This is a genomic window from Enhygromyxa salina (assembly GCF_002994635.1).
Classification (GTDB): domain Bacteria; phylum Myxococcota_A; class Polyangia; order Nannocystales; family Nannocystaceae; genus Plesiocystis; species Plesiocystis salina_B.
The window spans coordinates 1-115343 of the sequence record NZ_PVNL01000051.1 but is presented as its reverse complement, the minus strand read 5'-3'; the positions used below and the strand labels follow the sequence as shown (position 1 = coordinate 115343).

Annotated in this window: 100 protein-coding genes and 1 pseudogene; 45 read left to right on the top strand and 56 right to left on the bottom strand. The window is 68.7% G+C overall.

The window, feature by feature from the left end:
• Window positions 1-31: 31 nt before the first annotated feature.
• From ENSA7_RS13365 to ENSA7_RS13325, 9 genes are all read right to left on the bottom strand, one after another.
• A complete protein-coding gene (locus ENSA7_RS13365) occupies window positions 32-376 on the bottom strand; it encodes a response regulator (protein WP_181233705.1) in 345 nt (114 codons plus the stop codon).
• A gap of 81 nt (window positions 377-457) precedes the next feature.
• Complete coding sequence (locus tag ENSA7_RS13360; protein WP_106089663.1) at window positions 458-1285, bottom strand: sensor histidine kinase; 828 nt, start codon at window positions 1283-1285, stop codon at window positions 458-460.
• Between the two features lie 107 nt (window positions 1286-1392).
• On the bottom strand, window positions 1393-2118 hold the full coding sequence (locus ENSA7_RS13355; RefSeq protein ID WP_106089662.1) for a DUF3261 domain-containing protein: 726 nt from the start codon (window positions 2116-2118) through the stop codon (window positions 1393-1395).
• On the bottom strand, window positions 2115-4550 hold the full coding sequence (locus tag ENSA7_RS13350) for an MMPL family transporter (protein WP_106089661.1): 2436 nt from the start codon (window positions 4548-4550) through the stop codon (window positions 2115-2117). The genes ENSA7_RS13355 and ENSA7_RS13350 overlap by 4 nt, the downstream gene beginning before the upstream one ends.
• Window positions 4547-5266: a glycosyltransferase family 2 protein gene (locus ENSA7_RS13345; RefSeq protein WP_106089660.1), complete on the bottom strand. Its 720-nt coding sequence runs from the start codon at window positions 5264-5266 to the stop codon at window positions 4547-4549. Before ENSA7_RS13345 ends, ENSA7_RS13350 begins: the two co-directional genes overlap by 4 nt.
• A 1-nt stretch (window position 5267) precedes the next feature.
• Entirely contained in the window at window positions 5268-7208 is a 1941-nt protein-coding gene (locus tag ENSA7_RS13340) for an AMP-binding protein (protein WP_106089659.1), read from the bottom strand.
• A gap of 21 nt (window positions 7209-7229) precedes the next feature.
• Window positions 7230-7526, bottom strand: coding sequence for an acyl carrier protein (locus ENSA7_RS13335; protein WP_106089658.1), 297 nt, complete (start codon window positions 7524-7526; stop codon window positions 7230-7232).
• The gene (locus ENSA7_RS13330; protein WP_106089657.1) at window positions 7523-7819 is read right to left on the bottom strand and encodes a phosphopantetheine-binding protein; all 297 of its coding nucleotides are present in this window, start codon (window positions 7817-7819) and stop codon (window positions 7523-7525) included. The genes ENSA7_RS13335 and ENSA7_RS13330 overlap by 4 nt, the downstream gene beginning before the upstream one ends.
• A 77-nt stretch (window positions 7820-7896) precedes the next feature.
• Entirely contained in the window at window positions 7897-8352 is a 456-nt protein-coding gene (locus ENSA7_RS13325; protein ID WP_106089656.1) for a DUF6918 family protein, read from the bottom strand.
• A gap of 260 nt (window positions 8353-8612) precedes the next feature.
• On the opposite strand from ENSA7_RS13325, the gene ENSA7_RS13320 reads away from it, so the two are divergent.
• From ENSA7_RS13320 to ENSA7_RS13310, 3 genes are all read left to right on the top strand, one after another.
• Window positions 8613-10880: a S9 family peptidase gene (locus ENSA7_RS13320; protein WP_244923789.1), complete on the top strand. Its 2268-nt coding sequence runs from the start codon at window positions 8613-8615 to the stop codon at window positions 10878-10880.
• An 8-nt stretch (window positions 10881-10888) separates the two neighbouring features.
• On the top strand, window positions 10889-12934 hold the full coding sequence (locus tag ENSA7_RS13315; RefSeq protein ID WP_106089654.1) for an ATP-dependent helicase: 2046 nt from the start codon (window positions 10889-10891) through the stop codon (window positions 12932-12934).
• 154 nt (window positions 12935-13088) lie between these two features.
• The gene (locus ENSA7_RS13310; protein ID WP_106089653.1) at window positions 13089-14078 is read left to right on the top strand and encodes an ammonia-dependent NAD(+) synthetase; all 990 of its coding nucleotides are present in this window, start codon (window positions 13089-13091) and stop codon (window positions 14076-14078) included.
• A 30-nt stretch (window positions 14079-14108) separates the two neighbouring features.
• On the opposite strand, the gene ENSA7_RS13305 is transcribed toward ENSA7_RS13310, so the two are convergent.
• The 11 genes from ENSA7_RS13305 to ENSA7_RS13255 form a co-directional block, all read right to left on the bottom strand.
• Complete coding sequence (locus ENSA7_RS13305; RefSeq protein WP_106089652.1) at window positions 14109-15413, bottom strand: hemolysin family protein; 1305 nt, start codon at window positions 15411-15413, stop codon at window positions 14109-14111.
• Between the two features lie 159 nt (window positions 15414-15572).
• A complete protein-coding gene (gene argB / locus ENSA7_RS13300; RefSeq protein WP_106089651.1) occupies window positions 15573-16454 on the bottom strand; it encodes an acetylglutamate kinase in 882 nt (293 codons plus the stop codon).
• An 802-nt stretch (window positions 16455-17256) separates the two neighbouring features.
• Window positions 17257-18186, bottom strand: a complete 930-nt coding sequence (locus tag ENSA7_RS13295; protein ID WP_106089650.1) for a hypothetical protein — start codon at window positions 18184-18186, stop codon at window positions 17257-17259.
• Window positions 18186-18380, bottom strand: coding sequence for a hypothetical protein (locus ENSA7_RS13290; protein WP_106089649.1), 195 nt, complete (start codon window positions 18378-18380; stop codon window positions 18186-18188). The genes ENSA7_RS13295 and ENSA7_RS13290 overlap by 1 nt, the downstream gene beginning before the upstream one ends.
• Window positions 18381-18433: 53 nt before the next feature.
• Window positions 18434-18829 carry an acyl-CoA thioesterase gene (locus tag ENSA7_RS13285; protein ID WP_106089753.1) on the bottom strand — a complete coding sequence of 132 codons (396 nt, stop codon included), beginning with the start codon at window positions 18827-18829 and terminating at the stop codon, window positions 18434-18436.
• 68 nt (window positions 18830-18897) lie between these two features.
• Entirely contained in the window at window positions 18898-19377 is a 480-nt protein-coding gene (locus ENSA7_RS13280; RefSeq protein WP_146157652.1) for a response regulator, read from the bottom strand.
• On the bottom strand, window positions 19374-22379 hold the full coding sequence (locus tag ENSA7_RS13275; RefSeq protein ID WP_106089647.1) for a tetratricopeptide repeat protein: 3006 nt from the start codon (window positions 22377-22379) through the stop codon (window positions 19374-19376). Before ENSA7_RS13275 ends, ENSA7_RS13280 begins: the two co-directional genes overlap by 4 nt.
• 59 nt (window positions 22380-22438) lie before the next feature.
• Complete coding sequence (locus ENSA7_RS13270; protein ID WP_106089646.1) at window positions 22439-24157, bottom strand: sigma-54-dependent transcriptional regulator; 1719 nt, start codon at window positions 24155-24157, stop codon at window positions 22439-22441.
• Window positions 24158-24243: 86 nt separating this feature from the next.
• Window positions 24244-24681 (bottom strand): hypothetical protein, encoded by a 438-nt coding sequence (locus ENSA7_RS13265; protein ID WP_146157650.1) that lies wholly within the window; start codon window positions 24679-24681, stop codon window positions 24244-24246.
• Window positions 24682-24755: 74 nt separating this feature from the next.
• Window positions 24756-25262, bottom strand: coding sequence for a hypothetical protein (locus ENSA7_RS13260; RefSeq protein ID WP_106089644.1), 507 nt, complete (start codon window positions 25260-25262; stop codon window positions 24756-24758).
• Between the two features lie 126 nt (window positions 25263-25388).
• On the bottom strand, window positions 25389-25817 hold the full coding sequence (locus ENSA7_RS13255) for a hypothetical protein (RefSeq protein ID WP_106089643.1): 429 nt from the start codon (window positions 25815-25817) through the stop codon (window positions 25389-25391).
• Between the two features lie 286 nt (window positions 25818-26103).
• On the opposite strand from ENSA7_RS13255, the gene ENSA7_RS13250 reads away from it, so the two are divergent.
• Genes ENSA7_RS13250 through ENSA7_RS13240 form a run of 3 tightly spaced genes read left to right on the top strand, consistent with a single transcriptional unit; the run spans window position 26104 to window position 31501 of the window.
• Window positions 26104-28845, top strand: coding sequence for a protein kinase domain-containing protein (locus tag ENSA7_RS13250; RefSeq protein ID WP_106089642.1), 2742 nt, complete (start codon window positions 26104-26106; stop codon window positions 28843-28845).
• A complete protein-coding gene (bioA, locus tag ENSA7_RS13245; RefSeq protein WP_106089641.1) occupies window positions 28842-30197 on the top strand; it encodes an adenosylmethionine--8-amino-7-oxononanoate transaminase in 1356 nt (451 codons plus the stop codon). Before ENSA7_RS13250 ends, bioA begins: the two co-directional genes overlap by 4 nt.
• Window positions 30194-31501, top strand: coding sequence for a hypothetical protein (locus ENSA7_RS13240; protein WP_146157649.1), 1308 nt, complete (start codon window positions 30194-30196; stop codon window positions 31499-31501). Before bioA ends, ENSA7_RS13240 begins: the two co-directional genes overlap by 4 nt.
• A gap of 95 nt (window positions 31502-31596) precedes the next feature.
• Here the strand turns inward: ENSA7_RS13240 and ENSA7_RS13235 are convergent, their stop codons facing one another.
• Both ENSA7_RS13235 and ENSA7_RS13230 read right to left on the bottom strand, forming a co-directional pair.
• Window positions 31597-32316 carry a PA14 domain-containing protein gene (locus ENSA7_RS13235; protein ID WP_181233704.1) on the bottom strand — a complete coding sequence of 240 codons (720 nt, stop codon included), beginning with the start codon at window positions 32314-32316 and terminating at the stop codon, window positions 31597-31599.
• Between the two features lie 366 nt (window positions 32317-32682).
• The gene (locus ENSA7_RS13230) at window positions 32683-33414 is read right to left on the bottom strand and encodes an MXAN_5187 C-terminal domain-containing protein (protein ID WP_106089638.1); all 732 of its coding nucleotides are present in this window, start codon (window positions 33412-33414) and stop codon (window positions 32683-32685) included.
• A gap of 212 nt (window positions 33415-33626) precedes the next feature.
• Here ENSA7_RS13230 and rseP point away from each other — a divergent pair, with 212 nt between their 5' ends.
• Window positions 33627-35288 (top strand): RIP metalloprotease RseP, encoded by a 1662-nt coding sequence (gene rseP / locus ENSA7_RS13225; RefSeq protein WP_106089637.1) that lies wholly within the window; start codon window positions 33627-33629, stop codon window positions 35286-35288.
• 9 nt (window positions 35289-35297) lie between these two features.
• Window positions 35298-36047, top strand: a complete 750-nt coding sequence (tsaB, locus tag ENSA7_RS13220; RefSeq protein WP_106089636.1) for a tRNA (adenosine(37)-N6)-threonylcarbamoyltransferase complex dimerization subunit type 1 TsaB — start codon at window positions 35298-35300, stop codon at window positions 36045-36047.
• 1 nt (window position 36048) lies between these two features.
• Here tsaB and ENSA7_RS13215 read toward each other — a convergent pair whose 3' ends face one another.
• The gene (locus ENSA7_RS13215; protein WP_181233703.1) at window positions 36049-37581 is read right to left on the bottom strand and encodes a serine/threonine-protein kinase; all 1533 of its coding nucleotides are present in this window, start codon (window positions 37579-37581) and stop codon (window positions 36049-36051) included.
• A gap of 292 nt (window positions 37582-37873) precedes the next feature.
• On the opposite strand from ENSA7_RS13215, the gene ENSA7_RS13210 reads away from it, so the two are divergent.
• Entirely contained in the window at window positions 37874-38914 is a 1041-nt protein-coding gene (locus tag ENSA7_RS13210; protein ID WP_181233702.1) for an alpha/beta hydrolase, read from the top strand.
• An 8-nt stretch (window positions 38915-38922) separates the two neighbouring features.
• Here the strand turns inward: ENSA7_RS13210 and ENSA7_RS46005 are convergent.
• The 5 genes and pseudogenes from ENSA7_RS46005 to ENSA7_RS13185 form a co-directional block, all read right to left on the bottom strand.
• A pseudogene (locus ENSA7_RS46005) lies at window positions 38923-39258 on the bottom strand (peroxiredoxin family protein); the annotation flags it as partial.
• A 12-nt stretch (window positions 39259-39270) separates the two neighbouring features.
• On the bottom strand, window positions 39271-39561 hold the full coding sequence (locus ENSA7_RS46000) for a redoxin domain-containing protein (RefSeq protein ID WP_106089633.1): 291 nt from the start codon (window positions 39559-39561) through the stop codon (window positions 39271-39273).
• Window positions 39558-40529: a bestrophin family protein gene (locus ENSA7_RS13195; RefSeq protein WP_106089632.1), complete on the bottom strand. Its 972-nt coding sequence runs from the start codon at window positions 40527-40529 to the stop codon at window positions 39558-39560. The genes ENSA7_RS46000 and ENSA7_RS13195 overlap by 4 nt, the downstream gene beginning before the upstream one ends.
• The gene (locus ENSA7_RS13190; protein ID WP_106089631.1) at window positions 40526-42178 is read right to left on the bottom strand and encodes a serine/threonine protein kinase; all 1653 of its coding nucleotides are present in this window, start codon (window positions 42176-42178) and stop codon (window positions 40526-40528) included. Before ENSA7_RS13190 ends, ENSA7_RS13195 begins: the two co-directional genes overlap by 4 nt.
• A 62-nt stretch (window positions 42179-42240) precedes the next feature.
• Window positions 42241-42528, bottom strand: a complete 288-nt coding sequence (locus ENSA7_RS13185) for a hypothetical protein (RefSeq protein ID WP_106089630.1) — start codon at window positions 42526-42528, stop codon at window positions 42241-42243.
• A gap of 63 nt (window positions 42529-42591) precedes the next feature.
• On the opposite strand from ENSA7_RS13185, the gene gor reads away from it, so the two are divergent.
• Window positions 42592-43962 carry a glutathione-disulfide reductase gene (gene gor / locus ENSA7_RS13180; protein ID WP_106089629.1) on the top strand — a complete coding sequence of 457 codons (1371 nt, stop codon included), beginning with the start codon at window positions 42592-42594 and terminating at the stop codon, window positions 43960-43962.
• 104 nt (window positions 43963-44066) lie between these two features.
• Here the strand turns inward: gor and ENSA7_RS13175 are convergent, their stop codons facing one another.
• The gene (locus tag ENSA7_RS13175; protein WP_106089628.1) at window positions 44067-44708 is read right to left on the bottom strand and encodes a GNAT family N-acetyltransferase; all 642 of its coding nucleotides are present in this window, start codon (window positions 44706-44708) and stop codon (window positions 44067-44069) included.
• Window positions 44709-44781: 73 nt separating this feature from the next.
• Here ENSA7_RS13175 and ENSA7_RS13170 point away from each other — a divergent pair, with 73 nt between their 5' ends.
• Entirely contained in the window at window positions 44782-45936 is a 1155-nt protein-coding gene (locus ENSA7_RS13170; protein WP_106089627.1) for a ribonuclease D, read from the top strand.
• Between the two features lie 6 nt (window positions 45937-45942).
• Here ENSA7_RS13170 and ENSA7_RS13165 read toward each other — a convergent pair whose 3' ends face one another.
• From ENSA7_RS13165 to ENSA7_RS13155, 3 genes are all read right to left on the bottom strand, one after another.
• On the bottom strand, window positions 45943-46605 hold the full coding sequence (locus ENSA7_RS13165; RefSeq protein WP_146157648.1) for a hypothetical protein: 663 nt from the start codon (window positions 46603-46605) through the stop codon (window positions 45943-45945).
• 34 nt (window positions 46606-46639) lie between these two features.
• Entirely contained in the window at window positions 46640-46975 is a 336-nt protein-coding gene (locus tag ENSA7_RS13160; protein WP_106089625.1) for a hypothetical protein, read from the bottom strand.
• Window positions 46976-47048: 73 nt separating this feature from the next.
• Window positions 47049-48338 carry a lycopene cyclase family protein gene (locus tag ENSA7_RS13155; RefSeq protein WP_181233701.1) on the bottom strand — a complete coding sequence of 430 codons (1290 nt, stop codon included), beginning with the start codon at window positions 48336-48338 and terminating at the stop codon, window positions 47049-47051.
• A 224-nt stretch (window positions 48339-48562) separates the two neighbouring features.
• Between ENSA7_RS13155 and ENSA7_RS13150 the strand changes: the two genes are divergently transcribed.
• The 4 genes from ENSA7_RS13150 (at window position 48563) to ENSA7_RS13135 (ending at window position 53012) form a co-directional block, all read left to right on the top strand.
• Window positions 48563-49489: a trypsin-like serine peptidase gene (locus ENSA7_RS13150; RefSeq protein WP_106089623.1), complete on the top strand. Its 927-nt coding sequence runs from the start codon at window positions 48563-48565 to the stop codon at window positions 49487-49489.
• 205 nt (window positions 49490-49694) lie between these two features.
• Entirely contained in the window at window positions 49695-50777 is a 1083-nt protein-coding gene (locus ENSA7_RS13145) for a prolipoprotein diacylglyceryl transferase (protein ID WP_146157647.1), read from the top strand.
• A 64-nt stretch (window positions 50778-50841) separates the two neighbouring features.
• Window positions 50842-52143 carry an ergothioneine biosynthesis protein EgtB gene (gene egtB / locus ENSA7_RS13140; RefSeq protein ID WP_106089621.1) on the top strand — a complete coding sequence of 434 codons (1302 nt, stop codon included), beginning with the start codon at window positions 50842-50844 and terminating at the stop codon, window positions 52141-52143.
• 2 nt (window positions 52144-52145) lie between these two features.
• A complete protein-coding gene (locus ENSA7_RS13135) occupies window positions 52146-53012 on the top strand; it encodes a hypothetical protein (protein ID WP_146157646.1) in 867 nt (288 codons plus the stop codon).
• Window positions 53013-53015: 3 nt separating this feature from the next.
• On the opposite strand, the gene ENSA7_RS13130 is transcribed toward ENSA7_RS13135, so the two are convergent.
• From ENSA7_RS13130 to ENSA7_RS13120, 3 genes are read right to left on the bottom strand one after another with little or no spacing between them, the layout of a single operon-like run.
• Window positions 53016-55430 carry a GH92 family glycosyl hydrolase gene (locus ENSA7_RS13130; protein WP_106089619.1) on the bottom strand — a complete coding sequence of 805 codons (2415 nt, stop codon included), beginning with the start codon at window positions 55428-55430 and terminating at the stop codon, window positions 53016-53018.
• Window positions 55431-55449: 19 nt separating this feature from the next.
• The gene (locus ENSA7_RS13125; RefSeq protein ID WP_244923787.1) at window positions 55450-55794 is read right to left on the bottom strand and encodes a low molecular weight protein tyrosine phosphatase family protein; all 345 of its coding nucleotides are present in this window, start codon (window positions 55792-55794) and stop codon (window positions 55450-55452) included.
• Between the two features lie 43 nt (window positions 55795-55837).
• Window positions 55838-56083 carry a hypothetical protein gene (locus ENSA7_RS13120; protein WP_146157645.1) on the bottom strand — a complete coding sequence of 82 codons (246 nt, stop codon included), beginning with the start codon at window positions 56081-56083 and terminating at the stop codon, window positions 55838-55840.
• Between the two features lie 110 nt (window positions 56084-56193).
• On the opposite strand from ENSA7_RS13120, the gene ENSA7_RS13115 reads away from it, so the two are divergent.
• Complete coding sequence (locus ENSA7_RS13115) at window positions 56194-56838, top strand: hypothetical protein (protein WP_106089616.1); 645 nt, start codon at window positions 56194-56196, stop codon at window positions 56836-56838.
• Window positions 56839-56849: 11 nt separating this feature from the next.
• Here the strand turns inward: ENSA7_RS13115 and ENSA7_RS45035 are convergent, their stop codons facing one another.
• Window positions 56850-57839, bottom strand: a complete 990-nt coding sequence (locus ENSA7_RS45035; protein ID WP_219907959.1) for a formylglycine-generating enzyme family protein — start codon at window positions 57837-57839, stop codon at window positions 56850-56852.
• 413 nt (window positions 57840-58252) lie between these two features.
• On the opposite strand from ENSA7_RS45035, the gene ENSA7_RS13105 reads away from it, so the two are divergent.
• On the top strand, window positions 58253-60793 hold the full coding sequence (locus ENSA7_RS13105) for a serine/threonine protein kinase (RefSeq protein WP_181233700.1): 2541 nt from the start codon (window positions 58253-58255) through the stop codon (window positions 60791-60793).
• Between the two features lie 27 nt (window positions 60794-60820).
• On the opposite strand, the gene ENSA7_RS13100 is transcribed toward ENSA7_RS13105, so the two are convergent.
• Entirely contained in the window at window positions 60821-61657 is an 837-nt protein-coding gene (locus ENSA7_RS13100) for a lysophospholipid acyltransferase family protein (protein WP_244923786.1), read from the bottom strand.
• 640 nt (window positions 61658-62297) lie between these two features.
• On the opposite strand from ENSA7_RS13100, the gene ENSA7_RS13095 reads away from it, so the two are divergent.
• Complete coding sequence (locus ENSA7_RS13095; RefSeq protein WP_146157644.1) at window positions 62298-63242, top strand: hypothetical protein; 945 nt, start codon at window positions 62298-62300, stop codon at window positions 63240-63242.
• A 20-nt stretch (window positions 63243-63262) separates the two neighbouring features.
• On the opposite strand, the gene ENSA7_RS13090 is transcribed toward ENSA7_RS13095, so the two are convergent.
• The gene (locus ENSA7_RS13090; protein ID WP_181233699.1) at window positions 63263-65089 is read right to left on the bottom strand and encodes an IgGFc-binding protein; all 1827 of its coding nucleotides are present in this window, start codon (window positions 65087-65089) and stop codon (window positions 63263-63265) included.
• Window positions 65090-65287: 198 nt separating this feature from the next.
• Between ENSA7_RS13090 and ENSA7_RS45760 the strand changes: the two genes are divergently transcribed.
• Window positions 65288-66610, top strand: a complete 1323-nt coding sequence (locus tag ENSA7_RS45760) for a hypothetical protein (protein WP_280524001.1) — start codon at window positions 65288-65290, stop codon at window positions 66608-66610.
• 337 nt (window positions 66611-66947) lie between these two features.
• On the opposite strand, the gene ENSA7_RS13075 is transcribed toward ENSA7_RS45760, so the two are convergent.
• Entirely contained in the window at window positions 66948-69152 is a 2205-nt protein-coding gene (locus tag ENSA7_RS13075) for a choice-of-anchor X domain-containing protein (RefSeq protein ID WP_146157643.1), read from the bottom strand.
• Window positions 69153-70252: 1100 nt separating this feature from the next.
• Window positions 70253-71242 (bottom strand): formylglycine-generating enzyme family protein, encoded by a 990-nt coding sequence (locus ENSA7_RS13070; RefSeq protein WP_181233698.1) that lies wholly within the window; start codon window positions 71240-71242, stop codon window positions 70253-70255.
• A 540-nt stretch (window positions 71243-71782) separates the two neighbouring features.
• Here ENSA7_RS13070 and ENSA7_RS43595 point away from each other — a divergent pair.
• Window positions 71783-71956 carry a hypothetical protein gene (locus ENSA7_RS43595; protein WP_181233697.1) on the top strand — a complete coding sequence of 58 codons (174 nt, stop codon included), beginning with the start codon at window positions 71783-71785 and terminating at the stop codon, window positions 71954-71956.
• A 17-nt stretch (window positions 71957-71973) separates the two neighbouring features.
• On the opposite strand, the gene ENSA7_RS13060 is transcribed toward ENSA7_RS43595, so the two are convergent.
• Window positions 71974-72294: a hypothetical protein gene (locus ENSA7_RS13060; protein WP_106089607.1), complete on the bottom strand. Its 321-nt coding sequence runs from the start codon at window positions 72292-72294 to the stop codon at window positions 71974-71976.
• A 167-nt stretch (window positions 72295-72461) separates the two neighbouring features.
• Between ENSA7_RS13060 and ENSA7_RS13055 the strand changes: the two genes are divergently transcribed.
• Window positions 72462-72704 carry a hypothetical protein gene (locus ENSA7_RS13055; RefSeq protein ID WP_106089606.1) on the top strand — a complete coding sequence of 81 codons (243 nt, stop codon included), beginning with the start codon at window positions 72462-72464 and terminating at the stop codon, window positions 72702-72704.
• Between the two features lie 229 nt (window positions 72705-72933).
• Here the strand turns inward: ENSA7_RS13055 and sppA are convergent, their stop codons facing one another.
• Both sppA and ENSA7_RS13045 read right to left on the bottom strand, forming a co-directional pair.
• On the bottom strand, window positions 72934-75591 hold the full coding sequence (gene sppA, locus ENSA7_RS13050) for a signal peptide peptidase SppA (RefSeq protein ID WP_181233696.1): 2658 nt from the start codon (window positions 75589-75591) through the stop codon (window positions 72934-72936).
• Window positions 75588-75995 (bottom strand): co-chaperone GroES, encoded by a 408-nt coding sequence (locus ENSA7_RS13045; RefSeq protein ID WP_244923785.1) that lies wholly within the window; start codon window positions 75993-75995, stop codon window positions 75588-75590. The genes sppA and ENSA7_RS13045 overlap by 4 nt, the downstream gene beginning before the upstream one ends.
• Window positions 75996-76070: 75 nt before the next feature.
• On the opposite strand from ENSA7_RS13045, the gene ENSA7_RS13040 reads away from it, so the two are divergent.
• The 9 genes from ENSA7_RS13040 (at window position 76071) to ENSA7_RS13000 (ending at window position 85171) form a co-directional block, all read left to right on the top strand.
• Window positions 76071-76349, top strand: a complete 279-nt coding sequence (locus ENSA7_RS13040) for an amphi-Trp domain-containing protein (RefSeq protein WP_106089603.1) — start codon at window positions 76071-76073, stop codon at window positions 76347-76349.
• Entirely contained in the window at window positions 76346-78040 is a 1695-nt protein-coding gene (locus ENSA7_RS13035) for a PhoU domain-containing protein (RefSeq protein WP_106089602.1), read from the top strand. Before ENSA7_RS13040 ends, ENSA7_RS13035 begins: the two co-directional genes overlap by 4 nt.
• A 13-nt stretch (window positions 78041-78053) precedes the next feature.
• Entirely contained in the window at window positions 78054-79055 is a 1002-nt protein-coding gene (locus tag ENSA7_RS13030; protein WP_244923784.1) for a GAK system ATP-grasp enzyme, read from the top strand.
• A complete protein-coding gene (locus ENSA7_RS13025) occupies window positions 79048-80229 on the top strand; it encodes an HprK-related kinase B (protein WP_106089600.1) in 1182 nt (393 codons plus the stop codon). Before ENSA7_RS13030 ends, ENSA7_RS13025 begins: the two co-directional genes overlap by 8 nt.
• A 136-nt stretch (window positions 80230-80365) precedes the next feature.
• Entirely contained in the window at window positions 80366-80809 is a 444-nt protein-coding gene (locus ENSA7_RS13020) for an Hsp20/alpha crystallin family protein (protein WP_106089599.1), read from the top strand.
• Between the two features lie 120 nt (window positions 80810-80929).
• Window positions 80930-81367: a hypothetical protein gene (locus ENSA7_RS13015; protein WP_106089598.1), complete on the top strand. Its 438-nt coding sequence runs from the start codon at window positions 80930-80932 to the stop codon at window positions 81365-81367.
• Window positions 81349-82287, top strand: a complete 939-nt coding sequence (locus tag ENSA7_RS13010) for an HTTM domain-containing protein (protein ID WP_106089597.1) — start codon at window positions 81349-81351, stop codon at window positions 82285-82287. The genes ENSA7_RS13015 and ENSA7_RS13010 overlap by 19 nt, the downstream gene beginning before the upstream one ends.
• Entirely contained in the window at window positions 82284-83255 is a 972-nt protein-coding gene (locus ENSA7_RS13005) for a sulfotransferase family protein (protein WP_106089596.1), read from the top strand. The genes ENSA7_RS13010 and ENSA7_RS13005 overlap by 4 nt, the downstream gene beginning before the upstream one ends.
• Window positions 83256-83356: 101 nt before the next feature.
• Window positions 83357-85171, top strand: coding sequence for a neutral/alkaline non-lysosomal ceramidase N-terminal domain-containing protein (locus ENSA7_RS13000; RefSeq protein WP_146157642.1), 1815 nt, complete (start codon window positions 83357-83359; stop codon window positions 85169-85171).
• A 3-nt stretch (window positions 85172-85174) separates the two neighbouring features.
• On the opposite strand, the gene ENSA7_RS12995 is transcribed toward ENSA7_RS13000, so the two are convergent.
• The gene (locus ENSA7_RS12995) at window positions 85175-85861 is read right to left on the bottom strand and encodes a TetR/AcrR family transcriptional regulator (RefSeq protein WP_106089594.1); all 687 of its coding nucleotides are present in this window, start codon (window positions 85859-85861) and stop codon (window positions 85175-85177) included.
• Window positions 85862-85956: 95 nt separating this feature from the next.
• Between ENSA7_RS12995 and ENSA7_RS12990 the strand changes: the two genes are divergently transcribed.
• The 3 genes from ENSA7_RS12990 to ENSA7_RS12980 all read left to right on the top strand — a co-directional run bounded on the left by ENSA7_RS12990 (window position 85957) and on the right by ENSA7_RS12980 (window position 88094).
• On the top strand, window positions 85957-86655 hold the full coding sequence (locus tag ENSA7_RS12990) for a Coq4 family protein (RefSeq protein ID WP_106089593.1): 699 nt from the start codon (window positions 85957-85959) through the stop codon (window positions 86653-86655).
• Window positions 86615-86821 (top strand): hypothetical protein, encoded by a 207-nt coding sequence (locus ENSA7_RS12985; RefSeq protein WP_106089592.1) that lies wholly within the window; start codon window positions 86615-86617, stop codon window positions 86819-86821. The genes ENSA7_RS12990 and ENSA7_RS12985 overlap by 41 nt, the downstream gene beginning before the upstream one ends.
• 166 nt (window positions 86822-86987) lie before the next feature.
• Window positions 86988-88094 carry a vWA domain-containing protein gene (locus ENSA7_RS12980; protein ID WP_106089591.1) on the top strand — a complete coding sequence of 369 codons (1107 nt, stop codon included), beginning with the start codon at window positions 86988-86990 and terminating at the stop codon, window positions 88092-88094.
• Window positions 88095-88291: 197 nt separating this feature from the next.
• Here ENSA7_RS12980 and ENSA7_RS12975 read toward each other — a convergent pair whose 3' ends face one another.
• Window positions 88292-88954: an SDR family oxidoreductase gene (locus ENSA7_RS12975; RefSeq protein WP_106089590.1), complete on the bottom strand. Its 663-nt coding sequence runs from the start codon at window positions 88952-88954 to the stop codon at window positions 88292-88294.
• 48 nt (window positions 88955-89002) lie between these two features.
• On the opposite strand from ENSA7_RS12975, the gene ENSA7_RS12970 reads away from it, so the two are divergent.
• Window positions 89003-90583 carry a methyltransferase regulatory domain-containing protein gene (locus ENSA7_RS12970; RefSeq protein WP_106089589.1) on the top strand — a complete coding sequence of 527 codons (1581 nt, stop codon included), beginning with the start codon at window positions 89003-89005 and terminating at the stop codon, window positions 90581-90583.
• A 25-nt stretch (window positions 90584-90608) separates the two neighbouring features.
• On the top strand, window positions 90609-92267 hold the full coding sequence (locus ENSA7_RS12965) for an IgGFc-binding protein (protein WP_146157641.1): 1659 nt from the start codon (window positions 90609-90611) through the stop codon (window positions 92265-92267).
• 20 nt (window positions 92268-92287) lie between these two features.
• Here ENSA7_RS12965 and ENSA7_RS12960 read toward each other — a convergent pair whose 3' ends face one another.
• The 11 genes from ENSA7_RS12960 to ENSA7_RS43590 form a co-directional block, all read right to left on the bottom strand.
• Window positions 92288-92941, bottom strand: coding sequence for a hypothetical protein (locus tag ENSA7_RS12960; RefSeq protein ID WP_106089587.1), 654 nt, complete (start codon window positions 92939-92941; stop codon window positions 92288-92290).
• A 22-nt stretch (window positions 92942-92963) separates the two neighbouring features.
• Complete coding sequence (locus ENSA7_RS12955) at window positions 92964-95282, bottom strand: MMPL family transporter (RefSeq protein WP_106089586.1); 2319 nt, start codon at window positions 95280-95282, stop codon at window positions 92964-92966.
• A 103-nt stretch (window positions 95283-95385) separates the two neighbouring features.
• Window positions 95386-97161 (bottom strand): mechanosensitive ion channel, encoded by a 1776-nt coding sequence (locus ENSA7_RS12950; protein WP_342352827.1) that lies wholly within the window; start codon window positions 97159-97161, stop codon window positions 95386-95388.
• Between the two features lie 133 nt (window positions 97162-97294).
• Window positions 97295-98116 (bottom strand): hypothetical protein, encoded by an 822-nt coding sequence (locus ENSA7_RS12945; RefSeq protein WP_106089584.1) that lies wholly within the window; start codon window positions 98114-98116, stop codon window positions 97295-97297.
• A gap of 44 nt (window positions 98117-98160) precedes the next feature.
• Complete coding sequence (locus ENSA7_RS12940; protein ID WP_106089583.1) at window positions 98161-99060, bottom strand: DUF3565 domain-containing protein; 900 nt, start codon at window positions 99058-99060, stop codon at window positions 98161-98163.
• A 38-nt stretch (window positions 99061-99098) separates the two neighbouring features.
• Window positions 99099-99470: a hypothetical protein gene (locus ENSA7_RS12935; protein ID WP_106089582.1), complete on the bottom strand. Its 372-nt coding sequence runs from the start codon at window positions 99468-99470 to the stop codon at window positions 99099-99101.
• 918 nt (window positions 99471-100388) lie between these two features.
• Entirely contained in the window at window positions 100389-100655 is a 267-nt protein-coding gene (locus ENSA7_RS12925; protein WP_106089580.1) for a hypothetical protein, read from the bottom strand.
• A complete protein-coding gene (locus ENSA7_RS12920) occupies window positions 100652-100969 on the bottom strand; it encodes a hypothetical protein (RefSeq protein ID WP_146157640.1) in 318 nt (105 codons plus the stop codon). Before ENSA7_RS12920 ends, ENSA7_RS12925 begins: the two co-directional genes overlap by 4 nt.
• Window positions 100970-101240: 271 nt before the next feature.
• Window positions 101241-102851, bottom strand: coding sequence for a hypothetical protein (locus tag ENSA7_RS12915; RefSeq protein ID WP_106089578.1), 1611 nt, complete (start codon window positions 102849-102851; stop codon window positions 101241-101243).
• Window positions 102852-102955: 104 nt separating this feature from the next.
• Complete coding sequence (locus tag ENSA7_RS12910; RefSeq protein ID WP_106089577.1) at window positions 102956-103267, bottom strand: hypothetical protein; 312 nt, start codon at window positions 103265-103267, stop codon at window positions 102956-102958.
• Window positions 103254-103412: a hypothetical protein gene (locus tag ENSA7_RS43590; protein WP_181233695.1), complete on the bottom strand. Its 159-nt coding sequence runs from the start codon at window positions 103410-103412 to the stop codon at window positions 103254-103256. Before ENSA7_RS43590 ends, ENSA7_RS12910 begins: the two co-directional genes overlap by 14 nt.
• 53 nt (window positions 103413-103465) lie before the next feature.
• Between ENSA7_RS43590 and ENSA7_RS12905 the strand changes: the two genes are divergently transcribed.
• The 10 genes from ENSA7_RS12905 to ENSA7_RS45025 all read left to right on the top strand — a co-directional run.
• Window positions 103466-103741, top strand: coding sequence for an acylphosphatase (locus ENSA7_RS12905; protein ID WP_106089576.1), 276 nt, complete (start codon window positions 103466-103468; stop codon window positions 103739-103741).
• A gap of 22 nt (window positions 103742-103763) precedes the next feature.
• Window positions 103764-105452 carry a hypothetical protein gene (locus tag ENSA7_RS12900; RefSeq protein WP_106089575.1) on the top strand — a complete coding sequence of 563 codons (1689 nt, stop codon included), beginning with the start codon at window positions 103764-103766 and terminating at the stop codon, window positions 105450-105452.
• 78 nt (window positions 105453-105530) lie between these two features.
• Window positions 105531-108341, top strand: a complete 2811-nt coding sequence (locus ENSA7_RS12895) for a M16 family metallopeptidase (protein ID WP_146157639.1) — start codon at window positions 105531-105533, stop codon at window positions 108339-108341.
• 10 nt (window positions 108342-108351) lie between these two features.
• The gene (locus ENSA7_RS43585) at window positions 108352-109005 is read left to right on the top strand and encodes a hypothetical protein (protein WP_181233694.1); all 654 of its coding nucleotides are present in this window, start codon (window positions 108352-108354) and stop codon (window positions 109003-109005) included.
• Entirely contained in the window at window positions 108894-110219 is a 1326-nt protein-coding gene (murE, locus tag ENSA7_RS12885) for a UDP-N-acetylmuramyl-tripeptide synthetase (RefSeq protein ID WP_280524000.1), read from the top strand. Before ENSA7_RS43585 ends, murE begins: the two co-directional genes overlap by 112 nt.
• 42 nt (window positions 110220-110261) lie before the next feature.
• The gene (locus ENSA7_RS12880; RefSeq protein WP_106089571.1) at window positions 110262-110978 is read left to right on the top strand and encodes a DUF2461 domain-containing protein; all 717 of its coding nucleotides are present in this window, start codon (window positions 110262-110264) and stop codon (window positions 110976-110978) included.
• 66 nt (window positions 110979-111044) lie between these two features.
• A complete protein-coding gene (locus tag ENSA7_RS12875; protein ID WP_181233692.1) occupies window positions 111045-112514 on the top strand; it encodes an SGNH/GDSL hydrolase family protein in 1470 nt (489 codons plus the stop codon).
• 143 nt (window positions 112515-112657) lie between these two features.
• Window positions 112658-114361, top strand: a complete 1704-nt coding sequence (locus ENSA7_RS12870; RefSeq protein WP_106089569.1) for an Ig-like domain-containing domain — start codon at window positions 112658-112660, stop codon at window positions 114359-114361.
• Window positions 114362-114428: 67 nt separating this feature from the next.
• Window positions 114429-115040, top strand: a complete 612-nt coding sequence (locus tag ENSA7_RS12865) for a hypothetical protein (RefSeq protein WP_106089568.1) — start codon at window positions 114429-114431, stop codon at window positions 115038-115040.
• A gap of 88 nt (window positions 115041-115128) precedes the next feature.
• Window positions 115129-115343 (top strand): hypothetical protein (locus ENSA7_RS45025; RefSeq protein WP_219907958.1); only part of this gene is annotated, 215 nt, incomplete at its 3' end.

Below are 115343 nucleotides of genomic sequence, written 5' to 3'. Positions count from 1 at the left end.
CTGTGATCGGGGGCAACTCACTGTGATCCGCTCAGGCCACCTGCATGGCGGCGAGCAGCTGGGCGCGCCTGAACGGCTTGGCCAAGAACGCGGCGGGCGACAGCTCGCCGACATCGGGCGCGTCGCCATGGCCGCTGATCAGCACGACCCGCACGCCGCTGCCGTGCGCGCGGACCCGACGGACGAGGTTGATGCCGTCGAGGCCCGGCATCCGAATGTCCGTGATCAACATGCCCCAGGACTCGGGATCAGCCACGAACAAGCCCCAGGCGTCGAGCCCGTTGCACGCGATCGTGGGCTCGTGACCGTGGTGGTCGAGCATCCACGCCAGGGACTTGGCGATCCCAACTTCATCATCGACGACGAGGACTTTCAATATGAACCCCTCTGGCTGAGCCCCGGCTGCGCCCCGGGACCCTCGATCCGTTCAGCTTTGGACCTTCGGTTCATCGCAACATCAGTGGGTGAGAGCGCTGCTGGCGTTGCTGTCGTCGAGGTCCACCGCCTCGGTGCCGGAGGTGCTCGGCAGGCCCAGTCGGAGCCGAGCGCCCTTGCCGATCGTGCTGCTCACCTCGAGGTTGCCACCGTGGCGACGCGTGATCCCGCGCGTGATCGACAGGCCCAGGCCCGTGGCGTGGCGGTCTGGTTTGGTCGTGAAGAATGGATCGAAGATCCGCGCGAGGTGCTCGGGCGCGATCCCGCGGCCGTTGTCGGCGATATCGACCCAGACCTGCCCCTGCTGCGCGACCGTCCGCACCGTGATCTCGGCTCCCTCGCGCTCGAGGACGGCCTCTCGCGCGTTCAGGACCAGGTTGATGACCGCCTGAACGAGCTCCGGCCGACAGCAGGTGATGGGCGGGAGGCCCTCACCCAGCGCGACCTGAAGCTGGATCCCGTGTGCTGCCAGCGAGTCATGCAACCCGGCCAGCGCCTGCTCGACGACGTCGTTGAGGTCGGCGCGCTGCAGCGTGCGATCGGCGGCGCGATCAAACGCGAGCATTCGACCCACGATGCCCGCCGTACGCTGAATCTGAACCTCGATCCCCTCGATGCAGCGCTCGGCGACCTCACGATCTTCGTTGAACAGCGCGTCTCGCAGGTCGTCGACCGCGAACGCGATCACCTGCAGTGGGCGACTGATCTCGTGGCCAACCTCCGCCGCGAGCTGGCCCAGCGACGCGAGCTGCTTGGCGACGGCGACGACCTGGTCGCTCACCTCTCCGCCGCCGCCCCCCCACATCAGGGGCAGATCGTCATGTCGCGCTCGTGTGACGGGAGAACTCATGCATCCACGCGATCGCAGGGTAACGCTCGAATGTGCCTACCAGACCCATTCAGCTGTCTACCCTGCACGACCCGCGTCGATCCGACAAACGCAAAAAAGTCGTCGGGTCAAAGCGCGCGCCAGTCGAGGGTCTCGATCTCGAGTCGGTAGCCAAACCAACCGTTGTCCAGCACCACCTGTTTGGCCGGACGACCGGTCCGATGACCACCCACGTAGTCGACCCGGATCTCACCTTCCGGCGCACCGTCGAGTCGCACGAAGCTGCGCCGGACCAGCCCGTTGGCGGTCCACTGCTCGCTGACCCGCTCGCCCGCGACCTCGGTCGTGGCCGCCTCGGTCGAGGGCGGACCCGACCCCCACGGCAAGCGCACCTGCCACAGCCACGCACGGTGAATGTCTTGCAGCATGTACTCGGGCGGAAACGGTAGTTCGCGATCTATCAACAGCTCGAACGCGACCTCGGTTCCGGTCTGGGTCAACACGAAGGCCTTGGTCCCGAACGGTGTCAACCCGAGCACGGTCAGGGTCCCGCCGCGCAGCTGCATGACCGCCTCGAACGCGAATTCGCGCTCGCCAAACGTACCCGTGAGCTTCTGCCGGGCGAGGAAGTCTGGACCCATGTCCTGGGTCGGGATCAGCTCACCCGGGTAGCCAGGGTCTTGCTCGCCAGCTGACTCGGCGCCGGCTGCGGAACCGGAGTCACCTGCGAAATCAGCACCCGGCTCATGTCCGGCTTGGGTTTGGTGACAGGCGAGCGTCAGCGTGAGCCCGCCGAGCAGTCCGATCCGTGCGAGCAGTCCGAACCGTGTTTTCTTGCCTCGGTTGTCGGTCATGAGATCTCCGGGCGCGGGCCAGGTTGGGGGTCCGCTCGTGGGCCGCCAGCAAACAAGATCAGAGCGGTCGGCGCCAGCACCAAGCTCGCGAACACACCGATCCCGGTGGTCAGACCGATCGCCTGCATCGCCGGATTGCTCGACATCGCGAGCAGGCCGAACGCCAGCACCGTCGACAGACAGCACGCGAGCAGGCTCGAGACCGTGGCCGCGACCTCGCTCGGGCGCCCGCGTGACTCGGCCAGGAACACCCCGTAGTCGACGCCCATGCTGAGCACCAAGAGCAGCGAGACCACGTGCATCAGGTTGAGGGCGTGCCCCGTCAGCACCAAAATTGCGACGGTGGTCGCCGCCGCCAGCAGCGCGGGTACGAAGGCCGCGAGCGCCGGGCCGAGTCGCCGGTAGCGGGCGAAGATCAGCGCGAACACGGCCAACAACCCGACGCCAACCAGCTGCATGGTCGAGACCCGGTGGCTCGCGTAGATCTCGGCCATCAGCGCGCGCTGATCGAACAGGTGAACGTCGTCGAGATCAGCCAGGCGCGCGCGCAGGGCCTCGGGATCGTCGACGCCGCGAACCAGGCTCAGGATCCCGACCTGCCCGTCGAGCTCGACCCGCATCGAGCCCGCGGCCTGGCCGAGCGCAGAGCTAGCCAGCGTCGCGTAGTCGAGCGGGACCGGGCGCTCGTCGCCAGCGCCGCGCGCGAGCTCCAGCGACTCGATGAACGGCGCGAACACCCCGGCACGAAACCCGTTGGCCACGAACGCGGCGTCGAGCCGCTCGGCGAACGCCTGCGGCTCGCCGTAGGCCGCGAGGTTGCGGGCCTGCAGCTGCTGCGACCACAGCATCTCGTGGAGCGACTGAAACGCCTCGAGCTCGCCAGCTTCGCGCGCGGCGAGCAGGCGCGCGTGGACCTCGTCGTTCTTGCGCAGCGCCTGCTCCTCGTCGTCGCCGATCGCCACCACCATCCGGCCTGCGTCCATCCGCGAGACCAACGCGCGCACCGCTTCGTCCTCGCTCAGCAGATCGGCCTGGGTCTGGGTCAGGGCCGAGACGTCGTCGACGAACTCGAGCCGCGGCAGCGCGATCGCGAGCAGCGACACCGCGACCAGCGGCAGGATCAACAGCACCCGGCGCTGGCGGTGCATGCCCGCGACCAGGCGCCCCGCGAGCTCGGCGAGGCGCCGCTGCAGGGCCACCGGCTTGGGCTTGTCCGCCATCAGCGGAGGCAGCAGGTACAAGCTCGAGAGCAGCGCCCCGAGCACCCCCACGGCCGCGAACACGGCGATCTCGCGGACCCCGGGAAACGATGCCCAGCCCAGCCCGACGAAGCCCGCGACGGTCGTCAGCGCGCCCAACACCAGACCGGGGCGGATCCGCTTCATGGTCCCGACCGCGCCGTCTTCGGCGGGCTCGAGCACGTGGTGGTTGAACAGGTGGACCGGGTAGTCGATGCACACGCCGATCAGCGAGGCGCCGAACGCCAGCGTCAGCCCGTGGATCCGACCAAATACCAGCAGGCTGACCGTCGTGGCCGTCAGCACCCCCGCGGCGAGCGGCACCAGCGACAGCAACACCAGGCGGGGCCGACGAAACAACAGCAGGAACAGCGCGATCACGCCGAGCGTGGAGATCACCGAGATCCGCGTGATGTCGCCGCGGATCTCGGCCTCGGCCCGGAGCGCGAACCGGCCGACCCCGCTCTGGCGCAGCTGCAGGCCAGCCGCCTGATCGCCGCTGGCGAGCTCGGCGAAGCGCGCGTCGATCAGCGTCTGCAACGGCCCCTGGTGCTCGGCCCGAAACGGCGAGTGGACCGACGCGAACAGCAGCACCGCCCCACCCTCTCGGGTCACGAAGTGACCATCGACGAGCTCGAGCGAGCCCGCCCGGGCTTCGGCCAAACGGTCCAGGGTGGCCGGATAGGTCAGCAAGGGATCCTGCGGCGCGATCTGCTTGATCAGCGCCGCGGTCGGCAGCCGCAGCTGGCGTTGCAGCTCTCGCGCCGAGGCCTCGAGACCCTCGGGCGCCAGCGCCTCGGCCAGCGCTTGCTCGCTGCCCGCCGTGAAGTACATGCGCCGCGGGAAGTACAGCTCGTAGATCGCGTCGCTCTGATCGTCGCTCCAGCCCGCGCGCACCCACGCGACCTCCCCGTGCTCGGCGAGCGCGCGCGCGAGCTCGTCGACCGCCGCGATCGCAGCCTGGGTATCGCCCGCCTCGCTGTCGACCACCAAGATCGTCGTCTTGGTCAGCTCCGACTCCGCGAGCTGGCGGCTGAGCTTGGCCAGCCGCGCGTCGTCGCCGGCGGCCAGGAAGTGGGTGATCTCCGAGGTGACCTCGAGCTTCAGGCCGACGAACACGCCCATCAGCGCGAGCAACAGCGCGCCGATCACCACTGGCAGCCAGCGCGCCCGGGTGCTCGCGGTCGTCGTCATCGCCGCCTCAACAACCGCAGCCAGCTCGACACGACCAGCTTGCTGTGCATCCAGGAGATCCGCGCGTTGTCCCGGACCAGGTGAAAGTGCGACACCCCCTGCGCGTCGTAGCGGACCTTGGTCGGCAGGTTGAGCACGGGCAGGCCCGCCCACACCAGGCGGACCGCGACCTCGATGTCGAAGTCCATGCGCTGGCCACAGCGCGGCGCGACCTCGCAGGCCGCCGCGACCGGGTAGACCCGAAACCCGCACATTGGATCGTCGATGACCCGCCCGTAGGTCTCGATGTTGGTCCAAAACCGGGTGATCTGCCGGCCGATCAGCCGACCCTTGGGCGCGGTCTCGTCGTAGATCGGGGCCCCCAGCACCAGCGCCTCGGGGGCGTCGCGGGCGGCCTCGATGAACGCCGGGATGTCGTCGAGCGCGTGCTGTCCGTCGGCGTCGACCTGCAGCGCGTGGGTGTAGCCCTGCGCCCGCGCGAGCTCGAACCCAGTCGTGACCGCCGCCCCCTTGCCGCCGTTGCGCTCGCGGTGGTGGACATGGGCCAGGCCCGCCGCGCCGATCGCCTGGACCGCCGCGCGACCGGGGCCGGCGCTGCCATCATCGACCACGATCACCGGGAGGTGCGCGCCGACTCGCTCGACCACGTCGCGGACCGTGTCGGGGTTGTCGTAGGTGGGGATCAACGCGCAGGGCGAGAACGCCGGGTGCTGCATCTCAGTCCTGTGGCGCGAGCGTGGTCGCGAAGCTGAGGCTCCCCACGCTGACCCGATCGCCGTCGCAGACGAACGAGAACTCGACGCGGTCGGCCGCGCAGCGGTCGAGGATCAGCCGCAGGCGCTCGCCCGGCGCCAGCGGACGCACGAACTTGAGCCGACGAACCCAGCGCAGCGCGCCCAGATCTGGCCAGCGCGCGAGCGCCTCGGCCCGCGCGAGCTCGAGCTGGACCACGCCGGGGACGATCGGGGCCCCGCGAAAGTGGCCGCGCAAGCTGTACAGATCGCGCGGGACGTAGACCTCGTACTCGGCAAAATTGGGGCTGTCCGGCCCAGCGCCAGCGCCACGCCCAACATTGCGAACAGACCGACACTCCAGCGAGAGCACGCGCGGCTTGGGCTGCTCGATCTCCGCGACGATCGCCCGTCGGGTCAGCTTGCCATTCGGCTCGCGGGGCAGCGCGTCGACCAGCCGCAGCCGGCGGGGGATCACCACCGGATCGAGCCAGCGTCGCAGCTCGGTCCGCAGGTGCTCGGGCGAGAGCCCCGGGGCGACGACCAGGGCGACCGGCTCATGGCCGCGGGCGCCACCGACCTCGATGACCGCGACGGCCACGTCCTCGACCCCGTCGATCTCCAGCAGCCGGCGCTCGATCTCCGCGATCGCCACTCGCTTGGCGCCGATCTTGACGACTCCGTCGACTCGCCCGAGGTGCCGAAACAGGCGGCGAACGCCGGCCGGGCTCGGGTCCGCGATGAACTCGATCCGATCGGCGGTCGGCCACGGGCGCGGCCCATCGGGCGGCAAGAACGGCGAGTCGACCAGCAGCCGACCTTCGACCGCGCTGACCCGCACGTGCGGCAGCGCCGTCCAGTGGGGAACGGGCGCCCAATTGTCGGCCCCGGCGACTCGCTCGGCTTCGCTGTCCGCGGGCCCGCTGACACGCCAGGCGATGCCGCCGGTCTCCGTCGAGCCGAGCACCTCGGTGACCGACAGATCAAAGCGCTCGCGCAACATGCTGGCGGTCTCGGGCGGCAGCGGTGCGCCCGACGAGAACACCCGGGCCAGCGCGGGCAGCTGCCCCGGATCCAGGATCCGCAGGGCGCGAAGGTGGGCCGGGACGCTGACCAGCACGTTCGCGTCGGTCTCCAGCAAGGTCGCGCGCACGACCACCGCGTGCAGCGGCGTCTCCCGCGAGAACGCGCCGCCGCTGACCAGCGGGACCAACACCGAGAACAGCAGCCCATAAATATGATGCGAGGGCACCGTCGCGACCACGCGCGCCCGACCGCCGCCCGACCCGACGGCGAGGCCAAAGTGCTCGGCCAGGGTCAGGGCCTCGGCGAACAGCTGACCCGCGGTCTTGGCGTGGCGCTGGTGCTCACCGGTGCTGCCCGAGGTCCACACCGTGACCAGCTTGCGCAGCGCGGGCAGGGGCGCGAGCGCGAGCGGCTCGGCCGGCGTCGCGCGGCTCTCTTCGGCGAGCAGCGGGCGCAGATCGAGGCCGCTCATCTCGTCGGTGTCGTGGATCACCAGCGAGATGGTTCGGTCATCGGCGACGGCCCGCAGCAGCTCGGGCTGGGCGTTGGGCGGCAACGCGACCCGGTGTCCACGCTGCCACGCGGCCAGCAGCGCGACCGTGAAGTGGTAGCGATCCGTGGCCACGCACAGGATCTCGCGGGGATCGTCTGGGGCGCACTCGGGCAGCACCGCGACCACCCGCGCGACGTCGGTGCGCAGGCGCTCGGCCGTCCGCTCGGCGCCGGTCTGCGCGTCGGAGCCCGCGACCAGGCCAAACGCGACGAGCGACTCGGGATCGTGATGCGCGAGGATCGGCGACAGCGCGGGGCTGTGCGCCAGGCTCGGCGCCACGATCGGCGCGAGACCAGCGACGGTCAACGACCTGCTAGCGAGGCCCACTGCGGGGTAGCGATCAGTCATGCGGAGTTCCGGCGTTTCGGTTCAACTCGTGGCGGACGCATCTGGTGGCGCTGATTCCCCGCCAGCGGGGACAGAGCTGGCCAGTTGCGCGGCCAGCAGCACAGCGATGTCGCCCACGGTCTTGACCCTGCGCATCGAGTCCTCCTCGATGCGACGCCCAGTGAACTGTTGCAGCTTGGCGACGAGATCCATCGCGTCGATGCTGTCGAGATCGAGCTCGTCGAACACCGTCGACTCGGCGCGGACCTGCTCGGCGTCGAGCTCGAACAGCTCGGCGATCGTCCGCTGCAAGTACGCGAGGATCTCCTCGTGCGTCATTCGGGCTTGGCCTCATGCGTGTGAATGAAGGCCGCCAGGCTGCGCACGCTGCCGTAGACCTCGCGGTTTTGGCTGTCGTCCGAGCCGGTCTTGACGCCGAACCGTCGATGCACGGCCATCGCCAATTCGAGGATGTCGATCGAGTCGAGCCCGAGTCCATCCCCCACCAGCGGTTCATCGCTGTCGATGTCCTCTGGGGCGGTGTCCTCGAGCTTCAAGGCGTCGACGATCAGCTGCTTGAGCTCGCGCTCGAGCTTGGTCTGTGAGGCGCTGGCGGCCGCTTCTCCGGGCATGACTGCCGCGGATGGTACTCCTTTTGACCCCCTACAGGGAGGGCCTGTGGGCCGCTTCGTGTCCGGCTTGTCGAGTCCTAGGACAAGTGCTCGCGAATTGTCTCTACGAGGCCGGGCAGCGCGGCCTCGACGTTTTCGCGCGCGCTTGGACGCAGATTCTCGTAGGCCCGACGCACGCCTGGTCGGGCGTCGCCGATCTTGCGATCCGTGACGGCGAGCAGCGCCTCGGCTGCCTCGGTCCGGTTGTTGGACACATGCTGCACGAACGCGTCGGCGGCCGCGGCCTCCCCGACCTCGGCCGCGCTGCGGTCGTAGAAGGGCTGCAGCGAGTCGGCGAACTCGGGCAGCAGCTTGGTCACGACGTCGCGGATGAAGCCGGGCTTGACCCGCGTGACGACCGCAAACCCCGCCTTGACCGCCGCGCCGCCGAAGCCCCGCTTGCTCCCTACCTCACGCTCGATCAGCGCGCAGCAGCCCTCGATCACGCGGGGCTTGACCTCGGGACGCATGAGCCGCTCGGACAGGCTAGTCATCGCCAGCGCTGTACCTGCGCACGCCCCCGGCCGCAAGCTGGACGGCCAGCACGGCGGTTGCGACCATCCTCGCCATGCCCTCCCGCCCGCTCCGCTTGGCCGTGCTCGCCGTCACGCTGGCGCTGGCTTGCAATGGCGATCCGCGATCCGGCTCCGCGGATCACACCAGCGACGTTGCGACTGGCCAAACGACTGGCCAAACGACTGGGCAGGCGGCCAGGCCCGAGTCCACACCGCCGCGCGCAGACAGGTCGACCAACATGGCCGCAAGTAGCCCGATCACCCTCGAGGACATCGCGACCTACCCGCACCCCGGCACCGCGACCCCCGGGTCGCTGCGCTTCTCACCCGACGGGCAATGGCTGACGTGGCTCGACAGCGCCGACGACAGCCTCAGCCGCGAGCTGTTCGCGCTCGAGCTCGAGCAGGCAGCGACCGCTGAGCTGCGGCGCGTGGTCGAGCCGCCCGACGGGGGCGTGCGCGAAGACAACCTCTCGCCCGAAGAGAAGCTCGCGCGCGAGCGCATGCGGGTTCGGGCGCTGGGCGTCACGCAGTACGCCTGGGCGACCCGGGCCAACCGCTTGTTGCTGCCGCTGACCGGCGAGATCTGGGTTCAAGACGGGATCGACGCGCCGCTGCACAAGCTCGTCGGCAAGTCCGAGGCCGATCCGCGGCCGGCCCTCAACCCCAGCCTGTCACCCGACGGAGAGCAGATCGCGTTCGTCCGCGGCAACGAGCTGTGGGTCGTCCCCGCCGACGGCAGCGCGCCGCCCAGGCAAGTCACCTCGGGGATCGACAAGGGCAAGACCCGCGGGCTCGCGGAGTACATCGCCGCCGAAGAGATGGGCCGCCACGCTGGCTACTGGTGGGCGCCCGACGGCGGCTCGATCGCGTTCGTCGAGGTCGACGAGACTCACATCCCGGCCTACCGGATCGTCCATCAGGGCAAGGACGCGGTCGGCGACGCAGCCCAGGAAGACCACGGCTATCCGTTCGCGGGGGCCGACAACGCGCGGGTCCGGCTCGGGGTCGTCGCCAGCAAGGGCGGCGCGGTCCGCTGGCTCCCGCTCGATCAGGCCGACTGGGTCGAGCGCGGCGGGCCCTGGACCGGCGACCCCGCCCGAGATCTCTACCTGGCCCGGGTCGACTGGACCCCAGATGGTTCGCTGTGCGTGCAGGTCGAAGATCGCCGTCAGCAGGAGCTGCGTCTGCTGCGGTTCGCGGGCGCCAAGGGCCCGGCGACGACCTTGCTGAGCGAGCGATCCGACGTCTGGATCAACCTCCACGACATGTTCGAGCCGCTCGAGCTCGACGAGGCCACCGCAGCCGCGCACCCCGAGCAGGTCGGCGGGTTCGTCTGGGCGTCCGAGCGGTCTGGGTTTCGCCACCTGTATCTGCACGCGGCCGACGGCACCGAGCTCGCGCAGCTGACCTCGGGTGAGTGGATGGTCGAGGGGATCACCGAGATCGACGAGGCCAGCCAGAAGCTGTGGTTCTCGGCGACCAAGGACGACCCGCGCGAGCACCACTACTTCGAGGTCGGCCTCGACGGCCAGGGCCTGCGCAAGCTGACCGAGGCGCCGGGCATGCACCACCTCGTGATCGATCGCGGGCACCGCTACTACGTCGACGTGCACTCGAGCGAGGCCGCCCCACCCACCGTCACGCTCCACCAGCTCAGCGACGGCGCGCCGCTGCGGACCCTGCACCCGGCCAGCCCGGCCGACGTCGACCCCCGCGTCGCCAAGCTCGAGCTCGAGCCGCCGCGCTTCGTCGAGCTCACCGCCGCCGACGGCCAGACCACGCTCTACGGCGCGATCTACCAGCCCGATCCCAGCGTCCACGGCCCCGGCCCCTACCCCACCGTCGTCAGCGTGTACGGCGGGCCGCACGCCCAGCGGGTCAGCCGCTCGTGGGGCATGACCGTGGATCTGCGTGCCCAGTACCTGCGCGACCACGGCTACCTGGTGTTCAAGCTCGACAACCGCGGCTCGTCCCGGCGCGGGCTCGCGTTCGAGGGCGCGCTGCGTCACGACATGGGCAACGTCGAGATCCAAGACCAGGTCGCGGGCGTCGAGTGGCTGGTCGGCGAGGGCCTGACCGATCCCAAGCGCGTGGCGATCTACGGGTGGAGCTACGGCGGCTACATGGCCGCGATGGCGCTGGCCCGCGCGCCGCAGACGTTTCAGGTGGGCATCGCTGGCGCGCCCGTGACCCACTGGGACGGCTACGACACCCACTACACCGAGCGCTACATGGGCCTGCCGCAGGAGAACCCCGAGGGCTACGCGCGCTCGAGCGTGATGGCCCACGTCGCGGAGCTCAGCGGCAGCTTGCTGTTGGTCCACGGCCTGATCGACGAGAACGTCCACTTTCGTCACACCGCCCGGCTGATCAACGCGCTGATCGCCGCGGGCAAGTCCTACGAGCTGCAGCTCTACCCCGACGAGCGCCACATGCCGCGCAAGCTCGAAGATCGCGTGTACATGGAGCGCCGGATCTTCGAATTTCTGACCAAGCACCTCTAGCAACACCCGTGAAGTACGTCCTCAAGAGCGCGTCGCCGCCCAAGCCCAAGTTCGACCTCGCCGCCGAGCTCAACCCGCAGCAGCGCGCGGTGGTCGAGGCGGATCCGGGCAAGATCCTGGTGCTCGCGGGCGCCGGGACCGGCAAGACCCGCACGCTGACCTACCGGGTCGCGCGGCTGATCGCGGGTGGCTGCCCGGCCGAGCGGATCATGCTGGTGACCTTCACCAACCGGGCCGCCCGCGAGATGGTCAGCCGCGTCGAAGAGCTGCTGGGGCTCGACATGCGCCGCAGCGCCGCCGGGACGTTTCACCACGTCGGCAACCGGATCTTGCGCCGTCACGGCGAGGTGCTCGGGCTCGGCAGCGACTTTGGGATCCTCGATCCCGAGGACGCCCGCGACCTCATGACCTCCGTCATCCACGAGCTGGGGATGCCGGTGTTGACCACCAAGCGGTTCCCCAACGCCAAGATCCTGACCAAGATCGCCTCGCAGGCGACCGGCATGCTCGGCACGGTCGGCCAGGTCGTCGAGCGCCGATACTTGAAGTTCCTCGACCTGCTCGATCCGATCGAGCGGGTCGTCGAGCAGTTTCATGCGCGCAAGCGCCGGCTCAACTGCGTCGACTTCGACGATCTGCTGGCCGCGTGGCTCGAGCTGCTGCGCGACCCCAAGCACCGCGAGGTCGCCGAGCGCCTGCGCAGCAGCTGGACCCACCTGCTCGTCGACGAGTACCAGGACATCAACGCGCTGCAGGGCGCGCTGATCGACGAGATGGCCGCCGTCCACGGGAGCCTGACCTGCGTCGGCGACGACGCCCAGTCGATCTACTCGTTTCGGGGGGCCGACTTCGCGCAGATCCACGACTTTCGGGTCCGCCACCGCGACGCGATCGTGCTGCCGCTGACGATCAATTACCGGTCGACCCCCGAGGTCCTGGCCCTCGCCAACCGCTCGATCGCCGTCAACCGGCTTCAGCACCCCAAGCAGCTGCAGGCCGTGCGCGCGCCCGGAATGCTGCCCGCGCTGATCCCCCTGCGCGACACCATGCAGCAGGCCGAGCTCGTCGCCCAGCGCGTGCTCGAGCTGCACCACGAGCAGAACCTGCCGCTGCGCAAGATGGCGGCGCTGTACCGCAACCACGCCCACTCGCTCGAGCTGCAGGTCGAGCTGACCCGCCGCGGGATCCCGTTCGCCGTGCGCTCGGGCATGCGCTTCTTCGAGCAGGCCCACATCAAGGACGTGGTCGCGTACCTGCGGGCCCGCGAGAACCCCCGCGACGGCCTCGCGTGGCTGCGGCTGCTGCGGCTGTGGCCCGGTGTCGGCAATCGCACCGCCGAGCGCGTGGCCGGCGTGCTCTCGGGCGAGCTCGACGAGCACGGCGCGCGGCATGAGCAACCCACGCTGCCCAGCGCGAGCGTGCCCGAGCTGCTCGCGCGTGAGGCCGCGCAGGCTCGCGGCCGGGCCAAGGACGCGCTGACCAAGCTCGCCCAGCTGTTCGAGCAGCTGCAGACCGGGCCCGAGCGCAGCCCCGGCGCCGCGATCCGGCTGGTCGTCAGCGATCACTACCGCGACTACGCCGATCGCACCTTCACCAACGCCGACGCGCGCAAGGAAGACCTCGACAACCTCGCCAGCTTCGCCGAGCGCTGGCCCGACGCCAGCGACTTCTTGAGCGAGCTCGCGCTGATCCAGGGCATGGCCGGCGAGAACGTCGTGGTCGGCGACGAGCCCGACGACAAGCTGGTGCTCTCGACGATCCACCAGGCCAAGGGCCTCGAGTGGCCGATCGTGTTCGTGCTCTGGCTCGCGGAGGGGCGATTTCCGACTGCGCAGTCGCTGCGCACGGCGACCGAGCTCGAGGAGGAGCGGCGGCTGTTTTATGTTGCGACCACCCGCGCGGCCGACGAGCTGTACTTGCTGTATCCCACGATCGAAGAGGGCCGCGACGGACCCAGCAAGATCATGCGTCCTAGCCGGTTCGTGGCCGAGATCGAGCACAACCCGGCCGTGCTCGAGCGCTGGGACATCGAAGAGGTCCCGCGCGACAGCTGAGCGGCGAGCGAGTCGCCGGTCTCTGCATCAGGCCCGTTTTTCCCCCGCATACGACCCTCGTTGACCCAAGCGGGTATGATGGTGGCCCCGCCCCGCGTCCGGTCCCAGACTCTGCCCGCGCGCCCAACCCGAGCTAGCAGCAAGCGAGATCACCATGCCCGTCCTCGATCCGAAGGCGCTCGTCGAAGAGCGCGTGACCGCCATCCGACGCTTCCACGAACACGCAGGCACCGACCGCGCCGAGCTCGATCTCAGCGGCGGCGTCGACTCGGCCGTGATGCTCGGCTTGCTCGCCCGCGCGCTGGGCCCTGACAAGATCGTCACCGTCTACTCCTCGATCCACTCCTCGACGGGCTCACGCGACCGCGCCCGCGAGGTCGCGCGCGCGTTTGGGGTGCCGCTCGTCGAGCTCGATCTGAGTAAGATCTTCGATGAGCTGATCACCGACATGCGCGCCGCGCTGATCGCCGCGGGTCACGACCCCGAGCAGCTCGACGCCCGCACCAGGCAGGACCCCACGATCCTCGGCTCGATCCGCTCGTGCATTCGGGCCCCGATCGGCCGCGGCTTCAACCGCCTCACAGGCGGCGGCATCCGCCACGGGACCGGCAACGAGTGCGAGGATCGCTGGGTCCGCTTCTATCAAAAGGGCGGCGACGGCGAGGTCGACACCAACCCGGTCGCAATGCTCGCCAAGGGCGAGATCTACCAGCTCGCCCGGGCCCTCGAGGTCCCGCGCTCGATCATCGAGGCCACCCCCTCCCCCGATCTCCACGGTGTCGGTGACGCCCACAACGACGAGGCCGAGCTGCGAGCGCTCAGCGGCGTCGACTGGACCTACAGCCGCATCGCCTGGGACACCGGCGAGTACACCCGCGTCGGCACGATCGAGATCCTCTCGCGCTTCGTCGATCACCACCCCGAGCTGTTCCGCCCCGACGAGCTCCCCACTTCAGATCTGGTCGCCCTCGCCCAACGAGCCGCCCCAAAATTCTCCAGCACCCCCGACGAGGCCCTCACCTTCCTCGCCTCCGCCCGCAAGCTCGAGCGAGTCACCCGCCACAAGGCCAACCCCAACTGCCCCGCCCTGGGCAACCGCGCCGACCTCGTCACCGCTGGCATCCTCACCAACGACCTGCCTTAGCAGGCCGAGGTGATTGGGGAAAAGGAAAGGTCAGTCCTCGTCTTCGTCGTCTTCGAGGTCGACGCGCTCGGCGCTGACGCGGATGATCCGGGTCGCGTCCGCGGCCAGGATCTTGAACCGCACGTTCTGCCAGACGAACACCGACCCCGTGATCGGCATCTGCCCAGCCAGGCGCGTCAGCAGATCGCCCACGCTATCGACCCCGTCGATCTCCTCGAAGTCGGCGTTGAGCGCCTCTTCGATCGTGTGCAGGCTGGCCTGGCCGTCGACGTACTTCACGCCGCTGTCGAGCGGGGCGAACAGCGGCGCGCGATCTGACTCGTCGAAGATCTGGCCGACGAGCTGCTCGATCACGTCCTCGAGGGTCACGACGCCGACGGTGTCGCCCGCGTCGTCGACCACGATCGCCAGGTGCACGCGCTGCTCCTTGAAGCGACGCAGCAGATCGTGGACCAGCAGGCTCTCGCTCACGAAGAACGGCGGGCGCAGCAGCTTCTCGAACACCTGATACTTGCTGCTCTCGCTGCTGTGCACGTCGAGCTCGAGGCCGACGATCTGCTTGATGTGGAGGATCCCCCGGATGCTGTCGAGGTCGCCGTCGTAGACCGGCAGCCGGCTGTGACCGGTCGAGTGGGCCACGCGCTTGATCTTGTCGACCTCCCAGTTGAGATCGACGCCCACCACCCGATCGAGCGGGACCATGATGTCGCGGACGATCCTGTCCTCGAACCGGAACACCTGCTGCAGCAGCTCGGCCTGCTCTGCGGGGATCGTGCCCTCGCGCTCGGCGACCCGAACGAGGTAGCCGATCTCACCCGAGGTGACCCGCGCTGCGCCCTCTTCCGAGTCCGTCACGCGGCCGATCACCAGCTTGGTGATCCAGGCCAGCGACCACACGGCTGGAAAGGTCAGGCGACTCATGAACTTGAGCATCGTCAGCACCTGAACGGCGAGCCGCCGGCTGTACAGCTTGCCGAGCGCCTTGGGCACGATCTCACCAAACACCAGGAGCAGCCCGGTCGTCACGACCACCGCGGCCGGCACCGCCCACGCGGCCGCCGACGTGCCCTCGAGGTGGCGGATCGCCAGCGCCGTCGCGGTCGCGCCCATCAACGTGTTGGTGATGTTGTTGCCCAGCAGGATCGTCGACAGCACCCGAACCGGGTGATCGACCCACCAGCCGAGCACCTCGCCCTCGCGGCCGCCCTCTTCCTTGGCACGTCGTGCCCGACGATCGCCGTAGCTGGTGATCGCCGTCTCGCTGCCAGAGAAGAACATGCTGCCGACGAGGCACAGCACGAACACCAGGACTGAGAGCGTGTCGGCGTCAGACATCGCCGGTCACCCGCGCGCGAAGCCTGAGGCCACGCGGCCGTCTGAGCACCGCTCCAGGTACCGCCCGCGCTCGCTGGCTGGGGCTGGTGGGATCGAGGGGGCGCGCCCGATGAGAGCCGCCGTTCAGCGGATGAAGAGGGTCTCCTGGCACTTGGCCGGTCACTCTACCACGCCATCCGCAACTACGAGCGGGTCCAGAGTGAGCACGGTCCCGCGGCTGCCCGGCCGCTCGGCTTCATCGAGGAGGGCGCCTGGCTCGGGGGCCAGGACATGCACGGTGCGCGCGCCCGCGAGTGCCGCGAGTGCCTCCTCGACCTTGGGGATCATGCCGCCGTTGATCGTGCCGTTTTGGATCGCCGCTCGAGCCTCGGAGCTGCACAGATGCGAGATCCGGCTGGCTGGATCATGGCGGTCCGCCAGCACGCCCGGCACGCTCGTGATCGAGAACAGGTGATCTGCCTGTAACCGGGCAGCCAGCGCAGACGCCACCGTGTCGGCGTTGATGTTGAACAACTCACCTGAAGCAGGACCGACTCCGATCGCGTTGAGGACCGGGGTCAGGCCGGCCGACCAACACGCGTGGATCAGGCCCACGTCGATCCTCGTGATGTCGCCCACCAGGCCATAGTCGACCAGCCGCCCGCCCTCGCTCGCGACGGCGACGGGTGGCCGGCGCTCGGCGTGAACGACCCCCGCGGACACCCCGACCGCCGGCAGCCCTGCGGCCCAGGCCGCCGCGACCACGGCACAGCCGACCTCGCCGGCGATCGCTTGGCAGGCGACCCGCAGCGTCGCTTCGTCGGTCACGCGCTGGCCCGCGATCTTGTTGGTCTCGAGCCCGAGTCGCTGGCCGAGCGCGGTCGTCTGGGGCCCGCCGCCGTGGCAGACGACGAATCGCCAGCCGCTGTCGACGAGCGCCGCCACGTCCCCGAGCACCCGCGACAGCTCGGCGCCCGCGGCCACGACCTCGCCGCCAAACTTGAGCACCCCGACGACGCGCGGCCTGGACGTGGCGCTGGTCTCTGGTGTCTGTTCGCTCATCACCGCGCAGGACTTTACGCAGTATTTGCTGCGATCGGGCGAGATGTCGCACCTGCAGACCCGGCCGCCCCAACCCGGCTGCGTGAGCAAACATGGGACAAATAGGCACCAGTTTGGTCGCTGAACGCCGAACTCACGACGTTTGCCAGATCCAGCACTGCCCGACTGCCCCGCGCCGAGCCGGATCGATCCCGCGCGACCGCCACAGCTCCACCGACCACGACATCAATGTCAGCGTGCGCTCAGCGCGTCCGCCGGTTTGTCGGACATCCGCGTCATACCTAGGCCAAGAGAATCGCCCCTCTCGCGGCCAAACCCAACAGCAGTCAAGTAATATCAAATACTTACAGAGATGGCCCACAAGCTGCACAAGGGGTCGGGCGTCTCGACGGCACAGCATGACTTACTGACTTACTGTCCTGCCTTCGCCTGACTTGACCTGACCTTCCTTGACCTGACTTCGACTGACTTGGCCTGACTACCTGACTTTGCTTGGCCTCTACTGACTTGCTGCTTCGCGTCCGTGCTCGAGACACCTAACTTGCTCCTCGACCTTAGTTGACACTGCTTTTCTTGGCTTTCTAACTGACTTCACTGCTTGTCTTTGCTTCGTTTCTGGCTTCCTTGCTTCTTCTCGCGCTAGTCGCGCCTCGATTTCCATTAGGTCGGTGCTGATTTTTTGCCCAGGACGGTTTGGTCCCCGTCCTGGGCTCCGTGTTTAGCCTTCACGCCCCTCGGTGCCCCCGCGCTGAGGGGCGTCGCTTTTGGAGCCGGGCTCGCGCGCCGGGGCTGAGCGTGGCGATCAGTGTTCGTGATCTTCGGGCTCTGGCACCCGATCTGCCAGGCGCCAGAGTCGGCTCGCAGGCACGCGGGCCTCGACGCCCTCGAACAGCTCCTCGTCCGTCGCACAGCTCGACCGGGGCAAGCGTCGCGGATCCACGACCACGTGCCCCCGCAGCGCGCACGGGCCTCCGAGCGGCATCGTGTGGATCGCGGGGGCCCAGCCGGTCTCGAACACCGCGGCCAGGTCGACCCGCAGCTGACCGCGACACCGCGGGCAGATCGTCAGCTGGCCCTCGTCCGCGCGCGCGAGGGTCAACAGCGGATCGCGTCCGCTGAACTCGGCGCGGACCGTTCGCCACCAGCTCGCGTCAAACCGATAGCCGAGCTCGACCGGGTCCGCGGGCAACAGGCTCTCCTGTGTGAGCCACCACGCCGCCAGATAGTAGGCCGGCGCCATGCCGTCGGGGCCATCGCGGGACTCGATCATCAGCGCCGGACGATCGAAGTGGGGATCTTGATCCCACGCGCGCTCGAGCCGGAGCCGGCTCGGACCCGCGAGGTTAAAGAAGCGATGGCCGAGCACCACCCGGCTGAGCCGGTCGGCGAACACGAACAGGGTGTTCCCCAGCTTGCGCCACGGATCCACGCTGGACTCGCAGACCTTGATGCGATCGCACTTGAGCCGGCCATCGCCGCGCTGCCACACGCTGATCAGCTTGATCTCGATCCGGCCCTCCCAGTCGGGGGTCGGCTCGCTGTCATGAACCTCGAGCCCCAGGTGCCACTGCAGGGCGTTGCCGTGGCGACCGCGACCGCGGGCGGCCGCGAGCGCCTCGGCGGCTGGACCGAGCGGCAGCCCGCGGGCGGCCTCGGCGAGCAGCTCGAGGTGGCGGCAGCGGCGAAGCGGCGCGTCACGCTGCGGCGGCCGGTGACGCAACGGCAGCCGCACTAGTCTTTCTTCGCGGGTGCCCGCTCGACCGGCTGCTTGTTCGCCGCCCGCTCGTTCGCCGTCTTCTTCTTGTCGTCGGCCTTCTTCTTGTCGTCCGCCTTCTTGTCGTCCTTCTTGCGACCCTTCTGCTCGGCGCAACCAACGCTGAACGACATCATGGACACGGCGAGCACCAGACACGAGAGCTTGGACATGATGGGTCTCCTCTAGATCACCCTGGCCGAACCGACGAAGCGGGTCAAGCCGCTCACACGCTCGCGCCCGCGTCGATCGGGATCGGGCGCCCGGTCTCGTCGATCGACACATACACGGCTTCGGCCTTGGTGACCTCGACGCTGCGCTTGATGTCCGTCGGCCGATGCGCGACCACGCGAACACACACGGTGATCGAGGTCCGACCGACGCGCAGCACCTCGGCGTAGCAGCTGACGATGTCGCCGACCCGGACCGGATGCGTGAACACGACCTCGCGCATCGCGATGGTGACCACACGCCCGACGCCGAGCCGATGAGCTGCGATCGCGCCGGCCTGATCGATCAGGCTGAGGATCTTGCCGCCGAAGATCGTCCCGTGAGCGTTGGTGTCCGCGGGCATCATGCACACCCGGATCGCGGGGTGGGGATCGTCGGGGATCGTCGTCATCGCCGGCACACTAGCAGCCCTGGAAACCCGCGTATGCACGTCGCCGCGAGCGGGCTGCGTCGTCGCGCTCAGCCGGCGACCGCGCCGAGGATCGTCCGGCGGATCGTGCTCGCGTCGGCGTAGTCGGGGCAGTAGTACAGCCCCGGATCTTTGCTCGACAGGGCTCGGAACCGCTTCTCCTCGACTCCAAAGTCGTAGGACAGGATCACCGGCCGACGGTACCCGGCGTCACGCAGCGCCCGAAGGATGAACAGCCCCTGGTTGTCCTGCTGGAAGTGACGCGCGCGACCAATGTCGCCGTTGAAGCGACCCGTCAGCTGGACCATGTCGCCGAGCAGCTCTTCGACGGGGGTCCGATCAAACCGCATGTCGAGGAACACGAGATCCGGCTGCTCGGCGGCGATCATCTCGCAGGCTCGGCCACCGCTCTTGGCCTGTCGGTAGTCGATACCCTCGGCCACGAAGGTCGTGAGGTTGGTGATGTACTCGTCGCCGTCCTCGACCACGAGCACGCGAATTCGACGTTGTTGGTCGTTGTCCATGGTCATGACGCTGCTGTCGCTGCTGCTGGGATCGCGCCGGACACCGGGGCCGGCGTCTCGCTGCCAGTGACCGCGTCCTCGTCGAGCGCGAAGAAGCGCAGGACGACGGCCTTCTCCCACCCGGCCTCGGGCTCGACGGCGATCGAGCCATCGTAACGCGACAGCAAGTCGGCGGTGATCCCCATCCCGCGCTCGACGTAGCGGCCGCGCAACATCTCGTTGGTGAGTCGCTCGGGCGAGCGGTCCTTGATCCTGATTGCCAGGGTCGAGAGCCCGGTGATGTCGTCGACCTCGGTCGCCAGCTCGACCCCGAGCCCGAGCGGCGGCTGAGCGTACATCGCCGACGACATCAGCGAGTTGCGCAGCACGTTGGCCAGGATGTCGTGCAGATCCGTGGGGAAGATCCGGACCTGCTCGCCCTCCCCCTCGATCGTCAGCGGCGAGATCTGGACCGCGTCGAACTTGTCCTCGGTCGCGACCTCTTCATAGACCAGCGCGATGAACTCCGGGTCGACGCGGGCGATGCACAGGCTGCGGATCACGTCGCTGAGCCGATCGAAGGCGCGACGGCCGAGCACGTCGCCCGCGCGCAGCAACACCTTGGCGAGCTCGAGCTTCTTGTTGGCCCGCAGCCCGCCGGGGTGCCGCAGCCACTTGGCCATGCCCGCCACGTCATCGAAGGCCTTGAGCATGGCCTTGAAGGTGGGATCTTTGCGGCGCAGGTTGAGCGTGACGTCGTGGGCTCGGGCGACGTGCTCGAGCTCGGCGACGTAGTTCAAGAACCGCCCGTAGATGCCACGTCGCTCGCCGCGGTGCGGATCGCTGTCGCTGTTGGTGTCGTCGTCACCGAACAGGCGGCGGGCCAGCAGCGTGGCGCGGGCCTCCGCGTCGGGCTCGTCGAGCTCGAGCGCGCGCCCAACGTCCGACAGGAACGCCGTGTTGTGCTTGAGGATCTCGTGGCGGATGAGGCTCAAGATCCGCGCGACCTCGGGGAAGCAGCTGGGCGAGCGCTCGAGCAGCTGCGGCAGCGACGACCCGCGAACGCGCCGCCAGATCAACCCCAGCGGGATCGACAGCAGCACCAGCGAGCCCAGCGCGATCGCCAGATAGACCTTCAAAAACACCGAGTCCATGTGGGCGCGCAGCTCCTGCGCCGAGTCCCAGTAGACGTCGTAGGGCCCGGCCTCGGTCAGGTAGAGGTCGAGCTGCTCGCTGGCTGCCCACAGCTCGAGGTTGTCCCACAACAATTTTGCGAGGCGGAACCGAGCGATGACCGAGCCGAGGTCGGCGGCCCGGCGCAGGTGCGAGCGGCCCTTGGCCGAGTCGGCCAACATCAGGCCGAGCCGCTCGTGGACCTCCATCTGATCCGGGTCGACGCCGAGGCTCTCGTCCCAGTAGACCCGCGCCTGCCCCTGCCGGCCCTCCTGCACATAGACGACCTGCGCGAGCATGTTGAGCAGCGCCGTGTCGTGCGGGAATTTTTCGCGGGCCTTGAGCAGCAGGGTCTCGGCCCGATCCCACTCGCCGTGCTCGGCCCCGAGCACGTAGGCCTCGCTGATCAACCGGTGGAGCTCCGGGTCGAGCCGCCCGACGTTCGAGGGCAGCGGCGGCGGCACGAACGGCACGTGCTCCTCGACCTCGCGCTCGAGCGCGGCGATCGCCTCGCGGGCGGCGTCGCGCTGCGGATCGTCAGGATCCCCGTACTCGAGGTAGTCGCGGAAGTGCTCGATCGCCTTTTGCTTGTCCGAGCGGGTGTAGAGCTCGCCCAGGTGAAAGTGCAGGACGTGCAGGTCGGGGCGCAGGCGCAGCGCCATGTCGAGGTGGGTGCGCGCCTGCTCGTCTTCGGCGCCCGAGAATTCTTTCTTGTAGAGCAGCCCGAGCGCCATGTGGGTGGCGTAGTCGTAGCGCTCCATTGCGATCGCGCGCTTGAACGACTCGATCGCCGCTGGCAGGTTCTCGTTGCGAGCGTAGACCTCGCCCAGATAGTAGTGAGCCCGCGGGTACCAGGGTGAGTCTTCGACCGCGAACTCGAGCTCCCGCAGCGCGGCCCTGAGATCGCGGCGACGCAGCGCCTCGAGCCCGCGGTTGTAGGCGGCCTCGGCCTCGGGCGTGGGCTTGCCGCCCTGCAGCTCCTGGATCTCGGCGACCGCGAGCTGGATCTGCAGCTCGTCGATCCATTTCTTGGCCTGGCGGACGGCCTCGAGTTCGTCCGGGTGCATGGCCAAGATCCGCTCGTACACGGCGACGGCCTGCTGCGGCTGATCGAGCCGGCGATGCAGCTCCCCCTCGAGCTCGAGCGCCGCGAGCTTGGGGATGACCTCGCGGGCCCGACACTCGCGGCGGTAGGCGTCGAGGTGCGCGACGGCGGCCTCGAGGTGGCGATGCTGCTGCTGCTCGAGCGGCGCGAGCTCGGCCTCGGCGGCGCGCAGCTCGGCGGCGATGAAGCGAATGTCATCGGGGCGGCCGACCTCGCCGACCTCGAGCGCGGCCAGCTCCTCGGCGATGTCGAGCCGCTCCTTGGCGTAGACGTCGGCGCACTCGCCCATCCACGCCACCGCGTTCTCGCGCTCGGACAGCCACAGCCCACGCGGGTCGTAGACCTCGAGCAGGGTCAGATCCTCGATCGCCAGGCGTGGGCATCGCCCCTGCAGGGTCGCCCGCTTGTGCACGTGGGCGCGCCCGCGCAGCGACTCGGGATCACCGTCATGAATGTCGAGGGCGGCCGTGTACTCGTTGATCGCCTCTTGCCAGCGGCGCTGCTGCATCGCGCGCTTGGCCCGGCCCAGGTGATCCGCGAACGCGATCTCGCGCTGCTGCTCGAGCGTGAGCGGGTCGAGCACGCCCTCGCCACCCTCGTCGTCGACGCCGGGCAGCTCGCCGCTGGTCGAGTCGGGGCCTGGCAATGGATCGCGGGGCGGGGCGGCGGACACCAGGGTCGAGAGCGCCAGCAGCCACACCGCGAGCAGCATGGCCAGCCCGCGCAGCACGACCGCCCGACGAGCGGTCACGGCCGAAACGCCTGCCGACAACCCTGACCGCGCGCGTTGGCGTGTGCGCATCTCCAGCTTCACCCCGCCCGCGTCCGCTTCAGCTCGCGCAGCTTGATGCCCAGCTGGTTCATCCGCAGCTGGACCTTGCGTCCCGACTCTGGATCCGCGAGCAGGAACTCGGCGACCCGCGAGAGGTCCCCGGCGAAGTGGTGATACAGGCGCTCGAGGTACTGCCGCTCGACCTCGCAGCTGACGGCATTGAGTGACTCGGCCGGCGACACGCGGACTCGCAGCCGCAGGCCGTCGCTGTCCTCGATGAGATCCTCGCCGGCCTCGACGACCGGCTCCCCGAGGCCCGCCTCGGCGAACGGGCGCAGCAGATCGCGGATCGTGCGAGGCTGGATCACGATCACATCGGGCCGCGCCTCGAGCTCGCCGTCCTCCGACTCGACCGGCTCGATCTGATCGACCCGATCAACGAGCTCGACGAGCGTGAAGGTGACCAGGTTCGACAGCACCATCTCGAACTGGCGAAAATTGCCGGGCCAGTCGAAGTCCTGCAGCAAGTTGTAGCTGTTTTGATGCAGCAGCAGGTGGATCCGGCGCGGATCCGTCTTGAGCGGGACCTTGCGGCCCACGGTCACCCGCATCCGGTCTTGCTCGGCCGGCGCCCACAGCCCGCGCTGCTCGGCGTACTGCATGAGCAAGTCGCGGTTGTAGCCGCTCTGGCACACGCGCTCGAGGAAGAACTCGAGCAGGTGCTGAAAGTCATCGCGACGCTGCCGCAAGCTGGGCAGGGTCACCGCCGTCGACGGGTTGAGGCGCATGAACAGATCCTCGCGGAACCGCCCGCTGCGGACCATCTGCGCCAAATTTTCGTTGGTCGCGACGACCAACTTGATGTCGGCCGTGCGCTCCTCGACCGATCCGACCGGATGGTAGCCGCCCTCTTGCAGCACCAACAACAGCGACTTTTGCAGCTCGAGCGCGAGGTTGCCGATCTCATCGAGGAACAGGGTGCCACCGTGGGCGCGGGCCAACACGCCCTCGCGCGAGCTGCTCGCGCCCGTGTAGGCGCCCTTGACCACACCAAACAGCTGCGCGGCCATCAGCTCGGACGGGATCGTGCTCAGATCGACGGCCATGAACGGCCCGGTGCGCTGCGAGTGGGGATGGATGTACTCGCGGGCCAGCAAGCTCTTGCCAGTCCCGGTCTCGCCTTGAATGATGACCGGCAGCTGCCCGCGCGCGAGGATCGCCAGCCGGCGGCGCAGATCCGCCATCGCCGGCGCGGTGCCCCAGTAGAACGGCCCCTCGTCGTCGGCCGTGCTGCGCTGCTCGCGAGCGAGGATCCCCTCGACCTGGACCTTGAGCGCGCGCGCGTCGAGGTACTCGTCGTCGAGCAGGTAGGTGTAGTCCTCGGCGTGGAGCCGCTCGGCGTCGGCCTCGAGCGGGAGGTCGTCGAGGGCGGTCATCACGATGACCGGGAGATCCGGGTAGCGGCGACGCAGGCGATCGAGGATCTGCAGGCCCTGTGAGCGACGCAGCCGCTCGTGAACCCGCTGCGGGTCACCCTTGGCCAACAGCGCCGACTTGTCCTCGGGGAGCAGGTCCTCGTCGGGGATGTCGAAGTGGACGTCGAGCAGGACCAGGTCGATGCTCCGGCGCGAGCGCGCCAGGATCTGCATGGCCTGCTGGTGGTTGCGCGCGGGGCCGACGAACTCGTGCTCGGGCATGAAGCGCCGACACAGCTCGAGGTACTTGTCCTCGTCGTCAATGATGAGGATCGACGACATGCTAGAGCTCTCCGCGCGCTGCGCGACCCGTGCAGACGAATGACACGAGGCCAACTACGAGGCCAGTCACGAAGCTAGTCACGAAGCTAGTCACGATCCCGCAGCAGCCGTCGATGGAGGTTGCGCAGCTGGAGACGAATGTCCTGCTGGGCGGCGCGGATGCTGGCCCGCTCACGCGCCACGGTCTCACGGTCACCGCTGAGCAGCGCCTCGCCGACTCGCTCGAGCTGGGCGACGGCGCTGCCGACGGCCTGGAGCTCGGGCTCGAGCGGGCGAGGTAGGGCGGCCTCATGCGCCTGCCAGATCTCCCAGGCGGCCTCGCGTCGGTCGCCGTGTTTGCGCGTCTCGAGCAGGTCGGCACGCAGCGCCGTGATCAGCTCCTCGGCGACCGGGCCATCCCACACGGCGTCGTCGAGGTTCGCAGACGTCCACGCCACGTACTTCCCAAGATCGTGTTTGAGCGCGGCGACCTGCTCGAGCAAGTCACCAGCTGGCGTGTGTGCGTCCCCTGCAGTCACTGTCACGCGAGAGCATCCCGCAAGCGCTGCACGCGAGCAAGCCTGACCCCGGAGAGCCCCGGAGAGCAATTATCGAAGCTTCAGCCGGCCGCGACGACGCCGTCGGGCAGCGAATAGCGCGTGGCCCGAGCCCGACCGATGCTCGACACCTTGCCGACCCGCCGCATCCACGACAGGTAGCCGCGCAGCTCGATCGTGTCGACCTCGATGCGCTTGGCGAGCTGCCCGATCGTCAGTGACGGCGTATCGGTGAGCACCTCGAGGATGCGCCTGTACATGTATTCTTCGCGGCTCTGGCTGTCGGCCGAGGTCGCGGGCTTGGTGTCGACTTCGCTGTGAGCCCGAGCAGGGCTAGCGTGGCCAGCCTGGCCTGCGGCCCCACGCTTGGCCCCGGCGCCGGCGGCGATCAGGGCGTCCTCGAGGTCGGACAGGGTCAGCTCGCGCATCGCGTCGCCGGCCTCGCTGGCGAGCAGCTCGCGGATCGTCGTGATCAGGGGGGCCTTGGCGAGCGTCTGCTTGGCGGCCTTGCGCAAGCCTGAGCGATTGTTCGCCAACGCGTTCTCGAGTAGTCGAGCGATCTCCAACATTTGCCTTCATATCCCCGCGCGTGCGTAGACGGCGGTCGAAACGTGAGCGGACTATGCCACCAGATCGGGCAGCTGCCAAGCGCCCGCGAGCCCGAGAAAAGTCTGTGTGTGTCGATCCCGGCGCGCTCAGTTGCAAGTGAGGTAGCCGAGATCTACCTCGCGGCTCTCGCAGGGATAGCAGCAGTCGTCGCAGCCCTCCGCAAAGTCGAGGCCGACCCCGTAGGTCAGGCCGCTGTCGGTCTGCGCGCCGAAACAGATCCACTCGTCGACCTCGCACAAGATGGTCTCGAGCCCGTCGTAGCCGAGCCCGGGTGTCCTGTACTCCGCGTCCCCCGACGGCCAGGTCCAGTCGCGTGCGTCAGAGAACAACTTCCAGCTCACGTGTGACCCGTCGTCACAGTCATCGGTCACCCGAAAGGTCATCAGCGGCGAGCAGCCTGCGCCGTACGGATCATCGCCGTCGAACCCGTCCTCGCAGTAGCAGGCGCCGCGGTAGTCGTAGGCATAGGGCCCGCACTCGGTGTCCTCGACGACGAGCACGCAGCCGAGGCTCACGGCGCTCGAGAACCCAACAGCAACAACACACAGACGTAGGGCAAGACGGAAATTCGAGACAGACATGGGGGTGCTCCGGGGTGCGCGAGCAACGATAGCGGTTCTGAGCGCGCTTGACTTGCGGGACACCCCGCGGTCGGGGACCGGGCGATCCCCCTGCTAGAGCGAGCCGGCCCTGCGGTGGGTAGCCTCGCGTGGCGCCAATTGCAGCCTGTCCCGGCTGTGAACCAAACGCTGCGTTGGAAATCGTAGCAATTTCGGGGTATCGGCTAACATCCTGAGACGCGTGTTCCCGCCCGATCAGACCGCCGAGCTGAGTACGCCGACAGGCCGCAAGCCAGCTCGCGCAGACGTCGCCGCCGCCGCCGACTCGATCGCCGATGGCCGCAGTCAGCACCGCCCACCGAGCAAGGTCGGCGTGTGGGAGGAAGGCGCCATCATCAACGATCGCTACACGCTCGAGCGGCGGCTCGGCAGCGGCTCGATGGGCGAGGTGTTCCTCGCCAGCGACCGCCTGCTCAAGAAGCACGTCGCGCTCAAGGTCCTGCGCGGCGAGATGGCCAAGAGCCGCGCCACCGTGCGCCGGTTCCTGCGGGAGGTCGCGCTGGCGCACTCGGTGACACACCCCAACGTCGTCCGCATCTACGACACGGGTGAGACCGACGGGCTGCCCTACTTCTCGATGGAGCACCTGCAAGGCCAGACCCTCGAGCAGCTCATCGACGTGAGCCGGGCGAACCGACCCGGTGGCGCCGACAACGACGACGGCGGCCAGGCGGGCGGGGAGCTCGGTGACCCGCCCATGACCCTGCGGGAGATCCGAGAGATCAGCTACGAGATCCTCTCGGGCCTCGCCGCGGCCCACGAGGCTGGCATCGTCCACCGTGACCTCAAGCCGGCCAACGTGATGCTGACCCACCGCGGGGCGATCGTCATGGACTTCGGGGTCGCGGGCTTCGACTCCCCGACCCCGGGGGTCCGGCCCAACCCGGCCGAGGCCCGCTCGCTGGTCCGGACCGAGGCCGGGACGATCTTTGGCAGCCCGGCCTACATGGCCCCGGAGCTGTGGGAGGGCGCGCCCGCCACCGTCCAGAGCGATCTCTACTCGTTCGGCGTGATGCTCTACCAGATGCTGAGCGGGCGCCTACCGATCGAGGCGCCCAACGCCAAGGCGTTCCTGATCAAGCTCAAAGAAGAGAAACCGCCGCCGATCCGACAGCTGCGCAAGGACACGCCGTGGAACCTGGTGCTGTTGATCTCGCGCTGCATGTCGGGGGATCCCGAGCAGCGCCCGATCTCGGCCAACGCCGCGGCCAACCTGGTGTCGCCGCTCGCCAAGCGCTGGCGCTGGATCATCACCGCGGGCCTGTTCGCGCTCACGCTCGGGCTCGTCAGCCTCGGGCTGCGCAGCGCCGAGGAGCGTCGGTTCCTCGACATGGGTCTGCCCGACGCGATCGCGGCCGCGGATCTCGACGCGTTCGTGCGCAGCTTCGACGTCGGCGACTACGACAGCGCGGTCCGACAGATCGAGCGGCTCGAGATCCGTGCCCCCGAGTCGGCGGCGGTCGTGTACTGGCGGGCGACCCTCGAGCACGCGCTGGGCAACGAGCCGCGCCGCTGGGATCGCTGTCAGGCGGCCGGCTACATGCCCGACAGCGCGGGCGAGCAGTGGCGCGGGAGCGACGACTGGCGCGAGCTCGCGATGGGCGCGTGCTCGGCCTCGTACAGCCTCTCGCCCGAGCTGCGGGCGCTGCTCGATCCCAGCAAGTCCAGCAATTTGCCCGACGCGTGGCTGCCCCTCGCGGTCAACGAGTCGCTAGTCCCGCGCATCGAGGCGGCCCGCGATCTCGGGCCCGGTCTGCGCCAGGAGGCGCAAGACGTGCTGCAGCGGCTGGATGAAGCGCCCGACCTCGAGGGCCCGCCGCTGGCGATCCGCTGGCAGCTGGCCCGATTCGAGCTGCGCGTGGCGCTGGGCCGGTTCGACGAGGCCCGCAACCTGCTCGACGATCTTCTGACTGGCCACCCCGAGGCGCCGATCGTGCTGGCCCGGGCCGCCCAGTTCTACGCGCTCAGCGGCGAGCTCGACCGCGCCAGCGAGTGGGCCAGCCAGGTCGAGCCCTACGACCCCCGCCCAACCGTGCGACTGCTGCTCGACGCAGGCCGGCTGAACGACGCCACGGTGATCATGGATCGCTACGCGACCGGTCCTGGCCCCCACCCGCTGCAGCAGTGGCTGCTCGACAGCTGGTGCGGCTACGCCTATCGCTTCGAGCTCGAGACCGCCCCCGAGCGCTGCGGCGCGGTCGGTCCGGGGCTCGTGCACAACATGTGGATCGCCGGGCGCCTCGACGGCGCGGATCAGCGGGCGATGAGCACGATCGAGCGCGAGATCGCCAGCGCGCAGGTCTCGATCAACCGCCGAGAGTGCTGGGCGCGAGGCATTCAGGCCAGCGTCGTGACCCACACCATCCCGCCGTTCGAGACCTACCTGCGCCAGCTCGACATCTACGCGGCGCTCTGCTTCAACGCCAGCGACGCGCGCCCCAACCCCAAGCTCGCGCGGCGGCTCGCCGACGACCTGGTGAGCGCCGCCCCGGGCGATCCCTGGGCGCTGCTGGTCGACGCGCAGGTCGACGACGCGCAGCTCGCCAGCGCGACCGCGACCGACAAGCGCCGCAAGGTGCTCGAGCGCTGGCGGGAGGCCGACCCCGATCTCCCGCTGGTGCGAACGCTCCGCAAGCTGGTCGGCGAGCCAGATCCGGTGATTGAGCCGGTGATTGAGCCCGAAGCCGAGCCGGAGCCCGGCACCAGCGAGCCTGCGCTCATGACCCCCGTCAGCCCTGCCGCGCCCAGCTCCCTCCATACCGGGCTGGACTCGGAGCCGGGCCTCGAGCCGGACCCCGAGATCAATCCTGATCTCGAGCCTGATCTCGAGCCTGATCTCGAGCCTGATCTCGAGCCGGAGCTCGAGCCGGAGCTCGATGCTGACGGGGCACGCGAGCCAGACCACACGGACGAGGCCGAATGAGCGAGCTCAGCAGGCGGGATCAGGCGGTGCTCTGGCACCCCGCCACCCACTTCGGCGACCTCGAGCGCACGCCCCCGCTGCCGATCCACTCGGCGCGCGGCGTGTGGCTGACCGACGAAGACGGCCGCCAGATCCTCGACGGGATCGGCTCGTGGTGGACGTCGATCCACGGCCACGGCCACCCGCACATCGTGGCGGCGATCCAGCGTCAGGTCGCGCGGCTCGACCACGTGATGTTCGCCGGGTTCACCCATGAGCCAGCGATCGAGCTGGCGGAGCGGCTGCTCGCCCTCGCGCCCCGCGACGAGCAGGTCCACTACGGCAAGGTGTTCTACAGCGACTGCGGCTCGGCTTCGGTCGAGGTCGCGCTCAAGCTCAGCTACCAGTCGCGGGTGCTCACGGACCAGCCTCGGCGTCGGCGGTTCGCGGCGCTGCAGCGCAGCTACCACGGCGAGACCCTCGGCGCGCTGTCGGTGTGCGGCAGCGAGGCCTGGCGCGAGCCGTTCTCGGCGCTGCTGCATGACGCGCTGTACCTGCCGGTCCCGAGCTTTCCGGCCCATGAGCACGCGGATCTTCAGCCCGGCGGTGGCTACGGCCTGGGCGCGGACACCCCCGAGGCGGATCGGGCGGTGGCCCTGCTCGAGGCCCACGCCCACGAGCTGACCGCGCTCGTGGTCGAGCCGCTGATCCAGTGCGCCAGCCGGATGAACATGTTCGGGGTCGGGTTCTATCAGCGCCTCGTCGACACCTGCCGACGGCTCGACATCCACGTGATCGCCGACGAGATCGCCGTCGCGTTTGGGCGCACGGGCAAGCTGTTCGCCAGCGAGTGGGCGGGGCGTGCCCCGGATCTGCTGTGCCTGAGCAAGGGTCTGTCGGGCGGCGTGTTGCCGCTCGCGGCCACGCTGATCCGCGCTGGGTTCGAAGCGCCATTTCAGGGCGATCCTGCGCGATCCTTCGCCCACAGCCATACCTTCACGGGCAACCCGATTACCTGCGCGGCGGGGCTCGCCAGCCTCGAGGTGTTCGAGGCCGAGCGCACCCTCGATCGCTTGCCCGAGCGGGTCGCCCAGATGGCGGCGCTGCGGCGCGAGCTCGCGGACCGACATCCGCAGGTGATCGAGAGCCGGCAAGCGGGGCTGGTCGGCGCGCTCACCCTCGACCGCGCGCGCGGACCCGCCGACGGGCGCCTGAGCTTGGCGCTGCGAGAGGCCGCGCTCGCGCGCCAGGTGCTGCTGCGCCCGCTCCATGACACGATCTACTGGATGCCAGCGCTCAACATCGACGCGGCCGCGCTCAGCCGTCTCGCCGAGGTCACGAGCGAGGTCATTGACGAGGTCATGCCCCGATGAGTCGCGCGAGCGCTCTGGCTCGACTGGCTCGACTGGCTGTCCTCGGGTTGCTCGCGTCGGCGTGCGAAGATCCGCGGGAGCCGTTTGATCTCGACGCGATCGTCGCGCCGAACGGCGCGTGCGTGACCGTCGTGCATGAGCAGCTCGAGCTCGACGGCCCGCTGCATCGCTTCATCAGCGACGCCCCAGGCTCGGCCGGCGGCTGGGCGCTGACGACGATCGTCAATGACGACAACCTGCAGGTGCTCGCGATCGTCCGAGTCCCGGCCAGCGCGACCGAAGCCCCAACTCCCAGCGTACAGCTTGGCAGCTTCACGGCCGATCCCGATCACGTCGAGATGCGCGCGGGCGCGCTGCCGGGCGAAGCGTGGGTGCTCAGCCACGCGGGCAACGCCGCGATCCTGCGTCGGCTGGCGCCCGAGCTGGGCGTGGCCGCGAGCAACGGGATGCTCGGCAACTTTCCAATCCAGGATCCGAGCGACAGCTGCCCCACTCAGTACTCGCGCAGCCTGTTGCTGTCGGACGGGCGCCCCTACTTGCTCGCAATCCCCGACTGCAGCCCCAACCCGGGCCTGTCGATCGGTCTGCTCGAGCTCGAGCGCGACACGCTGGAGTTCGGCACCAGCTGGGCGTTGACCTTCGATCCTTGCGCGCAGGTCGATCCGACCGCCTGCGCGCTCGTGTTCTCGTACTGGCTCCCGCTGATCGGCGCCGGCGGCTCGGCGCCGCTCCCCGACACGTCGAGGGTCCCGATCGGCTTCACGCAGCTGCGCGTGTTCGCAGCGCCACCCATCCCGAACGCGCCACCCGGCCAGGAGATGGCGCCGCTGTCCGACGTGGCCCTGCTCGACATGCGGCTCACCGCCAGTGGTCCGACCGCGCGCCTGGTGACGCTGCGCTCGCTGTGGGTTCACACGGTCCCAGTCTCGCTGGGCCCGGTGACCGTCACCCAGGACCCGTACTCGATTCAGCTCCACGTGCGCAACGAGCTGCTCGAGGACGACGCGCTGTTGCTGCGCCTCGATACGATCGATGACGTCTCCATTCCGCTGCGTGATCCCCTACCCTTCGACGGCAAGGGGGAGCTCGTGCAGCTCGCGGATCAGGGCGTGATGCTCGATGTCGAGGACGGCGTGCTGCGGGGGGTCCCGCTGATCGACCCCGGCGGCTGGTCGCTGTGGACCACGCACGACATAATTGCGCTGCCCGACCTCATCGACTTCGAAGTCGCCGGGGTCGGGCAGTTGTTGTTGCGGCGCGAGCAGGCGCCGCCGCAGGTCGTGCACGTCGCGTGCTTGGAGTGACCGGGGCTAGATTTTGATGAGGGGCTTCACAGCCCCTCCCCTGCGGTCGGGCTTCGCCCTCCGTGTCCCCTGGAAGCTATCTCAATTGCAGGGGACTAGCCGGCCGTGCCGTCCGGCTTGAACAGGACCTCGGTCGGGACGATGACCTTGTCGCCGCCGTCCATCGACCACGCGAAGTGCATCGTCATCAGCGGACCGTCAGCCTGGATGTAGCGGATCTCCAGCCTGTACTCGCCGGGCGCGAGGTACAGCAGCTCGCAGGTCTCGACGGCGCCGTCGTGAACGCCGTCGTTGTCGACCAGCAGCGTGTCCTCGAGCAGCAGCTGCGAGCCGTCGTCGCTGTGGAGGCACAGCTCGTACTCGGCCTCTTCGGTGATGTTGATCGATCCGGAGAACCGGAGCGCGTAGTTGGAGGTCAAGCTTGGATCGCCGGGGAACCCGTTGGCGGCGTCGTCCTCGTCAAAGTCGAGGTTGGCGACGACGAAGCTGCTCGATGGCTCGCCGAGGGTGCTGAAGTCAGGGACGGCGCTCACGGCGGCGACGGCGAAGCCCTCGGCCAGCAGCCCGTTCGGCCCCTCTTCGCCCCCATTTTCGTCGGGGACGACGATCGGGCGAGGCGGCTTCTTGGAGGTGACCTTGCGGGCCTTGGTGTTGCGTCCGCCGCTGCGGGTCGCCGTGGATCCTCGCGCGCGGCTGGTGCCTGATGAGGCGGAGTCGGAGTCGCCCGAGCCATCAGCATCGGTGACGCCGTCGGGATTCTGGGTCTCGTCAACTTGCTTCTTCGCACAACCGGCGAGCGCGAGGACAGAGACCATGGCCAATGAAAAGTAGGTTCGCATCATGTACCTCTTCTTGTCGGGGGGCTCAGACGCGGAACGATGGGAGGGATTCAGCCGCCCGTCCACGCGGCTGGAGTGAACCAGCTCTGGAGAGATCCGTCCAGGCTGCTGTGCCCCAAGCAGCCCCGACGCGACCCGTGCTCGGCTCCGCCTCCGCGCGCGTCGCCACCCTCGCTCCGCTCGGGCTCGAGGTCGGGGCTGCCTGGGGAACGCTTCGCTTTCTTTTGTACCCCAGGCAGCCCCGACGCGACCCGTGCTCGGCTCCGCCTCCGCGCGCGTCGCCACCCTCGCTCCGCTCGGGCTCGAGGTCGGGGCTGCCTGGGGAACGCTTCGCTTTCTTTCTTACGAGGCCTTCTGGTCCGAGCGACGCTTGCGGGCCCGGAGGCGGACCTTGCCGCCAGAGGTGTCGACCTCGAAGCGGATTTCGTCGCCGTGTTTCTTTTGTAGTTTGGGCACCTCTCGCGCCAGCTTGTCGACCAGGCGACCGTAGGTGAGACCGCTGACAGACTCGCCCGCGGCCTTCTTGGCTGCGACGAACTGCTTGAAGAGATCCCGAGCCTCGCGCGAGTCGACACCCGAGGGCAGCTGGCGGCTCGCCGCGCCCCGCCCCGAAGCCGTCCCCGAAGCCGTCGCCGCGTTGCGATCGAGCTTGGGCCGGACCCCGCTCTGGTTGGGGTCGACGACGGTCCGGACCCCGCTCTGTGCCGCGGCGCTCCCCTCTTCCTCGGCCCGGCGCCGCTGGGCTTCGTGCTCGCGCCGGGCGGACACGGCCAGCAGGCGCTTGAAGGTCCCCTGCTCGATCTGGCGCAGGATCCGGGTCCAGTAGTGCTCGTAGGTGACGATCCGAGCCTTGAGGGTCTGGGTGCGGAAGCGCAGCGCCGTCACGCCGCCGCGCATCCGCTCGATGTTGCGGACGTGCAGCTTGACGGCGTCGTGCTCCCGGCGCGGGGGGATCCGATCCACGCCGTTGAAGTAGCGCTCGTACGCGACCTTGAGCAGCTCGATCTCCTCCTCGAGGTCGTCGAGGATGTCCATCGTGAGCCGCGCCGACTCGACTTTCTGCGCTCGCGCCAACGGCGTGATGCTACCTGTGCTACCGCGGAGGCGCTAATTGTCTGACCGCTGATCGGGCGCGCGCGCGGGAACAGCGGGCCATCAACTGAGGCAAAGCGCCCCATGTTGCTGGCCACGCCGCGGGGTACAATGGCCCTGCTCGCTCGCTTCGACTATGAAGGCTCGGCCGTGTCGGCAACCCCGCCGACGTGCGCAGAATTCGCAGCTGCGCGATGACCAAGATCCTGGCCTTCATTCTCCTGATCGGACCGCTGATCTTCATCCACGAGCTCGGCCACCTGCTGGCCGCCAAGCTCGTGGATGTCAAAGTCGGGCGGTTCTCGATCGGGTTTGGGCCGCCGCTGCTACGCCGGACGATCGGCGAGACCGAGTACTGCCTGGCGCCGATCCCCCTGGGTGGCTACGTGTCCTTGCTCGGGCAGAACCCCCACGAGGAGATACCCGAGCAGGACCGCGATCGGGCGCTGTCCAACAAGCCGCTGTGGGCTCGCTACCTGGTCCTGGCGGCCGGTCCAATCGCCAACCTGATCGTCCCGATCCTGCTCTATTTCTTCTTCTTCCTGACCCACGCCCTGCAGCCGCCGCCGGTGATCGGCACGGTGCTCGATGGCTCGGCCGCCGCGCTCGCGGGGCTCGAGCCGGGTGATCGGATCGTCGAGATCGACGGCGACGACGTCCGCTCGTGGAAAGAGATGCAGACCAAGGTCGCGGCCTCGCCAGACCTCGAGCTGCGCATCGAGATCGAGAAGCAGGGCAAGCGAGTCGAGCGGTTCGTGACCCCGCGGCGGACCTTCGTGAAGAACCCGCTCGGGGTCCCCGAGCCGCGCGGTGTGCTGGGTGTCTACGGGCACTTTTATGCGCCGCAGATCGGCATCGTCGATCCGACCTCACCTGCCTACGAAGGTGGGCTGCGGACTGGCGATGTGATCACCTCGATCGAGGGCGAGCCCGTGCGCACGATCGAAGAGCTGCAGGCGCTGGTCGCGACGCCGCCCGACTCGCTGGTCCGACTGACCTACCTGCGGCCCCACGCGACAGCGTTTCAGCTGGGCACGCTGCTGTGGTTCGAGAGCAACCACGCCCAGCTGCTGCCCCGGCAAGAGGCTCGCGGGCGCGGGCTGCCGGGGGCGCCAGCGAGCTCACCGACCGGGGTGCTGCCCGCCAACACCTTCGTGCGCGCGGTCAACCATGACTCGCCGGCCGCCCGGGCCGGGTTGCTGCCGGGCGACCGCGTGATCGAGATCGACGGCCAGCCGGTGACGCGCTGGGAGTCGATCGCCAACATCCTCGATCGTGCGCAGGACAAGCCCGTCAAGCTGTTGGTCCAGTCGCTCGGCGGCGAGCCGCGCGAGCTGACGGTCAAGCAAGACCTGCGCACCCGCAAGGACATCTACAAGACCGAGTTCACTTACCTGTTCCTGGGCGCCGAGCCGTACGGGATCAGCCAGGCGCCAGACCTCGAGCCGATCCGGGGGCGCTTCACCTACGCGACCCGGGCCTCGTGGGGCGAGACCGTCTACATGCTCGAGATGATGTGGACGGCGCTGCGCCAGATGATCACGCTGCAGCGCGGCGTCGAAGAGCTCAGCTCCGTGGTCGGGATCTTTGCGTTTGCGGGCACCGCCGCCGAGCAGGGGCCGACCGAGTTCCTGATGCTGATGGCGCTGATCAGCTTGAACCTGGCGTTCGTGAACCTGCTGCCGATCCCGATCCTCGACGGTGGCCACCTGTTGTTCTTCACGATCGAGGCGATCCGCCGCAAGCCGCTCGGCCAGCGGGCCCGCGAGATCGCCAGCGCGATCGGGCTGGTCGTCATCTTACTCTTGATGTTGATCGCCCTGCGCAACGACGTGATGCGGTTTTGGATGGACTGAGCGACGCCGATGCGATGGATGCTGTGCCTCGACGCCTCCGCCCCGCGCACCTGCGTGGCGCTTGGACGTGTCAGCTCGCCGGATGACGATGACCACCCGCGCGATGAGCTGGTGATCGAAGACGAGTCCGAGGATCCGGGCAGCCAGACGTCGGCGCGCTTGCACCTGCGGCTCGGCGCGGCGCTCGAGCGGGCGGGCATCGGGCCTGCGCAGCTCGCTGTGATCGCGTGCGGCCGCGGGCCCGGCACGTTCACGGGCTCTCGGGTCGCCGTCGCCACCGCCAAGGGCCTGGCGATCGGGCTTGGCGTGCCCGCCGTGCCGGTCTCGACCCTGGCCTCGCTCGCGGGCTCGACGAGCCGCGACGGCCGGGTGCTCGCGCTGCTCGACGCCCGCCGCGACCAGGTCTACGGCGCGCTATTTGATGTGGGCGCGACGATCGAGCCGCTCGACGACGAGCAGGTCACCGAGCTCGCGGCGTTGATTGCGAGCCTGTCGCCCGACCACCGCGGCGCTGACGTGACCCCGCTCGGGCCGGGGTGTCTGCCCTACGCGGACCAGCTGCCCACGTCCATGCGCGCGCAGAGCATCGTCAGCCCGGGACCGACGGCGGTCGGGCTGTGGCGCGCGGCCGTCAGCGCGTGGCGAGCGGGCGCGGCCGTCGACCCCGACGCGCTCTCGGTCTCGTATCTACGCCAGAGCTACGCGCAGATGGGCATCCATACGCCCAAGCGACCGATGTTCAAGAGCCCGCTGATCTGAGCTACTCCCAGGGATCGACCAAGTCGTCGTGGGCGATCCCCTCGTTGGCCTTGCTGTCGGGCTTTAGCGAGGGCTTCTCGCTCGGCTCGGGGTTCGGCTCGGGCTCGGGCTTCGGCTTTACCTTGGGCGTTTGCGCGGCGCTGGCCGGCTTGGTCGGGCTCACCGTGTCGGTCGCGTCGGGCTCGGAGGCGTCGGAGCTGGCGATCTCGTCGGTGCCTGACCCGCGCTGCGCTCGATCAGCCTCGGTCACCGCCGGGCTCTCGATCGCGGGTGAAGGTGACTCGCGGGGCGCGCTCGCTGGTGGGTCCGCGGGGGCAGCGAGCTGTTCGGCTTGCTCGCCGACGCCGACCGGCGGCTCCGCGATCAACCGCGTCACCAACCACCAACCGCCGAGTCCGACCCCGACGATCGCAGCCACGCTGCCCAGCGCGGTCCCGACCACCGCCCCGATCGACGGACCCCGGCGCTGGTCCGGCGGATCCGAGGCTCGCTGGGGCTTGGGGGCGGCCGCAGGCACGGCTGCGACCGACGCTGCGGCCGGCGGTGAGGCCGATACTTGGGGGTGTCGCCGCGCGGCGAAGCCCATCGGGCGCGCGGCCGCGTCGGGCGCTCGGATGACGTCGGCGGCCAAGTTGGCGGCGGCGGCGAAGCTGGACACCGCCGCCAGCTCAGCCATGAGCTCGGGGATGTCGCCAAATCGGCGCGCTGGCTGCTTCTCCAGGCACCGCCGGGCGACGGCCTCGAGCTCGGCGGGGATGAACTGCCGGGGCGCTCGCTCACCGAGCGCCTTGGGTGCCTCGTTGAGATGCCGCCAGCGCAGCCGCTCGGGGTCACCCGAGAACGGAGCCTCGCCGACGATCAGGGCGTGGAGCAGGCAGCCGATCGCGTAGACGTCGCTGCGTGGATCAGGCGGCTCGCCGCGACACTGCTCGGGGCTCATGAACGCTGGCGCCCCACCGTGCGCGCGCGCCGGGTGGAAACCGACGACCTTCACCGCGTCACTGCGGTCACCGCTGTCGATCAACACGACGCTGCTGGGCTGCAGATCGCCGTGGAGGACCCCCTCGTGATGCGCTGCAGCCAGCGCCGAGCCGACTTGCTCGATGATCTGAACCGCCCGCGCCCACGCCACGCACCCGCGTCGCTGCAGCAGCTGCTCGACGGTCTCGCCGACGAGCAGCTCCATGACGACGTAGGCCGTGCCATCCGGGAGCTGACCAAAGTCGCCGATCTCGACGATCTGGGGGTGACGCAGGCGCGCGAGGGTTCGCGCGACCTCGAGCCAGTCGTCACTGATCGGGTGAGCCTGCGGATCCGAGAATTCAATCGCAACCGCGCGCCCGAGCGCGACGCTGGTCGCCTCCCACGTCTGCGTGAGCGCAGCCTCGCGCAGCGGCCGTTCGAGCCGGTAGTGATCACCGATGAGATCGCCGCGGTGGCGCGTAGACCCGCGCTCGACCGGCGCGTTCGCCAGTGTCCCCGCGGCGACCTGGGGAGCCGCCGGCGAGACGCCAGGGTTGGCTATCCAACGCATCGATCTGGCTGGAGCAGGCGACCGGTTGGGCGTGGCGGCGCGCTCCGTCGACGCCCCGTCTGGACCGAGCCACGCCATCGTCCGGCGCGGACTGTTGGCGTCTGCGGGGTCCATGGCGGAGAGCTTAACACGAGCGCCGGGACCAACCGCAGCAGCCACACGGGAACGACTCGCGACCACATCGCCCAAAAGATCAGCGCAGCGGTGGTCGCAGGGCGGTGGTACACCTACGCCCCGTGTTCGATCGCCACCCGACAAGCCGTGTTGCGCTCACCCGTTGTTCAGGTGGGACATGAAGCGCCTGCTGCGAGGCGGGGTACGGGCGCTGACCGCCACTCCCGAGCGACTGCTGCGGGCCAGCTTCGGGGACCCGCCCCGCAGTGACCGCGGGATCGAGCAGGACCTCCACACCCACGTGCTGCTCTCGCTGATGCGGCTGGCCAAGCTCGGCGAGCTCCATCACCTGAGCCCGGCGAAGGCCCGCCACCGGTTCCAGGCCGACGGCGCCGCGGTCGACCTGCCGCCGACCTCGCTGGCCGAGCAGCGCGAGCTCGAGATCCCCGGACCCGGGGGCCCCCTGCCCGCGCGGCTGTATCGCCCACACGCCCAGGCCGCGTCGCTGCCTGTGTTGCTGTGGTTTCACGGCGGCGGGTTTGTGATCGGCGGGCTCGAGTCCCACGCCAGCGCGTGCGCGTGTCTGGCCAGCCGGATCGGCTGCGTGGTCGTGGCCGTCGACTATCGCAAGAGCCCCGAGCACAAATTTCCTAGCGCGAGCGACGACGCGCTCGCGAGCTTGAGCTGGGTGCGAGCCCACGCGGCCAAGCTCGGGGTCGATCCAGATCGAGTTGCGATCGGCGGCGACTCGGCGGGCGCCAACCTGTGCGCGGGCTTGTGCCATCGCCTGCGCGACGCCGACCTGCCCCAGCCAACGGTGCAAGCGCTGCTGTACCCCATGACGCAGTGCAACGCGCGCTTTGCTTCACGCACGCAGTTCGGCGAGGGCGCGCTGCTGACCACCAAGATGATCGACTGGTTTCACGATCACTACCTGCGCGGTCCCGAGGACGCCGCGAACCCGCTGGTCTCACCGCTGAGCGCGGCGCGCTTCGATGGCCTCGCGCCTGCGCTGATCCGCACCGCCGGCTTCGACCCGCTGCGCGACGAGGGTGCCGCGTACGCCGACGCCCTGCGCGAGGCGGGCGTCAGCGTCGACTATCGCTGCCACGAGCGGCTGATCCACGGGTTCTTGACCATGGGCGGGGCCAGCCCGGCCAACAAAAAGGCGATCTTCGAGCTCGGTGACGACCTCGCGGTCGCGCTTGGTCGCAGCTGAGACCCGCCTCAGGACCCGGCGAGCTCGGCCAGCGCGGCCTCGAGCTGCTCGATCACGGCGAGCTTGCCGGGCCGATCCGCCGGGGTCTCGCCCACGTAGTGCCAGAACACCTCGCGGTTGGGCATGATCACGAAGGTGGCCGGGACCGCGATGTCCTCCCCCTTCATCGCGACCCCGTAGGCCGAGGCCACCGCGACGCCTTCGTCGGTGAGCAGCGGGAAGTTCAGGCCCAGCCGCTCGCGCAGCCGCTTGGAGTCCGCCGCAGAGTCAGCGCTGATCGCAACCACGCGGACCCCGAGCTCGTCGAACCGCGGCTTCTCCCTTGCCAGCTTCCCGAGCTGGTCACGACAAAAAGGTCACCAGTGCCCGCGATAGAACACCAACACCGCCGGTCGGCCCTCGGCCAGCAGATCGTCGAGGCTGACGTGGCTGCCGTCATCGTTGGGCAGGGAGAACGCGGCCGCGACCGCGCGCGCCCCCGCGTCCGCTGGCCCGCCGTCAGCCGCTTGCCCCAGGGCAGACGGGGCCTCGCGGGTCTCAAGCTTCCACCCACAGCCGGAGCCCAGGCCCAAGCACGCGATCAGGCAAGCGCCGAGGAGACCCGCCACGCGAGCGGCCGGTGCGTTGCGCACAGTCGTCACGCTCATTGGAGTATCCCATCCACCGGCTCGAGCAAGGGCGGCAGCTCCTGCTCGCCGAGGCGCTGGCGCAAGTTGACCTCGATCATCCGCGACAGCGCCGACAGCGGCAGATCATTGGGGTCGAGCCCGAACGGATCTTCGATCTCGGTGCCGACCGCGTCGAGGCCGTAGAACGCGTAGGCGACGATCGCCACCACGACCGGGGTCATGGTCCCGACCGTCGACAAAATTCCGAACGGCAGCCCGACACAGTAGAGCACGACGATCCGGTGGATCAGCACCGTGTAGCTGGCGGGGATCGGCGTCGACTTGATCCGCTCGCACGCGCCCTGGACCGCGGTGATCTCGGTGAGGCTGGCCTCGAGCACGGTCAGATGGTGAGCATGGATCCAGCCGCGATCGTACAGCCCCCGCAGCTGATCGCCGATCCACTGGGTGATCGCGACCGGGCGGTTGTGCTCGGACGCGAGCGAGGCCAGCAGCTCGGGGGGCAGCAAGCCGTGCAGCTGCTCGAGCCCGTCTTCATCGCGCAGGTGGTGGCGCAGCGCGTGGACGTAGGCGATCAACGCGTGGACCAGGGCGTGGCGAACCGCCTGCATCTCGGCCGCCTCGCCCACGCCCGCGCGATGATCACAGTTCGCGTCGACCATGCGTGGCCCGACCAGCGTGAGCAGCTGGCGCGTGAACGAGCGGGCGACGTTGACCAGCGAGCCCCACAGCTTGCGACCCTCCCAGAACCGATCGTAGCTGGTGTTGTTGCGGAACCCGAGGAAGATCGAGAGCGCCAGACCGATCAGCGTGAACGGCAGCGGCGACAGATCGATCGCCGAGCTGCCGCCGTGCAGCTGATGCAGCACCGTGGCGATGGTCGCCACGCCGGTCGCGAGCGAGACCCGCTTCCAGGTCCAGACCAGCGAGGTGCCACGGATCAACAACAGCTGGCGGAGCCAGGCACGACGATCGATCAGGATCACTTGATGAACGGGTTCTTGACGTCGCCGTCGTTGCTGCCCTGGGCCGGTAATTGCTGACTGGGCTTGGGCGGTTGCTCGGGCGCGGCTTCGGGTTCGGGAGTCGAGCTGCGCGGTCGCTTGGACGTGCTGGGCTTGGCCTCGGGCACGGCCTCGACCGCGACGAGCTCGTACTGATAGTTCTTTTGATCACGATCGGGCAAGACCTCGATCGGGAGCTCGACGTAGCCCTCGGCGCTCAGAATCAGCTGGATCGGCTGGTCCGAGCGCTCGAGCTCGATCCCCGCGGATGGCTCGGTGTCGTCCCCCAGGCTCGTGCCGTAGATCGCTCGATCGCGGGCGTCGAGGATCTGCGCGGGCACGTTGGTCGCGATCAGCACGCTGACGATGGCCGGTGGCGCGGGCTCGACCGCGGGCGGATCGACGACCGCCGCCGCCGGCTCGGCCTCTGGGGTGGGATCGCTGGCGGGCGCCTCGGCGACTTCGTCGTCGATCTCTGCCTCGAGCTCGCCCGGCGGCCGAACCGACAGATACACGATCGCAGCAGCCGCGAGCACGACCCCGATCACCGCCCGCAAGCCGCGGCGGCTGCCCTCGCGCTCGTCCGCGAGCGCGAGCTCTGGCGCCGCGGTGGTCGACCCCTGCGGAGCCTGAGCAAAGCCAGTCGGCCCGCTCGCGGGCCGGGCGACAGACTCCGGCACGATCTCGACCGCGCCGGCTCCGGTGCCGACCGCCTCGATCGCCGTGATCATCTCCGCCATGGTCTGGAACCGGTACGCCGGATCCTTTTGCATGGCCTTGAGCACGATCGCCTCGGCCTCGGGCGGGATCCCTGCGTCGGGGACCAGGTCCGAGGGCCGCGGCGGCACGTCGAACATCTGCTTGGACAGGATCCCCATGAAGGTCCCGCCCGTGAACGGCACCCGCCCGACCAACAGCTCGAACATGATCACGCCGAGGGCGTAGACGTCGACGCGATGATCGACGTGCTCGCCCTGGGCCTGCTCGGGGGACATGTACTCCGGGGTCCCGAAGATCATCCCGGTCTGGGTGAGCCCAGGCCCGCTCTGCTCGCCGGTCTGGACCTTGGCGATGCCGAAGTCGAGCACCTTGACGAAGTCCTCGTCCTTGTCCCGCCTGACGCGAAAACAATTCTCGGGCTTCATGTCCCGGTGGATGACCCCAGCGGCGTGGGCGGCGTCCAGCGCTCGGCAGATCTGCAGCGTGAAGTGGCGGACCCGGTCCCATCCGACCGGCCCCTCGCGCTTGACCAGCGCGCCGAGGTCCTCGCCATCGAGGAACTCCATCACGAAGCACACCGAGTTGCCGGGCGTGGCGCCAAAATCGGTGATCTCGACGACGTTCTGCTGCGGGATCATCGAAGCCGCGCGAGCCTCGGTCAAGAACCGCTGAACGAGGTCGGCCCGGTGCGCGTACTGGCTGCTGAGCACCTTGATCGCAACCCGCTTGCCGATCGTGCTGTGCTCGCCGAGGTACACCGTGCCCATGCCCCCCGCGCCGAGCTTGCTGATCACACGGTAGCGATCGAGCAGCACGGCCCCTGTCAGATCCGGCTCGGCCGCCGGAACGATGACCGCAACGTCCTCATCCTGAGGTTGCGTGACGCGAAGCTCGTGGTCGGATGGGGGCATGGGTCGCCGCGCCAGCGTACCCGATTTCCACGTCAGCTGTCGCTACGGGCGCCGCGCCGCCCTCAATCTCTGAACCGCAGCGGCAGCCGCAGCCCGAGCAGCCCCACGAGCGCGAACGCACCAGCCGAGAACATGAACATCAAGCGCGGCCCGCCCAGCTCGGCCGCCCACGACAGTACCGACAGTGGGATCACCAGCGCGAGGTTGATCAACCCGACGATCTGCGAGATCCGGCTCGCGCGCCCCCGCCCCTCCTTGATCAGCACGGCCACGCTCAGCGCGAGGCCCAGCAGCAAGAACACCACCATCACGGGCAACCCGAGCAGAAGGATGTCGACGAGGCGCTGCATGAGCGGTTGAACCACGCTACCAGCGGTGTTGAGCTTTGACCACGCCAGCGCTAGCGTGCCGCGGTGTCAGACTTCGACTTCGACCTGTTCACGATCGGCGCCGGATCGGGCGGCGTGGCCGCCAGCCGCCGCGCGGGCGAGTATGGCGCCAAGGTGGCGATCTGCGAAGAACTGCGGGTTGGAGGCACGTGCGTGATGCGGGGCTGCGTCCCCAAGAAATTGCTGGTGTACGGAGCCTCGTTCTCCGAGCACTTCGAGGACGCGAAGGGCTTCGGCTGGGAGCTGGGCACGCCCAAGCTCGACTGGCCCCGGCTGATCGCCGCCAAGGAGGCCGAGCTCGATCGCCTCGAGCAGATCTACCTGCGGCTGCTGCAAGACTCGAAGGTCGAGCTGATCTCCGGTCGCGGCGCGCTGGTCGACGCGCACACGGTCGAGGTCGCGGGCAAGCGCTACACCGCCAAGCACATCCTCATCGCCACGGGCGGGTGGCCCGTGCGTCCGACGATCCCGGGCATCGAGCACTCGATCACCTCCAACGAAGCGCTCGAGCTCGACCGGCTGCCGGCCCGCGTGGTGATCGTCGGCGGTGGCTACATCGGGGTCGAGTTCGCGGGCATCTTCAACGCCGCGGGCGCGCAGGTGACCATGCTGTTGCGCGGTGACAACGTGCTGCGCGGGTTCGACCTCGAGATCCGCGAGCGCCTGGCCGAAGAGATGCGCGCCCGGGGCATCACGATCGAGACCGAGGTCGTGCTGCGCAGCGTCGCGCGTGACGGTGAAGATGGCCCGCTGAAGCTGCTGCTCGATCACGGCGAGATGCTCGAGACCGACGCGCTGCTGTACGCGACCGGGCGCGCGCCCAACAGCGCGGGGCTCGGGCTCGAGGCGGTCGGTGTCGCGTGCAACCCCGACGGCAGCGTGGTCGTCAACGAGCGCAACCGGACCAGCGTGGCCAACATCTACGCGGTCGGCGACGTCACCAACCGGATCAACTTGACGCCAGTTGCGATCGCGGAGGGCCGCGCGCTGGCGGAGACGCTGTTCAACGACAACCCGATGACCGTCGATCGCCGTGACGTCGCCACGGCCGTGTTCTCGCGCCCGCCCGTCGCCACCGTCGGCCTGACCGAGCAGCAAGCGCGCGAGCAATTCAGCGAGATCGACGTCTACTGCGCCCGGTTTCGCCCGATGAAGGCGACCATCTCGGGCCGCAACGAGCGAGTCCTCGTCAAGCTCGTGGTCGACAAACGGACCGACGTGGTCCTGGGCGCGCACATGGTCGGTGATGACGCACCCGAGCTCATTCAAGGCCTCGCGGTCGCGATCAAGTGCCGGGCGACCAAGCGAGACTTTGACGCGACCATGGGGATCCACCCGACGGCAGGCGAGGAATTCGTGACCATGCGATTCCCCCGACTCGACAAAGTAGAGTAGGTCTGTTTTCAGCTCGGTCTGTTTTCAGCTCGGGCGAGACTCCTCGCCCGCTTGCAGGCGCCATTCGTAGAATGGTTCACCTTCGGGCAGCGAACTGTCAGCCCTCAGTCGATCCACTCGGGCCAGGGTAGGTAATCGATCCACGCGTACGCGACCTTGGCGAGGACCTGATCGCCGACGTTGACCTCGCCGTGGGCGATCTCGCGGCCGCGCATGCGCTCGTAAAAGCGCCGCGCGGGGTGGTTCTCGGCCAGCACCCAGACCACCGCGGGGACCAGTCGACGCCCGCTGAGCGCCCACAGGCCGGCGCTCAGGAGCTTTCGGCCGCCGCCGCGACCGTGCACGTCGGGGTGCAGGTAGAGCTCGTAGACCTCGCCGCGGACCCCGAGCTCGCGGCTGTTGCTCAGCCCGCTGTTGACGTACCCGACCACGCCATCCTCGCCGTCGAGCACGTGCAGCAGCGAGAGATCCTGCCCGCCGTGCCAGAAGTACCCGCGAAACCGGCTGACGCTGCGCGCGAGGTTGGTGTTGGCGAGGCTCGACGCCGACATGATCTGGCCGTACGCGTGGTGCCAGCTCGCGACGTGCACGCGCGCGAGCGCGGCGACGTCACTCGGCTGCGCGAGCCGGATCCGGTAGTTTGTCAGCGCTGCGTCGTCGATCTGCACGAGTAGCGATTCCCCCGCTGGCGTCGCCCAGCGCAGCTCACAGACCTCGACCTGCTCGTCGCCAGCGAGCGTGGCCACGCGCGAGGGCTGATTGTATGGGCGAGTTTACCCGATCTGTCCCGATTCTCGGGTATTCGATACGCTGCGCGCGATGACGAAGCTGCCAGACCACAGCTGGGTCCGCGATGCCAGCGCCGTGCTCGAGCTCGCGGCCGCGCTCGCGGACGCGCCCTGGGTCGCGCTCGACAGCGAGTCGAATTCGATGTTCGCCTACCATGAGCGGGTCTGCCTGCTGCAGCTCAACGTCGGCGGGCAGCTGTGGCTGGTCGACCCGTTCGCGCTGACCGGCGACGGCCCGACCCCACAGGCCGGGGCCGAGGCCCTCGCCCCGCTCGCGGCCCCGCTCGCGGATCCCAAGCTGCGGGTCTGGGTCCACGGCGGCGAGTACGACGTGGCCTGCCTCAAGCGCGACTTCTCCCTGACGCTCGGCAACCTGTTCGACACCCAGCAGGCGGCGAGCTTTCTCGGCTGGCGCCGAACCGGGTACGCGGCCGTGGTCGAAGAGCTGTGCGGGATCGCGCTGGCCAAGGAGCACACCCAGCACGACTGGGGTCAGCGCCCGATCGACGAGTTCGCGCTCGGCTACGCGCTGGCCGATGTCGTGCACCTGCCAGAGATCGGCGCCGAGCTGGTCAGCCGGATCCAGGACGCCGACCTCGACGAGGAGCTCGAGCTCGCCAACGCCAGCGTCGCGCGGGCCGCCGCCCACGACAACAGCTTCGACCCCGCGCGGATGTGGCGGCTCAAGGGCGCTGGCGAGCTGCGAAAAGACCGCCACGGGGTGCTCGCGGCGCTCTACACCTGGCGCGACAAGATGGGCCGCGAGCTCGACTACCCACCGGGCCGCCTGATCGCCAACCAGCCGCTGATCAACCTGGCTAACCGCGCGCCCACCGATCACGCCGCGCTCCGACGCCTGCGACTGCGCGGCGCGTTCATGCGCGAGCACGGTGACGCGCTGCTCGAGGTCGTCGCCAACGCGCTGGAGAATCCGCCCAAGGTCCCCGCGCGACCCAGCCGCGAGCGACTGCCTGCCCGCGAGGCCAGTCGAGCCAAGGCCCTCAAGCAGTGGCGCCGCGAGGAGGCCGAGCGGCGCGAGCTGCCGCCGCACGTGATCCTGCCTCCCCGCGCGCTCGGGTGGTTGGTCAGCGAGGGCGTGGATCGACTCGCGGAGTGCCCCGAACTCGGTCAAAAGCGAGCCGCTCGATACGGCGAGACCCTGCGCCAGCTGTGCGCCGAGAGCTAGATCGTTCTACTCGGCCGGGTCAACTGGGTCGGGGATCCGCGCGGCCCGGAGCCCACCGCGAGCGTGCATGTCCGCCTTCCAGGGCTGCTTCGGTGTGACGGTGGGCGTGGGCGGTTCGGGCAGAGGCATCGGCTTGATCCCGCCCTCGACTTGAACGTCCTCGACACGCTCCGCGACCAGACCGCCCGCGACCAGCGTGTCGAGACCGGGCGGGTCACAGGGCTCGACAACTGGCGCGGGAGGCTCGACCGGCTCGGCACGCTGGACCAGCGGCGCGACGGGCTTGGCGGGCTCGGGCTCGGGATCAGAGTGGGCAGTGCACGCGGCGAGCAGCGCCGCCGCCCCGATCGACGCGGCCTGAGCGAGCCGCTGTCGCTGCGGGGCTCGGTTGCGCGCGAGCCTCTGAATGGGGACCAATGCCGGCTCCGGCAGCTCTGGGCGAAACCGAATCCTCCCGTCGGGCCGGATCGCGTAGGACACACAGATGTCGCGCCCCTCGTTCTCGCGCATGAACGAGCGAGCTTCCGGTTCCGACATCGTTGACAACAGGTGCACGTCTTTGACGCAATGGCGACAGAACATGCTGCGATCCTCTTTGCTCACCCCCCCTCGATCCAGGTTGATCGGGCAGGGGCTGGTGATCGGGATCTGTCCGTGGTCGACGCTCATCGGCCGGCCGAACGGCGGCATCCGCCGCCCGGTTTCACTGGTTGGAGTCTTCGGACTTGCGCCACTCGAGCTGGACCCGAAACGTCCCGCTGGCGCCGATCAGCACCCGACCGCTGGTGTCGACGCTCAGCGAGAAGCCGAGGTTGACCTTGTCGAGGTTGGCCTGCTGCAGCTCCGCCTCGAGCTGCTTGGCGACGGCCTTGACCACGTCACTGATCGCCGCGGTCCCGACCGTCGCGACCCGTTGGCTGTGGGTGCTCGGGGTCATGGCGGAGCCGGTCTCGCGCACGATCGCGGGCATCGCCTCGAGCCACACCTTGGGGCCTTGGTCGCCGAGATCGAGCACGAGCGGTTCGTCTGCGATGGGCATTGGACCAGGTTACTAGAAACCCGCGCGAGCGGACGCAAGGGCGGCTTGTATGGCAACACTCACGTATCCCCGACTACGATCGCTGCAACCCGCCGAACCCCCGCAACATCCGAAGCCCCTCCCGCCCAAACAGGGCCGAGCCCAGGCGCGCGCGGATCGGCGCGGGCACGCTGGCGAAATAGCGCAGCATCGTGGCCATGAGCTCGGGCGTGGGCGCGGTTCCGGACACGAAGCCGCGCCAGCAGTGATCGGGCAGCTCGAAGAACTCCGCGAAGAAGCGATCGAGGGCGGCGCGATCGAGCGCGCAGATGATCTCGAGTCCGAAGCTGTAGAGTCGCCAGGCGCGGACCTCCGCGGGGGTCCAGATCGCCTGCCAGATGCGTCGGCTCGGACCGCCCGGCGAGACCCAGTGGCCGAGCTCGGTGGCGATCGCGTCGGCGACCCGCGCTCGCCGCCGCAGCACGGTGGTGAGCAGGTAGCCGGTCGCCGGGTGGACCATCGAGGCGGCGCCGCCGAACGCCAAGGTCCGCTGATCCGCGCGTGGTAGGGCGGCGCCCATGGGGATCACGCAGCGCTCGAGCTCGAGCGGCTCGCCGATCCGGCCCACGCCCTGCAGCTCGAGTCGCCGATCCAGGCGCCGACGCAGCGCGGGGAAGTAGCTGGCTGGGGCGTGATCGAGCCGGGCCGCGAGCACGGTCTCCTCGGCGAACAGCCGATCACGAGCGAGCGGCAGCGCGTAGCAAAACGTGGGCGGCAGCGACTCATCGGACTCGGCGGCGCCCGTGCTCGACCAGTCCATGAAGGTGGCCCGATCGAGCTCGAGCTCCTTCTCCACCGCCCACTGCTCGCCCCACGCGACCTGGTAGGCCGGCGCCGGTCCGGCCTCGAGCGCGACGAAGCGCGAGCCGTGCCCGGTGGCGTCGACGACGAGCTGACCGCGCAACCGCTGGCCGTCGTCACAATCGAGCTGAACGCCTTCGTCGTCATGGTCGATCGCAGCGAGGGTGCCCGCCACGATCGAGCCCCCTGCCCGCTCGATCCGCGCCAACGACTCGAGCTGCCAGCGACGATCATCCAAGAGCGCGTAGCCGCGATCCAGCGGGCGCGGACCCGCGGCGAATCGAGCGGTCGTGCCCGGCCAGCGGTGCGCGAGGTAGGGCTCGACACCGAGCGAGGTGGCGTCGTCCAGCCACATCGCGTAGTTGGGACGCCACGCCGCGCGAGGATCAGGGGCCAGCACCGACACCCTGACGCCCCGCGCGACGCAAGCCTCGGCCAGCGCCAGGCCAGCTGGCCCGGCGCCGACGATCCACAGCTGCGTCGCCGCGATGGTCGTCGCCGAACTGCGGTCCGCGGCCCTCACCCCGCGAGCGTGAACGGGCCGCGCGGCCCATGCAAGCGGCGCTGCGTCTGTTCTCAGCTCGGGCGAGACCTCCAAGTGGGTCAGAAGCCGGCCCGAGCTGAGCTGAAAAAACAGCTCGCTGCCCAAGGTGAGCCAGTCTACGAACGGCGCCTGCAAGCGGGTCAGAAGCCTGACCCGAGCTGAAAACAGCCTCGCCCGCGCTGTAAACAGCTTACTATCGCTGCGTGTCCGAGGTCGACGACCCTCACGCCTCGATCGCTAGCGACGACCCTGGCGAACAGGACTCGGTCGACGCCGCGCCGGGCGAGGGCACGCCGTGGCCGATCGGTGCGTACGCGCAGCTGGGGCTCGAGACCGTGCCCGGCTGGACGCCGCCGCCAGCCTACGTCCGCGAGTCCACGGCGGACGCCAGCCCACGTGGCGCCGACACCCTGCTGCCGGACTGGCGATCCGGCGCCACTCACTCGAGCTACCGCCGCGAGTCGACGATCGGCAGCGACGATCGCGTGCGGATCCGCGAGACCACCAGCTACCCGTGGCGGCCGATCTGCCAGTTGACGATCCACTCGAGGTTCGGCGACGAGTTCGTCGGGACCGGCTGGCTGATCGGACCACGCACGATCGTGACCGCGGGCCACTGCGTATACCTGCCAGCGATCGGCGGCTGGGCCGAGCGGGTGGTGGTCTCGGCCGCGCGCAACGGGCTCGATCGCCCGTTCAGCAGCGTGGTCGCAACGAAGTTTTACTCGGTCCGCGGCTGGACGGTCGACGGCAAGCGCGAGCACGACTACGCGGTGATCAAATTGGGCGAGGACGCGGCGTTGCCCGAGGTCGGGCAGCTTGGCTACGCCGTCTGCGACACGCCGACGCTGCGCGGCAGCTATCTCAACCTCGCTGGCTACCCCGCAGACAAAGACGGGGGCACCACGTTGTGGTGGTCGGCCCGCCGCAGCGCCAAGGTCGATGCCCACGTGATGCGCTATGACGCCGACACCGCCGCGGGTCAGAGCGGCGCCCCGGTCTGGCGCCTCGATCCCAGCTCCGGCCGGCGGGTGGTCGTGGGTATCCACACCAACGGCGCCCTGACTGGCAATTCGGCCACACGCATCAGCGCGCGTGTGTTCGCCAACCTCGCCACCTGGTGCTCCTAGATCGCGCCAGAGCGGGGGCCGCGTGCGCCGGTCCGCGCGCGAGCTTGGTCCGCAGCACGGCAACAGCCGCGCAACAACCCGCTCGAACCCGGGATTTTGGCCGTTGGCGGGCGGCGTCGCTGGACCTGGCCCACGCTTTTCGCTACGACCCGGCAGCGGCGCGGCGCCCAACAGCGCACCGCGTCAGCGAGAGAGCCGCCAAGCCATGTTCTACGAGAAAATCCATATCTTCGGCCAGATGGGCGTCGCGCCCTACGGCGTCATGGTCGCGCTCGGGCTGCTCGCCGCGATCGTGCTGGGCGGCCGCGAAAATCAGCGCATCAAGCTGATGACCCCCGAGCTGTTCGAGAAGGTCGCGCTGTGGACCGTGCTGTGGGGGCTGATCTTCTCGCGGCTGTTCTACGTGTTCACCGATCTCCCCCGCTTCATGCAGAAGCCCGGGTCGATCTTCGCGATCTGGGAGGGCGGCCTGGTGTTCTACGGCGGCCCGATCGGCGCGGTGCTGTACCTCGTCTACCACTACGTGATCCGCCGGAGCGGCCCCAAAGAAGGCACCCAGGTCGCGACCCTCAAAGAAGGCTGGCAGCGGCTGCTGCGGTTCTTCGACCTTGGCGCGCCGATGCTGGCGCTGGCCCACGCGTTTGGGCGGATCGGCTGCCTGTGCGCCGGCTGCTGCTACGGGGCGGTCCATGAGGGCGCGCTGGCCCTGCACTACCCCGAGGGCTCTCCCGCGTTCGCGGCCGGCGGGGTCGGGCGCTATCCGATCCCGCTGATCGAGTCGGCGATCGAGCTGAGCCTGTTCATGTTCCTGATGAGCCTGCGGCTCAAGAAGCGGTTTCACGGCCAGGTCATGCTGACCTACGTGATGATCTACCCGGCCGCCCGATTCGTGCTCGAGATGTTCCGCGGCGACGCCGTGCGCGGCTACGTGATGAAGCTCGAGACCCCGGCGCTCAACGCCGCGCTCGGGCTCGACCCCTCGGTCCCGGTCATGATGACCACCAGCCAGTTCATCTCGCTGTTCGTGGTGGCGGCGGCGATCGTGCTGACGTTCGTGGGCAAGCGGGCCGCGGCGGATGGCCCGATCCCCGAGTCCGCCTGGTGGGAGGACGAGGAGGCCGACGAAGAAGAGGACGAGGAGGCCGAAGAGGAAGAGGAAGAGGCCGACGAGGACGAGGACGAGGAGGCTGACGAAGAAGAGGAAGAGGCGGCCGACGAGGCCGAGGCCGACGAGGCCCACGCCAGCGAAGGTGCCGCCGAGAGCGAGATCAAGACCGTACAGGAGTGATCGACGGCTCGTCGCGGCCCGGCGGCGCTCGAGATCTCCCACCTCAAGCTCCTGCGCCTGAACCATGCACGCCCGACTCGATCCAACCCCCCTCGCGGCCGCCTACATGCGGGTCCGCGCGCTGAGTGAGGCGCTCGCCGCCCACCTCGAGCCCGAAGATCAGTGCATCCAGTCGATGCCTGACGCGAGCCCGACCAAGTGGCACCTGGCCCACACCAGCTGGTTCTTCGAGACCTTCGTGCTCGCGGGCCCAGGCTACGCGCGCTACCGCGAGGGCTGGGACTTCCTGTTCAACAGCTACTACCAGACGGTCGGCAGCATGCACGCGCGGGCGCAGCGGGGCCTGCTCTCACGCCCGACCGTCGCCGAGATCCTGGCCTACCGCCGGGCGGTCGACGAGCAGGTGCTGCACTCGCTGCCGCACATGAGCCCAGCCAAGCGCGGCCTGATCGAGCTGGGGCTGCACCACGAGCAGCAGCACCAAGAGCTGATCTTGACCGACATCAAGCACGCGCTGTCACTCAACCCGCTCGGGCCCGCGTACCGCAAGCCGGGTCCGCTCGGGCAGGCGATCGCGCAGCTCCCTGCCCTGCGCTGGGTCGAAGATCCAGGCGGCCTCGTCGAGCTCGGGCGGGCCGGCGACGCCGACGGGTTCGGGTTCGACAACGAGGGTCCACGCCACAAGCGCTGGCTCGAGCCGTTCGCAATCGCCAGCCGGCTGGTCAGCTGTGGGGAGTACCTCGCGTTCATGGCCGACGACGGCTACACGCGTCCGCAGCTGTGGCTGTCGGAGGGCTGGGACGCCGTCCAGCGCGAACAGTGGCGGGCGCCGGGCTACTGGCGGGCGCCCGAGCAAGCGGGTGAGCCGTGGCGCGTGTTCACGCTCGAAGGCGTCAAGCCGCTCGATCCTAGCGCGCCCGTGTGCCATCTGAGCTACTTCGAAGCCGATGCGTTCGCGCGCTGGCGCGACGCTCGGCTGCCCAGCGAGGCCGAGTGGGAGCACGTCGCCGGGGCGCTCGAGGTCAATGGCAACCTGCTGCCCAGCAGCGCGCCCGAGCTCGCTGACGCCCCCCTGCACCCGACCTCCAGCAGCTCCGCCAGCGCGGACCCGAGCGGGCTCGCGCAGCTGTTTGGTGACGTGTGGGAGTGGACCGCCAGCCCGTACCAGCCCTACCCCGGCTACCGCCCGCCCGAGGGCGCGATCGGGGAGTACAACGGCAAGTTCATGTGCAACCAGCTGGTCCTGCGCGGGGGCTCCTGCGCGACCCCACGCGACCACCTGCGCGCGACCTACCGCAACTTCTTTCACGCCCCGACCCGCTGGCAGTTCAGCGGTCTGCGGCTGGCGAAAGATCTACAGGGCTAGACGTGTCGGCGCCAGCGCGACGGGTGTCGGTCGTGGCTGCGCTGCTCGTCGGCTGTACGGGCGCGGGTGATCCCGGCCCGAGCGATCCCGGGACCGAGTTGAGCCGAGACCCTGCGGTGGTCGTCGAGCGAGACGTGTCCGGGCAACGACTCGAGCTTGGACCGGCGCTCGGCGGCAGCGCGCTGGTCGGGCCACCGCGCCCAGGTCGCTACGCCGTCGCTGTCCGGTTCACCCAGCACCGGTTCGTGACCATGGAGCACACGGTCCACGAGAGCATCGAAGGTAGCGCGGTGATCGAGCTGACCGACGGCGGCGAGGTGCGGGCATGCTTCGCCGTGGCCGACCGATCCGCGAGCGACATCAGCCACTATCAAGCCCACGACGGCCAGGACCACCACTACGAGAGCGACACCGACAACCTGCTCGGCGCGCGCGGGCGCTGGGTCCCCGTCGCGGGGACCCACGAGATCGAGCTTCACCTCGATCGCCTGGGCTACCGCAGCTGCGAGGTTGGCGACGAGCTCAGCCCTGAGCCGCTGACGCTGCGCTGCTCGTCGATCGCGTCGACCAGCAAGATCCCGAGCGCAGCGCTCGTGTGTCAGCCCGCCCAGGTCCCCGCTCAGCGGATGCTTGGCCAGCTGTCCCTGATGCTCGGTGAAGACGCGCGCTCGTGGGGGCTGCGCAATGATCTGGCGCTCCACGATCCGCCGGTCGGCGCCGAGGTTCAGCCCTACTTGTTGCTGGGCGTGGGCGATGGCCTGTCGGTGGTTGGAAGCGACGATCGCAGCGGCCGCACGCTCGAGGTCGAGCTCGCCAAGGTCCCGGATCCGAGCTTGGATCCGAGCTTGGATCCGACGCCGCTTCCCTGAGCCTCAGAACGCACCAAAGTCGGAGGGCGCGTCGGCGAGCGTGAGCCGCAGCGTCCCGCCTTCCTCGCGCAGCTGCTGCCAGGTGATCCACGGACGTTCGAGCGCGTCGCCGTTGAACGCGGCCCCAGCCACGTAGATCATCTCCGGCCCGGCCCCGTCGGCGATGACCGCCAGGCGTCGATCTGGGTGCTGCGCGTCGGACAGATCGAGCTCGACGCGCTCGAAGATCGGCGCGGTGATCCAGTAGCCATCGCTGCCCGGGAGCGGGTACAGGCCGATCGAAGCGAACACGTACCACGCGCTCATGGTCCCGGCGTCGTCGTTGCCCGGCAGCCCCTTGGGCCCGAGTCCGTAGTAGCGCTCGCGGGCCCAGTCGACCCAGCGCTGGGTCGAGGCCGGATCGCCGAGTTCGGTGAACAAGTACGCGTCGTGCAGCGAGGGCTCGTTCGACTGCCAGTAGTAAGGCACGGGCATCAGCGGGTTGTAGCCGCCGCCGTTCATGAACGCGGCCGAGGTCTCGAAGTAGGCCGCGAGCCGCTCGCGCGCGGGCTCGATCCCACCCATGAGCTCGGCGAGCGTGGCGACGTCGTGCGGCGCGGCCCACAGGTAGTGATTGGCCGTGCCCTCGGAGTAGTAGCTCTCCCACACCAGCGGGTCGAAGCCGTCGAGCTCGAAGCTCCCGTCGGCCCGACGACCGATCAGGAACTCGAGCTCGGGCGCCCACAGATGCTGCCAGTTGTGGCCGCTGGCCTCGAACAGCGCGGCGTCTTCACTCTCGCCCAGCGCCGCGGCCCAGCGCCCGAGCGCGTAGTCGGCGTGGGCGAACTCGAGGGTGCGCGAGGCGGACGCGCCGGTCTCGTCGCTGGCCACCCAGCCGCGCTCACGATAGCCGACGATGCCCGCACGACCGGCGTTGGGTCGCGGCTCGATCGCGTGCAGCCGCGCGGCGGCGTAGGCCGTCTCGACGTCGAAGTCGGTGATGTCCTTGAGGTAGGCGTCAGCCAGGACGATGTCGGCGCTGGTCCCCACCATCCCGCCCGTGTACCCGATCCCCAGCGGCCACTTGGGTAGATCACCGCCCTGCGCCGCGATCGTGGCCAGCGACTCGAGCATGTCCGCGTGGCGCTCGCGCTGGATCAAGTTGAACAGCGGATGGACGGTCCGGTAGGTGTCCCACAGCGAGAAGTCCGTGTAGTAGGTGAAGTCGGCGGCCCGATCCTCGGTGTCGTGGACGGCGTCATCGAAGCCCCGGTAGCGGCCGCTGGCCTCGGTGAAGATCGTCGGCGCCAAGAAGCTGCGGTACAGCGCCGAGTAGAACAACTCGCGCTGTTCCTCGCTGCCACCGAGCACGCGCACGCGGGCCAGCTCGGCGTCCCAGCTCGCTTCGGCGGCGGCGCGGGTCTGCGCGAAGCTCTGCCCGTCGAGCTCGGCCAGGTTGGCCTCGGCCTCGGCGATCGACACATACGAGATCGCCAGCTCGAGCTCGACCACCGGCTCGTCGGCGCCAGATAGATCGAAGCGCAGCCACCCGCCGATCTGCGCGCCGGTCATCGACGCGAGCTCGGGCGAGAGCCCGCCCATGTCGTCCCACACGCCGTGGCCCGCGATCGGCTGGGACACCCGCGCGGCGAAGTAGGTCGGCACGCCACCGAAGCGATCGGAGTAGCTGCCGTAGACCGTCATCATCCCGCGGATCACCCCACCCGCGGGATCGATCTCGATCTCGCTCGCCGTCGAGGTCGCGCTGCCCGGGTTGTAGCCGAGGTTGAACAGGATCGACGCCTCGGCGCTCGGCTGGTCCCAGGTGTAGCGGTGGCGGGTCGCCCGAGTGGTCGCGGTGAGCTCGGCGAACACGCCGTGATCGAGCAGTTCGACCGCGTAGTAGCCCGCGGCGGCCTGCTCTTCGGCGTGATCGTAGAGCGAGCGCGCGCCGCCGATCACCGTCATGTCGGGATCAATCCCGACCGCCGGGACGACCTGCACGGCCCCGTAGTCGGGCACGCCCATCCCGTTGATCCGCGAGTGCGAGAAGCCCCAGATGTGGGGCTGATCGTAGTGGTAGCCCGTGCAGTTGAGGAACGAGAGCTGGACCGGCCCAAGCCCGGTGTCGGGCCCGGGCTTGATCATGCCGAACGGCAGCGAGGGCCCGGGGTTCATGGTCCCGACCGTGTAGCCGACCCCGCCCGTGCCGATCATGGGATCGACGAGCACGCTGAGCGCCTCGTCGGGCCACGGGTAGGGATCGAAGCCGTCCTCGGTGTCGCCGGTTTCGCCCGTGTCCGTCTCGGTTGCCCCGCCCGACTCGGTGTCTGTCGCGTCGGAGCTCGCGTCGGTGTCCCCGGTCGCGGTGGCGGTGTCGTCCGCACATCCGAGCAACGAGGCAGCGATGACGCACGGGATCAGACGGCGCGGGCCCATGCCGCCATACTACTACGCGTCACTCGGCGTCACTGGAGGTCTCATCGACGTCAAAATATTGCTCGAGCACGGGCGGGACAGCGACCTCGAGCAGCTCGACTAGCGCGGGATCCATCGCCCGATACTCATCGGGGATGTCGAGCACGTGGATCGGCAGATGCGCGCACACACGCGCGAAGCTGGCCCGGATCCGCTGCGCGTGCCCGTGCTCCATCACCAACACGACGTCGGCCCAGTTCAGATCCTCGACCCGCAGGGTCCGCCGCGCGCGAGCCGAGGTCCCGGCCGAGCGAACCGCGAGGCGCGGATCCGCAGCGAACACGCGCTCGGCCGTGGGGCTGCGCCACTGGTTGCGGCTACACACGAACAGGACCCTCAACCGCTGCACGCCGCTCGCCCCCGAGTCGTCAGCAACCCTCGAGCTCCGCCAGGCTCTGCGCCGCCAGCATGCACTGGACCAGCGCTCGCGTGGGTCGCTGCTCGGCGCAGGTCTGCTCGAGCTCGTCGGCCGAGCTCGCGTTGAGCTTGCCCTCGGCCTGGCCCAGCTCGACGATGTGTTGGGCGACCTCGCGGCAGTCGTCGGCGCTGGCCCGACACCCGAGACTGGAGATCGCCACCCCAAGCACCAGCACAGCTCGAAAGCGTGCAGACACGCCGCGGGTCGTCGGCCGCGGTCGCTCCGCTCCTCGAGGCCCGAGGCGTGCTGCCAGGTTCGATCGGCCGAACATCGGGAGATTCTACTCCAGACGGGGTCGGCGCGGCCATGAGCGGCCGCGAAGATGGTAGGGTCTGGACCGACGCGATGAGGAACCCGGCGATCATCAATAGCTGGAACCGCGCGGCCATGCGCCGAGTTCGTTCGTTCCCCGATGCCACGCGGCTGCCGATCCTCGACACGATCACCCGCGCCACGCAAAACGCGATCGCGCGCGCGCGCGCCGACGAGTGGCTGTCGGTCGAGTACTCGATCGAGCTGTGTGACACGCTCGTCGACGTGCTCGGCGCCGAGCGAGCCGTCGAGTTTTGGCGCGACCTGGTCTACGACAGCTGGGTCGGCGGCCTGCTCGAGCCGCTGAGCGCCGGCCTGCATTCCACGCCCGATCTCGGTGACGGCGCCGAGACCGAGCAGCTCGAGCAGCGCAACCAGGGTGTGCTCGCGCTCGCCCCCGCGGCCTGGTCGATGTCCACGCGCGACTGCGGGGAGATCGTGGTCGCCGCCGACGAGGACGCGGGCTCGATGCGCCTCGAGGCCCACAACCTGCCGCCGATCGTCCGAGTCAGCGAGGGCATTCAGGTCCTGTACGCAGGCGCGGTCAAGGCGATGCTGGCGTTCTCGAAGCTCTCGACCCACGTCGAGATCGACACCAGCGGCGACACGCTGGCGTTCTCGCTCACGTTCCGCGACTAGCAGGCCGCGAACTATCCAGCGCAGCGAAACCCGATCCCGAGATCGGACACGCTGACGTCCCCCCACTGGCGTCGGGCGCCGCGCAGGCTCATGCCCTGATCCGTGAACATCCCGCCCCGGATCCCGCGCTTGGGCTGGCGCGAGCGGCCCTCTTCGCGATCGAACACCCACTCGCGCACGTTGCCGGCCATGTCTTGGACCCCGTACGGGCTGGCGCCGGCCGGGTGCGAGGCGACGGGCTGGGCCTCGCGCAGTCCACAGCCCGCGAAGTTGGCAAGCTCGCAGGTTGGGGCGTCGTCGCCCCACGGGAACATGCGCTCGTCGGTGCCCCGCGCGGCCTTCTCCCACTCGGCCTCGCTGGGCAGCCGCTGGTTCCGCCACGCGCAGTAGGTGCCAGCCTGCTCCCAGCTGACGTTGGCGACCGGGTTGGTGCAGGCGTCCGTCGGCTCGAACCCGCCCGCGGGCGGGGTGCACACGTCGGCCTCGATGCAGCGCTGGTAGGCGGCCTGGGTGACCTCGGTGCGATCGATCGAGAACGCCGGTAGATCCACGACCACGCGGGTCCGCTCGGCCTTGCCACACTCCTTGCTGTCGAGGCTGTCGCAGCCCATCACGAACTCACCCGCGGGGATCGAGATCGTGCCGCTCATGACCGCGGACTCGGGGCACCGCTGGGGCCGCTCCACCGGCAGCGGCGCGTTGTGGGGGTTGGCGTTTCCCCATACCCCTTCGGGGGCGGTGTTGATCGCGTTGCGATCCCACGGACACCCCGGCGCCTCGGGGTCTCGGTTGCACAGGATCTCGTGGCTGCCGTCGTCCTCCGGATCCTCGCCTTGCGCTCCCGAGTCTTCGCCGGCCTGGCCAGGCATCCACGCGACGTTGGTCGGCTGCCGGACCTCGGGCGGCTCGCTGGGCTGGGGGTGACACCCCAGCAGTGCCCCGGTCCCAAACAGCACGGCGACGATCAGTCGCGCGCGATCCTGTCCGCTTCGTGCCCGCACCGGTACACCATAGCTTGAACCAGGGCCGGGTTGAGGGGTGGGTGCGAGCACGGGCGGACGGCGCGAGTCGGACATGCTGTTGCCAACGCCGCCCAGGGTCCATCGGTCTCATTGGATCGTCAGCGAGCGTGCATTGATCACACTCGGAATCAAGCGAGTCGCTCAATCGTCACACGCGCCGGTTGGCCACGACAGTCGCCATGTCGCCATGTCGCCATGTCGCGTTGTCGCGTAGGTGACACAATGGGTGGATCTGCGCGGCTCCGGGCACGCCGTCGTCAACGAAACGTGACTTGCTCACCCACCACACGCCCTCTAGCTTCGGGGCGTTTCGAGTGGGAGCGAGCATCATGAATCAACCTGCGTGGTCGCGGACACCGGCGCCAGGCAACACCGGGTCGGGCCGACCTCCGGTGTCCCTGGGTCGTCATCAACTGCTGTTCCCCGTTGGGCACGGGGGCATGTCGGACCTGTACTTGGCGCTCGTCAACAGCGCGGCGGGGGTCAACAAGGTGTTGGTCGTCAAGCAGCCGCGCGCGTCGCTACTCGACGATCCCGAGGCGCTCGCGATGTTCATGGACGAGGCCCGGCTCGCGTCGCGGCTGCACCATCCCAACGTGGTGCAGACTTTCGAGGTCGGACAGGAAGGCCCGATCCCCTACATCACGATGGAGTTCCTCGACGGCCAGCCCCTGCACCGGGCGCTGCGTCGGCTCGGGACCGGGTCCGAGCAGCCGCACGAGCTCGACCCCCTGAGCCTGGGCATGCGGCTGCGGATCATCGCCGAGATGCTCGACGGTCTGCACTACGCACACGAGCTGCGCGACTACGACGGCGCCGCGCTGAACGTGATCCACCGTGACGTCTCGCCGCAAAACCTGTTCCTGACCTACGACGGGCAGATCAAGCTCGTCGACTTTGGGATCGCCAAGGCCAGCGACTCGGTCACGCGCAGCGAGGGCAGCGGGCTCAAGGGCAAGCTGGCCTACATGTCGCCGCAGCAGGCCGCGGGCGAGTCGCTCGATCGTCGGGCCGATGTGTTCTCGGCGGGGGTGATGCTGTGGGAGCTGGTGTCGGGTCGGCGGCTCTGGGCCGGCTGCAGCGAGGCCAACGTCGCGCGCAGCCTGGTCGACCACGACCTGCCCGAGCTGGTCCTCGACGATCCCACGGTCCCGCCCGAGGTCCTGACGATCTGCCGCCGGGCGCTGGCGCCCGAGGTCGACGATCGCTACGCGAGCGCCGAGGAGTTCCGCCACGCGCTCGAGCGCGTGATGCTCGACCACGGCCTCGATGCTAGGACCCGCATGATCGGCACCCGCCTCGCCCACGCGTTCGCCAGCGAGCGGATCGACGTCCGCGCGCGGATCGATCAGGCGTTGCTCGGGTTGGTCCACGGCGACGGCCCGGCGCACTGGGAGCTGTCCCGCGAGTACGTCCGCGATCCGACCGGGCTCACCCGCGGATCGGACGAGAGCGAGGAGCACACGTCGACTCCCGACGAGGTCACGGCTGACTATGGGCCGAGGCCCGAGCCGCCGCCCGAGTCGGCGCTGGCAGATCCCGCCGCGGGCCAACCGATCCCCGCAAGCGCCTGGCCTCGCGCACGGACCATGCTCGCGGCCGCGCTGGGGCTCGCGATCTCCGGGGGTGCCCTGTTGAGCTGGCAGTGGTCCTCGGCGGAGCCGAGCCCAGCCTCGACACGCTCCGAGCGCCCGCTCGCGCAGCCCGGTCTCGCGCCCCACCCCACCCCCGCGAGCGTCGACTGTGACGCCGCGAACAAGCCCCGCGTCAACCTCAGCGGTGAGATCGACGCCGACGCGACGCTGCGCTGCGATCGCGACTATGTGCTGCGTTTCAACACCCGCGTGGTCGCTGGCGCGACCCTCACGATCGAGGCCGGGACCACGATCCTGGGCGAGCGCGAGACCACGGGCGCGCTGATCATCGAGCCTGGCGCGCGTCTGATCGCGCAGGGCACCCCTGAGCGGCCGATCGTGTTCACCAGCAGCCGCCCCCGCGCCGAGCGACAGCCGGGCGACTGGGGCGGCGTGCTGCTGCTTGGCCGCGCGCCGATCAACCTGCGCGACACCGACGGTCGCCCGATGCTCGGTGAGGTCGAGGGCGTGACCGGGGTCGCGCGCTACGGCGGCGACGATCCCGAGGACGACAGCGGCGTGCTCCGCTACGTCCGCATCGAGTACCCCGGAGTCGAGCTCGCGCCTGGCAACGAGATCAACGGGCTCACGCTCGCGGGGGTTGGCCGCGGGACCACGATCGATCACGTCGAGGTGCTCGCCAGCTCGGACGACTGCTTCGAATTCTTCGGCGGCACCGTCGACGCGACGCACCTGGTGTGCGTGGCGCCCGGCGACGACGGGCTCGACTTCGACAACGGCTACCAAGGTCGGGTCCAGTTCGTCGTGGTGGATGATCACGCGCGCGGGCTGACCCGCACCGGGTCCACCAACGCGTTCGAGTTTGACAACGATCCCAACGGCTCCACGGCCGAGCCACGCACGCGCCCGGTGATCTGGAACGCGACCCTGTGCGGCGAGACCAACCCGCAGGTCCCGACCCACGCGATCTTGGCCCGTCGCGCGGCCCAGCCCCAGCTGCACGGCGTGCTGATCAGCGGCTTCGACCACGCCGTCGGTCGCCGCGATCCAGACACGAAGCTCGAGCTGCGAGGGGTCGCGCGCGCCGATCCGTCCGGCGGGCTGTCCTCGCTGGATCCCGCCGAGCCATGGTCACGGGCGAGCGACGCGGCACCAGGGCTCCCGTCGTGCGCCGGCTCGCTCAGCGCGAGCCTGCTCCCAGCCAGCCCGATCGTGCCGGGTCCAGGGTTCGAGGGCCCCCCAGACGACGGCTTCTTCGACCCCCGGGCCGCGTGGCTGGGCGCGTTCGCCAGCCCCGACGACGACTGGACCCATCCCTGGGTGGTCTGGGACATCTGAGCCCACGGGCCCGATCGAAGCGATGCCTCAGAGCCTCTCGGTCATGAACGCGCGAGGGCGCATGGCCAGGCCTTGCTGGATCAGCCCCTCGATCGCGGCTCGCACCCGGTCGACGTTGGCGTAGATCTCGTCCTCGTCCTCGTCGCCGTCGCCCTCGAAGATCATGGGCGGCCCAAAGTGGATCTGGCAGCTGACCGGCAGCGGCCAGAACACCAGCTGCGGGGCGATCGGCATCGGCGGCATGCCGAACAGCCGGCTCGGCGCGTCGAGCCTCGTGAGGATCGGGAACGCCTCTTCGGCGCCGATGAACGCGAACGGGATGATCGGCGCCCGGTTGACCAGCGCCAGGCGCATGAACCCGGTCCCGAACCGCTGCAGCTGGTAGCGCTTGCTGTAGGGCTTGAGCGCACCGCGGGCGCCCTCGGGGAACACGACGACCAAGCGCTCGTCTTCGAGCAGCAAGCGCGCGTGCTGGGGCAGCCCGGTCAGGTGCCCGACCCGGTTGAGCATCATGCCCATGTACGGCTTGGTGTTGAAGAAGTACTCCGCCATCGCGTGGGCCAGGCGCGGCGGATTGTTCATCAGCAGCGCCATCGACAGCATCGACGCGTCCGCGCCGATGCCCCCCGAGTGGTTGCCGATCACCATGCCGCGCGAGCGCGCGGGCAGGTGCTCGGCGCCGAACACCGAGACCTTGAGGTAGTCGCGGTAGATCGGCGCCATCGCGGAGTACCAGCGCTGCAGCGCGTGGCGCGAGACGCCAAACCGGTCGATGCCGTACTCGTTGAATGAGATCGGCAGACGGGCGATCTGATCGGCCACCTCGGCGTCATCGAAGACCTTTCCGACCAGGCGCCGAATCACTTGTCCAAGCTCGCAGTTCGCGAGCGTCCCCGCAAGTCGGAACAGGAGGTCGTCGCCGCGATGACGGGCCTGTCGACCCTGTCGTAGTTCGTGTGGGGCTGCATGACGGCGCTCAATGACATCCTGATCCCACACCGCGAGGGTCAGCTCGACCTGACCCACCCAGACCACCCGAGGCCGCGGTCAGTCGGCTCGACCTAGCACAGGACGACGACTCGTCGAGACGGCGAGCGTGAGTGCGTTCATGATCCTCGAAGCCAGCGGCGTCAAGACCGTGCGTGTGCCCCATGTCAGCATCGCTGTCACGTCGTTCGCGCTTGGGCACGTGCTCCGATCGTCCGGCTGCCTGCGCGAGCGAGTCCGGGGGCGGCGAAGCGGGCGCCCGACCTCGCCGTGCGTTGCCCCCTCGGTTGGTCGATCGGATCACGCTGGACCGACGAGGTGCTCAGGCATGCCTGGATCTCCACGGCGTCGAGCCAGCCCCGACCACGGCTCGAGCCCGGCCCCAGCAGGCCGAACGTTGTCACGGGGCCATTCACGGTATGGGCGAGCGCACACAACTAGGCTGCGATCGCCGATCGAGAAGGTGATAACGTGGCGTGTGCGACGAAGCTCCGCCTCCACTGCGATCTCGCTCACCGTGGCCATCGTCCTGGGTCCGCTGCAGCTCAGCGCGACCACTGCGTTCGCGCAGGCGCCCGCGGCCGAAGACCCACAGCTCGCCGAAGCTCGGGCGCTCAACAAAGAGGCCGAGATCAAGTTTCAGACGGCCGAGTACGAAGAGGCGCTCGCGCTGTGGAAGCGGGCCTTCGCGATGTTGCCCGATGGCGTCGACACCCGCACGATCCGCAACGCCCTGGTCTACAACATCGCCGAGGCCCACATTCGCGCCTACGACGTCTCGCGCAACCAGATGCACCTGCGCAAGGCCAAGATCCTGCTCGAGAACTACCGCGACGAGCACGCGCAGCTCTACGGCGATGACCCCGCCGCGCTCGAGGAACGGGCCAACACCGACGAGCGCCTGGCCCAGGTCGAGCAAAAGCTGACGGAGTCCGAGGCCAAGGGCGAGACGGCGGTGCCCCTGGATGACGGCAGCGCGGCGGTGGCCCCCACGGGTCCGCAGCCCCAGCCCCAGCCCCAGCCAAACCAGCCGCCCAAGCCGATGACCCCCGACCAGATCTGGGAAGCCGAGGTCCAGGCCGACCCCGAGCTCGGGCCCAAGTGGGCCAAGGGCCGCTCGCAGGTGGTCGGCGGCGTGGTCCTGACCAGCATTGGATCGCTGTTTCTGATCGGCACGGTCGCGATGATCGGCTGGGGTGCGCAGCTGCGAGCAACCAGCGAGACCAACTGTGATCCCTTGTTCGGTACCTGCACCACGCTCGACGGAACCGGAGCGTTCGTGACCGGCGGTGTGCTCGGGGTGATCGGCCTGTCCCTCGCCGCGCCCGGCGTGGCGCTGATCGCCGTGGGGGCCAAGCGCCGCAGCGACGTCAAGAAGGCCAAGCCCAAGCCCGTCGCCCTGGTCCCCTACCTGGACCCCAAGCGGGGCACGGGCGGCTTGACCTTCAGCCTGCAGTTCTGAGCCCGACTGCTAGCCAACTACTATCCGACTGGGATCACCACCTGGTTGATGCTGCGGACGCTGGCCCCGGCCGGGTACGCGTACGACACGTAGATCGTGGAGAACCCCTGCGAGGCGTTCGAGCCCCAGCCCCACACGGTCACGCCAAAGGGCTCGTCACTCCACATCTCGTGGCGCCCGTTCTCACACCCGTTGACAGCCATGAAGTTGCCGGTGACCAGGTCCACGCGGGTGTACTCATAGTCGCCGAGGGGGAGCCACCCGTTGAGCTCGCCGAGGCAGTCGAGCTCGACGGGCGCGAACCCGCCGCTGCCAGGGCTGCGCACGACCACCAGGCTGGTCTCGGAGTAGGTCGGATCCGTGAACAGCACATAGTCATCGAGATACTGCGCGGTTGGGATGATGTTGACCCACTCGGGATCACCCTCGCCGCCAAACGTACCGCCGCCGGTCATGTGCGCCGCGATGTAGAACGGATGATCCTCGTCCTGGCTGCGGGCCACGAACGGACCGGGCGCGCTGAACCGGACCAGGTCACCAGCGTTGAGCACCAAGGGCGCGCCGACGGGCGGCGCCGGGACCCAGTCCAGCGTGGTGCCGTCGACGACCCCGACCACCGTCCACGGGACCACCTCGTCTTGCATGTTGCCCCGCGAGCGGTAGCGGACGCCCACGTACTCGCTGCCCAGCGCCTGGATCGGCGGGATCTGCTGATGCGCCGAGTCGCAGGCGAACCCGTCCACGGGGATGTTGAGGCAGCTGGCGGCGCCGAACAGCCCAAACGAGTGGTTGCCCTCGAGCGGCGAGCCGGTGAGCTCCACATCCTGACTGATCTGCAGGGTCTCGCCGCGATCGAGCGAGTACACGATCGGCATCGCCGCCGGCCCACCCGCGACGCCGTTGCCACCTTGGACCGCGACCTTCGGCAGCAGCGAGACCTGGGTGCCGTCTTCGTGGGCGACGATCGTCATGGACGGCTGGGCCTGCGGCGCCGCGACGCTCTTGGCGAACGCGTTGACCGCCACGTAGTTCACGTCCCACGCGCTGGTCGGCAGCAACAAGCTGGCCGAGGTCGCCGCCGAGCTCCCGCCACCAAACGGCAAGATCTGGTACGCGACGACCGGCACGTCAGTGGTGATGTTGACGGCCTGACCGCGGCCGGTCCCGACCACACCGATGTTGGTCACGAACGCTGGCGGGACCGGACAGGCGGGCAAGAACCCGTTGTCACGGGCGATGAAGATGACCGCCACGTCCCCCGGCGACAGGCCCTGGCCCGGATCGTAGGGCTCGTAGACCAGGTTCGCCCCCTGCCCGACCGGGATCGCAATGGCGCTGGGGTTCAGGGCCTGCCCGGCGTACTCGGCCTGGATGTGCGCGGGCTTCTCCCAGGTGTTGGCCACGAAGGCCGCGAAGCAGGCGCCCGTGCCATCCGAGATCAGATCCGTCTTGACGGCCCAGTAATCACAGCCGTACGAGCTCTTGCCGAGCTCGGCGGCGAGGCAGGGATCGTTGATGCAGTCGCCGCCTGCACACGCGCCATCGGGCGCGCAGTTCTCGGTCTCGAGCCCGTCGCACACGACATGCTTCAGATCGTCCGAGCAGGTGCACCCCCCATCGCTCTGCATGTCGGTGTTGGGGCTCAGGTCGAACTTGATCGGGTCGCCGTCGCCGTCGCCGGGATCGCCGTCGCCATCACCGGGATCACCGTCGCCGGGATCACCGTCGCCATCCCCGGGATCGCCGTCGCCAACGTCGGCGTCGCCATCCCCGGTGATCGAGGTCTCGTCGGTCGCCGTCGAGCTGCTCGGCGGAGTGTTGCAAGCAACGACGCAACCCAGGCTCAACCACAGGGGACTCAATGTTCGACTCGATCGCATGGCAGGCAGCTCCGGCCACATCGTAGCAGGAAGACGAGCGGTCGATCGCTCGAGTCGTACGGCCTCTCTCAGCGCGGATCCAGGTTGAGCGGCCAACCGTCGATCCGGTAGCATTGATGCATGCATACCCGCGGGTCTCGCCAATCAGTGGCTCTCGTCGGGGCATTGGCCGCGACCGCATGCGGTCGTGATCCGTCGAGCGGCCCCGGCGAGACCGAGACCGCCGTCGTCGACGGCTCGGAGACCAACGCTGGCGACGGCGACGGCGACGGCGACGGCCCCGGCGAGACCGAGACCGACACCGACACCGACACCGACACGCCCGCGCCGGCGTGTGGCGACGGCAACCTCGACGATGGCGAGGCCTGCGACGACGGCAACCTCGACGACGGCGATGGTTGCTCGGCGGGCTGTGAGCTCAGCGGCGGCGCGCTGCTCGAGACCTGCATGCCTGAACCAGACTGGCCCGAGCGCCTCGAGGTGCTCACGCTCGCAACAGTGGACGGCGTGCCCGAGCTGCAGCTCGGCGGCACCACGCAGGGCGAGCTCTTCTACCAAACGGCGTGGGTCCTCCGGCTCTCGAGCGATTGTGAGCTGCTGTGGGCGACGTCCGCCTCGCTGCCGCTCGCCGCTCGTGAGGTCACGGGCGTCGAGCAGATCGACGACTCCGGCGCCGCCTGGATCACCGGCTGGGGGTACGACGAGGAGGTGCTCGCGGACGGCCCAGGGTGGTCCTGGCTCGGCCGGATCGAGGACGACGGCAGCTGGGCCTGGCTCGAGGACGCGCTGCCCGTCGACAAGCCGATCGCCACCGTCGTGCGCGACGACGCCAGCGCGGTCGTGCTCGGGCAAGGCCAATGGACCGGGGCCAACAGCTTGCATGGGTTCTCGCCGACGGGCTCGCTCGACTGGTCGACGGCGTACTGGAGCAGCGACGAGCCGCTCTCGCGTGGGCTCGCGCTCGAGCGAGTTGGCGGTGAGCTGCTGACGATCGGTGGCGTCTGGACGCACGACGAGGACTACGTCTCGGTCTCCGCGAGCGTGTGGGTCAGTCGGCTCTCGGACAGCGGCGAGCCGCTCGCCAACAGCGTCCATCCGTCGCCAAGGTTCAGCTTCGCCAGCGCGCGCGCGAGCGTTCATGACCCGATCACCGACACGCTCGCGCTCGCGGTTCGCGAATACGACGTGCCGCTCGTCGACGAGATGATGGCGTGGGTGCGGCTCGACGCGAGCGGCGAGACGGTGCTGGCGTGGCGGTCGATCGGGCCTGGGTTTCCGCTGGATATCGAGCCCGACGGTGAGGGCGGCGCGTACGTGCTCGGCCGCGTCGATAACCAGCTTCGGCTCGGGCACCATGGCCCGGATGAAGAGGCGCCCGCGCTGTGGGAGGTCAGCAACGACCACTTTCCGATCTCGCTCGCGGTCGATCTCGAGGGCGGCCGCGCGTATGTGCTGACCGACAGCGGCATCGACGTGTTCATGCTGTAGAACGACGCCAGCGGTGATCGCTAGCGCGTCGCTCACCAGCGGCGCCAGCCCGAAGGCCGTGCTGCGCGAGCGCGCGTGTCGCAGAGGGTCGTCGAGCTAACGCACAATGAACTGCGTCTCGTAGGGATCGTGGGGAAAAGTTGCGGGCTCGACTCAGGCGGCTACGCCGCCGTGCGCCCGCGACGATCACCACTCGAGCGCATCGTCATCGATCCCGACACGGGCGCGTGGCAGCGCGTCCGATCAGCGCAGCGCCGCCGAAGCTGGTCTACGGCACCTGACGCTGACAGAGGCGCTGCTGTGAGGCGGCCACGTGCAAAGCGTGGCGGCACGCGTGTCACCTATCCGCGACGATGCCCTGCGCGACGCGAATGATAAATCGGAGCGCCCGGGGGCCCACGGCCGCGACTCGTGCCGTGAAACTCGAGCGCTCGCGGCCATACCCGAGCGCGACCGATCCGCTGTTGCCGCTGGCCGGTCGGTCCCCCGGCACGACCATCGTCGCGCCCTCGTCGCGATAGTCGGCCGTGCCAATCTCGACGAGCAAGTCGCGCTTTGTGAGGGGCGCGTCGGTGGCCACGTCCGCGTCGAATCGCAGCCTGTACACGAGCGCCGCGGGGTCGAGCTCCTCCGCGTCATCATCACAGCTCAGGCACGTCACCTCGAGATCATGCACCGCCACGCCCTCTCCCAGTGACACGATCGTTCCGGAGCTTGGTAAGAAGATGCCCTCAATCGTCGCGCTGAGATCTTGGTGGGTGTCGCCGGTACCCAGCGCTGGCAAGTCCGCGCGCACGAGGCCGGTTGGGCCGTCTTGCACCGCGAACGAAGCGTGAGCGACGAGCGTCGCGGCGTCGCTCAGGATCTGGGGCCCCGGTCCCGCGCCGAAGATCGCGTCGCCGGGGATCGTGTGGCTGACGCCAGCGACGATCTCGTAGTCGACCTTGACGGCGTGGGGCCCCTCGATCATCGGGGTATAGACCGCCGCGTACACGCCGTCACCGGCGAGCCCGTCCCCGTGATCGCCGTCATCGAACATGGGAATCCACCAGCTATGCCCCGCCGCCGACAGCCGGGACGCGACCTGCATGCCGCCGACTGCGGCGCCGGCCTTGATGACGTTGGTGGAGATTGTGACGTCGTCGCCGAGCTCCCACACGGGTCGATCAACCCAGGTGAAAGGCGAATAGCCCGATTCGACGACCGAGGCCACCCAGCCGACATCCAGCTTCGCTCGGGTAGTCGAGGACAGCTGGCTCGTGTCGAGTCGCATGGTCCACAGGCCCGGCTCCGGTGAGTCGACCTCCATTCGACGATAGAGCGCTTCGTGCTCGCTCGAATCTCCAATTGGATGACTATATAAAATGCTGGTTGGTGACTCGAGCTCAAAACCCAGGCTGTTGAAGGCGTGATCGGTGCCTTCGCCGGTGACCACGAGCGGACTGCCGAGCCACGCCACGTCGAGCGCCCGAGCCCCCGCGGGCACCACGAAGGTTCGAGCTTCGGTGGTCATGGTGGCCACGAGCGGCGCGCGCTCGTGCAGCGCGATGACGTCGCCGGCCACCACGGCCTTCGCTACGGCCTCGTAGACCTTGGCCGCGTGGGGCAGCGAACCGCCTGCGGCCTGCTCGTCGCCCGCGTAGTAGTGCCAGCCGCTGCAGCTCTCGGCGAGCCAGCTCGCCAGACCGATCCGAGGTGAGGCGCCCGTCGTGATCACGTTGACGCGCATGCCCGCCTCCGCGCAGATCTGCGCCGCAATCTCAGGCTTGTTCACGATCCAGGTCTCGACGCCGCGGCAGCCGGCTGGACCGTTTGGATCGTGCTTGGGATCGACCCGGGTGAACTTGGCGTCGGTGAGCAGCACCACCTCGCGGTCCCCGGCCGGGGCCTTGGCGTGCGTGAACGCAGCTTTGGCGCCCTCGAGCACGGCGCACAGGTTCGTGTGGTGCTTGGCGTTGACATAGGTGTCGATCTCGGGGCGATAGACCGCGACATTGTCGGGAGCGAGATCAACCGGGGTGCCCAGGGCGAGGTCTTGGTTTGGCACCCATGCCCCGTTGATCTCGGTCGCCGACTTTACTGCCCACAGATCGTCACCCCACGCATAGAGGCCCGCGCTGGTCTGCTTGTTGACCGCGACCTGATTGAAGTACTCGCCCCCGTCGACCGCGTAGGTCCAGCCTGGGTTTCCGTTGGCGTCCTGACCCATGGAGCCCGAGGCGTCGATCATGACCATCGACCAGTCCGCGAGGTTCTCGGTGTCGGTGTAGTCGGGGACGTTCCAGGTGCAGAAGTCGGGGTCGCCCTCGTTGGGCGGGAGGCCGATGTCGTCGTCGTATTGGCCATTGAACTGGAGGCTGCTCCACTCGAGCTTGGCTTGGTCCCAACAGTTGAAGTCTTCGGCGCTGGACCAGGGGGTTGGGTAGTGGTTGAGGACCGTGCCGAGCACGCCCCAGTGCTGGGAGAGGCTGGCGCCGGTCTTGGGGTCGAGGTGGATGTGGGTGTTGGCGTCGCACCAACGTCGCTTGGCGCCGTCGGCCATGATGCAGGTGGACTCGCCGACGCAGACGGGGCGCTCCCAGATGGCATTCAGGACGGCAGAGCACCGCCCATCGTTGCGACCGAACGCGGTTTCGCACTGGTCGTGGTCGAGACAGTTGGCCCCCCAGTTTGGCCAGAACTCTGGGCCGCCAAATGGACTGCTGTGCACCCCTGTGGGGTCATACAGGATGCAGACCGGGTGCTCCATGTTGTCCCCTCCCGCCGCCGCGCACTGATCGGCAGACACGATTCCAAGATTCGAAATCACATCTTGGGACGGGCTACCCGTTCCGATGATCCAACCATCATACGTGCCAGCTTGTGTGATGTCAGCGCCCTCATTTACGCATGCCCGATGGCGGATGCACCTCGCGCCGCTCGAGCAGCTCGAACTCGGAAAGCCCGTGCATGTCTCGCTAGAGGCCGCGTAGCGTGAGTCCGCGCATAGCCCGAGATCGCTGGATGTGGCATACTCATCGGGGAGACCGTAGAAGTAGTGTCCCCACTCGTGGGCGAGGGTTTTGCCGATCGTTTCGGTCCCCGCTGGTTTGGGCGAGTGGAAGTTCATCCTGATCGCGTGGGGGCTCGCGTGCGACTTTCCCTGACCATGGCTCAAGAAGACGTCGCTCTCGCTGGCGCCGTAGCCGAACGTGACAGAATCGAAGTAGTGCTGTCCGTTTGTGACTTGCCAGAGAATCCGAGACCCCTCACGAAAGAAATCGCAGTAATTATCAGCGTCGTCGCTCGTCACCTCCAACGCGCCAAGATCCTCGGGCGGGAAGTTGGCGTGCACAGCGATCGACCATGTCCCATCCCCGTGATCAATCAGTTTCTTTTTGTCAGCGAAAGCTATGCCGGGCAGGGAGCCCATGGCGATGGATGCAACGAATGCCACGAGGCGAGAGATCGACCAACGCGAGGAGACACGAGGTTGGCGAGGCATGCTCTTGAACTAGCACCGGACAGCAAGCGTGGCTCCAGAATGGCCTGGTTCAACTCCCGTTGTATTTGCGTCACCGCGAGACAACACCCGACCACGGCGGACTCCCTCTCATGACACATGACATCATCGAACGCAGCCGAGTGATAGCGCACAAACAGCTATTCGGAAATGACGCAACGAAACCCGGTGTCGGGCCCCAGTTGAGCTCCGGGGAGCGGCCCACCGCCCTGACCCCGCCAAGCCAAGTGCAAGTACCCGCCATTGGAGTCGTACAGTTGGGTGGCTACGTAGGAGCCTCCCTTCTGAACTTTGAATGGGCCGCTGTCGGGACCGGTGGGGTCTGTACCAAGGTTACTCTGCCCAGGCCCCAGCCAGTCGGCGACGACCTCGCTGACGTTCCCCACCATGTCTTGAACGCCGTACGGGCTGTCACCCTGCGGCGAGTGGCTCCCCGGACGCTCCGGCATTCCGGTACCGCATCCCCACAATTCGAACGGCTCCTCGCCCCAGACCGGCTCGCTCGCCATGCTGGCGTAGAAACAGGTGGGCGCTTCATTCCCCCACGCGTAGTCGCGCCCGTCGGTGCCGCGCCCGGCCTTTTCCCACTGCGCCTCGGTGGGTAGTTCGGCGCCCCGCGCGTTGCAGTATTCCAGCGCTTGCAGCCAGTCCACACAGGCGACCGGATAGGCGTCGATGCCCTCGTTTCCCCAGCGGCATCCAAACGTCAAGTCGTTGTTCGGGTCCTCCACGGCCGGCGGCGAGCACTTCCCCGCCTCCACGCAGAGCCGATACTCTCCAAAGGTCACCTCGTGTCGGTCGATATGAAACTGCGAGAGATACACGATCTGCTCGGGGATCTCGCGCTCTTCGAGAAACCCCAACCCATTCGAGCCCATGATGAATGGCCCCGCCGGGATGCAGATCATCCCCTCATGCATGGACTCGCAGGGAGGCTCGTGACCGTCACCATCACCGTCGCCGAAATCTCCGTCTCCAGGGTCGCCGTCGCCGTCGCCAAGGTCGCCGTCAGCGTCCCCCGGATCACCATCGCCGTCACCTTGCACATTGTTCTCCTGCGACCCCTTGGGCGGGTTGGCGCCACAGGATGTCAGCGCAAGCGCGGCGAGACACGCACCCCCAACGGCCATTGCTCCGATGCTCGTGTGTCGCATCATGTCATTGTCCCCTGAGTGTTGTCGCCGATTTGTGGGATTGACGAGTCACGCTAGTGAAGTAGCACTCGACCACAAGGGCGGCTCCAGAATGGCCTGGCTCGAGTCCCGTTGTATTTGCGTCACAGCATGACAGCGCTCGGCCACGGCTCCAGCCTATTCTTAGTCTAGCACGACCAGCGACCACCGCGATTGCACGATGAGTCAATCAGATATGGCGCCGCGAAACCCGGTGCCGGGACAGCCCGCACCGACGGATTCCGGTGAAACTCCAACGTGTCGAGCAACACGGCGCGCCCCGGCGGTCCGTCGAACTGGTCAAACACGAGCTGCAACGTGGCCAAGCGCAGCGCCGTCAGCCCGAAGGCCATGCAGCCCGAGCGCGCGTGTCGCAGAGGGTCGTCGAGCCAACGCACAATGGGCTCAGCCTCGTACGAAACGACGAGAAAAGTTGCGGGCTCGACTCATGCGGATGGCACTTCGTCGGGGTGCCGAGCGTGGCAGATTGCCTCGAGGATGGGTGCTCTTCACCGGTTGATCAGCGTGGCCATCGCCGCGTGTGGCGTGCTGATCAGCGGGTGTGGGGATCGCCAGGACCACTCCGGATCGGGGCTGCGCGGTGCACCAGATGTCTCGATGCTCGAGCCGCCCAGCCAGGCGCCCGGCGAGCCGCCGGCTCACGCCGAATAGCTCTTGCAGCTTCGCCATCACATGACGATGGCAGCCACGCTGCATCGCGCTGACCAGCACGAGCATCGCGGCCAGGTACACGCGGCGACCGAGGAACCGGACCGAGGGGGCGTCGTACGTCGGCGACAGCCGTCGCGCGAGCAGCACAGGCTCAGCCGCAGGTCGTAGCCGGGTGGGAGCTCCGCCGGACCGCCGCGGGGCTTGCGGGGGTAGTGGGCCGCGTGCAGCGGGGCCCCGCAGTGCGGGCAGCCGCGGGCGCGGGCCTCGGCGTAGAGGTCAGCGTCGATGCGCAGGAGGTGGATGTACAGGCTTGGGTCGCGCAGGAGGTCATGCCACACTAGTCGTCTTCTCTGTCTTGCAGGACGAGAAGACGAGACCTCCATCGGGGCGCTTCTTGCAAGTTTTCCGAGGGGGTCTCGGTTTTTCCATCACTGTTCGTGCTCGAGGGGCCGGGGTTGAGCCTCGAACTACACGCTCGTGCTCAAGTGGTCTCGCTGTCGCGCTCGTGCTGGTGATGGGCACGGCTCAACTCGTCAGTTGCATCGACCGCTGTGACGACCCGGACTCGCTCGAGCCGCTCGAGTCGGGTGAGTATATGATCCAGAACTTGTATGGCCGGCTCAGGCCAGGTTACGACGATCTCGTTGGCGCTCAACTCATCGTCGATCGAGACGCCGAGACGTCCATCATTCGCTACACGCGCGACGGAACCACCTTCGAAGTGCGACACAAATTGGATGCGCCGTGACCCGTAGCGACTATGAGGCGCTCAATTGTGCAGGTGCATCGCTGAGCGAGCCGTCGTCACGGTAATCGAAGGTCCCGATGACGACGCGACCGAAGAACAGGAACGCATGGCCACGATGCACCACGCCCACGCAACCAGGCCGGCTCCACGCGTCGAACGGAGCTCGAACCGCCAGATCCCCACAGGGACCGACGGTTCGTCTCCTACCCCGGATCGCTATCGCCGACCGCTACCGGATCTCGATCTCGCCAGCCATGATCACGCTGGCCTGATCCTGGGGCAGAAACAAGATCGACATGGGCAAGCGCGCGAGCGCCTGATCCAACACCAACGGCAGCTTGCCCTCCGCCTCGGCTCGCTTGATCGACACCGAGCGCTCGACGGGCTCAGCGATCAGCGACCCCGCCCCGCGCAAGACCATCTGGATCAGCGTCAACCGCTTGGGCAGCACCCGCACCTGCAGCTGCGAATACGAGGCGACCCCCGAGCGCGAGCGGACCTCGGCCAGCGCCTCGCGCAGGCCCCCGTGCTCATCGACCAGCCCGATGTCCTTCCCGCGCTTGCCGGACCACACGTGCCCGCGGGCGATCGCGTGAACCTGGTCTTTCGTCATGCCGCGGGCGTCGGACACCCGCTGCAAGAACAGCTGGTAGACCCGATCGATCGCAGCGTCGATCTTCGCCCGCTGAGGCCCGGACCACGGCTGCCAGATCGAGTTCATATCGACCCCGGCGCCCCCGAGCTCGAGCCGATCGATGCCGACGCCGAGCATCTTCAGCAGCCCGGACACGTCGAAGTGCATGAACACCACGCCGATCGATCCGGTGATCGTGAGCGGCTGGGCGAAGATCTTGTCGGTGCCCGCGGCGATGTAGTACCCGCCGCTGGCCGCGACGTCGGCCATCGAGACCACGATCCCAGGCGAGCTGCGCGGATCCTGCTTCCAGGCCTCGTGGGTGCGCTGAACCTCGCGCCAGATCACCTCACTGGCGAACGCCGAGCCACCACCGCTGTCGACCCGCAGCACGATGCCCTTGCACGCGCTGTCGGCCCGGAGCTGCTGCAGGGTCTCGGCGATCTGATCGCCGCCGGTCATCACGATGTTCAGCAGCGGGATGTTGCGGCTCTTGCCGTCGACGATCGTGCCCTCGACCAGGACCACCGCCAGGTACGGAGCCTCGCCCCAGGTCTGGCTGTCCGGCTCGGTCGGCGCGAACCTGCGGAGCGAGACCTCGGCCTGGAGATCGTCGGACAGGCGCTTGCTCAGCTCATCGCGGTGGATCACCGCGTCGGCGAGCCCACGCTCGACCGCCTGCTCGGGCCCCAGCGGTGAGTCGCGAACCAGCTCGCGAACCTGCGCCTTGCTGAGCCCGCGGGCCTGGGCGATGTCGTGGACGACGACCTCCCAGGTGTCCTGCAGCAGCGCGGTGCGCTGCTCGGCGTCCGGCTCGCTGCGATCGCTGCGCGTGAAATTCTCGTGCGCGCTCTTGTACTCGTCGACGTGCACGGCCTCGACGGACACGCCGATCTTGGCGAGCGCGTCGCGAAAGTACAGCCGGCGACTGCCGAGCCCGACGGTGTCGAACTGCCCGGCCGGGTGCGTGTAGATGGTCTCGGCCACGCTCGCGATCCAGTAGTCGGCCAGGCCCGGCGACTCGACGTAGGCGTAGACGTGACCGCCCGCGTCCCGGACCCGTCGCAGCGCGTCGCGCAGCTCTTGGGCGGCCCCCCACCCCAGGCCGAAGCCGTCGGCCTTGACCACCAACACCGCGCGCTCGCCCGCGGCCTCGGCCCGCTCGACCTGCCGCAGCCAGGCGATCAACGAGCGCTGATCACCGATGCTGGCCAGCTCGATCTGCTCGGCGTCGACCAGGCGCTGCCAGTAGACCCGGCCCTGGCGCGCGGTCGTGAACCGGGCCTTGTAGCTGATGCCGTCGATCCCGCCGCCGAGGCCCGCGTGGGTGCCCACGCCGATCGACGCGTAGTCCCAGGCCATCGCCAGCGACACCCCCCCGCGCATCGCGGTGGTCTGTCGCACGATGTCGAGGGTGTCCTCGTCGAGCACGTCGGCCTGGATCATCTGGGCCTCGCCCGCGAGCTCGAGGCCGTGGTAGCGAACGGCGATGCGCCCGTGGGGCAGCAGATCGTGGTTGAGCGTGAACCCCCCGAACCCGCGCTCGAGGCTCTGATCGATCCGTGCCGTGACGCCGCCCGCGAGCTCGAGCCAGTGGTTGCCGAGCGGGCGCAGGGCCAGCTCCCCGGCGAGATCCAAAGTCGGCCGAAAGCTGGTGTCGCGCAGGCCGCCGGGGGCAAGCCGGGCGACGGCGCCGAAGCTGGCGTAGTTGGTGATCCGCAGGGCCGTGCCAATGTCGACCTGGGCCGGACGCAGCGGATCGCCCTGGCGGCGGACGCCGTGGACGCCGAGCCCGACGCTGCCCCACTCCCCCTGACCCAGCGCCAGCGCGAAGCTGAGCTTGGTCGTGGGCCGGTTGTGGCCGACGTCGGCGTCGTACAGGCTGGCCTTGAACCCGGGCTCGAGCGCCTGGACCCCAACCCCGAGCGCAAAGCCGAACCCCAGGTTCAGCGCCGCGAACGCCCCAAACCCGGCCCCCCGCGAGAACTCGTAGAGAGTCTGGTAGCCGAGCAGGGTGATGTCGAGGCCGCGGACGGCGTTGATCAGCGCCGGGTTGAGCTCGATGCTGCTCGCGTCGCCGCTGCCAGACAGATCGTGGATCGGCCGGTCGACGCCGTCGCCCAGCTCGCGGTGCTGCGCGACCGGGTCCTGGGCGTGCGCGGCCCCAGGGGCGCCGATCGACACCAACCCGCACAGCCCGATCCCGACCGTGAGCGCGCCGGAGCCCAGCCGCGCAGGCGTGAACACTGTCACTGAATCTCGTCCTCTGGAATCTCATCGACGATCGCCAGCAAGTAGCGAACGTCGACCACGCGTAGGCTGTCGTCCCACGGCACCGCCAGCCCGCGGGCCTTGCCGAACAACACCTTGGCGCCGAGCGGGATGCCGCTGACGTTGGCGCCGAAGCCGGCGCCGTCGTCGTCGTCATGGTCGTCGTCGTCTGGACCAAACTCGTAGGCGACCTTGGGCATCGTCCGCGCGACCTCGACGACCTCACCCAGCAGCGCTTGCCGGGCGTTCTCTTTCGCGCCCTCGGGCAAGAACAGCCCCGAGTCGAGGCGGTCGGGATCCTTGATGACACGGACCAGGACCCTGGGCCCGAGCGGCTGCACGTGACGGGTGACCTTCGGCGGCGGCGGAGGTGGATCCGAGGACATCCGTCACATGATAGTCACCCCCGGCCCCTGGCGTCACGGGGTCAAGGTTGTTACAGCCATGTACAAAGGGCACCGATGGCAGCAGACGATAAGTTCAGGCACGAATCCGTGCAAGACCGGCGGTCGATCGTGAAGTACCTGCAGGCGCTCACGGCGGGGCTGGAGGCGGGCCACATCGAGCTCGGGACGGCCGACCACATGCTCGCGCTCGAGCCCGACGGCATGCTGGAGTTCGAGATCCACGCCAAGCGCAAGGCCGGCCGGGTCCGGTTCGGGATCAAACTGGAGTGGCGCGAGGAGGAGGAAGAGCCCAGCACGGACGCGCTCGAGATCAAGGCGGGCCCGCGCGCGTGACCAGCGGCTCCGAGGCCAACGCGATCGCCGGCGTCCGCGAGAACTTCAAATTCATCGCGCTCGAGGTCACCAAGCTGCTCGACGACACGCGACTCATGCTCGTCGATCCGCGCGAGGAGGTCATGGCCAAGATCGTCGCGCGCGACGACTACGTCGACAACCTCAAGAGCATGATCGAGAACAAGTGTTTTCGGCTGCTGACCAACGAGGATCTCGACGACGCGACGGTCGATCTGATCCGGGCGATCAACGTCGCGACCAACAACCTCGAGCGGGTCGCCGACTTCGGCGTCAACATCGTCGGCCAGCTGCGCTACCTCGCGAACCTGGAGACCCTGCATCGCTTCGACGCGACCCCGTTCTTCGATGCAATCTTTGCTGGGCTGGCGATCGTCGAGGACGCGCTGTTTCGCCGCGACATGTCGCTGGCCCTGCAGATCTGCCGCGCGGAGCTCGAGATCGATGACCTCTACCTCGCGGTGTTTCACCAGATCATGGCGGATCTCCGCGCGGGCCAAGCTCCCGAGGATCTGGTCACGACCCTGTTCATCTATCGCTACCTCGAGCGGACCGGCGACGCGCTGCTCAACATCGGCGAGGCCGCGATCTTCGCCACCGTGGGCGAGAAGCTGCGGGTCAGCGAGTTTCAGGCGCTGCAAGAGACGCTCGCCAACGCCAGCGCCCGAGCCGACGACGTCCCGGTCGGCCTCGATCTGTCCGAGGTCGACTACCAGGGCATCTGGGAGACCCGCTCGGGCAGCCGTATAGGCATGCTCCACGCCCGCGACTCGAGCAAGCGATCGGTCGTGTTCAAGGAGGGGCGGACGACCAAGGTGCTGGAGGAGAAGCTGGCGCTCGAGCGCTGGGAACAGCTCGAGCCCGGGTTGCCGCCGCGGGTGTTTGGCTATCACGATCACGGCGACAAGGCCTCGCTGTTGCTCGAGTACCTGCAGGGCGACACCTTTCAGCGGATCATGCTCGACTCCGACGGGCGGGTCTGCACCAGCGCGTACACGATGGTCATCGAGACCATTGGCCGGGTCTGGGACCAGACCCTCGAGCGGACCCCGTGCACGCCCAACTTCGTGCGCCAGCTGTCGAGCCGGCTGCCCGACGTGTTCAAGGTCCACCCCGAGTTCCGGACCAAGGCCGCGCGGATCTGCGATCTGAGCGTGCCCGGGTTCGAGACCCTGCTCGACGCGGCGCAGGTGCTCGACAGTCTGCTGGTCGCGCCGTTTCAGGTGCTGATCCACGGCGACTTCAACACGGACAACATCATCGTCAACCTGCCGCAGCGCAGCGTGCACCTGATCGATCTGCATCGGTCGCGCCCGTTCGACTACCTCCAGGACGTGTCGGTGTTCATCGTGTCCAACTTCCGGCTCAAGATCTTCGATCCCGGGCCGCGCCGCCGGCTGGATCAGGTCAGCCGCGAATTCTACGCGTTCGCGCGCGAATTCGCTGATGCTCACGCAGATGCGTCCTTCGATGCACGCCTGGCCCTCGGCCTCGCCCGCTCGTTGCTGACCTCGACCCGGTTCGTGATGGATCCAAGTTTCAGCCGCACGATGATGTTGCGCTCCTGTTACCTGATTGAACAACTGCTGGCGTACCGTGAAACCCATGACATCGTCGACGAAGCTGGCGACTGGTCTGGGTTCACCCTTGATCTGGCGACACTGGTCCCGTAGAGCCCCAATTCTCGTGAACCGCCAACCCAACTCTCCAATTCGCGACTCGGACGGCGCTCGCATCGCCGTTGTCGGTATTCAGGGCGGCTGGTCGACGGATCAGCTGCTCGACGCGGTCGAGGCCCGGACGGGGTACCGGCGGCTGATCGAGATGCAGGACGTGGCCCTGCAGCTCGGCGACGGCGCCAGCACGGCTCGCGTCGACCACCATGGGTTCGATCTGCGTGAGCTCGACGGCGTGATCGTCAAGAAGATCGCCCGGCAGTACTCACCCGACGCGCTCGATCGGGTCGAGATCCTGCGGGTGCTCGAGCGCGCGGGCGTGCGCGTGTTCTCGCGGCCGGCGGCCATGCGGTCGCTGATCGATCGGCTCGCGTGCACGGTCGAGCTGCAGCTCGGGCAGATCCCGATGCCGCCGACCACGATCACCGAGAGCGTCGATGAGGCGATCGCCGCGATCACCCGCTACGGGGCCGCGGTCGCCAAGCCGCTCTACACGTCAAAGGCCCGCGGCATGCTGGTGCTCCGCGCCGAGACGGACCCGGCGAGCTTGCGCGCCCAGGTCGAGTCGTTCTCGCGCGACAACCCGGTCATGTATCTGCAGCAGCTGATCGACATGCCCGGCCGCGACCTCGGCGTGGTGTTCCTCGGCGGCGAGTACCTCGCGACCTACGCGCGGGTCAGCGGCGGCTCGTGGACCACGTCGACGAGCAAGGGCGGCAAGTATCAGCCCCACCAAGCCAGCGACGAGATCATCGCCCTCGCCCATCGGGCCCAGGCGCTGTTCGAGCTCGACTTTACCTGCGTCGACGTCGTCGAGACCCCGGCCGGACCCCAGGTGTTCGAGGTCTCGGCGTTTGGCGGGTTCCGGGGCTTGCTCGAAGCCTGTGACATCGACGCGGCCGGGCGCTACGTCGACTACGCGCTGAGCTGTCTCGAGCGCGAGCGTCCGAAGCCCACGTCCACGTCCTCGTCCACGACCACTCCCACTCGCTCGGCGGTGAAGCATGTCTGAACCCAGCAAATCACGAGATCATCTGGCCACCCATCGGGTCGTGAAGGTCGTCGACAGCGTCGCGCTGTTGCGCAACGAGTACCCGATCCGCGGCGGGCTAGGCTGGGACTTCGATGGCTTTCGGGTCTGGGTCGAGACCAATGAGCCGGCGTTGTTGACCGCGCTGGCCCAGTACTTCAGCGACTTTCGGCCGCTCGCCGCCGACAGCTTCGAGGCCGCGCAGGCCTGGGGCGAGATCACCCGTATCACGGCGCTCCAGGCCGACCCGCCCGATCTCAGCGGGTTTCGGACCATGACGATCGGCGAGTACAAGCCGGGCGCGCGCGGGCCCAAAGAGGCGTTCTTCGACGTCGCCGATGGCCGGGTGATCCACAAGCTGCGGACCGGCATGTGGTTCATGTTCAGCTGCGACGAGCACCTGGCGATCGGCCCGTGCACCGCCAATCCCAACCAGATCGTCAACTTCATCAACAACCGGATGATCCAGTGGTCGCTGCACCGCGCCGCGCTGCTCGGTCACGCGTCGGCGGTGTGTCACCAGCCAAGCGACGCCGCGCTGCCCAACACGATCGCTATCGCCGGGCGCTCGGGCATGGGCAAGTCGACGCTGGCGCTGCACCTCATGAAGGATCCGCAGCTCGAGTTCCTGAGCAACGATCGCGTGATGATCCGTCCCGCCGACGCGCACGGCCACGTGGAGATCGAGGGTGTGCCCAAGCACCCGCGCATCAACCCTGGCACGATCCTCGCCAATCCAAAGCTTCGGGGTGTGCTCGATGACGCCGAGCGAGCCAAGTTTCAAGCGCTCTCCGATGACGAGCTGTGGGAGCTCGAGCACAAGTTCGACGGGCTGATCGGCACCTGCTTCCCCGGCCAGCGGTTCTTGCTGCGCGGGCGCCTGGTCGGCCTGGTGCTGCTCAACTGGACCCGCGACGGCGGCGAGTGCATCCCCAGGCGCGTCAACCTGCGCCAGCGCACCGACCTGCTGCCCGCGCTGATCAAGACCCCGGGTCTGTTCTACCTGCCAGCGCCGACCCAGGCTGCGTCTCGGGACATCGGCCGCTACCTCGAGTACCTCGACGGCGTCGAGGTGCTCGAGCTCGCGGGCGGCATCGACTTCGAGGCCGGCCGCGAGGCGGCCACGCAGCTGCTGATGTCACCGCCCAACCCGTGAGCCCCCGCCTCGGTCGCGAGCGCGGCGCAGAGGGCTCCCGCGTGCTTTTTGCCCGGCTCGGCCCGCCCGCCGGCAGATGCTTCGTTTGGAACCTAGAGCCGCGTCCTTAGGCTGTGGGTGAAAGGAGCGAACCATCATGAACCTGATGCCATGGCGTCAACAGAGTGTCCCCAGCACGGTCACGAGTCTCCAGCAGGAGATCAACCGGATGTTCGAAGACTTTTTCAGTCCCGGACAACCGCGCTTCGGCGAGTCCTCGGTCATGCCAGCGCTCGACATCAAGGAGGACGACAAGTACCTCACGGTGACGGCCGAGCTGCCCGGGGTGGATCGCAAAGACGTGCAGATCAGCGTGCACGATAATGTGTTGACGCTGAAAGGGGAGAAACGCAGCGAGACAAGGGAGGAGAAGGACAATTACCACTTCGTCGAGCGCAAGTACGGGAGCTTCTCGCGCAGTGTCATGCTGCCCGGCGAGGTCGACAGCGATCACGCGGAGGCAACCATGAACAACGGCGTGCTGACCTTGCGCCTGCCCACCAACCGGGGCGCAGGGGCCAAGAGCATCTCGATAAAATAGCGCCCGAACCTGTGATGCATGCGACGTTGACTGCGGCCGATGAAATCCACGTCGGCCGTAGTCGTGTTCGTGATAGATCTTCCGCACGTCGTGCGACTCAGGGATCGAGCACAACCCGCCTTGGCGGTCTACGGGCTCAGCTTTGGCGTCGCGCTGGCGATGCTCTCCCCCGTGCTTCGCCAGCCCCCGCTCGACGGCTTCCCACTCTCGACCTACCCGATGTTCTCGACCGCTCGGCCGGCGATCTCGGAGTTTCCGACCTTGCTGGGCGTGACGTCGTCGGGCGAGCGGGAGGTGCTGAGCCCGGCGCTGATCAGCGGTGACCCGTGGGCGATCCTCGCGTTCGAGACGGTCCGGACCGCCAAGCGCGGCGGGAAACGCCGGCGGCGCGCGCTGTGTGAGGCAGTGGCTGCCCGGGTCGCCGACGACGACGAGCGCGCTGGGGTCTACGCGCAGATCGTGTTCGTGACCGAGACCTACGACGCGCCCGCGTATTTTTTTGGCGACACCAACCCCCGATCGATCAAAGTTCACGCGACATGCCCGGTGCCGCGCTGATCGGCTGGGCCGCCGGGAGGGTGGCCGCGGCGGACGCCTGGTGGCGCGCTGGGGTCCCCGCGCTGCGGCTCGCGTGGGTCCGCGCGCTGGTCGGGCTGTACTGCCTGATCATGCTGCTCGCCCGCGTGCCCTCGTTCACGCGCCTGGCCCGATTCGAGCCAGACCGGTTCGAGGGCGTCGGCGTGGTCTCGCTGCTGGGCGCCCCGCTGCCGTTCGCCGCGGCCCTCGCCACGCTCGCGCTCGCGCTGCTCGGCAGCCTGGCCTTCAGCCTGGGCTGGCGCTACCGCGTCACCGCCCCCGTGTTCGCGCTGGCCCTGCTGTGGGTCACCAGCTACCGCAATTCGTGGGGCCATATGTCTCACTCGGAGCACCTCGTGGTCGTCCACGTGCTGGTCCTGAGCCTGGTCCCCGCCGCCGACGCGCTCTCGCTCGACGCCCGCGCCCAGCGTACGCGCGAGCGCGACCCCGCCCACTACGGCTGGCCGCTGCGGCTGCTGATGCTGACCGTGGCGATCAGCTACATGCTCGCGGGCTACGCCAAGCTCAGCAACGGCGGCTGGGCCTGGGTCAACGGCGACGCGATCCGCAATCAGATCGCCAACGACACGCTCCGCAAGCTCCGGCTCGGCGCCTTCCCGTCGCCGCTGTCCCCTCCCCTGCTCCGCCAGCCCTGGCTGTTCGGCGGCCTCGCGGTCGGGACCCTCGCGATCGAGCTGGGCGCGTTCATGGCCCTGGTCGACTCCAAGCTCCGCGCCGCGTGGGTGGTCGCCGCGTGGGTCATGCACCTCGGCATCCTCGCGGCCATGGGCATCGCGTTCCCCTACCCGATCTCGGGGATCGCGTTCGCCAGCTTTCTCCCGCTCGAGCGGGTTCACGATCGCATTCAGTCCCGGTATGGCCCACTATCTGGGCCAGGATGAGCGGCGCCAAGCAGATCATCATCCACGTCGGGCTCCACAAGACCGGCACCACCTTCCTTCAAGACCGGGTGTTCCCCGCGCTCCCCGGGGTCCGCTTCGTTCACCCGCTTCACTACGCGCAGCCCAGCGACGGCCCGATCGAGCGCCTGCTGCTCGACTTGATGTTCCGCAACGCCGCCTGCATCGACGTCGCCCGGCACCGCCAGCGGATCGACGCCTGGCTGGCGCAGGTGCGTGAGCCCACGGTCTTGATCAGCTCCGAGGCGATCGTCGGCTGGCCGATCGAGAACCACAGCAACCTCGCCGTCAACGCCGAGTACCTCGCGCGGGTGTTTCCAACCGCCAAGATCTGGCTGGTCGTGCGCCGCCAGGATCGCTGGGTCGAGTCAGCCTACGCGCAGCTGCTCAAAGCCGGGTTCTCGACCTCGATCGAGCGCTATCTCAACTACCGAGACGGCCGGTTTGATCGCTACAACGTCGGGCTATACAACGGCCCCAACGTCGACGCCCGCGACCTCGACTGGGACGCGTTCGACCGGCACTACCGCGAGCGCTGGGGCCACGACGCGGTCCTGACCCTGCCGTTCGAGCTGTTCAGCCAAGCCAGCGCCGAGTTCTTGGGCCGGTTCTACGCGTTCGCCGAGATCGACCCGGCCCAGCGGGTGTTCCCCGACACCAGCGAGCGCGTCAACGAGCGCTGGTCCCCGCTCGCGGCCGGCGTCGCCAAGCTCGTCAACAAGGTGCCGATGCCGGTCAAGCGGGCGATCCGTGACCGCCTCGGTCGCGAGTGGCATCCCTCGGCCGTGCTCGCCCGCGCGCTGCCGTCGTCGCTGCTCCCCTCGGCGTTGGGCGGCCGCACCCGCGCGCTGTCGCCTGCGCTCGGGGCTGCGCTGCTCGAGCTGCATCGTGACGGCAATCGGGCGCTTGGACGCCGCATTGGGCTCGATCTGGACGCCCACGGCTACTGAGCCGTTTCGCACGCGCGCGTGGATACCCAAGCATCGGCCAGCTGTGCGAGACTTCGCGGATGCGCCGCTTGGATCGTTGTCCGCCAAACCTGAGCACGACGTTGACGCTCGCCCTCGGCCTGGCCGTGGGCAGCCTCGGCTGCGGTGACACGAGCACCCCGCAAGACGCCACCAGCGAGACGGGCGACGGCGACGGCGACGGCGACGGCGACGGTGACGGCGACGGCGACGGTGACGGTGACCCGGGCGACGGCGACGGCGACGACGAGTTCCCCGGCACGCCGCCCGAAGACTTCTGCCCCGGCGGCCCCTCGGGCGAGTGCGACGAGGTCGAGGGCGCCGTGCTGCGGGCCGGCTCGGCGGTGCTCGACGCGGTCCCGGCCTGCTACGAGGCGTGGTTCGACGTGGCCGAGAACGGCGACTTCGACGAGGGTGAGGACAACTTCTTCGACTGCGGCTGCGACCGCCTGTGCCCGATGGACCCCGGCTACGTCGGCCCCGACGAGGGCGAGAACGACGGCGTGTTTCAGGCGATCTACATGGCCGGCTTCCAGAACAACCGACCCACGCGCGGGGTTCGAAACCAGCAGCTGGGTCTGGTCGGCGAGGGCGACGGGATCTGGTGCCGCGCGGTGGTCCTCGAGCAGGGCAACACCCGGGTCGCAATCGTCACGCTCGACACGATCGGCTACTTCTACGACGAGGTCGTGGCGATCCGCGAGACCCTCGCCGCCCAGCAGATCGACTGGCTGGTGGTCCACGCGATCCACAACCATGAGGGCCCCGACACCATGGGCCTGTGGGGCCAGGGCGTGTTGACTGGCGGCTTCGATCCCGACTACCGCGCCCAGCTGCGCACGACCGTCGCCGCGGCGGTCACCGAGGCGGTCGCCGACCTCGAGGACGTCGCCACGCTGACGGTCGGTCGCGGCGACGCCTCGACCGCGCACCAGGGCGACCCGGGCAAGGGCATCCGCAACGTCAGCAACGACACCCGTGCTCCCTTCGTGGTCGACGAGGCCGTCGACGTGCTCAACTTCAAGAACGCGCAGGGCGAGTCGATCGTCACCCTCGTCAACTTCGCCAGCCACCCCGAGTCGCTGGCCGACGAAAACTCGCTGATGACGGCCGACTACGTCCACGCCCTGCGCAAGACCGTCGAGCAGGGCTCGCAGTGGAACGTGGCGCCCGACAAGCCGGGGCTCGGCGGCGACGCGATCTTCATCAGCGGCGCGCTGGGCGGGATGATGACGCCGCTGCGGATCTCCACCACGACCCCAGACGGCGACACCTGGGCGACGGGCGACTACCGCAAGGCCGACGCGATCGGCCAGCTGATCGGCGAGATTGCGATCGACGCGATCGAGAACGGCGAGGTGATCGAGAACCCGCGGCTCGAGTTCGCCAGCCAGAGCTTCCTGGTCGAAGTCATCAACGACGGCTTCAAGCTGCTGTTCATGCAGGGCATCTTCGACCGCGAGGTCGTCGAGCAAGACAACAAGATGCACGTCCGCACCGAGATGGGCGTGATCGAGCTGGGCCCGGTTCGGATGCTCACGCTGCCCGGCGAGCTGCTGCCCGAGCTCGCGGTCGGCGGCTACGACGGCTCACAGATGTTCACGACCGAGGTCGAGCTGATCGACCCGATGAACACCAACCCGCCCGATCTGAGCGCCGCCCCCGAGGGTCCGTACCTCAAGCAACGCATGGCCTCGACCTACACCTGGCTGATCGGCCTGGGCAACGACGAGCTCGGCTACATCCTGCCCAAGTACGACTTCGTGCTCGGGGATCTGCCCTACCTCACCGAGGCCGACGGCGATCACTACGAAGAGACCAACTCGATCGGGCCGCACATGGCCGAGCTCGTGGACGCCCAGGGCGACGCGCTGATCGAGTTCATCGACTGGCTGTGAGTCTCAGCTGGGGTCGGGCTCGGGCGTGTCGACCCCGGCCGCGAGCATCGTCGCCAGCAGCGCCGCGACGCGCTCATACGGGAGGTCTTGGCGAATGTCCGGCTCGGCCAGGACCCCGGCGCAGAAGCTCAGCGCGACGATGACCTTGGCCCGATCGCTGCGCTGCTCCGGGGTCAGGACGTCGGCGGCGAACATCTCGAGCAGCTCCTCGTGAAAGCTCGAACGCAGCGCCTGACTGCGCGCGCCCTCGCTGCCGGCGAACTCCCGGACCTCGTCCAGCTCCGTGAGCGCCAGCAGGATGTCGTGCTCGCCACGGATCATGCGTGAGGTCAGCGGCATCTGGTGGGCGAGCAGCAGCGACTGCTCGATGAGACACCGCAGCCGCTCGCGCGGGCGCAGCGTCACGTCGAGCCACAGGGAGACCCGGTCGAAGTACGCGCGCTTCTCGTTGGCGATCGCGTGCAGCAGCAGCTGGGCCTTGCTCGCGTAGTTGGCGTAGAGGGTGGGCTTGGTGACCCCCGCCCGCCGTGCGATCTCGGCGACGCCGGTCTTCTTGTAGCCCTGCGCCACGAACAGCTCCGTCGCGGCCGCCAAGATCAGCATGCGCCGCCGATGCGCGGGGCTGCCGACGACCACCTCGCCGTCGACCATCGCGTCGAGCCGCGCGCGCGCTTGTTCTGCGTTGAACATCGACCTCAGGGTAACAAAATTTTACCGACTTGACTAGTTTGGTAAGAGGGGTAGATTTGCCTCTGTTCGCTGCTCAGAGACCACAGGAGACCAACATGAACACCAAGCTGATGATCGAGATGTACCGAGCCTTCCGAGCGGGCGCCCCCTTGGGTGATGTCGCGCTGATGAAGTTCGCGGCGCTGCGCGACGACCACCCGATCAATAAAGAGCTCGGCGACGTCGCCGGATACGCCCCAGGGGTCGACGTCGAGACCTTGCTCGCCCTGCCCGAGACCAGCTTCGGCCACGCGTACGCCCGGTTTCTCCGCGACAACGGGCTCGACCACCTGGACATCAGCCCGAGCGTGCTCGAGCGGTTCCGCGACAACCCCTACGCCGTCCGCTACACGGTCACCCACGATCTCCACCACGTGCTGTGTGGTTTCGACGCCGGCACGGCGGGCGAGTTTGGCGTGCTCGGATTCACGGTGGGACAGGGCATCGCGCCCATGGGCCCCGTCGGCACCTGGCTCGGGCGGACGCTGGGTCCCCTGACCACTCCCAGCCAGGCCCGCCAGTGCCGGCACAACTACGAGCTGGGGCTGCGCATGGGCAAGGCCGCCAAGCTGTTGATCGCCGCGCCGCTCGAGTCGTGGCTCGACCGACCGATCGACGACGTTCGTGCCGAGCTCGGGATCGATGCCCTCGACGTCGCGGCTGCTCGGCCCAGCGGCCGGTCATGGCTCGCGCAGAAGCTGTACGGCCGCCGCGATGACGCGCCTGCCCATTTCGGAGCGGCCGGGGCTCACTGAGCGTGCTGGCCTCGACACAGTCCGCGTGATCGCAGGGGGCGCCGACGATGCGACCGTGCGCGAGGCGACCCACGAGCACCTCATCCGCAGCCCGATCGGGGGGACCACGGAGACGATCGGATCGGAGGACCTGCAATTAATACGCGATCCGGTGACGGCTGGCTGAAGGCGGTCCAGCGAGTGTCCGATCTTCACGGGCGCCCTGGCCTCGCTGTTGGGATCCGGCTAGGTTATGTCACACAATTCATAGTTGCTCGTGCCCCCGAATCCGTGAGAGTCCCGGGGTCACGTCACGCTCGAACATTTGTGGGAAGTATGATCCCCGCGTGGCCATGAACACGCAGACAGCCGCCGGCATGCGACACAACACCCCGCTAGTCACCCTTGGGTGCGTCCTGGCCCCCTTCGCGCTCGGGCCCTTCGTTCTGGGATGCAGTCCATCCAACCCTGGCGCCGAGGTGTCCTCACTCGACGGTATCTCCGACGACACCACCAGCGAGCCGTCGGACGACACGACCACGTCGAGCGCCGACACGACGAGCACGACCGACCCGCTCGACACCACCACGGACGACAGCAGCAGCTCGGGCGACACCGAGCCAGATCCCGCGGACGAAGACGGAGACGACGACGACGAGGGCGGCGGCCCCACGCTCAAGTTCGACCTCGCGGCCGTGCCCGACTCGCCCCCGTACGACGAGTCGTGCGGCATGGTCGACTTCCTGTTCGTCATCGACAACTCGGGCAGCATGGGTGACGAGCAGATCAACTTGATCAACAACTTCCCGGCGTTCATCAACGGGATCGAGGCCACGCTCGACACCGTCGACAGCATTCACGTGGCCGTGACCACGACCGACGACTACTGGGCCAACGTGGTGGGCTGCCAGAGCATCGGCTCGGCGGTCGTCCAGACCGGCGGCTCCAGCTCGAGCAACTCTCTGTGTGGCCCCTATGCCGAGGGCGCCAACTACATGACGGAGATGGACGATCTCGGCACCACCTTCGCCTGCGCCGCGCAGGTCGGCGTCCAGGGCTCCGGCGACGAGCGCCCGATGCAAGCGATGATCAACGCCGTCAACGGCGAGTACGGCGATCCCGACGAGTGCAACGAGGGCTTCATCCGCGACGAGGCGCTGCTGGTGGTCATCATCATCACCGACGAGCCCGACAACAACTCGTTCGGCGGCCCGATGACCTGGTACGACGCGGTCGTCGACGCCAAGCTGGGGATCCCGGAGAACGTGGTCGTCGTGTCGCTCATCAACACACCCGGCGGGAACTGTGGGTTCGACCAGGCCCAGAGCATCGCCACGTTCACCACGATGTTCGGCATGAACGGGTTCATGGCCGACATCTGCGTGCCCAACTTTGCCCCGGTGTTCGACCAGGCGGTGGAGATCATCGACGTCGCCTGCGAAAACGCCCTGACCCCCTGACGACCGGCGCTCTAGCGTCCTCCTGCGTGTCGGCGCCGAGTCCTTCCTGTTCGAAGAGGGCACCGCCGAGCTCTACGACGGTGCCCGCTACGGCCAGCTGGTCGTCGCCGACGACGGCGAGTCGGTGCTCGTCGGCCTGCGCGACGAGGCCCGGCGGCCGCTCGGGGTTCGCATGCACGACATCTAGAGCGGCCCCGCTACCAGGGCAGCCGCTCGCCGTTTTGATGCCAGAACCCGCCGCTGGTCTCGAGCGTCAGCTCGTCGATTCGCGCGATCAACCCGCGGGCGGCGTCCTTGGCCTGGGTGTCCCCTCGCCCGCCGGTCATGTCGGTCTGCACCCACCCCGGGTGCAGCAGCGCGACCGCGATGCCAGCCGGCCGCAGATCGTGGGCCAGCGAGACACCAGCCATGTTCACCGCGGCCTTCGACATCCGGTAGCCGTAGCTGCCACCCGAGCTGTTGTCGGCCAGCGAGCCCATCCGACTCGACACGATCGCGACCTTCGACCCCGAGCGTAGCCGACCCCTGAGCGCGACGGTCACCCGCAGCGGCCCGATCGCGTTGATCGCAAGCTGGCGCTCGATCGACTCGAAGTCGAGGTCGTCGAGGCTCGTCCGCGCGAGGATCCCTGCGTTGTTGATCAGCACGTCGATCGGGATCTTGCCGAGCCGATCGTCGAGTCGCGCGACGCTGGGGCCGTCGCTCACGTCGACGCCGGTCTCGACCTGCACGCCCAGCGCATCGAGCTCGGGCGACGAGCTTCGACAGACAGCGACGACATGATCGTCGCGCTCGTGATACAGGCGCGCGAACTCGAGGCCGATCCCGCGGTTGGCTCCGGTGATGAGGATGTTGGCCATCGCCGCGAGTCTACACCGCGACACTCCGCGTGATACTGGTGGCTCGCGATGCCGGACTCCTACGACAGCGTCCCGTACACCAGCTACGCCTATGCCTACACGCACCCGGACCTGCTGTGTGTGCTCGGGCGGCTGTTTGGGCTGTCGCCGGCCCCGCCGTCGCGGTGTCGGGTGCTCGAGCTCGGGTGTGCCAGCGGCGGCAACTCGATCCCGATGGCTGAGCAGCTGCCCGACAGCAAATTTGTCGGGATCGATCGCTCGCGCGTGCAGATCGATCGCGGTCGGGCGCTGGTCGGCGAGCTTGGCCTGGCAAACATCGAGCTGCAGCAGGCCGACATCATGAGTCTCGACGCCCAGACGCTCGGCAGCTTCGACTACGTGATCTGTCATGGCGTGTTCGCGTGGGTCCCCCGCCCGGTTCAAGATCGGATCCTCGAGCTGACGGCGGCGCTGCTGCGCCCGCGCGGGCTCGCGTTCGTCAGCTACAACGTGTACCCGGGCTGGCACATGCGCGAGATGGTCCGGCGCATGATGCTGTTTCACCTGCGCCGGTTTCAGGGCCCGGACAAGCAGGTCGAGCAGGCCCGCGCGCTGGCGGATTTCGTGGCGAGCTCGGTCAAGCACGTGGGCGCGGCGGACGATCCCTACGTGGTTCAGCTCCAGCGCGAGCTCGCGACGATCGAGGGCATGTCGGACGCGTACCTGTTTCACGAGCACCTCGAGCGCGACAACTCGCCGCTGTACTTTCACGAGTTCGTTGATCGCCTGCGCCACCTGCCGCTGCGCTACCTGTGCGACAGCGATCTGCACCTGATGGTCGACCGCGACATGCCAGACGAGGTCCGCGAGACGCTCGGGCGGATCGCCACGGATCAGGTCAGCATGGAGCAGTACCTGGACTTCGTGCGCAATCGGCAGTTTCGGACCAGCGTGCTGTGCCGCAGCGAGTCGGCCCCGCAGCGACGCCTGCAGCCCGAGCGAGCCCAGTCGCTGCGATTTTGCATGCAAGGCGGCGCGAGCGAGCCGGATCCCTCGCTCGCCCCTGATCTGTCCGTGGGCTTCGCCAGCTCGACGGGTGCGCGGTTCAGCTCCCCCGCGTCGCTGACCAAGGCCGCGCTGATCGAGCTGGGTGAGCGCTGGCCGGCCAGCTTGGGGTTCGACGAGCTGCTCGCGGCCGCCCAGGCGCGCGTGGGTGCGGCTGGCTTTGCGGTCGAGCCCGATCGCGAGCGGCTGGCCGCGGATCTGGCCGCGGATCTGATCGAGTGTCTGCTCCGCAAGGCCGTGACCGCTCGCGCCGACGCGGCCCCGCTCGCCGTCGAGCTCCCCGACCGGCCGCGGGTGAGCGCGTTCAACCGGCTGACCGCCGCGCGCGAGGGCTGGCTGGCGACCAGCCACCACCGTCGGTTCGAGCTCGCGGCTCCGCTCGCGGTGTTGGTCCCGCTGCTCGATGGGACCCGCGACCACGCCCAGCTCGTGGCCCAGATCGTCGCGCTGGTCCGCGCGGGGCAGCTGAGCATTCGGACCAAGGACGGCGCGGCGCTCGAGCATGGCCCCGATCTCGACGGCGCCTGCGCGAGCTTCCTGGCCGAGCAGCTGGCCGTGCTGCACGAGCTCCCCGCGCTGATCTGAGCGCGCGAGGGTACACTCCCGCGCGATGCAGCGATCCAGGTTGAAGGCCTGCGTGGTCGTGGGCGCCTGCGCGCTCGGGTGTGGGACCGGTCGAAGCGCCGACGCTGGGTCGGCCGTGACGTTGACCTTCGGCGAGCAAGACAGCGCCGAGCAGACCAGCGAGCTCGGCACGGAGGACACCGCCGAGACCCAGACCACGGGCGACGGCGACGGCGACGGCGAGGATCACGGCGACGGCGACGGCGACGGCGATCCCAAGTTCGATCTCACCGCCATGCCCGACGCCGAGCTGCCCCCGAGCGGCACGATCCCAACCACCTGCGGCCAGGCCCAGCAGGGCACCAGCACCGTCGGCTGTCGCTTCTACGCCGTCGACCTCGACACCCACGACGGGGCCGAGGCCGTCCAGTTCGCGGTCGCGGTGTCCAACGTCCAGATCGACGCCCCGGCGACCGTCACCGTCGAGCGCAAGAACATGGCGGGCGTGTGGTCCACGGTCGCCGGCCCGACCGTCGTGCCCGCGCTCGATCTCCACAGCTTCGAGCTGCCCGATCTCCACCAGGACAACAGCGGCAAGCGGGTTGGGGGCGCCTACCGGATCAGCGCCAACGTGCCGATCGTCGCCTACCAGTTCAACCCGGTCGACGGCGCCTCGTCGTTCTTGTCCGACGCCTCGATGCTGTACCCGGCCGCGACCTGGGACCATATCCACCACGTGGTCGGCTGGCAGCCCAACGAGGACAGCTTCGGCATCCAGGGCGCCTACGCGACGATCGTCGCCGCCCACGACGGCACCGTCGTGCAGGTCACTCCCAATGTGGTCACCCAGGGCGCAGGCGGGGTCCCGGCCGGGCAAGCGGGCGTGCCGTTCATGGTCAACCTCGACGAGGGCGACATCGCCGAGGTCATGACCCAGCTGATGGGCTCGACCCTGAGCGGCACGCGGATCATCAGCGACGAAGATCACCCGGTCGCGGTGTTCTCGGGCCACGAGTGCGCGTTCGTGCCGGCCAACCTGCAGGCCTGCGATCACCTCGAAGAGCAGCTCGCGGGCGTGCGCAGCTGGGGCACCCACTTCATCGCGTCGCGCATGCCCGTGCGGGTCCCCAACCTGCCCGAGGCCGCAGCGTGGCAGGTCTATGCGTCCGAGGGCCCGACCACCATCACCTTCAGCGCCAGCCCCGGGGTCGTCGGCCTGCCCGCGCCGCAGATCGTGCTGCAGGCCGGCCAGATGCTGCCCTTCTACGTGCGCGGCCCCAGCTCAAACCCCGGCGACTTCGAGATCCAGGCCGACAAGCCGATCGCCGTGCTCCAGTACATGACCGGCGGCGACGCGATCGGGGGGATCGGCGATCCGGCGATGGTCCAGATCGCGCCGATCGAGCAGCAGCTGCAGCGCTATGTCGTGCTGGTCCCCGATACCTGGATCAACGACGTCGCCGTACTGACCCGCAGCGCGGGCGCTGCGATCTCGCTCGACAACGCGCCGATCTCCAACAGCCTGTTCGTGTCCGTCGCCGACAGCGGCTACGAGGTCGCCCGCGTGCCCGTGAGCGACGGCGTCCATGTGCTCGATGGCGGCGACCAACCGTTCTCGGTGGTCATCGTGGGCTACGATCAATACGACAGCTACGCGTATCTGGGCGGCACGGGGACCGAGATCATCAACCCAGCTCCCGGGTAGGTCCCGCGCCGGGCTGAACGTCAGTCCACGTCGTCCAAGAACTCCAGGAACCGCGCGACCACGGCCTTGACGCCCACCTCGGGGAACACGATCTTGACCTTGCGAGTCGGGCCGGTGCCCTCTTCGGTCATGACGCGCCCGACGCCCCACTTGTGGTGCCGCGCGCGTCGTCCCTCGGGCAGCTTGGGCGCGGCGCGGACCAGGCGAGCCTGCAGCGGCGGGGCCTCGGCGGGCTCCACTCCGGCCTGGTCCACGCGATCGCTCAGCCATGTCGTGACGTCGAACGACTGTAGCGAGCGACCATGCGTGTTGAAGACGGCGACACGATCATCCGGGGCGCCGATCAGGAACCCATGAAACACGTGCCCGCCAGGTTCGGCACCAAACACGACGAGGTCGCCGCGCGCACGCGACTCCCGGGCCTGGGCAGAGTGACCGTTGATCTCGCCCAGATCCATGCGCAGGCCATCGCGCAAGAACTCGAGGTCGGCGGCGAGCAGCGCGAGGATCGGCTCCGGCAGGCGGGTCCCCATCGCGGCCTCGACGTCGCGCACACGATCGACGTCGAGCTCCGCCGGGGTCGCGACGCCGCACGCCGCCCGCACCGACCCAAGCAGCTGCGCGAGCGCGGCTGGGATCACCAGATCTTCCGTGCGTCGTGGGTGGCGCTCCATCGGTCCCGAACTGAACTCCAATCTACGAGTTTGCTGGCCCCTGGGCAATTCGCTCGCGCTCCGCCTCGCCCTCGCGCAGCTCGATCCCCAGCGCCGCGCGCATCCGCGTCAGCCAGGCGGGTGACCACCAGTTCCACTTGCCGAGCAAGCCCATCGTCGCCGGGACCAGCAACATGCGGATCAGCGTCGCGTCGATCAGGATCGCCAGCGCCATCCCGATCCCGAGCTGCTTCATGAACACCAGGGTCCCCGCGGCCAGCCCGAGCACGAACACGATCAGGATCACCGCGGCGGTCGTGATGATCGCCCCTGTTCGGGTCAGCCCTTGGATCACGCTGCGCGAGTTGTCGGCGTCACGCAGCCAGGCCTCGCGGATCCGGCTGAGCAAGAACAGCTCGTAGTCCATCGACAGGCCGAACACCAAGGCGAACATCATGACCGGCACCGTCGGCTCGATCGTCCCGATCGAGCGATAGTCCAGGAGCTGCTCGAACCGGCCGTCCTGAAACACGAACACCAGCGCACCAAAGCTGGCGGTCAGCGACAGCACGTTCATGATCACCGCCTCGAGCGCGATCACCGGGGCGCCAAACGCCAGCAGCAGCACCACAAAGCTCGACAGCGCGACGGTCAGCGCGGCCCACGGCAGCCGCTCGGCGAGCGCACGATCGAGCTCGCGGGCGTGGGCCGCCGCGCCAGCGAGCGCGACCTCCAGCTCGTGCGGCGCTCGAGCCTCGATCGCGGCGAGCTGCGCCCGTGCCTGTGGCGACGCGCTCGGCAGCTGGCTGACGACCCGCAGCAAGGTGGCGTCGTCAGCGACGAGGGCGTCGAGCTCGGCCTGCAACGCCGGCGGCACCACGGGCGCCGCGAGCAGCTCGGCCAGCGACGGGTGCTGAGGGCCCAACACCGAGTTGAGCCCGCTGACCGCGACCACGCCCTCGATGCTCTCGAGCCGCTGCGCGTAGTCCTGCAGGGCCGCGAGGGCATCGGGTGCCAGCATCGACCCGCCGGAGGCGGTCGTGACCAGCACCAGCTGGGTCGCGCTGGGATCGACGGTGAACCGCTCGCTGTCACTGAGCGCCGCGTGGACCCGATGGATCTCGCTGGTCGGCGGGAACATCCGCGCGTCGGCGGGCGCGGTCTGCAGGCGCAGGACCGGAGCGCCGGTCAGCAACAGCGCCGCGCCGACGATCGCAGCGACGACCCCAGGCCGTCGCATGACCGCCGCTGCGATCCGCGACCACGCCCCCTCGCGCCCGTGCGGGCTCTCGATCCGCGGGTCGATCGACCCGCCCCCGAGCACGCCCTCGCCAGCGACCCGACCACCGAGCAGCGCGAGCAGCGTCGGCAGGATGACCAGCGCGCCGACGTTGGCGAGCACGACGACCAAGGTCCCCCCCAGCGCGATGCTGCGCAGCAGCGAGATCGGCACCCACGCGAGCGCGAGCAAGCTGACGATCACCGCGATCCCCGAGAACAGCACGGTCTTGCCAGCGGTCGCCAGCGTGCGCCGAAGCGCGACGTCGACCGGGTTGCCGATCGCCAGCTCTTCGCGCTGGCGCTGGACGATGAACAGCGAGTAGTCGATCGCCAGCCCGAGCCCCAGGAACACGACGATGTTGAGGGCGAACAGCGACACGGGGGTGAGCTCCGCGAGGCCGCGCAGCAGCGGAAAGGTCCCCGTGATCGCAAATCCACCGACGAGGATCGGCAGCAACGCGGGCAGCGGCCGGCGAAAGTAGATCAGCAAGATCAACAGCGCGATCGGGAGCGCGACGAGCTCGGCCCGCTGAAGATCCTCGCGGGCCAGCTGCTGGGCGTCGACGTTGGCCGCGAGGCTGCCACCGAGCGCGACCTCGAGCCCCTCGACCGAGCGCGCGACCGCCTCGAGCTGTCCGAACTCGGCTTGCTGAGTTCGCTCGTCACCCCGGACCGACACCATCAGCACCGCCTCGCGCTGATCTCGAGACAAGCTGAGCGGCAGCTGCTCGGGGCCGACCACCTGAATGACCTCGGGCCGGGCCCGCAGGCGATCGAGCAGCGTCCCCAGTCGGGCCCGGGCGCCGGGGTCCGCCACCAGCGAGCCGTGGCCGCTGTCGCCAACCAGGATCAACAGATCGACCTGGGCCGTGCCAAACCGATCCGCCAGCTGCTCCTCGGTCTGCGCCACCGTGCCGCGGGTGACCTCGAAGCCGCCCGGCTCGAGCGCCTGGATCGTCCCCGGTGTCATCAGCAGACCGACGACCAAGGTCGCCAACAGGGCGATGAGGCCGACCCATCGCAGCTTCACAGTCGTGCGCGCAAACCCACCTGGCATGCCCGAACGTGAAGCAAAGCCCATGCCTGGAGACCGTCCGGTCCGCACCGGCTTTCAGCAACAAGACCGGCGGGCGCAAGCGCCCGCCGGTCCGACAGCATCCTCGCGCGCGAGCGCCAGGTGCGACTTACTTATCGAACAGTCCCTTGCCGGGCGGTTTGGCGGCCGGCTTGGCGACGTTGTCGAGCTTGGCCTTGCGGTAGCGCTCGCGAACGATCTCACCAGCGAGCTCGCGCGAGCCCAGCCCGAACGCCAGCGCGCCAGCGAGGCACAGCGCGCCAAACAGCAGGGCGAAGCTCAGCAGCACGAAGTCCTCGGCGACACCGAGCTGGTGGATGCCCATGGTGAACGCGAACACCAGCACGACGTAGCGCGCGAACTCTGCCATCCACACCGGACCAGGCGCGTCGCCACCCTCGGCGGCGCCAGCGGCCGGCTGCTCGCCGCGCTGGCGGGCCTCGATGACGTCGCGGACGTAGTTGCCGACCGTGAAGCCGACGCCGACGATCAGCAGCGCGACCGCGGCCCGGGTCACCGAGAACACCAAGAACGCGTCGACGTAGCCCGCCCACAGATCGAGGCCGAGGTTGTTGAGCCCCTGCACGACCGCGAGCAGCACCACCGCGCCCTGGACCACGAACCCAACCAGGCCCGAGGGCTTGGCGAGATCGTCGTCGCGCTCGGCGATCTTCCCGAACCCGAGCTTGTCCATGAGCCGGTCAAACCCGATCCCTTCGAGGGTCTTTTGCACGATCCCACGCAACAGACGACCCACGAACACGCCGAAGATCACGATCAAGGTCGTGATCAACACCGCCGGGAGCAACGCCCAGAACTGCGCCATCATGTCGGTCATTGGGGCCGACAGGGTCTCGAGGCCGATCCGGTCGAGCGCCGCGATCGCGGCCTGGACGACGATGAAGGCCATCGCCAACCACCCTACGACCTTGCTGGGGCTCGAGCTGCCAAACAGCCCGTCGAGCCGGGCCTTGGCGACCAGCTTGTCGAACCCGAGCGACTCGAGCGCGCGCGTGGTCACGGTCCGGACGATCTTGCCCAGCACCCAGCCGCCCGCGGCGATCAGCACCGCGATACCGATCGCAGGCAGGAGCGCGAGCAAGGTGTTGATCGCGTTGCTCAGCGGGACCGAGATCGCCTCGATCTGCAGGGCGTCGAACGCCCCGGCGAGGCCAATGATCATGACCAGCGAGAACACGACCTGACCGGCCGTCTGCGAGAACGGCCTGGGGGCGTCTTTGTCGGCTTTGGCGTCGACCTTCGCGTCGCCAGGTTCAGGCGCATCGAGAGCGGCGAAGCGCTTGTCGACCCGCGCGAGATCCAGCGCCTTGGTCACGACCTTGCGCAGGATCAACCCCGCGATGGTCGCGACGGCCATGATCAGGACCGCCTTGCCGACCAGCGGCAGCGCCTGCATGACCGTGTCGACGAAGCCCTGGATCGGCCCCGCGGCCTGCTCGAGGCCGGCGAAGTCGAGCACCCCGACGACGACCAGCGCCATCACCAGATAGAACACGACCTGCGCGACGCCCCGCTCGAGCGCGTTGGGGTCACGCTTGGTGTCGTCGTCTTCGAGCAACAGCTTGAGCCCGAGCTTGTTGGCCAGCTTGTTGTCGAGATCGGTCTTGCATAGCATCCGATACACGGCCCACGAGACCAACTTCGCGACCAGCCAGCCCGCGAGAAACAGCAACACACCCAAGAGCAGGTGCAGACCCATACTCAGAAGGTCATCAGAGAGCAGGGAGCCGACTGTATTTTGCCACCACTGCGGGGTCAGAGCGGCGGGAGCCGCCTCCTCGACCGCCTCTGCAGGACCGGGTGGGGCCGCCAACGCCAAGCGAGGCGCAGCCAGCACGAGCGCGGCCGAGAGGCCGGCCAACATCGATTTGAATTGTCGAGACATGATTCCTCCATCGCGAACGAATGAGCGCGAACGGGGGTACCATCGGTAAAACCACCACAGAGATCAACTGTTGTGGAGAGTTCGCTAGATGACTGTTCTTAGCTGAACAGCGTCAGCCACCGAGCGTCCAGCTGCGGGTCACCTTCGCGTCGCCGCCATCGCTTGGCTTGGGCCATCCTGCTGTGGGTACAGCCGCCCGTACACACTTGTTGAGCGCGTCGGAGCCCCCCGTCACTGCCACACTGTTCGCGCGACCACTCCAGCGGATCTGGAAGCTGAGCTCGAGATCGACCTTGGCCGTCGCGCCTGCTGTGATCGCCTCGGCCCAGCAGCCTGGCAGCGCCGCGTCGACGGGCGCGAGGCGATTTGCCACGGCGGCGTCGGAGACCTTGCCACGCACTTGCGTCGCCGTGGTCTGGATCGTCGTGCTGACGACCGCGGGCGTCGGGGCTGGCTCGGGCGTCGGCTCCGGGGTCGCGGGCTGGGACGTCTCGGAGTCAGGGGTCGCAGGCTCGGGCGTCTCGGGCACGGGCGTCGGGGCTGGATCGTCCGGCGCACCGCGGATCCCAAACACCTTCGCCGGCTCGTCCGGCTCCGGCTCGACCGCGGGCTCTGGCTCGACTGCAGGCTCCGGCTCAGCCGGCGGCTCGCTTGCGGGCGTGTCGTCGTTGGCGGGGTTGAGCCCAGCGATCCACTCGCCGATCGGCGCCGACCAGTACCAGAGCGCCCACCCGCCACCGACCAGCGCCGCGCAGACCAACACGACGACCCACAGAAATCGCCGGCCGCGGCGTCCAGCGTCCAGGATCCGCGGCGGCCGCTCGCTCTCGATCAGCGACTCCGAGGCGCCCCGAAATTCGCTGGTGAACGACGGTCGATCGCCGCGCCGCTCGTGGACGTCGCCGATCTCCGAGTCGAAGGTCTCGCGTGGCACGCTTCGATGGTAGCAGCCCGGCCGGGATTGGCCGAACACGCGCCCTACTCGAGCTTGGCGCAGCGACAGAAACGAACGCGAACGCGCGCACTCGGACCCAGCGCGATGTGATGCGGCCGCTCGGGCGCGACGATGCCGAGCACGCCGGGGCGCAGCGCGAACGTCAGGTTGTCTTCATCCTCGAGCACGTACTCGACCGTCCCTGCGATCACCTCGATCTCCCCCCACGCGCCCCCGCGCAGGCGATGGCTCCGCAGCAAGCCCGCGGGGATCGTGGTCTCATCGTATTCGGGGGTTTGTTTGTACATGGTCGCGCAGGGCGGACGCCGCGGCATCCGACACAGCTGACAGCGCAGGCGGGTGCCGAGGTGCGCGGCGCGTTCAGCTGGCTCGTTCACCCACGCAGCCAGCGAGAACGGCGGCGCGTGGCGGATGTGTTGGGCGTGCCCGCAGTCGAGCTCGGCGACCCAGATGTCCTCGTCGTCGCGGTGAAAGCCGGTGATCTGCGACTCGGGGATCGGCTGTAGGCGGTGGGAGAGCGCCTCGAGCGTGGAAGGATCGAGCGCGGCCTCGAGCGCCGGGAACCAGGTGCGCTCCTCGAAGCGGACGTGGGCCGCGAGCAGCTGTCCGAGCTCGGGGGCCTGGTCGGCGAGGTTGGACGGCGCGAGCGTGTCGAGCAGCTGGCGCAGCTGGGCGTGGTCCGAGCGGATCCGCTGGGCGTGGGCGCGGAGCTGCTGATCGCCGCAGTCGCTCAGCGGCAGCAGCTCGCGCTCCTCTGCGGTGAAGTGCGGAGCGATCTCGGCGGTCCACTGGGTGCGGATCTCGGCGACGAAGCTGTCGGGATCGGTGGGTGGTTCTGCGCTGACGCGCACCAGGGTCCGCGCGAGGACCAACGCGTGGTGGTGGTCGCGGGACAGCCCGCGCAGGCACTCGTGCCGGTTCACGAAGGGAGGCTAGCAGCTGTTCTCAGATCGGGCCAGGCTCACTGTTCTTCTTCACAGACGCACCAACCACTCCAAATGTCGTCGTTGGCACATTCGAAGGTCCCGCTGCAGAACGCCATCAAGTGCAGACAGGCGGGGGTATTTGTGCACGTCTCGGACGCGAGCTCGCATTGACCATTCAGAACACCGTTGTCGTAGCAGTGCTCTAACCGGTAGTCCCAGCAGCTCTGGGACGCGATGCTGCACCCATCCAGGACGCAGCGTTTGTTGATGTCGCCCCTGGGGTTGATGAGCGCGGAGCCGTCGTCGCATCGAACGTCGTAGAGCGCTGGGTCCATCGTCTCGACCTCGGCGCACTCTTGTGGCCCACCGCTGAACAGCACCGACAGGAGCAGTGTGATTACAGTCATGTGTCAACTCGCGGGTGTGAAGCCATGCCCATTTTCTCGGCCCGCTCGAGCCGGTACTCGAGAATCGTCGACACGAGCCATGCCACGAAAAATAGCCCTGTGCAGGCTATCCAAGTGTTGATGTCACGATGGTCCCGGGGGCCGGCCTTTGATGTGGACTGAGCCGCGGTGAACAACAACCAACCAATGTACGAAAGCGATCCCAAGCCGACCAATGAGAGGCTCGCCCGTGCGGCGAGCGTCTTCCCTACTCTCACGGACTCCCAAAAAGAGGCTACTGGACCCTTCGAACTAGAACGGAGCATTTTCGAGCTATCACGTTGAGCCATATCAGACATCCCGGTCACAGGCGCGAGGATACAGATCGACCACCTGATCGGCAACTAAAAACCCCGGGCGCAGGTCAGAAAATATCAAATGGTCTTTTGATCACCCATCATTCTCACTCGAGTGCTGCGACCCCCCTGGTCCCAGAGGAGTGTTAAAGTCACCCGCGATCGCCAGTGCGCGTCTGATATAGCGACGATTCACCCGGCCCGTGTGCAGTGCCAAGAACAACGGAAGGCCCGCCAGCGGCAGCCAAAATTGCGCGATTACGATGTTCAGCAATGCCAACCCCCCTTTGACCGAGAACAACACGACGCTTGTCTGAGCAATGCTGGGGATGGGACTCCGCCCCATCCCGTAGCGGAGCTCCTTCGCTATCAGGGTGACCAGCTCGGTTGGATCTCCGCTCTTCAGGCTGTCATGTGTCTCGAGGTGCCGGGCGATCTCGAGCTCCACGTCTGATGACAGATCAGCCCACAAGAGCTGCTGAAGCCTCTCGTAACACCCCCGCGCGTGCTCGTTCACACTACACTTGACCATTTGCGCGGTGTTGGAACCGTTAGACGGCGGCTGGTGATCTGGACCAGCCATTCAGAATTGAGCCCGGACCCCCCGCCGACGATTGTACTCGAGGATCGACGACACCAACCAAGTGAACGCGAGGAAGACCGTCCACACCACCCACGTGTCCACGTGCCGATGGTCTTGGGGGCCTGCCCGCGAGCTGACCTGCGCCGTGAACAGCAGCACGCCACCGATGAGCGAGAGCGGAACAATGGCGAGCGCGTGGCAAACGATGTAACGCGCGAACGAACCGTCCGGCGCGGCCGACGACGGCGTGGTGCTCATGCTGATCATGGCGGGCAGTTGCGAGTGGTGGTGGTGGATGCGGAAGGGAGCTGGGCAAACACCTGCAAAACCAGCTGTTCGTCCCGCTTGTCACGCTCGCGCTGACGCGCCTCGAGACGGCGCCGGATCGGCGTCACGTAGGGCAGGACGCAACCCAGGGCGAACGAGGGAACCATGGCGAACAAGAAGACCAGCGTTGGCATCAGCGGACTGCCAAGCGCGAGGCTGGCAGTATAGACGATGATCGACACGCCCGTGGCCACCGTCGCCGCGTTGAACCACACCTTCAGTGGCCGCAGGGTTGTTGGTTTGGTCGAGTTCATCGCATACCTCTGGCCACTGCTTGGGAGGGTAAGTCATACAGCATGGCTCACGCAGCCGCAAAATTGCCCGGCTTCGGATCTAGCACGAGATGTTGGGCCAGATCGCTAGACAAACGACCCACGCTGGGCACCAAGGACCCCCGAGTCCCGCCGTATCGACGGGGGAGGTTGCTGTTCGACCACTGGCCATTGGTCCAAAACTGTACGCAATCTGGTCGCACGGACACCTATGGTACGGTTTGCCGGGCGGCATCCGGCACCAATACGTGCGCTATTTCGCGAGATCGTCGTCAGCTCGGGGCTGCGGGGATGGCGCAGTCGGCTCGGCCAGGGGCACCGCTAGCGCCGTTCCCGGCCCTGCGGCCGGCTCGGTCTCGCCGCTCGATACCCCGCCCGACGATGCACGCTGGCGACTCTGCCCGCGAGAGCACCACCGCTCCTCAAACTCGCGCCACTTTACCTCCAGCCCGAGGAGGCGTAGGGCGAGCACTCCCACGCGGGCGGCCGCCCTGCAGAGCCAGCCGCGACCGGGGACAGTCCACAGACGCCGCAACTGCACGAAAACAAGCAGGCCGACGGCGAGTGAGAGCAGGTCCCACCAACGGAGGTCAGCGCCCCACCCGGCCATCTCGTTGAGCCATGGTTTGTTCGGATCCGCGCAGAGGACCTTCCATGAGTAGCGGCTTGGCAGGGCGCCGAGCGATTGAACCTCGTCGGCGAAGTGGTCGCCGAGCCGCCCGACACAGACCGCGATGAACGGAAGCAGGACGACCGACAGCGCGGTCAACAGGCGGGCGACGTAGTTGCGAAACGTTCCGATCCACTGGTACCCCTCGAAGTGCCGCCCCGCCAGCTCGGCATGACGACGGACGAGTCGCCGTGTCTCCCGCAGGGTCACGCTCAAGTAGCCGAGCAACGCCAACAACAGCAGCGAGACGACCGTCAGCTCCGGGGCGGGGATCGAGGCAATCGTGACGTTCTCGCGCTTCAACGACGCCCGAAATTTCTCAAGCCAATCATGCTGGACGGCGAGCAACCCGGTCGCTGTCGCACGTCCTCGGGCAACTTCGTATACCGGACTCGCGGCCAACGAGCGCGCCGATTCCACATGCGTGCGAAGTTCTGGACGTCGGCCGTCGGCGACCTGGTCTTCGAGGCTACGCGACACGATCGTGTGCGAGTCGAACCGGCGATCATGGACCACGAGATATTGATCCGCGCCGGGAGCACCGAGACGCTCGAGACAGGCGTGCTGGGAGCCAGGGCTTCGTTGCTCGACCTGGGCGCAAGCCTCGTGGATGTCGAGCCCGAACTCGATGGTGACTCTGTTCGCGCTGCTGCAGATCGCGCGCGCGGTCAGCGACCTCTGCATGACCTCCGTGAGCTGATCATCGTCGAGCGGCTGCTCGATCGTTGTCAGCATCGCCTCCATCTGGGGACGGAACTGGGCCTGCCCGAGTTCTTGCTCGCGGTCGAAAAAGTGGTTGGAAACGCCGATGTAGGTCGAGTCCTGCAGGTCGGCGACCACCACTTCCACCGGCGCGGTGGCTATGCTCGAGTGGATCCACTTGTGCGATTGGCCGTCATCTTGCCAGATGTCGGTGATGTCGCCGTGGGCGTCGACCACACACACCCACTTCACGTTCTCGTCTGGCTCGATCGCACCATTGATGAGTTCGAGCGCGCCCTGGACCGCCTGAATGCCCGAGACGGCCGCGCAATGGGTCCCCAATGGCGGAGTGGTCGGCCAGTACAGACCGATGACAGCCGCGCAGGCGATGACGATGGTGGTGTGCACCTTGCGGGCCGAGTCGAGCAGCTTTTCGGCCCGGCCAAAGTCCGGCTCGCCGGCTGCCTGAGCTGTGTCATCGTGGGGCGCCATTGAGCACGAGTCTACCCCATGTGCCTGTCGAGCTCGATCACAATTGCAAGAGTTTGCCCGCGCTCAATGTGCAGCTCGAGGCGGTGTCAGGGCGCCACTCGACGCTACGGCCCCCCAATCGGAAAGCAAACATCCAGGCAGGTATTTTCATCATGAAATTTATCGATCAATTCCATCGGCATCAACCCACCGCAATCATCCCAGATCATCACCGCCTGAAGGGCGCGCTCGAACGAGGCCGCGCACTCGGGATCCGCCAGACACTCGGCATAGCTCGGCGAGCAGGCCTCAAAACACTCGGCGCAGCCGGCCGGCGTGCCCTCGGTAGCGAAGTAAAAGTCGCCGGAGTGAAACGCGAACGCCGAGGCCGAGGTCTCGCCATCGCCGTCACCGGAATCGCCGTCACCGTCGCCCATCTCGCCAGGGACCGCCGTCGCCTGTGGCGCTCCCGTTCTCGACCGTCGCGGCGCCTGTGTCGGCGGGGATCGGCTCGGTCCCGCACCCCAGCAGCACCACAACGACGACCGTCGCCCACACCCGCCCACGTTCATGCTCAACCATGTTGCGAGCCTCCCCCCTCGACCGACGCCGCTCAATCGATCAGACTCCCAGCGATGACCGAGCGCCTCGAGCTACGCATCCGCGGCCGCGTCCAGGGCGTCTACTATCGCGCCAGCACCCAGTCGACCGCGACCCGCCTGGGCCTGCGTGGCTGGGTCCGCAACCGCGACGACGGCAGCGTGGAGCTGCTCGCCGAGGGGCCACGCCCGGCCCTGCAGGCCCTGCTCGAGTGGTGCGCCGAGGGCCCGCCCGGCGCGCGGGTGGACGGGTGTGAAGCGACGTGGGGCAGCGCTAGCGGGGAGTTCCAGGGCTTCTCGATCCTTCGCTAGGACTTGCCGTACCCTGGCGCGCATGAAGCCGAGCCTGTCGCTCCGACGCCGCATCTCTCCCATCGCGCTGGCCGCCATGTTGAGCCTGACCAGCTCCTGCAAGGACCAAAAGGCCGACGCACCCAAGCCGCAGCAGGGCGACGACGCACCCAAGCAGGGCGACGCCACCGAGCCGGTCACCCCGCCGCCCGCACCCAAGCCGCTGCCCGCGGTGGCGCCGGCGACCGTGGACTCGGACCCGATCGCCGACGTCGGCGACGTCGTCGCCACGGTCCAGCTACCCACGGGCACCAACGTGCAAGACCTGCTGCCGATCGTGGAGAAGTTCGCGCCGGGCATGTCGATGGCGGTCAAGCTGCAGCTGCCGACGATGCTCAATGAGCTGGCCGGCGTGAGCCTCGACGGGGCCAAGCTCGACGCGCCGATCTCGATCGTGGTCGTCAACCCATCGCTGGCTGACAAGCCCGTAGCGCTGCTGGTCGGGGTCAGCGATCTCGCCAAGCTGCAAGCCGCGGCCAAGGCCGGCGGCAGCGAGCTGCGCGAGCGAGACGGGCTCGCGCTGATCGGCCCGGCAGCGGTGGTCACCGCGGCCGAGGCGTTCGCGTTCGACAACCTTCAGAAGTACCCCGACCACACCGAGATCATCATCTACCCGTCGCAGCTCGTGGCGTCGCTGGGCTCGCAGATCGAGCTGGGCCTGGCGATGATGGACGCGGAGCTGGCCGCGACCAACCCGGGCATGCAGACGATGATGCGCATGTACGTCGACGCGCTGCTGGGCATGACCAAGCAGACCGAGCGGTTCGTGATCAGCGTGAGCGCGAGCCAGACCAGCACGGATCTGCACGCGCGCGCGTACCCGGTGGCGGGCAGCGAGCTCGCGGCGTTCGTCGCCGCCCAGAACCCGAGCACCCACGCGCTCGCTAGCAAGCTGCCCAGCAGCGCTGCCCAGACCATGTTCATGTCGGGTGAGGTGCACGGCGGACCGGTGACCGAGTCGCTCGTGGGCTTCATGGTCGCCGCCATGAACTCGATGTACGGCGGCGCGCTGCCAGTGGAGACCTGGACCGAGATCATGACCGGCTGGACCGAGACCCTCGACGGTCAGTTCGCGGTGACCATGACGATGAACCTGCCCAGCGGGACCGAGAAGCCGGGCATGCGCATGCAGGCGCTGACCGGGTCCACCGACCCGACCGCGATGCGCCAGGCGTGGCGCGACATGGTCGGCGCGCTGGCCAAGGGCCAGACCGACGGCGGGATCGACATGATGGGCATGAAAGTCTCGGTCGAGAATCGCAGCGACGTGGTCGAGCACGACGGGGTCGGCGTCGATCTCTACACGACCAACATCGACCTCGCGACCGTCCCCGAGGACCAGCGCGCGATGATGGAGGCCACGGGCAGCGCATCGCAGCAGGTGAACTTCGCCGCGTTCGACAATTTTGGCGCCATCGCCACCGCCGACGAAGACAGCGCGGCGATGCGAGCCCTGATCGACGCGGCGCGGGGCAAGGGCGAGGCCTTCCAGCCCGCGGGTGGGCTCGCGGCCGCGCTGGCGGTCAGCACCGAGCGCGGCGAGAGCATGTTCACCTACTTCGACCTGAGCACCGTCATCCCCGACGCCGCCAAGGTGCCGTTTCAGGCGATGGTGATGGCGTTCGGCAAGCACGGCGACGCCCTCGGGCTGCGGCTCTCGCTGCAGAACTAGAGAACCCGCGGCGGCTCCCAGTCGACCCCGGTAGCCCCCAGTAGCCCGCGAGCCGCGGGTGCTTTAACCTGGGGGACAGTGCGAGCAGCCGCGATCCCCGAGATGGCCGTCCACGTCCACACCCTGGACAACGGCCTGAGCGTGTACCTGAGCCGCAACCCGGAAGAGCCGTGGATCTCGTGCCGCGTGGCGGTCCGGGCCGGGGCGGCGCAGGAGCCTGCGTCGACGACCGGGCTGGCCCACTACCTCGAGCACATGCTCGCCAACAAGGGCACGCGCTCGCTCGGCACCCGCGACGCGGCGGCCGAGCAGCCCCACCTCAATCGGCTGCGCGAGCTCTACGAGCAGCTGCGCGAGACCGCGGGCGAGCCCCGGTCGCAGCTGTTCGAGCAGATCGACGAGGCCAACCAGGCCGCCAACCGCTGGGCGATCGCCAACGAGCTCAAGCAGGTCTACGGTCGGCTCGGGGCCCGGGGGTTCAACGCGTTCACCTCGCACGACCGCACCGTCTACGTGGTCGACATCCCCAGCAACCGCCTCCACGCGTGGGCCCGGCTCGAGGCCGATCGCTTCACCGAGCCGGTGTTCCGCGGGTTCCCGACCGAGCTCGAGACGATCATCGAAGAGAAGAACCGCGCGCTCGACAACCCGGGGCGGGTGCTGTCGATGGCGGCCAACGAGCTGGTCTGGGCCGGGCACCCGTACAGCCGCGACGTGCTCGGCGAGGTCGAGCACCTGCTGACGCCGTCGATCGCCGCGACCGAGCAATTTTTCTCGAGCTGGTACGTGCCCAACAACATGGCGGTGGTGCTCGCGGGCGATCTCGACCCGGCGGCCGCGCTGGAGATCGTGCAGGCCCAGTTTGGCCGGCTGCGCGCGGCCCCGCTGCCCTCGCGCGACGCCCCCTCGCCCGCGCCGCTGAATGGCCAGGCGCGGGTTGGCGTGGTCCACCGCGGCGACGAAGAGATCCGCCTGATCTGGCGCACGGTCCCGCGCGAGCACGAGGACGCCGATCCCCTGATGTTGGCGGACATGATGCTCGACAACAGCTCGACGGGCCTGCTCGACACCCGACTCGAGCAGCGCCAGCTGGTCCGCAACGCGGGCGCCTACCCCAACCTGCGGATGCTCGGCGGGACCGAGACCGTGTGGGGCCGGCCGCGCGTGGGCCAGAGCCTGGGCGAGGTCGAGGCGCTGCTGCGCGAGCAGGTCGAGGCGCTGCGCGCTGGCGAGTTCGCGCAGTCGGACCTCGACGATCTGATCGCCAACTTCGAGGTCGGCGAGCTGCGCAAGCTCGAGAGCAACAGCGCGTGCGCGGCCGTGATGCTCGACGCGTTCACCTACCAGCGCGAGTGGGACGCGGTCCGCACCCGACTCGCCAAGCTCGCGCAGATCGACAAGGAGCAGGTCGTCGAGGCCGCGCGCCGGTGGCTGGGCGACGAGCTCGTGATCGCCGAGCGCACCGCTGGCGAGCCTCCGGTCAGCAAGATCCCCGTGTTTGGGCTGAGCGAGCTGCAGCTCGACGCCGACTCGCGCTCGCAGATGTCCACGGAGGTCCTGGCGCTGCCGGCCCCGCCACTCGAGCTGCAGGTCCTGCAGGTGGGTGAGCACACCGAGCGCAGCACGACCGCCGCGGGGCTGCTGTATCGGACCCCCAACCCCAACAACGATCTGTTTCAGCTGACCGTGCGGGTGGGGCTGGGCAGCGCCCACGATCCCACGCTAAGCAAGGCGCTGGCGCTGTGGGGTCGCGCGGGGGTCGGCGAGCTCGACCTCGAGGGCTACCGCCGCGCGCTGTTTCGCGAGGCGGCCGCGGTCGCCGTCGACTGCCGCCGCCAGCAGACGGATCTGACCATGGCCGGGCGCGCCCCGACGCTGGCCAAGCTGCTCCCGCTCGTGCGCGAGCGGCTGCGGGCGCCGGTGCTCAGCGAGGCCGAGCGCGCCCGCTGGGCCGAGGACGTCGTCGGCAAGCGGATCCAGCGACGCGACACCACTGACTTCAAGTTCGCCACGCTCAAGCAGTGGGCGCTGCGTGGGCCCAAGAGCCCGTACCTGTGCGAGGCGCTGACCAACGACGAGGTCCTGGCCCTGAAGCTCGACGACCTGTGCGCGGCGCCGGGCAAGCTGCTGACCCACGCGCGGGTGAGCGTGTACGCCGGGCCACACGAGCGCGAGACCCTCGTCGATCTGCTCGGGCTCGACGATCCCTCGCCGCTGGCGGTGCCCGACTACGAGCCGCTGCGGCTCGACGCCCAGCCAGCCGAGCGCACGCGGATCTTCGTCGTGCACCACGAGGCCGCGCAGACCAAGATCGGGCTGTACCTGCCCAGCGAGCCCTACGACCCGACACGATCCGCGATCTACCGGTTGTTTCACGAGTACGTCGGCGGCTCGGCGGGGCTGGTGTTCCAGGAGATCCGTGAGGCGCGGGGGCTCGCCTACGCGGCGCATGGCGGTCACACGGCCGGGAGTCGCGTCGGCGATCAAAACCTGATCTGGGCGAGCTTGGCCTCGCGCCCCGATCGCAGCGTCGAGGCGGCGGCGGTGTTGCTGCGGCTGTTCCGCGAGTTCCCCCTCCACCAGCAGCGGTTCGAGCGGGCCCAGGCCTCGGCGCTCGAGCGGATGCTGTCGAGCCGCGTGCGGTTTCGGGGCTACGGGTTTGCGTTCGAGACCTGGCGCCTGCGCGGGCTCGAGGCCGATCCCGGGCCGGCCAGCTTCGCGGCGCTCGAGCAGCTGACCCTGGACGATCTGGGCCGCTTTGCCGGGACACTGGCGACCGCCGGCCTCGCCCTGGTGATCGTCGGGGACCTGGCCCGCACCGACATGACCGCGCTGGCGGGGCTCGGTGAGATCGAGCTGCGCGAGCTCGACGAACTCGTGGTCTACTGAGGCCGTCGCCATGCACGTCGACCGCTCCCGATTTCTGTTCCTGACCGCGTCGCTGGCCGCGGCCGCCTGCAATCAAGCTCAGTCTGCCAACCCCGACATCGCCAGCGGCGCCAAGGCTGCCCGGGCGAGCTCGAGTGGCGACGACGCCGAGCCGCTCGCCAATCGCGAAGCCGAGGCCAGCGGGCAGGCCTCGGTGTGGCTGGAGATCGAGCCCGGCACCGAGGACAAGCCCAGGCCCAGCGCCGACAAAGACTGCAGCAACAGCGCCGGTCAGCCTAGGGCCTGCTCGCTCACGGCGCCCAGCAGCCACTGTGAGAGCTTCGACTCCACGCTCGCGCTGTGTCGGGGGTTCCCCGAGTTCATGCAGCCGCGCGCGGCCGAGGCCGCCGTCGACTGCATGCTCGCCGCCAGCGGCACCCAGGCGATCTGCGACTGGCAGATCTGGCAGCAGTGCACGGGCGCCGGGCTGCAGGCCACCTGCGTGGACGCGCGCACGCTCTTGACCTGCGAGTCGATGAGCTCGAGCTGCGGCGGCGGCCTGGACGTGTTCACGTGCCAGCAGGCCCTGTCGGCGGTCCGCCCACAACACGCCGAGCGCGTGGCCAGCTGCATTCAGGAGTTCTGCGAGATCTCGTTTTGTGTCTCGGAGTTCTGGACGTTCTGAACATCTATCCGCCAGCGCCGGACTGGGCCGATGACATCACGTCGGTCGGCGTGACGGGCACCAACGGCAAGACCTCGACCACGCGCTTCATCGCCGCTGGTCTGGCGGCAGGGGCAGATGGTTTGGTCGCGCAGGTCACCACCGTCGCCGCCGGGATCGACGAGCCGCTCGGGCCGCCGCCAGCCAATCACGCGGCGTTCATCCAGCTGATGCAGCGCCTGTGGGATCGCGGTGGGCGTCACGCGGCGGTCGAGGCCACCTCCGCGACGCTGGGGCTGGGGTTCGCTCGCGCGTGGCCGTTTCGGGTCGGCGTGTTCACCAACCTCGGCCACGATCACCAGCGCACGCACGGCTCGTTCGAGCACTACCTGGCCTCGAAGGCCCAGCTGTTCGTCGCGCTGCCGCCGGGTGGCGTCGCCGTGCTCAACGCTGGCGATCCACATACGCCGCTGCTCGCCGAGGTGCTGCCGCCGGGCGTGCGAGCGCTGTACTTCGCGGGGCCGGACGCGCCCGACGTCGGCGTCTCGGTTCACCTGCGGATCTGCAGCGCGACGCCAAGCTGGGCTGGGCTCGCGCTCGAGCTGAAGCCTGCCCCCGAGCTGGCTCGGATCCCCCGTACGCTGGAGCTGCGGGCGCTCGCCCGGTTTCAAGCCCACAACGCCGCGGCCGCCCTGCTCGCCTGCGTCGCGCTGGGGGTCGACGGTTCGGCGGCCGCGGCCGCGATCGCCCTGCTCGCGCCGCCGGTCGGTCGGTTCGAGCTCGTCGCGCCACACAGCGTCCGCGCCGACGCACCGCGGGTGATCATCGACTACGCCCACACCCCCGAGGCGCTCTCGGCCGCGCTGGACAGCGCGCGGGCGCTCTGCTCGGGGCGCGTCGTGCTCGTGATCGGATCCGGCGGCGACACCGACCCGGACAAGCGACCCCCGCTGGGCACCGCCGCGAGCCTCGCAGACGACGTCTGGCTGACCAACGACAACCCCCGCCACGAAGATCCCGTTCGCATCGTCGAGGGGATCCGCGAAGGCCTCGGCGCGACCCCTCACCAGATCGAGCTCGACCGCGGCCGCGCGATCGCCCGCGCGATCCAGGCCGCGACAGCCAGCGACGTCGTGCTGATCGCCGGCAAGGGCCACGAGCGCCACCAGGACATCGCCGGCCAGCGGGTGCCGTCCAGCGACCACGACCTGGTACGCGACGCTCTGCGGCGCTGAGCGACGTGGCACAATCGGGCGAGTCGGCACCCAGGACAGCCCATGGCAGCAGCCCAGAAATCATCCAAGCCGCCGAAGTTCACCGGCTTCACCCCGGACCTCGTGCAGTTCCTCGGCGAGCTGTCGCTCAACAATGACCGGGAGTGGTTCGAGGCCAACAAGACCCGCTACGAGCAGCAAGTCCGCGAGCCCGCGCTGGCCTTCATCCGCGCGCTCGGGCCCAAGCTCAGCAAGGTCTCCAAGCACTTCGTCGCGAGCGACAAGAAGGTCGGCGGCTCGCTGATGCGCATCCATCGCGACGTGCGCTTCTCCACGGACAAGACCCCCTACAAGACCAACCTGGGCGTTCAGTTTCGTCACGAGGTCGGCAAGGACGTCCACGCGCCGGGCTTTTATGTCCACGTCGACACCGAGGGCGTGTTCTTGGCCGCGGGCACGTGGAAGCCAGACGCCGACACGCTCGGGTCGATCCGCCAGCGCATCTCGACCGAGGGCCCGGCCTGGAAGCGGGCCCGCGACAACGCCAAATTCGTGGCCCAGTGGGAGCTCGGCGGCGAGAGCCTGACCCGTCCGCCGCGCGGTTTCGCCAAGGACCACCCGTTGATCGACGACCTGCGCCGCAAGGACCACATCGCGGTGTGCAAGCTGAGCGTCGACGAGATCCTGGGACCCAAATCGATCGACCTGGTCGCCGCGCGCTTCGCTCTGACCAAGCCCTACGTCTCGTTCTTGTGCAAGGCGATCGACGTTCCGTTCTGATCGGCGACGGCCCGCTGCGCGGTCTTCGAGCTTGTCCCGATCCTGGCGGCGGGCGTACGGTCAGGTGTGGCCCCACTGACGATCGTCGCGCTCGGAGACAGCCTGACCCAGGGGTTCCAGCACGGGGCGATGCACCGCCCGGATTGGTCGTTCCCCGCGATCTTGGCCCGCAGCCTGGGGCTCAGTGTGCCCGCTCAGCATCGGGTCCCGGAGTTCCTCGGGGCCGGTCACCCGCTCAACCTCGAGCACTTCGTGCGCCACCTCGAGCGCGAGCTCGGGCCCCGGATCGAGACCGGTGAATTGCTGCGGCGGCTGCCCAGGCTGGTGCCGGCCTATCTCGACGAGATCGAAGACTTCTACGAGCGCGGTCCCGGCTCGAAGCCCAGCCGGTCCGACACCTACTTTCACAACCTCGCGGCCTGGGGGTTTCGGGTCGGCGACGCGCTGCGGCTCACGCCCCGCGCGTGCGCGGCCATGATCGAGCAGCAAGAAGGGCGGATCCAGGACGACCCGCTCGGGCTGCCCTGCGCGCCGATGTACCGCTCGGCCCGGCAGGTGCTCAACCCGGCCAGCGTGCCCGCACGCGACGACGCGACGATGCTCGGCAACCTGCGGGCGCTCGCGGCTGCAGAGCCGATCGACGTGGTGACCTTGTGGCTGGGGTCCAACGACTGTCTGGCGACCGTGCTCGAGATGCACATCGAGGACACGCCCCGCAGCTATGTCGGCACGGATCCGATCGCGCGCCGCCGGTTCAACCTGAGCTCGGCGGCGCAGTTTCATGAGGACTATGATCGCCTCCTCGACGAGATCGCGCAGATCTTGGCGGGCAATCCGGGCCGCGGCCAGGTCTATGTTGGCACGGTCCCGCATGTGACGATCCTGCCGCTGACCAACGGGCTGGGCCGGCAGCAGGGCAAGTACTACGAGCGCTACGGCCGGTTCTTTCGCAATGACGCGAATCGCTCGGGGGCGCTCGCCAGGTGGCTCACCCGCGAGCAGGTCATCCATATCGATGAGCGGATTGACCTGTTCAATGCGTCGATTCGATCGTTGACGGCTGCGCACGGTTGGCGGCTCGTCGACATCGCCGCGACCTTCGATGAGCTCGCGGTCAAGCGCAACGATCACCACGCTGACCCCGGTCGGCCGCTGCGAGACTACCTGGGTCGCCAGGGCTTTCGGGACCACCCGTTGCTCGCGCTCGAGCGCCTGCCCTCGATCTTGGCGTACACCGTGGAGACCGGGCCCGACGGGGTTCGGCGCAAGACCGGCGGGCTGGTCGGGCTGGACCAGGCCCACCCGAGCACGGTTGGCTACGGGCTGATGGCCGAGCGCTTCTTGCAGGAGATCCAGGCCCACAATCATGACGACGCGCTGTTGCAGGCGGCCGCGATCGACTGGGGTGGCGTGCTGCAGCACGACACGCTCGAGAACGATCCACCCGCGCTGTGGGCCGACATGATGAACCACGCCGAGCGCTGCGCGTGGCTGTGGGAGGGGCTCAGCGCCGCGATCGCGCGACACGTGACTTGAGCCGCCGCGCCGCGCCAGCCAGGTTGGCCGAGCCGTTCAGGCTACGAATGGCGCCTGCAACCGCGCGAGGAGCCTCGCCCGAGCCGAAACCAGAAAAGATGAGACCCGCTGCAACACCCGCTCGCGCGGGCCGATAGCCGGGCATGCACCGCCTGCGCCTGCTCCCGTCTCTCACCCTCACCACCCTCAGCTGCCTCGCCGCGCCGCCGCAGGTCGATCTCGACGGCCCCCGAGTCGTCGCCAGCTCCCTGCCTGGCCCGCGCAGCGTCGAGATCTCGGTCCTCCCCGAGCTCAGCGTCGAGTTCAGCGAGCCGATCGACCCCGCGACCGTGCACGCGGGCAGCGTGGTGCTCGCGGCCTGGGACATCCTCGACGAGCGCTGCACCCTCACTCCGATCTGCGACGAAGGCAGCTGTGAGCGCGGCCGCTGCCAGACCCAGTCGCTGTCGTCCGGCGATCGCAGCGCGCTCGACCGCGGCGAGCTCGACCCCAGCCCGGACCACGTGATCCAGCTCGACCACGAGCTCGACGACGACGGCACGCACCTGCGCGTTCGTCCGCGGCGGCCCCTCGACGCGCACCGTCGCTACACCCTGCTGATCAGCCCCGCCCTGCGCGACCGCGGGGGCGCGCCGCTCGTCGACGATCACGGTCGCGCCGTCACCTGGCAGCGCGACTTCGTCACCGCCGATCGGGGCAGCGCCGGGCCCGAGCCGCAGCTGGTCGCCCCGACCCCCGCGAGCGTCGACGTGGCGACCAACCTCGCCCACGTCCAGACCCAGCTGTGGCCGCCGGTCCCGCTGCCGCAGCCCGACGCGACGCTCGAGCTCGAGGCCGAAGACGGCAACGCCAGCATCGCGCTGGTCGATCCGGTCGACTGTCCCGGCTGGGTCCCCGGCACCTGCCTGCGCTGGCGGCCGGCCCAGCCCCTGGCGCCCCACACTCGCTACCGACCCGCGGGCGGGACCCTCATCGATCGCCTGGGTCGCCCTGCCCTGCTGCCGGCCCCCGCACGCGAGACATGGTTTGGATCCGCGGCCGGCCCCGACGACGCGGCCCCGGAAGCCGCGCCGATCGCCCAGCTCCGGGGTCGGTGTTTGGCGATCTGGGTCGACGCAGGCGAGCTCGTCGAGGCGACCTTGAGCGTCGATGAGCTGCAGGGTCGCGCCACGATCTCGCAAGCCGGCTGGATCGGCCTCGAGCTCGACGCGGGCGTGGTCCCGGGTGATCAGATCGGCTGGTCGCTCGAGCTGCGAGACCTGGCCGACAACGGCAGCCAGCACCACGGTCAGCTGGTCGCCGACGCCAGCTTCGATCCCGAGCTGGCCCGCGTACAGATCACGGAAGTCCTCGCCAACCCGAGCGGCGCCGAGCCCCACGCGGAGTTCGTGGAGCTGCGCGCAGGGCCCCAGGGCGCCGATCTGGACGGCCTGTACCTCGCCGACGTGCCCCTGGCCGAGCTGCAACAAGCCTGGCTCGACGGAGATGATCTCGTCGGTGACCCGCTGCCCAGCGTGTCGCTCGTCGCGTCGGAGCTCGCAATCGTGGTCGCCAGCGGCTGGACCGCCGACGAAGCCAACGACCCTGCGCCGCCGCCTGCGACCAAGCAGCTCGTCGTCGACGCCAGCATCGGCGCGGGTGGGCTCAAGAACGCGGGCGAGCACCTGACCTTGTGGACGATCACCGCGCACGGGCCCACGCCGATCTCGACCTACGCCAACTGGATCGACACGGGCGCGAGCGCTCACAATGGTCGCAGCGTGATCGCGGGGACCGACGCCTGCGACCTGCCCGATCGCTGGCGATCCCACCCACAGGGCCGGTCGACGCCGGGACAGCTGCCATGACGGGGTCGTTCGAGTCGCTCGGGTCGTTCACTCACTCACCAGCACCCGCGCGCGGTATCATTGGCGAATGGACGACGAACGATCATCGAGCAGCTCGGGCTCGATGGCGGACGGTGCGGAGCACGAGCAGCTGGTCAAAGGGCTGACCTTCGAGACCGCTCGCCGCCACCTCACCCAGCAGTTCGGCGAGCGAGCCTGGCAGTCGCTGATGGACGACCTACCCCGGCGCACGCGCAGCCTGTTCGACGAGGCGCAGACCAGCGAGTGGTACCCCGAGGCCGAGCTGCGCCGCTTCATCCACGTCCTCCACGCCCAGCTCGCTGAAGGTGACGACGAGCGCTTCGCCGAGATCGCGCGGGCGCTCGCGCTCGCCGGGATCAGCCGGTTCTTTCGCATGGTCGTCGGGCTCGCGTCGGCGCGCTTCGTGCTGCTCAAGGTCCCCGTGGTCTGGAAGCGGCTGCGCCAGGGCCCCGCCAAGCTGCACACCGAGATCGCCGACGACGCCCGGGTCCTCGTCCACTACGAGAATTACCGCTACTGCCGCGACCCGATCTATCGCCAGCTGTCGATCGCCAATTGCCAGGCGCTGGTCGTGGCGGCCACCAACACGGTCCCGCCTGCGGCGGTGCTGCGCCACGACTCGCGCTCGATGACGCTGGCGTTCGAGCTGCTCAAATAGCGAAGATCGTCGACACGCGCGGATCGTGTTTTCAGCTCGGGTCAGGCTTCTGACCCGCTTGCAGGCGCCATTCGTAGACTGGTTCACCGTGGGCAGCGGACTGTTTTCAGCTCGGGTCAGGCTTCTGACCCGCTTGCAGGCGCCGTTCGTAGACTGGTTCACCGTGGGCAGCGGACTGTTTTCAGCTCGGGTCAGGCTTCTGACCCGCTTGCAGGCGCCATTCGTAGACTGGTTCACCGTGGGCAGCGGACTGTTTTCAGCTCGGGTCAGGCTTCTGACCCGCTTGCAGGCGCCGTTCGTAGA

Coding starts and splice junctions, on each gene's coding strand:
- ENSA7_RS13045 (WP_244923785.1), bottom strand. CDS start 75,995: ATGTCCTCGGATCCACCTCCGCCGCCGCCGAAGGTCACCCGTCACGTG.
- ENSA7_RS12915 (WP_106089578.1), bottom strand. CDS start 102,851: ATGGCGCCCCACGATGACACAGCTCAGGCAGCCGGCGAGCCGGACTTT.
- ENSA7_RS13305 (WP_106089652.1), bottom strand. CDS start 15,413: ATGTCTGACGCCGACACGCTCTCAGTCCTGGTGTTCGTGCTGTGCCTC.
- ENSA7_RS12990 (WP_106089593.1), top strand. CDS start 85,957: ATGAACACCAAGCTGATGATCGAGATGTACCGAGCCTTCCGAGCGGGC.
- ENSA7_RS13185 (WP_106089630.1), bottom strand. CDS start 42,528: ATGCAGCGCCTCGTCGACATCCTTCTGCTCGGGTTGCCCGTGATGGTG.
- ENSA7_RS12920 (WP_146157640.1), bottom strand. CDS start 100,969: ATGAACTCGACCAAACCAACAACCCTGCGGCCACTGAAGGTGTGGTTC.
- ENSA7_RS13040 (WP_106089603.1), top strand. CDS start 76,071: ATGGCAGCAGACGATAAGTTCAGGCACGAATCCGTGCAAGACCGGCGG.
- ENSA7_RS13070 (WP_181233698.1), bottom strand. CDS start 71,242: ATGGCCGTTGGGGGTGCGTGTCTCGCCGCGCTTGCGCTGACATCCTGT.
- ENSA7_RS12870 (WP_106089569.1), top strand. CDS start 112,658: ATGCACCGCCTGCGCCTGCTCCCGTCTCTCACCCTCACCACCCTCAGC.
- ENSA7_RS13130 (WP_106089619.1), bottom strand. CDS start 55,430: ATGGGCCCGCGCCGTCTGATCCCGTGCGTCATCGCTGCCTCGTTGCTC.
- ENSA7_RS13325 (WP_106089656.1), bottom strand. CDS start 8,352: ATGACTAGCCTGTCCGAGCGGCTCATGCGTCCCGAGGTCAAGCCCCGC.
- bioA (WP_106089641.1), top strand. CDS start 28,842: ATGAGCGAGCTCAGCAGGCGGGATCAGGCGGTGCTCTGGCACCCCGCC.
- ENSA7_RS13290 (WP_106089649.1), bottom strand. CDS start 18,380: ATGTCCAAGCTCTCGTGTCTGGTGCTCGCCGTGTCCATGATGTCGTTC.
- ENSA7_RS13115 (WP_106089616.1), top strand. CDS start 56,194: ATGAGCGGCCGCGAAGATGGTAGGGTCTGGACCGACGCGATGAGGAAC.
- ENSA7_RS12995 (WP_106089594.1), bottom strand. CDS start 85,861: ATGTTCAACGCAGAACAAGCGCGCGCGCGGCTCGACGCGATGGTCGAC.
- ENSA7_RS13240 (WP_146157649.1), top strand. CDS start 30,194: ATGAGTCGCGCGAGCGCTCTGGCTCGACTGGCTCGACTGGCTGTCCTC.
- ENSA7_RS12935 (WP_106089582.1), bottom strand. CDS start 99,470: ATGACTGTAATCACACTGCTCCTGTCGGTGCTGTTCAGCGGTGGGCCA.
- ENSA7_RS12965 (WP_146157641.1), top strand. CDS start 90,609: ATGCAGCGATCCAGGTTGAAGGCCTGCGTGGTCGTGGGCGCCTGCGCG.
- ENSA7_RS13330 (WP_106089657.1), bottom strand. CDS start 7,819: ATGCCCGGAGAAGCGGCCGCCAGCGCCTCACAGACCAAGCTCGAGCGC.
- ENSA7_RS13025 (WP_106089600.1), top strand. CDS start 79,048: ATGTCTGAACCCAGCAAATCACGAGATCATCTGGCCACCCATCGGGTC.
- ENSA7_RS13145 (WP_146157647.1), top strand. CDS start 49,695: ATGTTCTACGAGAAAATCCATATCTTCGGCCAGATGGGCGTCGCGCCC.
- egtB (WP_106089621.1), top strand. CDS start 50,842: ATGCACGCCCGACTCGATCCAACCCCCCTCGCGGCCGCCTACATGCGG.
- ENSA7_RS12865 (WP_106089568.1), top strand. CDS start 114,429: ATGGACGACGAACGATCATCGAGCAGCTCGGGCTCGATGGCGGACGGT.
- ENSA7_RS13320 (WP_244923789.1), top strand. CDS start 8,613: ATGGCCGCAAGTAGCCCGATCACCCTCGAGGACATCGCGACCTACCCG.
- ENSA7_RS12960 (WP_106089587.1), bottom strand. CDS start 92,941: ATGGAGCGCCACCCACGACGCACGGAAGATCTGGTGATCCCAGCCGCG.
- ENSA7_RS13280 (WP_146157652.1), bottom strand. CDS start 19,377: ATGACCATGGACAACGACCAACAACGTCGAATTCGCGTGCTCGTGGTC.
- ENSA7_RS12880 (WP_106089571.1), top strand. CDS start 110,262: ATGGCAGCAGCCCAGAAATCATCCAAGCCGCCGAAGTTCACCGGCTTC.
- ENSA7_RS12975 (WP_106089590.1), bottom strand. CDS start 88,954: ATGGCCAACATCCTCATCACCGGAGCCAACCGCGGGATCGGCCTCGAG.
- argB (WP_106089651.1), bottom strand. CDS start 16,454: ATGAGCGAACAGACACCAGAGACCAGCGCCACGTCCAGGCCGCGCGTC.
- ENSA7_RS13310 (WP_106089653.1), top strand. CDS start 13,089: ATGCCCGTCCTCGATCCGAAGGCGCTCGTCGAAGAGCGCGTGACCGCC.
- rseP (WP_106089637.1), top strand. CDS start 33,627: ATGACCAAGATCCTGGCCTTCATTCTCCTGATCGGACCGCTGATCTTC.
- ENSA7_RS13190 (WP_106089631.1), bottom strand. CDS start 42,178: ATGCCCCCATCCGACCACGAGCTTCGCGTCACGCAACCTCAGGATGAG.
- ENSA7_RS12925 (WP_106089580.1), bottom strand. CDS start 100,655: ATGATCAGCATGAGCACCACGCCGTCGTCGGCCGCGCCGGACGGTTCG.
- ENSA7_RS12970 (WP_106089589.1), top strand. CDS start 89,003: ATGCCGGACTCCTACGACAGCGTCCCGTACACCAGCTACGCCTATGCC.
- ENSA7_RS13350 (WP_106089661.1), bottom strand. CDS start 4,550: ATGACGACGACCGCGAGCACCCGGGCGCGCTGGCTGCCAGTGGTGATC.
- ENSA7_RS12900 (WP_106089575.1), top strand. CDS start 103,764: ATGAAGCCGAGCCTGTCGCTCCGACGCCGCATCTCTCCCATCGCGCTG.
- ENSA7_RS12985 (WP_106089592.1), top strand. CDS start 86,615: ATGACGCGCCTGCCCATTTCGGAGCGGCCGGGGCTCACTGAGCGTGCT.
- ENSA7_RS13165 (WP_146157648.1), bottom strand. CDS start 46,605: ATGAGCGTCGACCACGGACAGATCCCGATCACCAGCCCCTGCCCGATC.
- ENSA7_RS13260 (WP_106089644.1), bottom strand. CDS start 25,262: ATGTTGGAGATCGCTCGACTACTCGAGAACGCGTTGGCGAACAATCGC.
- ENSA7_RS13340 (WP_106089659.1), bottom strand. CDS start 7,208: ATGACTGATCGCTACCCCGCAGTGGGCCTCGCTAGCAGGTCGTTGACC.
- ENSA7_RS13005 (WP_106089596.1), top strand. CDS start 82,284: ATGAGCGGCGCCAAGCAGATCATCATCCACGTCGGGCTCCACAAGACC.
- ENSA7_RS12955 (WP_106089586.1), bottom strand. CDS start 95,282: ATGGGCTTTGCTTCACGTTCGGGCATGCCAGGTGGGTTTGCGCGCACG.
- ENSA7_RS46000 (WP_106089633.1), bottom strand. CDS start 39,561: ATGAGCGTGACGACTGTGCGCAACGCACCGGCCGCTCGCGTGGCGGGT.
- ENSA7_RS13075 (WP_146157643.1), bottom strand. CDS start 69,152: ATGGCCGACGGCGCCAAGCGACGTTGGTGCGACGCCAACACCCACATC.
- ENSA7_RS13170 (WP_106089627.1), top strand. CDS start 44,782: ATGACGAAGCTGCCAGACCACAGCTGGGTCCGCGATGCCAGCGCCGTG.
- ENSA7_RS13345 (WP_106089660.1), bottom strand. CDS start 5,266: ATGCAGCACCCGGCGTTCTCGCCCTGCGCGTTGATCCCCACCTACGAC.
- ENSA7_RS13210 (WP_181233702.1), top strand. CDS start 37,874: ATGAAGCGCCTGCTGCGAGGCGGGGTACGGGCGCTGACCGCCACTCCC.
- ENSA7_RS13270 (WP_106089646.1), bottom strand. CDS start 24,157: ATGTCGTCGATCCTCATCATTGACGACGAGGACAAGTACCTCGAGCTG.
- ENSA7_RS12905 (WP_106089576.1), top strand. CDS start 103,466: ATGACCGAGCGCCTCGAGCTACGCATCCGCGGCCGCGTCCAGGGCGTC.
- tsaB (WP_106089636.1), top strand. CDS start 35,298: ATGCGATGGATGCTGTGCCTCGACGCCTCCGCCCCGCGCACCTGCGTG.
- ENSA7_RS13335 (WP_106089658.1), bottom strand. CDS start 7,526: ATGACGCACGAGGAGATCCTCGCGTACTTGCAGCGGACGATCGCCGAG.
- ENSA7_RS13360 (WP_106089663.1), bottom strand. CDS start 1,285: ATGAGTTCTCCCGTCACACGAGCGCGACATGACGATCTGCCCCTGATG.
- ENSA7_RS13020 (WP_106089599.1), top strand. CDS start 80,366: ATGAACCTGATGCCATGGCGTCAACAGAGTGTCCCCAGCACGGTCACG.
- ENSA7_RS12910 (WP_106089577.1), bottom strand. CDS start 103,267: ATGGGCGACGGTGACGGCGATTCCGGTGACGGCGATGGCGAGACCTCG.
- ENSA7_RS43585 (WP_181233694.1), top strand. CDS start 108,352: ATGCACGTCGACCGCTCCCGATTTCTGTTCCTGACCGCGTCGCTGGCC.
- ENSA7_RS13355 (WP_106089662.1), bottom strand. CDS start 2,118: ATGACCGACAACCGAGGCAAGAAAACACGGTTCGGACTGCTCGCACGG.
- ENSA7_RS13160 (WP_106089625.1), bottom strand. CDS start 46,975: ATGCCCATCGCAGACGAACCGCTCGTGCTCGATCTCGGCGACCAAGGC.
- ENSA7_RS13010 (WP_106089597.1), top strand. CDS start 81,349: ATGCCCGGTGCCGCGCTGATCGGCTGGGCCGCCGGGAGGGTGGCCGCG.
- ENSA7_RS13215 (WP_181233703.1), bottom strand. CDS start 37,581: ATGCGTTGGATAGCCAACCCTGGCGTCTCGCCGGCGGCTCCCCAGGTC.
- ENSA7_RS12980 (WP_106089591.1), top strand. CDS start 86,988: ATGAACACGCAGACAGCCGCCGGCATGCGACACAACACCCCGCTAGTC.
- ENSA7_RS43590 (WP_181233695.1), bottom strand. CDS start 103,412: ATGGTTGAGCATGAACGTGGGCGGGTGTGGGCGACGGTCGTCGTTGTG.
- ENSA7_RS12950 (WP_342352827.1), bottom strand. CDS start 97,161: ATGTTGGCCGGCCTCTCGGCCGCGCTCGTGCTGGCTGCGCCTCGCTTG.
- ENSA7_RS43595 (WP_181233697.1), top strand. CDS start 71,783: ATGGGTGCTCTTCACCGGTTGATCAGCGTGGCCATCGCCGCGTGTGGC.
- ENSA7_RS13235 (WP_181233704.1), bottom strand. CDS start 32,316: ATGGTCTCTGTCCTCGCGCTCGCCGGTTGTGCGAAGAAGCAAGTTGAC.
- ENSA7_RS13285 (WP_106089753.1), bottom strand. CDS start 18,829: ATGACGACGATCCCCGACGATCCCCACCCCGCGATCCGGGTGTGCATG.